Below are 82,520 nucleotides of genomic sequence, written 5' to 3'. Positions count from 1 at the left end.
CTCAGGTGAGGCAACGGCTCCCGCTCAGGAGCAAATCAGGCGAGGCAATGCGCGCTCGCATCCAGATTGCCGCTCTATAGTGCCGGTTCGCCGGGGCCAGTCGGGCTGAATCGACCATCGCTGGCGCCGACGATCCCCGGTTCCGTTGGCGGCGGGAACCGCGATCTCGTGCCCGGCGAACCCGCGTGACGAAGAAAGCAGCCGGGCGAAAACCGCCGGCCGCCGTCCGGCCGGGCGCTACGCGGGCGCCGGCCCGTGCCGGCCGGTCCGCATGCGGGCGAAGGGCTCATGAGGGCCGCCCCAGGCCGCCAGCCACTCGCGCAGCTTCGACCAGCGCCGCCGCCCGGCCATGCCGCGCACCGCGATGGCGATCGCCCCCCGCTGGCCGACCAGCACCACCAGCCGCTTGCCGCGGGTCACGCCGGTGTAGACCAGGTTCCGCCGCAGCATCGGGTAGTGCTGCGTCAGCACCGGGATCACCACCGCCGGGTACTCCGAGCCCTGGCTCTTGTGGATGGTGGTGGCGTAGGCCAGCACCAGCGAGTCCAGCTCGCCGAAGCCGTAGGCCACCGCCCGGCCGTCGAAGCTGGCGGTCAGCTCGCCGGCGTCCGGGTCGATCGCGGCGACCAGGCCGATGTCGCCGTTGTGGACCTCCTTCTCGTAGTCGTTGTCGACCTGCATGACCTTGTCACCGGCCGCGAAGGTCCAGCCGAAGCGCTGCACCTTGGGCCCGGGCGCCGGGTTCAGCGCAGCCTGCAGCTCGACGTTGAGCGAGCGCGCCCCGACCCCGCTGCGGTTCATCGGGCAGAGCACCTGCACGTCGCGCACCGGATCCAGCCCGAAGCGCCGGGGTATGCGGGTCCGCACCAGCTCGACGACGCGCGCCACCGCCGTCTCGGGGTCGTCGGCCGGCACGAAGTGGAAGTCGCTGCCCGGTTCGGCCCGCTCGAGGTCGGGCATCTCGCCCCGGTTGACGCGGTGGGCGTTGACGATGATCCGGCTCTGCGCCGCCTGCCGGAACACCTCGGTCAGCCGCACCACCGGCACCGCGCCCGACGCGATCACGTCGGCCAGCACCTGCCCCGGGCCCACCGAGGGCAGCTGGTCGACGTCGCCCACCAGCAGCAGCGCCGCGCCGGCCGGCACCGCCTTGAGCAGCGCGTTCATCAGCGGCACGTCCACCATGGAGGCCTCGTCCACCACCAGCACCCCGCACTCGAGCGGGTCGTCGGCGCCGCGCCGGAAGCCGCCGTTGGCCGGGTCGACCTCCAGCAGGCGGTGGACGGTGCGCGCCTCCATGCCCGTCGCCTCGGCCATGCGCTTGGCGGCGCGCCCGGTGGGGGCGCAGAGTAGCAGCTCCACCCCCTTGGCGGCGAGGATGCAGAGGATGGCGTTGACGATGGTGGTCTTGCCTACGCCCGGGCCGCCGGTGACCACCAGCACCTTGGACGAGAGGGCGAGGCGCACCACCGCCCGCTGGCTCTCCGCCAGGGCGAGGCCGGTCTGCGCCTCGATCCAGGGAAGGGCCTTGTCCGGGTCGATGGCTTCCCAGGGCAGCCGGCCGCCGAGCAGCGCCAGCAGCCGGTCCGCGACGGCACGCTCGGCCCGGTGCAGGCCCGCGAGGAACACGCAGTCCTGGCCCTCTACCCGGTCCGCCACCACCGTCCCGGCCTGCAGCTCCAGTTCCAGCGCCGTCCGGACCAGCTCCGCCGGCACCTCCAGCAGCCGCTCGGCGAGCGGCACCAGCTCGCCCACGGGCAGGCCGCAGTGCCCGTCGTCCATGGCCTCGGTCAGGGCGTGCGAGATGCCGGCCCGGACGCGGACCATGGCCGTCCGCTCGATGCCGAGCCGCTCGGCGATGGTGTCGGCGGTCTTGAAGCCGATGCCGCGGACGTCGCGCGCGAGCCGGTAGGGGTCCTCGGACATGACCCGGATGGCGTCGGCGACGTAGGTCTTGAACACGCGCACCGCCCGCGAGGTGCCGACCCCGTGGGCATGCAGGAACACCATGATCTCGCGAACCGCCTTCTGCTCGGCCCAGGCCGCGACGATGCGCGCCGCGCGCACTGGACCGATGCCGTCGACCTCCCGAAGCCTCTCGGGGCTGGCCTCGATGACGTCGAACACCGCCTCGCCGAAGGCGCGCACCAGCTTCCGGGCGTAGACCTGCCCGACGCCGCGGACCATGCCGGAGCCGAGGTACTTCTCGATGCCCTCCTTCGAGGTCGGGGCGGAAGCGCGGAGGAACCGGGCGCGGAACTGCTGGCCGTGGGCGCGGTCGTTGACCCACTCGCCGGTGGCGGTGATCCACTCGCCGGCGGCGATGGAAGCGGCGTGGCCGACCACCGTGACCAGGTCGCGGTGCCTGCGCGCCTTGGTCCGCAGCACGCAGAAGCCGCTCTCTTCGCTGTGGAAGGTGGCGCGCTCGACGAGGCCCGCCAGCGCTCCCTGGGCCGGAGCTTCGGACATGCCGTCCATATGGGCATTCCGCCCATCGTGGAGGGAACGCACATCTGATCGCGGCGGCCTCGGCCCGTGCCGCTGTGCCGGTGGACGGCTCGGCCCGTGATCAGGTCCGATGCTTCGACGCCGTCCTGACAGACTTGGTGGTTAGCCAAAGCGATCGGCCGGGACATGGTTGGCCATGTTCGTCGCGTCCGGGGCGCCGCGGCTTTGGCAGCACTTTCACGGCGGTTCCACGGCGTCCAGCCCTTCCCTCGGCGTCTGTAAATGACACGTCCAAGACACGTGCGTCGTCGGGAAAACGGAAACGAGGTTCCTCCCGGCACCGGAGGGCTCAACATGCAGAAGCCGAGGCCGGCGTAGAACGCTTTGACCACGGTGTTGGCCGATATCGGCGTCCGACCGTCCTTGCCGGTCTTATCGAAGTATGTCGGCACCTGCAGGACTCCGTTGGGGAGGCGCATGTGCATGCAGTTGCCACACTCGCCCAGCGTGTATTGCCCATAGCTTGGCGGCGGTGAGCAGTCGACTTCGTTGAGGAAGTCCGTCGGCAACTCGAGGGGCTTTCGCTCCATGGTGTGGTTCCCTTGCTGTTCAGCGGCCGTGCCGCAGGGCGGCGAGCACGACGGGGTTGAGGCGCTGCGTCGGCACCAGCGGCCGTGGGGCCGTGGATCTGAGGGCGGCCACGGCGGCGCGGGCGCTGCGCGTCCACGCGGCCTGGACGTGCCCTTCGAGGAACGCCGCGATAGCCGGTGCCGCCGTTGGAGTTGCCGGCGCTGACCCGGAGCGACGCTCCTTTCCAGGCGGAACCCGGCCGAGCCGCCGCGCGGCGACCGCGGACGCTGCCGCGGCGGCTTTGGGCATCGCCAACGACGCTCTCGGCCGAGGCGGCAGCAAGGGAGGCTCGCCGGTGGCTGTCCGTCGTCGAATGCTTTGGGACAGCGAGGACGTCGGCTTAACGGAGGCGCTGGCTCATCCGGTTGGTGAGGTTAGGCGGCTTGGCGCTGATGCAGCAAGCGTCGCTGGCGGATGGTGTGTCGCTTGATGCGTTCGCGCTCGAGCAGGATGGTCTGGCCCCGCCCGAAGTAGACGTCGGCCGGGGTGAGATTGCTCAGGCTCTCGTGGCAGCGCTGATGATTGTAGTGGGTGACGAAGGCCTCGATGCGCGCCTGCAGGTCGCCGGGCAGGTAGTGGTTCTCCAGCAGGATGCGGTTCTTGAGCGTCCGGTGCCAGCGCTCGATCTTGCCCTGCGTCTGCGGATGGCAAGGCGCGCCGCGCACGTGCTGCATCCCTTTGCTGGCGAGCCAGTTGGCAAGCTCGTCGGCGATGTAGCCCGGCCCATTGTCCGACAGCAGCCGCGGCCGGTGGCGTACGCCCACCTCGCTGCAGCCCGACGCGGCGAGGGCGAGTTCGAGCGTGTCGCTGACATCGCTCGCCGCCATGGTGGCGCAGAGCTTCCAGGCGACGATGTAGCGGGAGAAGTCGTCGAGCACGGTCGAGAGATAGAACCAGCCCCACCCGACCACCTTCAGGTAGGTGAAGTCGGTCTGCCAGAGCTGGTTCGGCGCAGTGGTCTTGGTGTGGAACTCGTCGGCCGCCTTGACCACGATGAAGGCCGGGCTGGTGATGAGGTCGTGCGCCTTGAGCAGACGGTAGACCGAGGCCTCGGAGACGAAGTAGCGCCCGCGCTCGGTGAAGCGCACCGCCAACTCGCGCGGCGACAGCTCAGGCTCCGCTAGCGCCAGGTCGATGATGCGGCCGCGCACCGCGTCCGGGATGCGGTTCCACACGCGGTCGGGCCGGGACGGCCGGTCGGCCAGCGCCTCCGGGCCGCCGTCGGCCTGGTAGCGGTCGTACCACCGGTAGAAGGTGGCTGGCGGCACGCCGAGGTGCGTCGAGGTACGGCGCACCGGCAAATGCGACTGCTCGACGATGCGGATGATCTCGAGCTTCTCGGAAGCCGGGTACCTCATTCGCGGTCGTCCCCAGCCGCGGTCATGCTTTTTTTCATCAGGCGCAGCTCGAGCGCCTGCTCGGCCACGACCTCCTTGAGCGTGCGGGCCTCGTGGCGCAGCGCCTTGACCTCGTCGGTCGTCGCCGCCCGCGCCGTGTCGCCGGCCAGGCGCCGCTTGCCGGCTTCCAGGAACTCCTTGGACCAGGCGTAGTACAGGCTCTCGGCGATGCCCTCGCGCCGGCACAGGGCGGCGATGCTCTCCTCGCCGCGCAGGCCCTCCAGCACCACGCGGATCTTGTCCTCGGCCGAGTGGTGTTTGCGCGTCGCGCGGCGGATGTCTCGGACCACCCGCTCGGCAGGCGCCTTCGCGGCTGCGGTGGAGGATTTCTGGCTCATCTTCACTCCTGGACGGTTCGTTCCTCAAGCCGCCCTGGCCGTCTCATGAGCCCTGACGGCGGACAGCAGCATAACCGACGTCGCTACCCGCGCCGCGGCCTTGCAGGGCGGCGAGGTGGACGTGGTCGAGATCGTGCCGCCCGACTTCGTGTCCCTGCTGCGACGCAACCGCAACATCGTCGTGATGCGCCCGAAGGGCGGCATGGGGCAGTACATGCCCTTCATCAGCCTCAACCACGCCCACCCGCCGTTCGACAACCCGGCGATCCGGCGGGCCGCGCAGACGGCCATCGCGCAGGCCGAGATCATGGCGGGCACCGGCCTGCCCGAAGACATGTACCTGCGCGAATGCCTGACGATCTACGCCTGCGATTCGCCGACGGCGACGGAGGTCGGCACCGAGGACCTGCGCGGGCGCGGCCTCGAACGCGCGCGCGAGCTGCTGCGCGAGGCCGGCTACAACAACGAGCGCGTGGTGTTCCTCCACCCCACGGACTCGGCGATTCTCAACCCCGTCGCCGCCGTCGCCGCCGTCGCCGTCGAGCAGCTCCGCCGGGCCGGCTTCAACGTGGACGAATGGACCTCCGACTGGGCCTCCGTGGCGCAGCGGCGCCTCAACCGCGGGCCGGTGGAGCGCGGCGGCTGGAGCGCCGTCACCGTGGTCTGGCCAGGCATCGACCTGTTCAACCCGATGGTCAACTCCGTCGCCGCTTACAACTGCCGCAACTACCCGGGATGGTTCTGCGACGAAGAGATGAAGGCGCTCATGGAGCGTTACGCCGCCGAGGGCGACCCAGCGCGGCGGGGGAGTTGGCGGGCGGCATCCAGCGGCGCTTCCATGAGAACGTGAACATGGTCATCGCCGGCCAGCTCTCCATGCCCCAGGCCTACCGGGCGGACCTCCGCGGCGTGGTGGAGTTCGCGTTCCCGGTGCCCTGGAACCTGCGCCGCTCCAACCACTGAGGAATGCCCTTGAGCTCCCGCCTCGGAGTTGGTCGCCACCTGCGGCAGGAGGAGGACGTGCCGTCCTGGCCACGGGATGCTTGTCTGCGGCGTCCATCGCACAGCGTCGCCGCTCGCGCCCGCTTCAGAGCGCTTCCCCGGCGCCTGTCCCTTCGCGCGGCGTCGGGAAGCACCATTCGCGCCCGCGCTCTGTGGTGACGTACTCCGGCCAGCGCAGGTCCACCGGGGGCTCGAAGTCGGCGGGCAGCAACGGCCCCACCCAGCCGGCCCCGCCCGGCCCGCCGCCGGCGCGTCCGCGGAACTCGGCCTGCGCGGCCGCGAGCGCCTCCGGCCGCGTCGCCAGGTCGACGAGGGTGAGCGCCATCGTCTTGGCCGCCACGAACAAACCGGGGTCCACCGCCGCCGGCAGGCCGCCGAGCGCGTTGTAGGCCCAGTTCGGGTAGGCGTATCCCGGCCCGGGCGGCCGCGGGCGCGGGCGCCCGGCGAGCAGGCGCACGGTCGGCGCGTGCCAGCAGAACTCCACGTAGTCGTCGGCGCTCAGGTGCCTCTGCCACGGCGGCAGGCCGGCGCGCATCTTCGCCTCGAACTCCTCCGGCGGCATCAGCCGGCCGATGTCGGCGTTGAACGGGTCGGCCATCGGCTCCAGGCCGAGTTCGCGCTGGATGGCGCGGCCGAACTCCAGCGCCTCCTCGGGGAAGACCGGCGGGCCGACCTCCTGGAGGTTCTTCCACGCCAAGTCGGTCATCGCCTTGTTGGGCACGCCCACGCGCGTCTTCGTCACCCAGCGCACGAAGGCCCGGCAGCCGGTGCTGCCGGCGGCGTGGCGCGCGTTGTTGGCCAGCACGCGCCAGATCTGCTCCTGGATGCCGAGCGAAGGGGAGCGCCAGGAGTACTGGATCTGGGCGAAGCGCGGCGGCAGGTTGTCCGAGGTGGCGGCGGCGTCGCCCAGGACGAACTCGTTGAGCGTCCAGGAGCCGGCGTGCGGGAACATCGCCTCCTTGGTGTACTTGGTCGTGGTGTACATGAGGCAGAGCGCGTCCAGCGCGCCCGGGCAGCGCGCCGCGGCGTGCGCGCCCTCGATCGGCACCAGCGCCGGGTCGATCCAGCGCTCCGGCGCCTCGGCCTCGAAGGTGACCACCGCGCTCCAGTAGGCGCCGAAGTGCGTTTCGTCCGTGACCGTGTTGTAGGGCCACGGGTGCCAGACCACCGCGGCGTCCAGGCCGTCGTAGTAGCCCTTGGCGGCGTGGACCGGCTTCGAGCCGCACACCTTCTCCGCCGGTTCGCCGAACAGCTTCAGCGTCCCCGCCACACCGTGCGCCTCCATCGCCGCCCGCGCGCCGAGCACGGCGGCGAGGGAGGCCGTGCCGAGCATGGAGTGCGGGTCGGTGTGGCCGGCGGCGTAGGGATGCAATCCTTCGCGCGGGGCCCGCCGCGGCGCGACCTGCTGCGAGTTCCCGGGCACGGCGTCGTACTCGGAGAAGCCCGCCAGCACCGGCCCGCCAGCCCCCTGGCTCCAAGTGGAGACGAAGGCGGTCGGCATCCCGCCCGACCCCTCCTCGACCGAGAAGCCTTCGGCGCGGAGCAGCTCGACGTAGTCGCGCGCGGAGCGGTACTCGCGCCATGCCGGCTCGGCGTGCTCCCATATGCGCGCGTTGAACGCGGACAGGCGCCGCTCGTTGGCGGCGATCCAATCGAGCGCCGCGCGGCGAACCTCGGCGTTCGGGGCGCTGCTGCCCGGCACGGCGTCGTTCATGCGCGCCTCACGTTCCAAAAGGTCGGGAAGCCGTCGAGCAGGCCGGTCAGGTTCGCGCGGTGCGCGGTCGGCTGGATGAATTGGCCGAGCGGGTAGTAGGGCACCTCCCGCATGGCTTCGAGCTGGATTTCGCGGCAGATCGCCTGCCGCGCGGCGGTGTCCGCGGCGGCGAACCAATCGGCGCGCAGCGCCTCTATGCGGGGGATGGTGGCCCAGCCGGCGTAGCCCGCGTCCCCGGCGCCGCGCAGCGCGATGTGCACGGCGGGGTTCAACCAATCGGTCCCGGCCCAGTTGGTGACGAAGGCGCTCCACCCGCCCTCCGAGACCGGCCCCTTGCGGTTGCGCCGCTGCAGCATGGCGTTGAACTCGACGGCGTAGACCTCGACGGCCATGCCGGCCTGCTTGAGCGTGTCGGCCGCGACCGTGCCCATGATGGAGGAGCCCGGGGAGGTGGAGGGCACCATCAGCACCACCGGCTCGCCGCGGTAGCCGGCCTCGCGCAGCGCCGCCCGCGTCCTGGCCATGTCGCGCGGGCCGGTCAGCGGCTCCAGCCCGGCGTCCGAGGCCATGGGCGTGTTCGGGCAGAAGAAACCGAGCGGCACGTTGTACAGCCCGGTCTCCTGCGGACCCACCAGGGCCTGCATGGTGGCCGTTTGGTCGATGGCGCCCCAGAGCGCGCGCCGGATCGCCGGGTTTTCGAAGGGCGGCTGCAGGTGGTTCACCTGCATCATGCCGACGAAGCCGGTCGGGTCCAGCACCCTGACGCGCACGTCGCGGGCGCGGCGCAGAAGCCCGAGCTGGTCGTGGTAGGCGTACTCCTGCCAATCCTGCTCGCCGGCCATCAGGGCGGAGGTGGCGGTGGAGGGGTCCGGCATGACCCGCCACTCGACCCGGTCGAAGCGCACGACCTTGGGCCCCGAGGTCCAGGACAGCGCGCCGTCGCGGCGCGGCACGTAGCCCTCGAACCTGGTGTAGACGGCGAGCGACCCGGGCACGCGCTCGTCCGCCTTGAAGCGGAAGGGGCCGCTGCCGACGAGCTCCGGCACCTGGCGGAAGGGGTCCGTGTTCGCCAGCCGCTCCGGCATCATGGCGCAGACCGGGACGGAGGCCTTGCCGAGCGCGATGGGCAGCAGCGGGAAGGGCCGCTTCAGGCGGAAGCGGATCGTGCGGTCGTCGGGCGCCGAGAGCTCGTCGGCCGCGTCCATGAGCACCCCGCCGAACGGGTCGCGCTTGGCCCAGCGGCGGAGGCTGGCCACGCAGTCGCGCGCCAGGACCTTCTCGCCGTCGTGGAAGCGCAGGCCCTCGCGCAGCGTGAGGTCCCAGCGCTTGCCGTCGTCCTCGACGCGGTGCCCGTCCACCATCTGCGGCGTGGCCTGGTAGGAGCCGTCCATGCCGTAGAGGGTGTCGAAGACCATGTAGCCGTGGTTGCGCGTCGCGTAGGCGAAGGTCGTGACGGGGTCGAGCGTCACCACGTCCTGCTGCGGCGTGAAGCGGAGCGTGGTCGCGGATTGCGCGCGCAAGGAGGCGGGCCGGGCGAGCGGGGCGAGGGCGCCGGCCCCTGCGGCGGCGAGCAGGCTGCGTCGGCGCATGGTCCGGGATCTCCAAAGCGGGCCGTCGTCCGGGCGGGCGGCTGCCCACGATGCTGCGGACCGCGGCGCCGTGGTGTCAACGTGCGGCGGATCACGGCCCCGCGCATCCCGGCCCGTTCACCGGGCCGGGGCGCGCCGGATGTTCCACATCACCGGGAAGCCGAAATCCACCACGCCGCGCAGTTCGGCGCGCCACGCCGCCGGGCTGGAGAACTGGCCGGACAGCGGGAAGGTCGCCGCCGCGTGCGCGCGCGCCTGGATGGCGGCGGCGATCTCCCGCCGCTTCGCCGGGTCCGCCTCGGCCTCGAAGGCCTGGAGCAGCGGCGCCATCTCCGCGTCGCAGTAGGACCAGGGGACGTTGCCCGTGCAGTTGTAGCCGGTGCCGGGGTTGGCCAGCGGGTCCGACATGTCGAAGCCGGTGTAGACCACCGGCACGACGCTCCAGCCGCCGCGCTCCACCGGCTCGCGGCTCAGCCAGCGCTGGGCGATGGAGGACCAGTCGGAGGTGAAGACGTCGAGGTTGAAGCCGGCGCGGCGCATCCGGTCGATCAGCACCAAAGCCATCGGGTTGATGAGCACGCTGTCGGCCGGGTGCATGAAGGCCACGCGCTCGCCCTTGTAGCCGGCCTCGGCGAGCAGCTCGCGGGCGCGCTCCAGGCTGGGCTCGCGCAGCGCCTCCGCGCCGGCGTCGCTCGCGTAGGGGCCGCCGCACATGAACATGGACAGGCATCGGGCGTGGTGCATGCCCTCCGGCAGGCCGAGCGCGGCGACCGTCTCGCGCTGGTCCAGCACCTGCTGCAAGGCGCGGCGGACCAGCGGGTTGTCGAAGGGCGGCTGCAGGTGGTTGACGCTGACCGCGCCCATGATCTGCGCGATGCTGCCGGGGTTGGCTATGACCACGTTCCGATCGCGCCGGAGCAGGCCGAGGCTGTCGATCGGCGCGTACTCCAGGTAGTCCACCTCGCCCCGCCGCAGGGCGGAGACGCGCACGGACGGGTCGGTGAGCGTCAGGAACTCCACGCGCTCGAAGTGCGCGGCCTTGCCGCCGGCGAGCCCGTCCGCGGGCTCGTCGCGGGGCCGGTAGGCGGGGTTGCGGCGGAACACGGTGCGCTCGCCCGGCACCCACTCCTCCCGCACGAAGAGGTAGGGGCCGGAGCCGACGATCTCCTGCACCTGCTGGGTCGGCGGCGTCGCCGACGCGATCCGCGCGGGCATGACGAAGGGCACGTGGACGCTCGGCTTGCCCAGCGCCTCGATGACCGGGCCGAACGGGCGCGACAGCTCCAGCACGAAGGTGTCCGGCCCGGTCGCCTTGAGGTCCTTCGTGGCGGCGAGCAGGCGGCGGCCGAGCCCGTCGCGCCCGCCCCAACGGCGGAGCGAGGCGACGCAGTCCTCCGCCGTGACCGGCGCGCCGTCGCTCCAGACCAAACCGGGCCGCAGCGTGAAGGTCCAGGTCAGGCGGTCGTCGCTGGCGCTCCAGGACTCCAGCATCTGCGGGCGGTACCCGCCCTGGCCGTCCATGGCGACCAGCGTGTCCCAGACCATGTAGGCGAAGTTGCGCGTCACGAAGGACGGGCCGGCGATCGGGTCCAGGTTCTGGAGCCCGACGTTCAGCACCAGCCGCAGCGGCCGCTCCGCCGCGGGCTGCGCCGCCGCCGTCCCGCCCGCCAAGGCCATGGCGGCAGCGGCCAGCCAAGCCCGGGCGACGCGCATCCCCGCGCCCTCCGTCACGACGCCCGACTTTTCTGCGTGGCGGCCCAGGCTTCCGCCACCTCCGCGCCGGTGGCGAACCACACGCCTGGGAAGTCGCGCATCCAGCCGATCATCTCGCGCAGCAGCGCCACCCGGCTCGGGCGGCCCGTGACCTGCGGGTGCATGACGAGGTTGTAGAGGCCGCCCCAGCGGTGGATCTCGCGGAACTCGTCCTGGAAGATCTCGCGCAGGTGGCTGTTGGGGAAGATCGGGCGGGGATTCTTGATGGAGAACAGCGCGTGCGGCGCGTCGTCCGTGCTCCAGTGCCAGGGCAGCTCCACCGGCCCTTCGCCGCCGCCGCCGGGCAGCGCCAGGCGGTAGGGCACCACGTCGTCGAGCAGGGAGCTGTCGTACAGGAAGCCGTGCCGTTGGAGCAGCCGCACCATGTTGTCGCTGGTCTCGCCGGCCGGCGATCGGTAGCCCCGCGGCACCACGCCCAGCACGCGCTTGAGGGCGTCCAGGCCGCGCTCCATCTCCTCGCGTTCCTGGTCGGGGAAGTCCGGGTCGATCCAGCGGTGGGAGTAGCTGTGGTGGGCCACCTCGTGCCCGTCGCGGAGGATCGCCTCGCAGCGGGCCGTGTGGTTCTCCGCCGTCCAGCCGGGGACGAAGAAGGTGGCCTTCACCGCCTCCTCCCGGAGTACCTCCAGGATCTTGGGCACGCCGACCTTGGCGCCGTAGGTGCCTTGGCTGAGGACGCCGGGCCGGCGCGCATTGTCCGGGTCGCGCGAGAGCCACAGCGTCTCGGCGTCGAAGTCGAAGGTCAGCATCACGGCGACCCGCGCACCGCCCGGCCAGTCCACGTGGATGTCGCTCATGCCCCGCTCCCCGTCCTCACGCGCCGCCATCGTCGGCCGGCGGGCAGCGCGCCACAAGCCAGCCGCCGTCCACCGCCAGCACCTGCCCCGTCACGAACGAGGCGTCGTCGGAGGCGAGAAAGGCGATGGCGGCCGCCACCTCCTCCGGGCGCCCGGCGCGGCGCAGCGGCGTCGGCTCCAGCATGGCGCGCCGGTAGTGCGGCCTTTGCAGGTGGCCCGCGGTCATCGCCGTTTCGATCAGGCCCGGCGCCACGGCGTTGACCGTGACGCCCTCAGGCCCGAGCTCGCCCGCGAGCTGGCGCGTGAACTGCGCGACGCCGGCCTTGGCCACGGCGTAGGCCGTGGTGCCGGGGTACCCCGCCAAACCGAACACGGAAGAGACGTTCACGACCCGCCCGCCCGGCCGCGGCAAGTGGGGCAGGCAGTCGCGCGTGACGCGCAGCACGGCCTTCAGGTTGGTGTCCACGAAGCGATCGATCAGCGCGTCGTCCGACTCGGCCAGTGGGCGCGAGCCGCCGATGCCGGCGTTGTTCACCAGGACGTCGAGCCGGCCGAACGCTTCGAGGGCCGCGGCCGCCAGGCGCCTCCCCGCGTCGGCGTCCACCACGTCGAGCCGGAGCGCCGCGCCGCCGATCCCGGCGGCGACCCCTTCGACCTCCGCCTCGCGGTCGGCGAGGAGCACCCGCGCGCCTTCGGCGGCGAGGCGCCGGGCCGTGGCGGCGCCGATGCCGCGCGCAGCGCCGGTGACGGCCGCCGCGCGACCGGTGAAACGCCCCGGCGTCATCGCGTCCTCCCCCGCTTCAAGCGTGCTCCAACGTCAGGTGCCGCGACACCACCCCGCCGGCGGCGGCCAGCGCGGCGGTGTCGCCGGCCCAGATGACCCGGCCCTCGTCCAGGATGGCGTGCCGGTCGGCGACGGCACGGCAGACGTCCAGGTTCTGCTCCACGAGCAGCATCGGCAGGCCGCCGGCCTTCAAGTTCCGCAGCAGCGCCACGAGGCGCTCGACTATCACCGGAGCCAAGCCCTCCGTCGGCTCGTCCAGGAGCAGCAGCCGCGGGCCGAGCATCAACGCGCGGGCGATGGCCAGCATCTGCTGCTCGCCGCCGGAGAGCTTGCCGCCGGGCGTCCGGCGCCGGTCGGCCAGCGCGGGGAACATCGCCCAGGCCGCTTCGGGCGACCACCGCGACGAGCGCCGGTGGGCGATGCGCAGGTTCTCCTCGACGGTCAGGGAGGCGAAGATCCCCCGGTGCTCCGGCACCAACGAAAGGCCGCTCCGGGCGATGGCGTGCGGCGGCCGGCCCAGCAGCTCCGTCCCGCCGAAGCGCGCGCTGCCCCGCACGGACGGGAGCAGGCCGCACAGGGCCCGCATGGTCGTGGTCTTCCCGGCGCCGTTGCGGCCGAGCAGCGCCACCGTCTCCGCCGCGCCCACCTCCAGCGACAGGCCGTGCAGGATGTGGCTCTTGCCGTACCAGGCGTGCAGGCCGGCGACGTCGAGCAGCGGCGCGCCGCCGTTCACGCCGCCGCCCCGGTCGAGCCGAGATAGGCCTCGCGCACCCCGGGGTCGGCGCGAATCGCGGCGGGCGGGCCTTCCGCGATGACGCGGCCCCGCGCGAGGACGGTGATCCGGTCGGAGATGTCCAGGACGACGCCCATGTTGTGCTCGATGAGGAGCACCGTGCGCGCGGGCGCCAAGCCCCGGATCAGCGCCTTGGTCCGGGCCACGTCGTCCACGCCCATGCCGGCCAGGGGCTCGTCCAGGAGCACGAGCTTCGGGTCCGAGGCCAGCGCCATGCCGATCTCCAGGGCGCGCTGGCCGCCGTGCGGCAGGCTGCCGGCCCGCGCATCGGCCCTGGCGGCCAGGCCGGTGAGGGACAGCAGCCCCTCCACCGCCTCCGCCACGCCCGGCAGGCGCGACGGGGCGTGCCAGAAGGCCCAGGCCGAGCGCCCCCGGGCCGCCTGCACCGCCAACCGTAGATTCTCGCGCACCGCGAGTTCGGCGAAGAGGTTCGTGACCTGGAAAGACCGCGACATCCCGAGCCGCGCGCGGCGGTGGGCGGGCATTCGGGTGACCTCGCGCCCAGCCAGCGTCACGGCGCCTTCGGTCGGCGGGCGCGCGCCGGTGAGCGCGTTGAACAAGGTCGTCTTGCCGGCGCCGTTGGGGCCGATGACGCTGTGGATGCCGCCCTGGCGCACCCGGAGGGACACGCCGCCGAGCGCGCGGAAGTCGCCGAAGCGCACGCCCAGGCCCTCGGCGGCCAGCAGCGGCGGCGGCTCAGGCATCCGCGGCGAGGCCTGGGACCGCGGCGGCGCGGCGGCGGGCGAGCAGTTCCTGCGCGGCGCCCCAGATGCCCCGTGGCATGAACAGCACTATGGCGATGAGCAGGAGCCCGATCAGGATCAGCCAGCGCGGCCACAGCTCGGCCAGGAACTCGGCGGCCACCACGAAGAACAGCGCGCCGACGAAGGCCCCGGCCGGGGAGCCGGCGCCGCCGATGATGGCCATCACGATCAGCCGCTCGCTCATCTCGAGCTGGATCGTGTTCGGCGGCACGAAGCCCAGGAAAAGCGTGTGCATCGCGCCCGCCAGGCCGGCGATGCCGCCCGCCAGGGCGAAGGCGGCCACCTTGAACGCGCGCGTGCCGTAGCCGAGGGCCTCCGCCCGCGCCTCGTTCTCCCGGATCGCCGCCAGCACGCTGCCGAAGGGCGACGCGAGGACGCGCTGCGCCAGGAAGAACGCGGACAGGCACAGGACGGCCAGCACGGCGTACACCGCGCCCGGCGTGTCGAGCGCCAATCCTCCGGGCAGGGAAGGGCGCGGCACCCCGGTCAGCCCGTTCTCGCCGCCCGTCACCCGGCCGGCGGCCAGGACGGCGAAGTAGCCCATTTGCGCGAAGGCGAGGGTCAGCATCACGAAGTACACGCCCCGCCGGCGCACGGAGATGAAGCCCACCAGCCCCGCCAGCGCGGCGGCGCCCAGGGTCGAGAGCAGGACCGCCGCGGCCGTGCCGAGCCCCGCGTCGCGCAGCAGCAGGCCGGAGGCGTAGGCGCCGGCGCCGAGGAACAGCCCTTGGCCGAAGGAGAGCAGCCCGACCCCGCCCAGCAGGAGGGAGCACGAGAGGGTGCCGGTGGCGAAGACCACCGCCTCGCTGGCCAGCGTGACCGTGGGCAGGACGAAGGGCAGGGCGGCCACCGCGAGCAGGAGGCCGAGCGAGGTCGGGTCGGGGAACCGGGGCTCCATCACGCCCGGCCCAGCAAGCCGGCCGGCCGCGCCAGCAGCACGAAGGCCATGGCGGCGTAGATCATCAGCCGGGCCCCTTCCGGCCACAGGCTGGACATGACGGACTGCACCACGCCGATCAGCAGCCCGCCGAGCAGCGCCCCGGCGAAGCTGCCGATGCCGCCCACCACCACGACCACGAAGGCGACGCCGAGCGCCTCCAAGCCCATGAAGGGCTCGACGCCCCGCAGCGGCGCCGCCAAGGCGCCGGCCAATCCGGCCAGGGCGCCCCCAAGCGCGAAGGCGGCCATGAACACCCGGCCCACGTCCACGCCGAGCAGGGACACCATCTCCGCGCTCTCCGATCCGGCGCGCAGGATCGCGCCGAAGCGCGTGCGCTCCAGCGCCAGCCACATCGCCAAGGCCACGGCCGCTGCGACGCCGACCACCGCGAGCCGATAGGCGGGGTACACGAAGTCGCCCAGGAACACGATGCCGGACAGGAAATCCGGCACGGGGACGTTCTTGCTGAGCGGATCGAAGACCAGGATCACCGTTTCCTGCAGGATCAGGGACAGGGCGAAGGTGACCAGGATCTGCGCCTCGTGCGGCAGCGCGTAGGTGCGGCGCAGCAGCAGCCGCTCGGAGGCGAGCGCCACCGCCCCGGCCGCGAGCGGGCCCAGCAGCAGCGCCCACAGCATGCTCCCCGTCAGCAGGCTGACGGAGTAGGCGGCGTAGGCGGCCACCAGGTAGAACGCGCCATGGGCGAAATTCACGAAGCCCATCAGGCCGAAGATCATCGTCAGCCCGACCGACAGCAGGAAGTAGATCATCCCGATGCCCAGCCCGTTCAGGAGCTGGAACAGCAGGAGTTGCGCCGACACCTCGACCGCCCGCCCGTTCAGGCCATGCGGCAGCCCGTGCGGTCGGGCGGCTGGAAGGCCTTGGTCCCGGCCAGCACCTCGGCGAAATCGTCGCGGTCGGCCATGCGCGACCGCGGCTTGCCGAGCATGAGGTAGTAATCCTTGATGACCTGGTGGTCCTCGGCGCGGACCGTCTCGGTGCCCGTCGGGCCCTCGTAGCTGAGCCCCTCCAACGCGCGAATCATGGCCGGCACGTCGGTGCTGCCGGCCTTGTTGGCGGCCTCCACCAGCAGCTGCCCGACCGCCCAGCCGCAGGCGTGGAGGTAGTTCGTCGTCTGCCCGCCGGTCTTCTGCCGGACCACGTCCTGGATCACCTTGTTCCCCGGCGCCTGCACGCCGTGCCAGTAGTTCACGCCGAAGAAGACGCCGTCGCAGATGTCGGGGCCCCACGCCTGGTACTGGTCGAGCCCGGTGGACCACGGGACCACGATCTTGGTGTTGCGCTTCATGCCGAAGGAGACGGCCTGGCGCAGCACGTCCACCGTCTGGTTGCCGAAGTTCAGGATGGCCAGCACGTCCGGCCGCGCCGCCAGCGCCGCGGTGATGTAGCCGGAGTACTCGCGCTCGCTCAGCGAGTGGTACGAGTTGCCGAGGTGCTGGCAGCCGGCTTCCTGCAGCAGCGCGCGCGTGTTGGTCAGCAGGCTCTCGCCGAACACGTACTGGCCGGTGATGGTGTACCAGCGCTTGGCCTGCGGGTTGCGCTCGATGAAGGGGCGCACCGTCGCGTTCACCGCGGTGAAGCTGGCGCCGGGCCAGCGGAAGCTCGCGCGGTTGCACTCGCTGCCCGTGGCCTCGTCCGCGCCGGCCATGTGGATGTAGATGCCGCCGGCCCGGTGGACCTCGCGCGCGACGGCCAAGGCTATCGCGCTGTTGGTGCAGCCGACGATGTGGCGCGTTCCGGCGGCCATCACCTCCTGCACGCGGCGCACCGCGCGGCCGGGGTCGCCCTGGTCGTCCAGCAGGGTGTAGTTGATGGGCACGCCGGCCGCGGTGCGGTAGTGCTCGAAGGCCCAGGTGTTGCCCTTGTTCAGCAGGTCGCCGACGTTGGCGAAGGTGCCGGACAGGGAATACACGCCCGCGACCTCCAGCCGCGCCGGCTGCGCCAGCGGGCGGCGGGACACGACGGGCGAAGCGAGCAGCGCCGTGGCGCCGGCGCCGAGCACGGTCCTGCGGTTCAGCGGCATGGCGTCGTCATCCCTCCCTTTCGGCGGCCTGCGCGGCGCGCGCGCGCTTCTCCAGCCACCAGCCCCACGACGGGGGCCACATCCCGAAGCCGCGGTCCGCGCCGAGCGCGCGGGCCGCCCGCAGCGGCCAATGCGGATCGCTCAGCGCCTCTCGGCCGATCGCCACCACGTCGGCGCGGCCCTCCGCCACGACGGCTTCCGCGAAGGCCGGCGTGGTGATGAGGCCGACCGCGGCGGTGGGCACGCCGGCCTCCGCGCGGATGCGGGCGGCGTACTCGACTTGGTAGCCCTCGGGGCGGCGCACCATGCGCGTGGTCGTCCGCTCGCCCAGGCCGCCCGAGGAGCAGTCGATCAGATCCACCCCGCGCGCCTTCAATTCGCGCGCGAGCGCCACGCTGTCCTCCAGCGACCAGCCGCCGGGCTGGTCGTCCACGCAGGACAAGCGGAAGGAAAGCGGCAGGTGCGCGGGCCAGGCGTCCCGCACCGCCTCGGCCACCCGCAGGGCCAGCCGCGCCCGCCCCGCGAAGTCGCCGCCCCAGTCGTCGTTGCGGTGGTTGGACAGCGGCGACAGGAAGCTGTGGAGCAGGTAACCGTGCGCGGCGTGCACCTCCAGAAGCCGGAAGCCCGCCTTGGCGGCGCGGCGCGCGGCCGCGGCGTAGTCGGCGACGACGGCCGCGACGCCGGCCTCGTCGAGCGCCCGCGGCGTGTGCCAGCCCGGGTTGGCCGGCACGGCGCTCGGCGCCAGCGTGGTCCAGGGAGGAGAGCCGCGCGCGGCGTCCTCCGCGGTGAGCGGCGCGTAGCCCTCCCAGGGCCGCCCGACGCTGCCCTTCCTGCCGGCGTGGATGAGCTGCGTCGCCGGCACCGCGCCGGCTTCCGCGATCATGGCGGCGATCGGCGCCAGCGCGGCCGCTTGCGCGTCGTCCCAAAGGCCGAGGTCGTGGCGGGTGACGCGCGCCTCCGGGCTGATCGCCAGCGCCTCCGTCATCACCACGCCCGCGCCGCCCAGGGCCTGCCGGCCGTAGTGCTGGCTGTGAAAGGCGGTCGGCAGGCCGTCGTCGCCCGCCATGTACTGCTGCATCGGCGAGACCATGACGCGGTTGCGGAGCGCCACGTCGCGCAGGGCGAGCGGGGAGAACAGCGCGCTCACGCCGCCCGCCCCATCCGGTCCCGCGCCCAGGCGAGCGCGATGCCCGCGGCGATCACCGGCTTCCTGGCTGCGTGCCAAGGGATCGGCGCGACGCGCGAGACGGGCAGCGGCGCTTCCGTGCCGGCGTGGAGGCGCGCCGCCAGCCAAGCGCCCATCAGCGTCGCCATCGCCACCCCCCGCCCGTTGTAGCCCAGGCCGACGAACAGGCCCGGCTCCGGTTCGTGCACCCGCGGCAGGCCGTCCAGCGTCAGCGCCACCTGGCCGGACCAGCGGTGTTCCACCGGCAGCCCCGCAACGGCCGGCAGCGTGCGCCCGAGCGCGGACGACAGCGCCGCGAACAGCGCCGGGCTCTCCGCCTCGCCCACCGCGCCGCGGCCGCCGAAGACGACGCGGCCGTCGGGCGAGCGGCGGAAGTAGAAGGCGAGGCGGCGGGTTTCCGACACGCACTCGCCGCCCGGCAGCACCGCCGCCCGCGCGGCCGGCGGCAGCGGCGCGGTCGCGACCTGGATGCTCTGCACCAGCAACAGCGTGCGCCGCAGGCCGTCCACCAAGGCGTCCGTGTAGCCGTCCGTCCCCGCGACCACCGCGCGGGCGCGCAGCCGGCCGCCGTTCGCCGTTTCCAGGAGCCAGCGGCCATCGCGCCGGGACAGCCGGACCACCGGCGACCCGCCGTGCAGCGCCGCCCCCGCGCCCCTCGCGGCGCGCGCCAGGCCGCGCACGTAGGCCAGCGGGTGCAGCGTCCCGGCGCGCCCGTCCCGCCAGCCCCCGCAGTAGCCGACGGCGCCGGTGCGGCGGGCGAGCGCGTCCGCGTCCAGCACCTCCACCGGCGCGCCCATGGCGCGCCACTCCTCGGCTCGGCGCAGCACGCGCGGCAGCGCCGCCGGGGCGTGCGCCGCCTGTATCCAGCCAGCGCGCACCGGCGCGCAGCGGATCTGGTGCCGCTCCGCGCGGTCGAACACCGCGTCGGCCGCGCCGCCGACCGCGCGCGCCAGGGCCACGCCGCGCTCCTCCCCGAAGCGGGCCGCCAGCTCGGACGGGTCGAGCTTCACGCCCGGGATGACTTGCCCGCCGTTGCGGCCGGAGGCGCCCCAGCCTATCCCCCGCGCCTCCAGCACCGCGACCCGCGCGCCCGCCTCGGCCAGCGACAGCGCGGCGCTGCAGCCGGTGATGCCGCCGCCGATGACGGCCGCGTCCACCTCCGCCTCGCCCCCGAACGGCGGCGCGGGCGGCGCCGGCTCCTCGCAGGTGGCGCTCCAGAGCGAGCGGTCGTGGCTGTCGGCCGAGAGCGCCATGGGGCTAGGCCACCGCCGCCGCCGGTGCGGCGCCCGCGGCGGTGGCGAGGCCGTCCGCCAGATCGTCCTCAGCCATCGCGGCGGGGCGGAGCGCGGGGTCGCCGTAGCCGCCCCCGCCGCCGGGGGCCATCGTCACCACGTCGCCGCGCAGGAGGTCCACCTGGTCCTTGGACCGCACCCGCATGCGCTGCCCCCCGCGCAGCACCTCGCAGTAGCCCGTCTCGCCGGCGGCGGCGCCGAAGAGCCCCTCGGCCGGCCGCCGGAAGCGGTCGCTGTAGATGGACAGCCGCACGCCGTCCGCCAGGATCTCGTAGGACCGCAGGAAGCCGGTGCCGCCTCGGCGCGCCCCGGCGCCGCCGCTGTCGGGCCGCAACGCGTAGCGCGTCACGCGGAAGAAGGGGAAGTCCTGGTCCAGCGCCTCGACCGGCGTGTTGGAACAGTTCGACAGGGGGTTGTCCACGGCGTCGCAGCCGTCCGTGTCGGCCGACGCGCCGTAGCCGCCGCCGAAGACCTCCAGGTACACGGACCAGCCGCCCGGCCCCAGGTGCGCCAGGCAGAAGGATGTGGTGGTGTCGTAGCCCGGCGCGATCACCCTCTCCGGCACGGCTTGCGCGAGCGCGCGCATGACCGCGTTCCAGGCCCGCGAGCACGCCTCCATCCGCGCCCGCACCGGCGCCGGGTGGCGCGGGTTCAGCAAGCTGCCCTCCGGCGCCGACACCGCGATCGGCCGCATGGCGCCGTCGTTGAACGGGATGTCGGGGCTGGTGAGCGCCGCCTTCACGCAGGACACGGCCGCCGAGACCGTTGACGCGAAGGGCGCGTTCAGCGTGCTGCGGACCTGCGGCGCCGTGCCCGCGAAGTCCACGGACAGGGAGTCGCCGGACACGGTGACGGTGGCGCGCACCGGCAGGGGCGCGTCCGAGAGGCCGTCGTCGTCCACCGCGTCCTCGCCGGTGTAGATCCCGTCGGGCACGGCGGCGATGGCGGCGCGCATCCGCGCTTCCGAATAGTCCTGCAACGCCGCCATGGCGGCGAGCACCTTCTCGGCGCCGTGCCTGTCCGCCAGTTCGCGGACGCGGAGCGCGCCGACCGCGTTGGCCGCCATCTGCGCATCGAAGTCGCCCATGGTCTGGTGCGGCACCCGCACGTTGGCGCGGAGCAGCCGCTGGAAGGCGCCGCCCTTGCCGTCCGGCCCGTGCCAGTCGCGCGCCATGCTCAGCTTGAGCGGCGGCACGATCAGCCCCTCGGCGTAGACGTCCGCGGCCAGCGTGTTCAGGCCCGGGTTGCCGCCGCCGAGGTCCAGGTGGTGCGCGACGGAGGCGGCGAAGCCGAGCACGCGCCCGCCGTGGAGGATCGGGTGGAACAGGAAGACGTCCTGGAGGTGCTGGCCGCCCGAGTACGGGTCGTTGATGGCGACGAAGTCGTCTTCGGTGAATTCCTCGGGCGGGTAGAGCGCGGCGCAGGCCGCGAAGATGCGCCCGATGGTGCCGAGCTGCATGGGGATCAGCTCGGCCTGCGCGACCGTCTGCCCCCGGGCGTCCAGCACCGCCGCGGAGCCGTCGCGCGCCTCGCGCAGGATGGTGGAGTAGGCGGAGCGCACGAGCTTCGCCCCCATCTCCCGCGCGGCGGCGACGAGGGACTGGCTCAGCACGGCGTATTCGACCGGGTCCAGGGCAGACGTCATGCCGCCGACCTCCGCAGGAGCGTGTTGCGCGCCGCGTCACGGACGGCGGTCCAGCCCGGCGGCACCCAGGTGGTCGAGGAGTAGCCCTCGATGAGGGCGGGGCCGTGCAGGGGCGCCCCGGCGGGCAGAGCGGCCGCGTCCACCAGCCGCGCCCGCGCGCGCCCCCCGTCCGGCAGCGCCACCTCGGCCTCGGGCGGCCTCGCCAGGCCGGACGCGCGCTCCCGCGGCTCGGGCAGCGCGTCGAGCCGGCGGCGCACGCCGTAGCGCAGGCCGACCACCTCGACCCTGCGGCCGGGCTCGCCGCCGTGGAGGTAGACTCGGCGGTGGGCCTCGGTGAAGCGCTCCGCCAGGCCAGCGGCGGTGAGGCCGGCGGTCTCGACGGCGACGGGGATCTCGAAGGCTTGGCCGACGAAGCGCATGTCGGCCTCCAGGCTGTCCTCCACGGTGTCGCCGAGCCCGAGGCCCCGGAACTCCTCCAGCGCCTGGGCGCGCAAGGCGGCGTGGGCGCGGCGCAGCGCGTCCGGCGCGTCGCCGTCCAGCGGCATGCGCCGGGTGGCGCCGTAGACCTTCAGGTAGTCCGCCGAGAGCAGGCCGAGCGCCGAGACGACGCCGGGGTTGGGCGGCACCAGGATCTCGCTCAGCCCGAGCTCCTCGGCGATCTCGGCGGCGAGCAGCGGCCCGGCGCCCCCGAAGGGCAGCAGCGCGCAGTCGCGCGGGTCGCGCCCCCGCTCGGTGGAGACGAGCTGGATGGCGCGCACGATGTTGGCGACCGCGAGCCTGATGGCCGCCGCCGCGGCCCCAGCCACGTCGGTGCCGAGGCGGGCCGCCACCTCCGCGAAGGCGCGGTGGGCCGCCCCGGCGTCCAGCCGCATGGCCCCGCCGAGAAAGGCGTCCGGCCGGATGGTGCCGCGCACCACGTGCGCGTCCGTCACCGTCGGCAGCGAGCCGCCGCGGCCGTAGCAGGCCGGGCCGGGTTCGGCGCCGGCGCTGCGCGGGCCGACGCGCAGCATGCCGCCGTCGTCGATCCAGACCAGGCTGCCGCCGCCCGCGCCCACCGAGACGATGTCCAGCACCGGCGTGCGGATGGGCAGCCCGTCCACCTCGGTCTCGGGCGCCAGCGACGGCTCGCCGCCGCGCACCAGCGAGACGTCGGTGGAGGTGCCGCCCATGTCGAAGGTTATGAGGTCGCCCCGGCCCGAGCGCGCCGCCTGCCGCACCGCGCCCACAACACCGGCGGCCGGGCCGCTGAAGAGCGCGGTGATCGCGCTGCGGCGCATCGCCGCGGCGGGCAGCCGGCCGCCGTTCGACTGCATGACGCTGAAGCGCCCGGCGAAGCCCGCGCGGCCGAGCGCCGCCTCGAAGCGGTCGAGGTAGCCGTCGATCACCGGCTGCACGTAGGCCGAGAGCGCGGTGGTGGACGCGCGCTCCCACTCGCGGAACTCCGGCGCGACCTCGTGGCTGCACGCGACCCGCAGCCCCGGCAGGGCCGCGGCGAGGAGGTCGCGCAGCCGCGCCTCGTGCGCGCCGGAGGCGTAGGCGGACAGCAGGCAGATCGCCACGGCCTCGTAGCCGCCGGCGGCGAGGGCCGGGACCAGGTCGCGCGCCACCGCCGCCTCGTCGAGCGGGGCCAGCACGGCGCCAGAGGCGTCGAGCCGCTCCGCCACCTCGAAGCAGTCGCGGCGGCGCACCGGCGGCGCCGGCTTGCGGTAGCGGAGGTCGTAGATGCTCCGCCGGTCGTGGCGCTGGAGGAAGAGGATGTCGCGGAAGCCGGCGGTGGCGACGGAGGCGACGCGGGCGCCCCGCCGCTCCAGGATCGCGTTGGTGGCGACGGTCGAGCCGTGCACCAGGTCGGACACGTCCGAGGGGGCGATGCCGGCGACCGACAAGGCGCCGAAGGCGCCGACGTCCGGGCTGCGCGGCGTGCTCGGGACCTTGGCGACGCCGACACCGCCGCCGCTGACGGCGACGAGGTCGGTGAAGGTGCCGCCGACTTCTATCCCTACCCGCATGCCCGGTACCGTCGCATCCGCGCTTCCCGATCGGCTCGAGTTGCGGCTAGCCTAGCGCCGACGCCGACGGGTGCAACCGCGTTGAAAAGAATCGGCACTGATTTTCAGGATGGCGAGAGGAAGCGCAGGCAGGCTGCAACCCCGGCGCGATCGGCGGCCAGTCCAGAGGTCGGCTCCGCTCTGCGGCGGCTCCGGCGCCAGCGCCGGCTGACGCTGCAGGACCTGTCCGGGGCTTCGGGCGTCTCCGTCGGCATGCTGAGCCAGATCGAGCGCGGCGTCGCGTCGCCGTCGCTCCGCAGCCTGCTGCGCGTCGCCGAGGCGCTGGAGGTGCCCGTGGGCTGGCTGTTCGACCCGCCGCGCGCGGCGGGTCCGGGCCCGGCATGGGTGCTGCGGCGCCCGCACCGGCGCAGCGTGGCCTTCGGCGACGAGGGGATCACCAAGGAGCTGCTCGCGCCGCCGGGGGAGGGTGCCATCGAGCTCCTGCTGGTCACGGTGCAGCCGGGCGGGTCGTCGGGCCCGACCTCCTACACGCACGCCGGCGAAGACGCGGGCGTGGTGCTCGAGGGCGCCCTGTGGCTGGAGGTTGACGGCGAGACCGCGACCCTTGAGGCCGGCGACGCCTTCCGCTTCGCCAGCAGCAAGCCGCACCGCTTCGGCAACGCGGGAGCGTCGCGCGCCTTGGTGTTGTGGGCGTTGACGCCTCCCTTCTACTGACTCGGAAGGGCGCAGCGCCTTCCGGCGATCGGTCGCGCAGGAGGCGATGGCGGCGCTCGGGACTTGGGGAAGAAATCACGCCCGGACGACGCGGGAAAACTTCGGGCCGTGCCTCTGTCCAGAGCGCTCCCGCCCCGACCTGAGGACGGCGGGACGGTCAGCGCCAAGCCGGGCAGCGCGGAGATGGGGCCGACCAAGCCCTCCGCCTGCCGCAGCGCCAGCCGGTACACGGCCCTGACCGTGAGCGCCGCAGCGATGGCGGCGTCCGAGAAGGTGTGGCGCCCCGCCAGCGCCCGCCACCAAGCGGCCGCGTCGGGCGAGACCCAAACGGTGATGGCACCGCGGCGCGCGAGCGCCCGGTCGTAGGCGGCCCGGTCCCGCACCGCGTAGCGCGCACGCCCGCGTCTCCGACCCCGACCCGCCACCGCCGTCACCCCGATGCTCCCCTGCGGTGTCGAGCCGAGCCCATCCTGGTGGAAGCCGCAACCCGGATGCACCAAAGCCTCCTCCGCCTACTCGGCCTTGATGTTCGCGGACCGGATGATCGGGATCCACCGCTCGGCCTCGCGCCGAATGAAGGCCGCGAAGGCTTCGGGCGTGCCGCCGACGAACTCGGCGCCCTGCGTCCGGGCCAGGTTCTCTTGCACCTCCGGCCGGCCGATGATGGCGTTGAACACTTCGTTGATCCGCAGGACGAAGTCGGGCGCCATGCCCGCCGGGCCGGCGATGCCGTGCCACGTCGTCGCCACAAAGCCCGACAGCGTCGCGGCGATGGGCGGCACGCCCGGAAGCGCCGCGATCGGCGCGGGGTTCGCGACGCCCAACGCCTTGACCTTGCCCTCCTGGACGAAGGGCAGGGCGGAGGAGACGGAGATGATCGCCCAGTCCGTTTCCTTCGCCACGAGGGAGCGCAGCACCTCGGCCCCGCTGCGGTACTGCACCGCTTCCGACCGCGCGCCGGACTGCGACAGGAACAGCTCGTCCGCGAGGTGCGTCGGGTGGCCGACGGAGGGGGCCGCGTAGGTCAGGGGCTGGCGGCGCGACTTCGCCAGCGCGACGAGCGCTGCCACGTCGTCCGCGCCGAGGTCGGCGCGCGTGATGAGCACGAGGGGCAGGTTCACGAGGTGGACGATCGGCGTGAAGGCGCGGAGCGGGTCGTAGGAGAGCGCGGGGATGAGCTCCTTCCCGACCGCGTTCGGCCCCATGTCCGCGACCATGAGGTTGTAGCCGTCCGGTCGGGCCGTTGCGACCGCGCCGCCCCCGATGGTTCCGCCGCCGCCCGAGCGGTTCTCGACGACGAGCGAACCGCCACCGGCGGCCTGCGGGAAGGGCTGGGCGACGACGCGGGCCAGCGTGTCCGCCGCGCCGCCGGGGCCGAATGGCACGACCAGCCGCACCGGGCGGTTCGGCCACGCGCCTTGAGCGCGGGCGGCGAACGGGACGGCGGTCGCCGCCCCGAGGCCGAGCAGGCGGGCGATGCCGCGGCGGGTGATGTCCAACGCCACCTTCTTCTCCTCCCTGTGGACCGTCAGGCCGCGAGCCGATCGCGCAGCCAGTTTATTACGCCGCCCGCGAGCAGGAGTTCGACCTGCCGGGGCGAGAGGGCGTGCCGCAGCCGGACCGTCGTGCCGTCCGCGCGCGTCGCCGCCACCTCGGGCCCTGCGCGGAGGGCCGCGTGCAGCCCCTCGAAGCGCAGCGTCTCGCCCCTCGTCAGCCGGTCGTGGTCCGCCGGGTCCGCGAAGGTCAGCGGCACGACGCCGAAGTTGATCAGGTTCTGCCAGTGAATGCGTGCGAAGGAGCGCGCAAGGACGACGCGCAGCCCGAGGTGGCGCGGGGCGAGGGCCGCGTTCTCCCGGCTCGACCCCTGGCCGTAATTGTTGCCCGCCACGATTGCGTGGCCGCCCGCGGCGAGCGCGGCGCGGGCGCGCGTCGGGTACTCCGCGTCCACCCCCCCGTACATGAAGCCGCAGAGACGGGGGATGTTGCTCCAGTAGGGCATGACGCGGTTGCCCGCCGGGACGATGTCGTCGGTCGAGATGTCGTCGCCCACCTTCAGCGCGACCGGCAGGACGAGGGTGTCAGGCACGGCGCCGAGGGCGGGGATGGAGGCGATGTTCTCCGTCTTCTCCAACCGGACGACGTTCGACTCCGCCGCGGGCAGAGGCGGGACGAGCATGGAGGCGTTCACCCTGGGCTTCGCGGGCGGCGCCACCCGAGGGTAGGGCATGCCGAGCGTCCGCGGGTCCGTGATGACGCCGGTGAGCGCGGAAGCCGCTGCCGTTTCGGGCGAGCAGAGGTAGACGCTGTCCTCCCGTGTGCCGGAGCGGCCCGGGAAGTTCCGCGGCACGGTGCGCAGCGAGATGCGACCGGTCGCTGGCGCCTGTCCCATGCCGATGCAGCCGTTGCAGCCGGCCTGGTGCAGCCGCGCGCCCGCCGCGACGAGGTCGCCCACCAGCCCCTCCGCCGCGAGGTTCTCCAGCACCTGCCGGGAGGACGGATTGATGTCGAGCGAAACGCGGTCGTGCGCGACGCGGCCCCGGACCGTGTGGGCGACGACCGCGAAGTCCCGGTAGCCCGGATTGGCGGAGGACCCGATGTAGGCCTGGTAGATCTCGCGGCCCGCCGCCTCCCGCACCGAGACGACGTTGCCGGGCGAAGACGGGAGCGCGATCAGCGGCTCCAACGCGGAAAGGTCGATTTCCTCCTCCGCGTCGTAGGCCGCGCCGGGGTCGGCGGTGAACGCGGTGAAGTCGCCCTCGCGCCCCTCGGAACGGAGGTAATCGCGCACTGCGTCGTCGGCGGGGAAGACGGTCGTCGTGCAGCCCATCTCCGCGCCCATGTTGGCGATCACGTGGCGGTCCATCGCCGAGAGACAGGCGAGGCCGGGGCCGTGGTACTCGAAGATCCAGCCCACCCCGCCTTCGGTCCCGTGCCGGCGCAGCATGGCGAGGACCACGTCCTTCGCGCTCACCCAGTCCGGCAGCGCGCCGGTGAGGCGGATGCCGCGCACGCGGGGCATCCGCAGCCGCAGCGGCTCGCCCGCCATCGCCAGCGCCACGTCCGCGCCGCCCGCGCCGAAGGCGAGCATCCCCATCGCGCCCGCCGCCGGTGTGTGGCTGTCCGAGCCGACGAGCACGTCGCCCGGCTTGCCGAAGCGGGCGAAGTGGACGGGGTGGGAGATGCCGTTGCCCGGGCGGGAGTACCACACCCCGAAGCGCTGGCAGGCCGAGCGGAGGAACAGGTGCTCGTCCGCGTTCATGTGGTCGGTCTGGACCAGGTTGTGGTCCACGTACTGCGCGGCGAGGCCGACGCGCACTCTGTCGAGCCCCATCGCCTCGAACTCGAGCATCGCTAGGACGCCGAGCACGTCCTGCAGGAGCACCTGGTCCACCTTCAGCGCGATCTCCGCGCCCGGGACCGGGTCGCCCTCGACGACGCGCGAGCGGATGAGCTTCTGGGTCAGGTTCAGCGCCATGGGCAGCGTAGTCCTCCGGTCGGGCCGCCTCGCGGCCTCTCGTTGCCGTATCCTTCACCACGAGACACGGCGCATCGCCATACGCGATGCGGCAAGGCAGGTTTCGCGGCGACCGGCCGTTGAGGGCGACGCGCACGGTCATCGGCCGTCGCCTCCCGACCCCTCAGGGGACTGCCATCTCGTTCGGGAAACCTGCCCGCCGCGCCGCCCGCGGCCCGCGTTCACGATGCCGCGCAGATCCCCGCCAGCGCCGCCCGCACCCGGCCGCCCGGCGCGGCGCCGGGCAGCGCCGCCGCCCGCGCCGCGACCGCGACGAGCGCTTCGAGACCCACCCCCGTCGCCACCCCCATGCGCCGGAACATCCAAGCCACGTCCTCCGTTGCGACGTTGCCGGTGGCGCCGGGCGCGAAGGGGCAGCCGCCGAGGCCGCCGAAGGCCGCGTCGAAGACCGCGATCCCCGCGCGCCACGCCGCCGCGACGTTCGCAAGGCCAAGGCCGTAGGTGTCGTGGCCGTGGAAGGCCCAGCGCGTCCGCCCCTCGAAGCGCGCGAGGCATTTCAAAACGAGGGAGAAGACGTGGTTGGGGTCCGCGCGGCCCGTGGTGTCGCACAGCCCGACCTCCACGTCCTCGCGGTGCGCCAGCAGTCCGTCGAGGCGCGAGAGCACGAGATCCTCCTCCACCCGCCCGTCGAAGGGGCAGTCGAAGGAGGTCGCGAGGTTCAGCCGGACCTTCACGCCCGCGGGCAGGCCCGCGACGATCTCGCCGTAGTCGCGGACAGAGGCGGCGACGTCGCGGCGCACGTTCGAGCGGTTGTGCGCTTCCGACGCCGAGACGACGTAGGCCAGGTGGCGGGCGCCCGCCTCCAGCGCGAGCGCGACGCCCCGCGCGTTCGGGACCAGCACCTGCGCGTCGAGGCCGTCCAGGCGCGCCGTGCGGCGCAGGACCTCGCCTGTGTCGCGGAGCTGCGGGACGGCTTTCGGGTTGACGAAGGACCCGATCTCGATCCGCCGCAGGCCCGCGGCGTGGGCGTCCTCGACGAAGGCGACCTTCTCCTCCGTCGGTATGAAGGGGCCGATGGGTTGGAAGCCGTCGCGCGGGGCGACCTCGACGAGCGTCGCCCTCACAGCACGCCCCCCTCGCGCAGCGCCGCGATGTGGGCGGGTTCGTAGCCCAGCATCTCGCCGAGCACCGCGTCGTTGTCGGCGCCGACCGCCGGGCCGGTGGAGCGCGGCGCGTTCGGCACGCCGTCCACGCGCGGCACCACGCCCGGGTGCAGGATCGGTCCGAGCAGGCCGTCCTCCACCTCCTGCACCATGCCGCGGGCGCGCATCTGCGGGTCGGCGGCGATGTCGGCCACGGTGAAGACCCGCGTGTGCGGGATGTTCGCCTCGCGCAGCGCCGTCTCCAGCGCCTCGGCGTCGAGCGTGCCGGTCCAGGCGTTGATCAGGCCGTCCAACTCGCGTGCGTTCGCCACGCGATGCTGGTTGCCGACGAAGCGCGGATCTTCCGCGAGGTCCGGCCGTCCCATCAGCCCGGCGAGCTTGCGCCACAGCGGGTCGGAGTTGCCCGCGATGAGCACCCAGATCCCGTCGCGCGAGCGGTAAGCGTTGGAAGGCGCCGCGGTCGCGATGGCGCCGCCCGTCGGCTGCCGCACCGTGCCGAGCGTGCCGTATTCCGGCAGCGCGCCTTCCAGCAGGGAGAAAACGGATTCCGTCAGCGCGACGTCGATGTCCCCGCCCGCGCCGGTCCGCGCCCGCCGCAGCAGCGCCGCGACGACGCCGAGCGCGGCGTAGATGCCCGCGACCGAGTCCCCGATGGAGACGCCGACGCGAACGGGCGGCAGGTCCGTCGTGCCGGGGGCGTGGTTCGTCAGGTGGCGCAGGCCGCCGATAGCCTCGCCGATCACGCCGAAGGCCGCCTTGTCGCGGTCCGGCCCGTCCTGTCCGTAGCCGGAGATGCGGGCGATGACCAAGTCGGGGCGCGCGGCGCGCAGCGCCTCCTCGCCCAACCCCAGCTTCGCCAACTGCCCGGGCCGGTAGTTCTCGACCAGCGCGTCGCAGCCGCGGACGAGGTCCAGCACCACTTCCCGCGCGCCGGGCTTCTTCAGGTCCAGCGAGATGCAGCGCTTGTTGCGCGCGTGCACGCTCCACCAGGGAGCGGACCCCTTGTAGCGGGCCCCCCACTGCCGCACCGGGTCGCCCGCCGGCGGCTCCACCTTGATCACCTCGGCGCCGAGGTCGGCGAGGAGCCGGGTGGCGAAAGGGGCGGCGACGTAGTGGCCGAGTTCGAGGATGCGGAACCCGGCCAGCGGGGCACGGGCGTCGGCCTGGCCAGCGACGGATGTATGGGAGATGTCCATGGCGGGGCTTCCTCCGGCGTCGTTGGCCCGTTCCATGCCGCGCCGCGTGCCCCGCCCGCCATGCCCTTTCCGGCAAGGCAGGTTTCGCGGGTTTCAGCCCGGCGGGCGGGTCAGGTGCGCGATGAGGACCCGGGCCGCCGCCGAAAGCGTCCGCGGCGCGCGGGTGACGATGACGAGGGGGCGCGCCGCCCAGGGATCGGAAAGGGGCCGCAACCCGATCCGCATCGCCGCCGCGTAGGGCTTCGCCGCCGTGGCGGGAAGGATCGCGACGCCCAGCCCCGCCTCCACCATGCGCCGCACGCCGTCGAAGCCCGACACGTTCACCCGCTCGTTCAAGGCGAGGCCTTGCGCCGCTGCCCGTGCACGGTAGAGCTTTTGGAGGGCCGTCTCCTCGGACTGGCCGACGAAAGGCACGCCGTCGAGGTCGGCGAGGGCGAGCGTCTCCCGATCGAGCAAAGGATGTCCTTCCGGCAGCACCACCACGAGCCGCTCCTCCCGCCATCGGGTCGCGTGCAACCCCGGCGCGGGCAGCGTGCCGGAGACGAGGCCGAGGTCCGCTGCCCCGGACGCGACGGCGCGGAGGATGTCGGCCGTGTAGCGCTCCTTCAGCGTCAGGCGGATGCCGGGATGGGCGGGGAGGAAGCCGGCGAGCGCCTCCGGCAGGAAACCGGAGACGGCGGACATGTTCGCCTGCAGCCGGACGTGGCCGCGCTCGCCCGCGGCGAAGGCGTCCATGTCGGCGCCTATCCGGTCGAGCAGGTCGAAGAGGGCGACGAGGTGCGTCATCAACGCCTCTCCCGCCGCCGTCGGGGTCACGCCGCGGTCGTGGCGTCGCAGAAGGGTGGTGCAGAGGCGCTCCTCCAACTCCACGATGCGGCGACTCGCGGCCGAGAGGGCGATGGCCTCGCGCTCCGCCGCGGCGGCGAGGGAGCGCTCCTCCACGGCGGCCCGGAACAGGCGAAGGCTCGTCGGGTCCAGGCGGCGGGCGATGGCGCCGCCGCGGAGCGTCTCGTTGCGGGCGGGCGGACGGGGTACGGACGGGGCGGACATGGGCTCTCCGGGAACGGCGGGAGCATAACGGCCCCGCGCGGGCCCTGGCACGATGCCTTGGAAGCTTGCCGGACCGCCCTTCCTCTCTGCCAGCGGCCTCCGGGCGATGCTCCCGCCGCGAACGGCGGTCGGCTTGCGGCCTTCGCCGATCCTGCCCGGGGACAGGTGATCGCCGGGCTCGCGGCCTCCCTGGCCCATCCACCGCATGACAGCGTTCCGGGTCTGCTCGGTCGGCTCGAACCACGCCGGGCGGTCCGTCTCTCGCCGCGGCACCGTGGCGCGCGGCGGCAAAGCAGCCAAAGCCTGCCCAACGCCAAAACCAAGTGCACGGCTGTGACCGGGAAGCCAGCAGCTCAACATCCCGCAGGCCCGGGCCAGACGCATGGCGGAGCCGGACGACATCGGCGAAGGCCCCGGCCTGCCGTGGCAACGCCCTCCAGCCTAGCGAACGGCGACGCCGGCGACCGGGGCAGGGGATGCGCGGGCGGCCCGATCGCCCGCGCTCACGGTTCGGTCGTCCTGCTCAATTCGTCAGTGCCGCGCAGCCGCTCTTCTCGGCCGGCAGGAACAGCTTATCGCCGGGGATCGTCTCAACTATCCGGTACAGGTCGGCCGGCGACGTCGACTCCCTCGGCCGCTTCACCTCGGCGAGGTAGAGGTCCATCACCACGCGGCCGTTCGGCTGGATGCGCGGGTTGCTCAGCATGCCGTCGGTGAACGGCAGCTCCCGCATCGCCTTGTTGACGGCCGCGGCGTCGTCCGAGCCGACCGCCGCCACCGCTTGCAGGTAGTGCAACGTCGAAATGTAGGCCATCACGTGGCCCATGTCCGGCACGACGTTGTTGTTGCGCGCCATCATCCGCCGGCTGAAGGCGCGCGTCGCGTCGTTGAGGTCCCAGTAGAAGTTGACCGCGAAGCGCAGGCCCTGCGCGGTCTCGAGACCCATCGCTACGACGTTGTTCACGAAGACCAGCATCGCGGTGACGTTCTTGATGCCGTACTCCTTGGCCTGCTTGACCGAGTTGACGAGGTCGGGGCCGGCGTTGGCGAGCGCGATCACGTTGGCGCCGGAGGCGCGCGCCTGGAGCAGCGGAGCGGACATGTCGGCCGTGGCGAGCGGGTGCCGCACCTGCCCGATGACGGAACCGCCCGCCGCCTGGACGGCGCGGGTCGCGTCGGCGGCGAGGTCGTGCCCGAAGGCGTAATCGACGACGATCAGGAACCACTTGTTGCCGCCGGCCTTGACTGCCGGCTCGGCTATGGCGCCGGCCAGCTCGCCGGTCGACACCGCCCATTGCGTGGAGAAGGGCGAGCAGGCGCGGCCCGAGAACGACGCCGCGTAGTTGCCGGTGACGAGCGTGGTGACCTTGCGCTCCTTGGCGAAGTTCTGCACGGCCAGGCCCACCGCGCTGGAGCCGCCAAGGATCAGGGCGAATGCGCCCCGCTGGTCGACGAGTTGCCGGGCAAGGCTCGATCCCACGTCCGGCTTGGTCTGGTGGTCGACGGCGACGACCTCGACCGGCCGCCCGAGCACCCTGCTGCCGAAGTCCTCGACGGCCATCCGCGCCGCGAGCACGGTGTTCGGGCCGCCGTTCCCGGAGTACGTCCCCGAGAGGTCCTCGACGACGCCGATGCGGAACGGCTGCTGCTGCTGCTGCGCGCGCGCGGGCGCCACGGCGCCGAGGGTGGGCAGGCCGGCCATGGCCTTCAGGAATCGTGACCGCGAAAGGCTCAGTGTCATGAGGCGTCTCCACTTCCTAGACGCGCGTGCGACGGCCAGCCGGACGCGACCGCGAAGCGCGCTTCCTGTTTGTCTCTCGTTCTTCGGCGCTAGGCGACCCGGAATCGCAACGACTTGGTCGAGCCCGACCACCGGCGCTTCACGCTGGCTGACCGCCGGGCGCGCGGCCAATACAGTTTTGCTGCCAACCCCATATGCCGCCGTTATGAGGCCGGCAGGGCCGTCGGCCGTGGCGCGTGGGACGGCCCAAGAAGGTCGTTGCGCTCGAAGCGCGAAGGCGGCCCCTCGGAGTTGCTGGGGCGCTGCGCCGCGCTGCTACGCTGCCGCGAACGGGTGCGCCGACGCCCGGTCGGGAGGCGGGCGTGGACCTGAGGCAGCTTCGTTACTTCGTGGCCATCGTTCAATGCGGCTCGATCTCGCGCGCCGCGTTGCATCTGGGCGTCGCGCAGCCCGCGCTGAGCCTGCACATCCGCAACATGGAGCTGGAACTCGAGACCCCCCTCCTGTTCCGGACCCCGCTCGGCGTCCAAGCCACGGAGGAGGGGACGGCCCTGTTCCGCAACGCGCGCGCGATCCTCGACCAGTTCGAGATGGCCCGGCAGGAGATCAAGGGGAGGGCGGCCGAGCCCTCGGGCGAGGTGCGCGTCGGCCTGCCCAGCAGCGTCAGCCAGATCCTCGGCGTCCCGCTGGTGTTGGCGGCGCGGGAGCGGGTGCCCAAGGTCACCCTCTGCGTGGCCGAGGCGATGAGCGGCTACGTGCTGGACTGGCTGAGGCAAGGCCGCGTCGATTTCGGCCTGCTGTACCAGCCCGTGGAGGACCGGAACCTGCGGTCCGTGCCGCTCTTGTCCGAAACGCTGGTGCTGTTCGGGCCCGTCGAAGCGCCCATGGGCGTGGCCTCGCCGCCGGAGGGGCCGGTACCGTTCGCGCGCTGCGCCGGCCTGCCCCTCATCCTCCCGAGTTCCGGCCACGGCCTGCGCGACCTCGTCGAGGAGGCCGCCGCCGCGCGGGGCGTCCGCGTCGCACCGGTCGTCGAGATCGACGCCTACACCGGCATCAAAGCGCTGGTCGAACGGCGGCTCGGGTTCTCGATCCTCCCCGCCTACGCGGTCCGGGGCGAGGTCGCCGAGAACCGGCTGCGGGCTTGGCCGTTCGACCCTCCGCTGGCGCGGACGGTGCACCTCGCGGAGCCGACCGACCGGCCGTTGTCGCACGCGGTCAAGGCGGTGGAGCGCCTGTGCACGGAGACGCTCCGCGACCTCGTCGGGGCCGGCGCCTGGAGTTCCGCGCGAATGCTCGAAACCGAGTGACGGCCGCCATACCGCGCCCTTATGCGGGGGAGCACAATTTACTCTTTGCCGGCGGCGGCCGACCGCCCAATTTCGGCGGCAAGGGACGCGGAAAGCGCCTGCGTGCGAGGGAGGACGCGCTGCGCCGAGCGCGCGGTCCAATCTCGTCCAGGCCCGGCGCCGCGGCTCGTTGCGCGGGGAGCGATCCATGGACATGCCGACGCCCGTTTCGGTTGAAGCCAAAGGCATCTTCGTCAACAACCGCTGGCGGCCCGGGGCCTCCGGCCGCACGGTCCCCGTGGTGGCGCCGGCCGAAGGGCGCGCCTTCGCCGCCATCGCGGCGGGCAACGCCGCCGACGTGGACGCGGCCGTGACGGCGGCGCGCGCCGCCTTCGAGGACGGGGCCTGGGGCAGGATGAGTGCGGTGGAGCGGGGCCGGCTCCTGTCCAGGCTCGCCGTCCTGGTCGCCGACCACGCCGAGGAGTTGGCGCGGCTCGAGGCCCGCGACACCGGCAAGCCGATGAAGCAGGCGCGGGCCGACATGGTGGCGACCGCCCGCTACTTCGAATTCTACGGCGGGGCCGCCGACAAGGTGCACGGCGAGACCATCCCGTTCCTGCCCGGCTACTTCGTGGCGACCGAGCGCGTGCCCCACGGCGTGACCGCCCACATCATCCCGTGGAACTACCCGGCCCAGATGTTCGGGCGGACGGTCGCGCCGGCCCTGGCGATGGGCAACGCCGCCGTGGTCAAGCCCGCCGAGGACGCCTGCCTGACGCCGCTCCGGCTCGCCGAGCTCGCGGCCGAGGCCGGATTCCCCGAAGGCGCCGTCAACGTGGTCCCCGGGCTGGGCGAGGAGGCGGGCGCCGCCCTGTCGTCCCACCCCGGCATCGACTTCATCTCTTTCACCGGCAGCCCGGAGGTCGGCGCGCTCATCCAGACGGCGGCCGCCCGGAACCACATCGGCTGCACGCTGGAACTCGGGGGCAAGTCGCCGCACGTGGTCTTCGGCGACGCCGACCTCGAGGCCGCCGTGCCCACCATCGCCAACACCATGGTGCAGAACGCGGGCCAGACCTGCTCGGCCGGCTCGCGCGTCCTGGTGGAGCGGGGCGCCTACGATCGCGTCGTGTCGTCGCTGGCCGAGAGGTTCGGCGCCCTCACGGCCGGGACGCCGGAGATGGACCTCGACCTCGGTCCGGTGATCAACGCCACCCAGAAGCGCCGCATCGAGGGCTTCTTCGAACGCGCGCGGGAGCGGGGCGTGCCGGTCATCGCCGAGGGCAAGGTCGCCGACGGCGTGCCCGGCGAGGGCTTCTTCGTGGCGCCGCGTGTCTACGGGCCGGTGCCCCGCGCGAACGAGTTGGCGACGGACGAGGTGTTCGGCCCCGTGCTGTCCGTTCTGCCCTTCGAGGACGAGGCGGACGCGGTGCGCCTCGCCAACGGGACCGACTACGGCCTGATGGCGGCCGTCTGGTCGCGCGACGGGAACCGGGCGCTCCGCGTGGCGCGCGGCATCAGGGCGGGCCAGGTCTACGTCAATGCCTTCGGGGCGGGCGGCGGCATCGAGCTGCCCTTCGGCGGCATGAAGAAGTCGGGCCACGGGCGCGAGAAGGGCTTCGCCGCCCTGCACGACGTGTCCGCCCTGCGGACCACCATCTTCAAGCACGGCTGACCGGTCGGGAGGAGGCGTCCCGTGATCACCAATTTCTACATGCCGACCCGCGTCGTCGCCGGGCCGGGAGCGCTCGGGACGATCGGGACCTTGGCCCGTGACCTGAAGATGTCGCGGGTCCTGGTCGTCTCCGACCCGGTCATCTCCCGCCAGCCCTTCCACGCCGACGCCCTCGCCGCGCTTGCGGAGGCTGGGGTCGCGGTCTCGCGCTTCGACGAGTGCGGCATCGACGCCCGCTGTTCGCACATCGACGACCAGGGCGCGCGGGTCCGCCGCGAGGGCATCGACGGCGTGGTGTGCGTCGGCGGCGGCTCGGTGATGTGCACCGGCAAGGGCATCGCCATCGTGGCGACCAACAACAAGCCCATGCGCGAGTGCACCGGCGTCGGCAGGTTCGACCGCAAGGCGCTGCCGATGATCATGGTGCCGACCACCGCAGGCTCCGGCTCCGAGGTCTCGCAGTGGACCATCGTCAAGGACGAGGAGCGGCACCTGAAGCTCCTCGGCGGCGGCCCCCTGAGCTTCCCGGACGCGGCCATCCTCGACCCCGTGACGCTGCGGTCGCTGCCGATGAGGGTGGCGGCGCTCCCGGCCGTGGACGCGCTGACCCACGGCGTGGAGGCCTACCTCAGCGGCATCGCGTCGCCGCTGACCGACGCCGTGGCGCTCGCCGCCGTCCGGTTGCAGTTCGGGTCGCTCCGCGCCTCCATCAACTCGGACGACGAGCGCGCGCGGGCGGACAACCTGGTCGCGTCCTGCATGGCCAACATCGCCTGCGGCAACGCCCGGCTCGGCCACGGCCACGCCCTTTCGCTGCCGCTGGAAGGCCACCTCGACCTGCCGCACCCCTACGGCGTCGGTGTGCTGCTGCCCCACGTCACGGCGTTCAACCTCGCCGTGCTGCCGGAGAAGGTGAAGCCGCTCGCCGAAGCGCTGGAGGTGGAGACGGCGGGCCTGACCCGCGCCGAGATTATCGAAGCTTGCGCGGAGAGCATCCGGGCGCTCTACGCCGACATCGGCTTCCCCGACCGCTTCACGCCGGACCAGTTGCCCCGGCAGCGCGTGCGCGAGATGGCCGAGCGAGCGGTTCCGGGCCTCTACGCCGGCATCGCGGCGGAGGGCTTCGACACCGCCTCCGTCACCGACGACACGGTGATCGCCTGCCCGTCCGCCCGCAAGATGACGGTGCGCCAGGCGGAGCGGATGTTCGAAAGCTGCTTGGCCTGAAGCCGCGGGGCGCGCCGATGAGGATACTCAGCAACACCACCTCGCCCTACGCCCGCATCGCCCGCATCGCGCTGGCCGAGAAGGGCTTCGACCTGTCCGGGACGCGGATGGTCAACCCGTGGGCCGACGACCCCGCGCTGGTCGAGCTGAACCCGGCCGCGCGCGTGCCGACGCTGGAGACGGACGAAGGGCTGCCGATCACGGAAAGCCTGCTGATCCTGCTCTGGCTGGAAAAGAAGGTGCCCGAGCCGTCGCTGCTCGACGGCCCGCTGGACCGGATCGTCTCCCAGGCCGGCCGCGCCATGGGGGTGATCGACGCCATGGTGCACATCATCATCGGCGTCATGCAGTTGGACCCGAATTGGGCCGAGACGCGCGTCGGGCTGCGCCGCCGCCGCTCGATCGTCAACGGGCTCCGCGGACTCGAGGCCGATGCGCCGGTGTACGAGGGCGGCGTGCCGGACATCGCGGTGCTGACAACCGTCGTCGCGCTCGACTACCTGCGGCTGCGCTTCAAGGATGCGCCCTGGGTGGAGCCCACCCCGGCGCTCGACGCCCTCCGGGCGAAGGTCGCCGACCGGCCCGCCTACGCCTCCACCGTTCCCTACGTCTGAGCGGCCCCCGCCCCGGGCGGCGGCCCGCGGCGGCGGCCAGATGCGACCGATCAAGGAGGCCCCGCGATGCCGCAACCCATCATCCTGCACCATTACGACTTCTCGCCATTCAGCGAGAAGGTCCGCTTGGCGTTCGGCCTCAAGGGGATGGAGTGGCACGCGGTGGACGTGCCGGTCGCCATGCCCAAGGCGGACCTGATGCCGCTCACGGGCGGCTACCGGCGGGCGCCGGTGATGCAGATCGGCGCCGACGTGTACTGCGATACGCTCCTGATCCTGCGCGAGATCGAACGGCGCCGGCCCGAGCCGAGCCTCTACCCTGGCGGCCGTCACGGCCTCGCCCACGCGCTCGGCTATTGGGTGGAGAGGACGACCTTCGTGCCGGCCGCGGCGCTGGCGACGAGCGTCATCGGCGACCAACTGCCGACCGAGTTCATCGAAGAGCGCAAGACCTTCATGAACCACGACTTCAGCAAGGAGGCGTCGCTCCGGGAACGCCCGCTCAACCTGCAACGTCTGCACGCGCACCTGTCTTGGCTCGCCCAGATGCTCGAAGGCGGGCGCCCCTTCCTGCTCGGCGACCGGCCCTCGGCCGCCGACCTCGCCGCGTACCACACGATCTGGTTCGCCCGGAAGAACGGCGGCCCGACGGTCGAGGCCGCGCTGCCGCTCGGCCCCCTGCTCGGCTGGATGGACCGCGTGGCGGCGCTGGGCCACGGCACCCGCCGCGAGATGCCGGCCGGCGAGGCCCTGGACATCGCCAAGGCCGCGGAGCCGGAGGCGCCCGGCGTGCCGGCCGACGGAGACCCGTCCGGGTTGCGCGCCGGCCAGGAGGTCGTCGTCAGTGCCGACGACAGGGGTCGCGACCCGATCCGCGGCGCCCTCGTGGCGGCCGACGCCGAGGAGGTGGTCATCCGGCACGAGAACGGGCGGGTCGGCGCGGTCCACATCCACTTCCCGCGGGCCGGCTTCGAAGTGCTCGCGGCATAAGGGAAGACGAGATGCCGCTGGAAGCCAACAAGCAACTCGCCCGGGACTACTTCAAGGCGTTCCTGGCCAAGGACGTGGCTTGGTTCAGGGAGCGCATCGAGCCGGACTTCCGGCGCCACGACCCCGGCCTGCCCTTCGAGGTCGTCGGGCCGCAGGGAGTCGAGCACCTCGCCGACGCGCTCCTGCCCGCGATCCCCGACATGCGGCTCGACATCAAAGACATGGTCGCCGAGGGCGAGAAGGTCCTGGTGCGGCTCATCATCCGCGGCACGCACCGCGGCGAGCTGTTCGGCATCGCCCCTACCGGCCGGGCCGTCGAGGTCCCGGTGCTGGACCTGTTCCACATCCGCGGCGGCAGGCTCGCCGAGCACTGGGCCTTGCTCGACAACCTAGGCCTGCTCAAGCAGCTCGGCGTCACATCGATCTGATGCGCGGGTGTCTCGCGGAGGCGTGGAGCGTTCAAATTCGGCGCGCCCGGCTACGACGATTTCCTCTTCGGTGGCCGGAGAACAGCCCGCGGCGGCGGTGCCGAGGCCGAAAGGGTAGGTGGAACGGGACCTGGCCGTCTGGTGGTGAGACGTCCTTGGCGGCGTCCGCGACGAGGCGAGCGTCGGCGATGGCGTCCCGCCGCATCCGGTTCCGTTCCGCGCGGGCGGTTCCGGCGCCGCCCTCCGGCTTGGGTTTGGCCAGACGGCGGCGCGCCCTGAGGCGCTCGGCGACGACCTGGTCGGGCGTCTTGCCGTCGAGCACGCGCTGGCGCCGGGCGTTGTAGGCGGCGTTGAAGCCGCGCAGCTGTTCGTCGTCAGGTGCTTTGGGATGTCCTGCGTCAGGGCTCATGAGACAGCCGGGGCTGGTTGAGGAACGGAGGATTTCTGGCTCATCGTAACCACCGATGGAGCGAAGATGAGCCAGAAATCCTCCGCCCCGGCCGCTCGGGAGCCGACCGCCACGTCAGCCGCCAAGCCGCCCGCCGAGCGGGTGGTGCGCGACATCCGCCGCCGCACGCGCAAGCAGCACTCGGCCGAGGACAAGATCCGCGTGGTGCTGGAGGGCCTGCGCGGCGAGGACGGCATCGCCGCGCTGTGCCGGCGCGAGGGCATCGCCGAGAGCCTGTACTACGCCTGGTCGAAGGAGTTCCTGGAGGCCGGCAAGCGGCGCGTGGATGCCGGCGTGCCGCTCGACGTGATCGGGTACGTCTCCGGCGGCTCGGCGGCGGCGGCCGGTCTGGCGGGGTCCGTCGTGGCGGCGGTGATGGTGCGCCGGGCGGGACTGCCGGCGACCCTGTCGCTGCTCGGCGGGCTGCGGACCCTGTGCTTCCTGCTGTTCGCGCTTCACGCGATGGGGACGCTCGCCGGGCTGTGGCCCCTCTACGGCGCCGCGGCCTTCCAGACGCTGATACGCTACATGGAGATCGTCGCGCTCTACAGCCTGTTCATGGCTGTCAGCTCCGATGAGCAGCCGGGCACGGACTTCACGACGCTCGCTTGCGGCCAGCTCGTCGTTTACCTCGCCGGCGCGCTGCTGTCGGGACGGATCGCCGACGCGCTGGGCTACCCGGCGCTGTTCGGCTTGGCGACGGCGCTCTCCGGCTTGGCCGTGCTGGCGACCTTGGCGCTGCTGCGGAGGGTGCCGCCCGCGACGGCCTGACTCGGGCCGGGGCCGCGGCGAAGCCTCGATCGAGCCATCCGGCGCGACCGTCTCGGGCTCGCCGTCGCGGCGGCGACGCCGCGCCTGCCGCGGCCCATTGGCAAAGCCCGCGGGATCAAAGGCGCTTCCGGGCATCGGCCGCCACGGCCTCCGGCGTGATGCAGAAGTGCTCGAACAATTCCTGCTCCGCGCCGGAGGCGCCGTAGCCGGACATGCCGACGAAGCCGCCGTCCTCGCCGAGGTAGCGGTCCCAACCCAGCCGCACCGCCGCCTCCACGCCGACGCGGGCGGTGCCGCGGCCCAGGACTTGGTCACGGTAAGCCCGGTCCTGCCGCTCGAACAGCTCCCAAGAGGGCATGGACACGACGGCGGTGGGCACGCCTTCGGCTTGCAGCGTGGCGCGCGCCTTCACGGCCAGCGCGACTTCGGATCCGGTGGCGAGGATCGTGGCGCGGCGGGCGCCGCCCTCCGCCTCCGCCAACACATAGGCGCCGCGCGCCGAGAGGTTCGCGCCGGCCTCGCCCCGCACAGATTCCAAGGGCTGGCGCGCGAAGATCAAGGAGGACGGGCCGGTGCGGTTGGTCAGCGCGATCTCCCAGCACTCCGCCGCCTCCACCGCGTCGGCGGGGCGGAGCACGAGCATGTTGGGGATGGCGCGCAGCGAGGCCAGGTACTCCACCGGCTGGTGCGTCGGGCCGTTGCGGCCGATGCCGATGGAATCGTGGCTGAACACGAACCGCACCGGCAGGCCCATCATCGCCGCCAGGCGCAGCGTCGGGCGCATGTAGTCGGAGAAGACCAGGTAGGTCACGCCGACAGGCGCCACGCCGCCGTGGGCCGCCATGCCGTTCATCATCGCGCCCATGGCGTGCTCGCGGATGCCGTAGTGGACGTAGCGGCCGCCCCGGTCGGACGAGGTGAAGGCGCCCATGCGGCGCTTGTGCTGCGTGGCGCCCTCCAGGTCCGGCGCGCCGGACACCAGCTCCGGGATCGCCTCGGCGACGAGGTCCACGAGGTCGCCGGAGGTCTTGATGCCGTACTCGGCGCGCCGCTCCGCGGCGGCGCGGCGGGCGAAGGCGCGCAGCGAGTCCTGCCAGCCTTCAGGCATGCGCCCCTCGCGGAGCCGGTCGAGCTCGCGGCGCTTCTCCGCCGGCAGGGCTCCGACGCGCGCTTGCCACGCCTCGTGCTCGGGCAGGCTGCGCCGGCCCGCCTCGCGCCAAGCCCCCAGCACGTCGTCGGGCACGACGAAGGCCGGATGGTTCCAGCCCAGGGCCTCGCGCGCCGCCTCGGTGTGGTTCCGGAGCACCCGCGCGCTGTGGGCCGCGCGCGTGCCCTCGACGCCGGGGATGCCGCGGCCGATCACCGTCCGGCAGGCGATCATGGACGGCCGCGGGTCGCTTTTGGCGAGCAGCATGGCGGCGGAGAGCGCCTCGATGTCGTGGCCGTCCACCTCCTGCACGTGCCAGCCGCTGAGGCGGAACCTGGCGGGCATGTCGTCGGCCGACGCCAGTTCGATGGCGCCGTCGTCCGTCATGAGGTTGTCGTCCCACAGGAAGCAAAGCTTCCCGAGGCGCAGGTGCCCCGCGAGCGAGATGGCCTCGTGCCCGACGCCCTCCTGCAAGCAGCCGTCGCCGACCAGCGCCCAGGTGCGGTGGTCCACGATGCCGGGGCCGAGGCGGCGGTTCAGGAAAGCCTCGGCGACCGCCATGCCGGCCGCGTTGGCGATGCCCTGGCCCAGCGGTCCCGTCGTGGTCTCGATGCCGCAGGTCGGGTCGTACTCGGGGTGGCCCTCGCAGCGCGAGCCCAGTTCGCGAAAGCGCTTGATGTCGTCGAGGGTGATCTTCTCGTAGCCGCTGAGGTGGAGCAGCGCGTAGAGCAGCATGGAGCCGTGGCCGTTCGACTCCACGAAGCGGTCGCGGTCGAACCAAAGCGGGTCGGCCGGGTTGAATTTCAGGTGCCGCGCGAACAAGGCGGTTGTGATGTCGGCGGCGCCGAGCGGCGTGCCGGGGTGCCCCTCCCCGACGCGCTCGATCGCGTCCATGGACAGGAAGCGGACCGCGTTGGCCATCAGGCGGGGGTCGACGCTGGGCACGGGGCTGGTTTCCTCCGGTTCGGCCCTTGCCGGGCCGTTGGTTGGCGCCGTGTCTGCCCCGCTGCCGCCGCGGCAACAAGGCGGGAAATTTGCGCCGGACGGTGAGCGCGGCTCATGATTCGGCCATGCCGCTCCACCTCCCCCTCTCGGCGCTCAGGGCCTTCGAGGCGGCGGCGCGGACCGGCTCGTTCCGGGCCGCCGCGGAGGACCTAGGCCTGACGCCGAGCGCGGTGAGCCACGCCGTCCGGAGCCTGGAAGACTCGCTGGGCTCGGCGCTGTTCCTGCGCGAAGGGCGCTCCATCCGCCTGACGCCGGACGGCGAGACGCTGGTGGGGCACGTGGAGCGCGCCTTCGGCGAGCTGCGGCTCGGCATCGGCGCCGTGTCCGCGCGCGGGCCGCAGCTCCTGCGCCTGCACTCCGCGCCGACCTTCGCCGCGAACTGGCTGGCGCCGCGCCTCCGCAGGATGCTGCAGGACTGCGCCGGCCTGGAGGTCCGCATCTCGGCGGGGGTGGACTACACGCGCTTCGTCGCCGACGAATTCGACGCCGACATCGTCTACGGGCTGCCGTCGCCCGAGCTGCAAAGCGGCCCCCCGCAGCGCGGGGTGGTGGTCCTGCCGCTCGGGACCGAGGTGGTTACGCCGCTCTGCGCGCCGGAACTGGCCGCCGGAATCCGTTCGCCGCACGACCTGCTGCGCCACACCCTGATCGAGAGCGACAACAAGCGCGTGCGCTGGCCCGCTTGGTTCGCGGCCAACGGCCTGCCCGCGCCGGAGCCGCGCGGCCCGCGCTTCGACCGGAGCTTCCTGTCGCTGAGCGCCGCGGCCGACGGGCTCGGCGTGGCGCTGGAGTCCCTGCTGCTGGCGGAGCGCGAACTGGCCGCGGGGCGGCTGGCGCGGCCCTTGGAAGGGGCGTGCGAGGACGTTTTCTACACGGGCCATTGGCTGGTCTTCCCCCGCGCCAAGCAGCACCTCCGCCCGCTGGTCGCGTTCCGCAAGTGGATCGCCGCGGAACTCGGCATCCCGACGGAACCGGCCCAGGCGGGCCCCCAACCCTTTGAACCGGTGAGCCGGATTCACGGGTAGGCAGGATTTTCTCGCTTGCCGGCGGGCGGCGCAGCGCGCGACACAGCACGGAGAAAACGAAAACCAAGGAGGAGACGAAGCCATGCTGCTCGCCGGCAAGACCGCGGCGATTTCCGGCGCCGCCAGCGCCCGCGGGATAGGTCTCGCAACCGCCCGCCTTTTTGCGAAGCACGGCGCGAAGGTCGGCATCCTCGACCTGGACGAAGCGGGGGCGCAGCGCGCGGCGAAGGAGCTCGGCGACGGGCACATCGGCCTCCACTGCGACGTCGCCGACCTCGAGAGCTGCAAGCGCGCGGCCCAGAGCGCGATCGAGGCCTTCGGCCATGTCGACATCCTCGTCAACAACGCCGGCATCACGCAGCCGCTCAAGATCATGGACATCTCGCCCGAGAACTGGCGGCGCGTGCTGGACGTGAACACGACCGGCGTCCTGTACCTCAGCCAAGCCTTCATCCCGCACATGCGCGGGCGCAAGCGCGGCTCGATCGCCTGCATGTCCTCGGTCTCGGCGCAGCGCGGCGGCGGCATCTTCGGCGGCCCGCACTACTCCGCGGCGAAGGCCGGCGTGCTCGGCCTGGCGAAGGCGATGGCGCGGGAGCTGGGGCCGGACGGCATCCGCGTCAACAGCGTCACCCCGGGCCTTATCCAGACGGACATCACCGGCGGCAAGCTGACGCCGGAGATGAGGACGGAGATCCTGAAGGGCATCCCGCTGAACCGGCTCGGCGACGCGGAGGACGTGGCGAACATCTACCTGTTCCTCGCCTCCGACCTGTCGTCCTACGTCACCGGCGCGGTGATCGACGTCAACGGCGGCATGCTCATCCACTGAGCCCCGTCGCCCCGGGCGGGCGGCGCGAACAAACAACAACGGAGGAGACCGGCATGGGAGAGCGCACGACGACGCTCGCCAACGCGCCGAGCCTGGAGGAGCGCGCGTGGCGCATCCGGCGCAACGCGCTCCGCATGGGCGAGGTGCAGGGCCAAGGCTACATCGCGCAGGCGCTCGGCGTCGCCGACGTGCTGGCCGTGTCCTATTTCCACGCGCTGCGGTACCGGCCCGAGGACCCGGAGTGGGAGGGGCGGGACCGCTTCCTGCTGTCCATCGGCCACTACGCCATCGCGCTCTACGCGGCGCTGATCGAGGCCGGCATCGTGCCGGCGGACGAGCTGGAAACCTACGGCAGCGACGACAGCCGCCTGCCGATGTCGGCCATGGCCGCCTACACGCCGGGCATGGAGATCAGCGGCGGCTCGCTCGGCATCGGGTTGGGCATCGCCGTGGGCATGTGCCTGGGGCTGAAGCGGAAGGGCTCCGACCGATTCGTCTACAACCTCATGTCCGACGGCGAGCTGGGCGAGGGTCCGACCTGGGAAGCGGCGGCGTCGGCCGCGCACTGGAAGCTGGGCAACCTGATCTGCCTGGTGGACGTGAACCGGATGCAGGCCGACGGGCCTTCGCCCGACGTGCTCAACTTCGAACCGCTCCCCGCGAAGTGGGAAGCCTTCGGCTGGTACGCGCAGCGGGTGGACGGCAACGACATCGGCGCGCTGGTGAAGGCGTTCGACGCGGCGCGCGCGCTGGAGGAGCCCAAGCCGCGTATCATCATCTGCGACACCAGGATGGCCAAGGGCGTGCCGTTCCTCGAAGCGCGCGAGAAATCGCACTTCATCCGGGTGGAACAGCACGAATGGGCGCAGGCGCTCGAAGCGCTCGACGCGGGGAGGCAGGCATGAAGCGGATGAAGCGGCCGCCGCCGGGCGCGCAGGCCCCGACGCCCGGCGAGCAGGGGGGCGAGGGCGGCCAGTTGCCCGGGCAAACCCCGAAGAAGCGGCTGACCACCTCGGCGATGATCGCGTCGCTCGCGTCGGAGGGGCAGCGCACCAAGCCGGCGCCCTTCGGGCACGCGCTGGTGGAGGCGGCGAAGAACCGGCCCGAGATCGTCGGCATGACGGCGGACCTCGGCAAGTACACGGACCTGCACATCTTCGGCCGGGCGTTCCCCGACCGCCACTACCAGATGGGCATGGCCGAGCAGAACCTGATGCTGGCGGCCGGCGGGATGGCGCACGAGGGCTTCGTGCCCTTCGTCACCACATACGCCGTGTTCGCCTCCCGCAGGACCTACGACTTCATCAGCCAGGGAATCGTCGAGGAAGGGCTGAACGTCAAGATCTGCTGCGCCCTGCCGGGCCTGACCACGGGCTACGGCCCGAGCCACCAGGCGACGGAGGACGTGGCGATTTTCCGCGGGATGCCGGACCTAACGATCGTGGACCCCTGCGACGCGCTGGACATCGAGCAGGCCACGCCGGCCATCGCGGCGCACGACGGGCCGGTCTACATGCGCCTGCTGCGCGGCAACGTGCCGCTGGTGCTGGACGAGTACGATTACCGCTTCGAGCTGGGCAAGGCGAAGCTGGTCCGGGACGGGATGGACGCGCTGGTCATCTCGTCCGGCTTCATGACCATGCGGGCGCTGGAGGCGGCGAAGCTGCTCGAAGCGGACCGCGTCAGCCTCGCCGTGCTCCACTCGCCGACGATCAAGCCGCTGGACGAGGAGGCGATCCTCCGCGAAGCGCGCCGCGCCGGCCGCATGGTGGTCGTGGCCGAGAACCACTCCGTCATCGGCGGCCTGGGCGAGGCCGTGGCCGGGACGCTGCTGCGCGCCGGCGTGGCGCCCGCGGCGTTCCGCCAAGTGGCGCTGCCGGACGAGTTCCTCGACGCCGGCGCGCTCCCGACGCTGCACGACCGATACGGCATCTCGGCCGAAGCGATGGCGCGGAGCATCAAGAGTTGGCTGTAGCGCCGCCCTAGCGGCCACCAAGAATCCCCGGGAGGAAACAATGGCAAAGACCTTCGAGACCACTCGCCGCGCGGCGCTGCTCGGCGCGGCCGGCGCGCTCGCCGCCCCCGCCGCGCTCCGCGCGCAGGGGCAGGTGCGCCTCACGCTCGGCCACGGGGCCGCGCCGGGCAACCCGCGCGCCGTCGCCGCCGAGCGCATGGCGGCGCAGCTCAAGGAAAAGAGCAACGGCCGCATCGAGATGCGCGTCGCCGGCTCGGCCCAGCTCGGCGACGACGCGGCGATGCTCACCGCGCTCCGCACCGGCACGCTCGACATGTCGGTGAACAGCCAGGGCGCCTCCTCCGCCGTGCTGCCCGAACTCGCGGCGCTCGGCCTGCCCTTCCTGTTCCCCCGCGCCGCCTCCGCCTACAGGGTCGTGGACGGCCCGATCGGGGAGGAGCTGGCGCAGCGTTTCGAGAAGGTCGGCTTGACCGCGCTCGGCTGGTGGGACAACGGCATTCGCCACACCACGAACAGCAAGCGCCCGATCAACCGGCCGGAGGACCTGCGCGGCCTGAAGATCCGCACGCCGCCCGACCCGACCACCATCGACATCTTCCAGGCGCTCGGCGCGGCGACGCAGCAGCTCAACTTCAACGAGCTGTACGTCGCCTTGCAGCAGGGCGTGGTGGACGGGCAGGAGAACCCGCTCGCCAACATCCACTCCGCCAAGCTCTTCGAGGTGAACAGGTTCATCTCGCTCACCGGCCACAAGTGGGAGTGCAATCCGTTCCTGGCCTCGCGGATCGCTTGGGGCCGGCTGCGCCCGGAGGACAAGCGCCTCGTGCAGGAGGCGGCGAAGGAGGCCGAGGCGCACCAACGCGCCCTGTCGCAGGAGATCGACGCCAAGCTCCTGGGCGAGTTCCGCGCCAACCAAGCGGTCTCGGTGAACGAGGTGGACCAAGCGCCGTTCCGCACCGCCACCGCCTCGGTCTACGAGAAGTGGGAGGCCCGGCCTTTCGGCGACTTCGTCAAGCGGCTCCGCGCCGCGGCGACGGCCGGGGCGTGACATGGCGGCGGACCGCCCGTTCCACACCGTGCCGGCCCCCCCCGCACGCCGCCGAGGCCAGGCCCGCCAACGGGCGGAAGCGGGGCGGCCTGCTGACCGCCGCCGACGCCGCGGACCGTGCCGTGGCCCTGCTCTGCCAAGGCGTCCTCCTGCTGACCGGCACCGCCCTGATGGGCGTGCTCACGGCCAACGTGGTGGCGCGCTACGTCCTGGCGACCGGCGGTTTCGACTGGGCCGAAGAGGTGCCGCAGCAGGTCTTCCCCTGGTTCATCATGGCCGGGGTGGCGCTTGCGGTGCAGCACGGGGGCCACGTCGCGGTGGAATGGCTGCTGGGGCGGCTCGGGCGCGAGGGCAAACGCTCCGTGCTGCTCGCCGGGCACGCGCTGGTCGTCCTGGCCTACGCCGTGCTGTGCTGGCAGGCGCTGGTGGTGGCCGACATCGTCTCCATCGAGCGCAGCCCCGCCCTCGGCCTGCCGGGGAGCTACGGCTACTGGGCCATCGCCGCCGGCTGCGTGCTGCTCGCCCTCGGCACCCTCACCAACGCGGTCCGTCTCGTGCTGATCGGCCCGGAAGCCATGCCGCAGCCCAACCCCGAGGAGATGCCGACATGAGCCTCGCCCTCATCGTCGCCTTCGTCGCGCTCATGGTGGCCGTCATACCGGTGGCGCACGCGTTGGTCATCGCCTCCGGCGTCGCGCTGCTCTGGGACGGGCAAATGCCCCTGCTGCTCGTGGCGCAGCAGATGTTCGGGCAGACGCAATCCTTTCCGATGCTGGCGCTGCCCTTCTTCATCCTGGCCGGCACGCTGATCATGGAGGGCAAGCTGGGCGGGGAGCTGCTGCGCTTCTCCGGCGAGATCATGCAGCGGCTGCGCGGCGGGGCGCTCTCCACCACCGTGGTCGGGTCGGTGGTGTTCGGCGGCGTGTCCGGCAGCGCGGTGGCCAACGCCAGCGCCCTCGGCTCGGTGCTGATCCCCTGGCAGAAGCGCCAGGGCTACCCGGCGGGCCTGTGCGCGGCGAACAACGCGACCTCGGCGGTGATCGACATCCTGATCCCGCCCTCGATCCCGATGATCCTCTACGCGGTGGTCAGCGGCGTCTCCATTGGCGACCTGTTCATGGCCGGCGTGCTGCCCGGAATCCTCATGGCGGCCGGCTTCGTCGGCGTTTGCTGGTGGGAGGGCCGGCGCTTGCGCATCGGCTCGGAGGCGCCGCCGTTCGACGGGCGCCGCTTGGCGCGCCTCGCGGTCCTGGCCATCCCGGCGCTGGTCCTGCCGCCGCTGATCCTGGTCGCGCTCCGCTTCGGCCTCGCCACGCCGACCGAGATCGCGGTGATGGCGGTGCTCTACGCGTTGGCGGCCAGCCTGCTGATCTACCGCGACCTGTCCTGGGGCCGCTTCCGCAAGGCGATGATCGACGCGGGCGTGGCCACCGGCATCGTCATGATGGTCATCATGGGCAGCGCGGCGGCGAGCTGGATACTCACCTACGACCAGGTGCCGCAGCGCTTCGCCGAGTGGGTCTCGACCACCCTGCGCGAGCCCTGGCTGGTGATCCTGGCGATGAACCTCATCATGCTGGCGATCGGCGGCCCGCTCGACCTCGCGCCCGCCATCCTGCTGCTCGCGCCCATCTTCGTGCCCTTGGCGCAGCAGATCGGGATGGACACGCTGCAACTGGGGCTGGTGATGGTGATCAACCTGGGCATCGGCCTCTACACGCCGCCGGTGGGCACCACGCTGTTCATCTCCACCACCATCGCCGGCAGCACGATGGCGGAGACCACGCGGGCGCTCTGGCCGTTCTTCGCGGTGGCGGTGGCCCTGCTGCTCGCCGTGAGCTACGTCCCGGCGCTGACGATCCGGTTCTGACCGCGGCGCGTCACGGGCCGAGGGCGGCGCGCTCCTTCGCGCGCACCCGCTCGCGGTGGGCGGTGTAGAGGCCGCTCGCCGCGATCACACCCGCCCCGACCAGCGCCCAGCGGTCGGGCACGGCGCCGAAGGCCAGGAACCCGAGCAGGGCGGACGACACGAGCTGGAAGTACGAGAAGGGGGCCAGCACCGATGCCGCCGCGTGCCGGTAGGCCAACACGATGAGCCACTGCCCGGCCGAGGAGATGAGGCCCAGGAGCAGGCCAAGACCGACCTGGACGGCGGACGGCACGACGAAATCGAACGGCAGCAGCGCGCTGAGCACCGCGAAGCCGACGGCGGCCGACCAGAACAGCGTCGTCGCTGGCCGGTCGGCGCCCGCCATCTTGCGCGTCACGACGACGGCCAAGGCCCAGCTCGCCGCCGTGAGGACGGGGAGCAGGACCTCGGCCCCGGAGCCGCTGGCGCCGCCCGGGCGCACGACGATCAGCACGCCGGCGAGCCCGACCGCGACCGCCGCCCAGCGCCGCACGCCCACCACCTCGCCGAGGATCGGGATGGACAAGGCGGTGATGAAGATCGGCGAGACAAAGTTGATGGCGGTGGCCTCGGCGAGGGGCAAGAACCGGAGCGCCACGATGAAGGACAGCGCCGAACCGACCAGCGCGAGCCCGCGCAGGACCTGCAGCGCCGGCGCCCTGGTGCGCAGAGCGGCCGGGCCGCCGCGCAGGACCGGGGCGAGCGTCAGCGTCAGGAAGGCCGCGTAGCGCATCCAAGCGACCTCGACCGGCGGCAGGAACTGCCCCAGGTGCTTCGCCAGCGCGTCCGACACCGAGAAGATGGTCACGGCCGCGAGGATCAGCGGGACCCCGCGCATGGGATCGTCGGCCTGCGGCGCTGGCGGCGGTTCGGGCCGCGGCGGCGGAGTGGAGAGGCGCGGCGGCGACGGGCGGGGATCGCAAGCCGGGTCGAGCGTTGCCGGACGGCCCTCGGACCGCACGGGTTCACCCATCGGTCGAGCCGCCTATGCTGCGCTGCACCATGGGCCGAACTAACCACATCGCTCGTGCGGCCGTCCATCCTTTGCGGCAGGCGTTGCTCGCGCAAACGAAGGCGCCGCCACCCCGGCGGCAACCGGCACCGCGTGTCACCGGAAGAGGTCGTGCCGGCAGCCCCAAGCCGTGACCTTCACCCAAGCCGCTGCCGGGATGGTTCTGGTGCAGTCGAAAAGTGCGGGAAAAGAGGTCAGCCCTGCTCCCCGGAGGCGAAGGCCGGACGTTCGCCTCGGGTCCGCCATCCCCCTTCGAAGCGGTTCAGCCGACTGACGTGCCGAAGCCTTCCAGCGCGCGCTCGATGTCGGCCGAGGTCATCTCCCATTCGTTGTCGAAGTTGGCGACGACCTCGCGCATGAAGCGCCCGCGCAGCGCGTCCGCCCGGGCGGAGTCGCCGAGGTGGTCCACCAGCAGGGCGAAGGCGAGTTGCTCCGGCTCCGGGCCTTCGTAGCTCCACTCGAAGCCGCCGTCGGTGAAGCGGCGGAGGTCGTAGCGTGGGTCCAGCGGCCGGCCATCAACCGAAACCTGGATGCCGTCCATGGTCCGGTCGCCGGTGTAGGTCTTTCCCACGGCGGCCGCTCACGTGCCTTTCGGGCGCGTGTCGCCGGCCGCCGGGGCGCCGTCCACGGGCTTCCGCGTCACCTCCGGGAAGATCCACAGCGCCACGAGCATGAAGGGCGCCAGGAAGAGGAGCGCCCATTGCGGTCCTTCATGGCCCAGGGCGCGCTGGTGGAAGAAGGCCGCGATGATGACCAGCGTCACCACCACCGAGAGCCCGAGCTTCACCGGGAACGGCATCGTTCAACCTCCCTCGAACGCGGTCACGCCGGCGTCGGGAACACCCCGGCGACGGCCCGAAGCGCGGCGATCGAACCCCCGAGCATGCAGGAGAGGACGGCCAAGCCCGCGCGTCCGTCGCGCCAGCGCTCCGGCCAAAGGTGGAACAGCCCCGGCGCGAACAGGAACACCGACCCGCCCGCGATGACGAGGCTGGTCCAGCGCAAGTGGCTCAGGCCGTACCAAGCGGTGCCCGCGACGAGGACGACCAGCAGAAGCGCGTTCCCGAGCGCCAGCGCGGCGCCGACCGGGCTGCCGGCGAGGTCGGGCCGGCTAGACAAGGGGAACGCGCCGGCGAGCACCAGAAACGCCACGCAGGCGACGGTGCAGCACAGCGCGAACCACAGGAGCGGCACCAGGTTCGGCTCGATCGAGTCCACGCCGGCGGCGCCTCACTCGGCCGCTTGTATTGCGCGGTCGCCGATCTTCCCCGGCGTGCGCGACGTCTTGCGCATGTCCGTGCGCACGTGCCGGCTGTCGTAGCCGTTGAACAGGTGCCCGAGCAGGCCGCGCTTCAGGTCGGAGGTGCCGAACAGCCAGTCCATGATCGGGAACGTCAGGTTCATGTTCCGCTCCATCATGATGGACTGGTTGTGGTGCGCCGCATGGTGCCGCCGGATCGTGTTCACGAACGGCATGCGGCGCACGAACGCGTTGTCCTCGACGTGGCAGCAGAAGTGCATGAACTCGTAGATCAGATAGACCGAGGTCGTGGTGGCGATGAACAGCCAGCCGACGTTGGGTGACAGCAGCCAACCGAGAGCGATGGCGGCCGGGATGGACATCAAGGTGAAGGTCGCCAGCGCGTAGGGCGGGAAGAACGTCACCCGCCAATCGTGGTGGCCGGCGAAGCGCATCTCCTGGTCCGTGAAGAACTGGTGGTGCATCAGCGTGTGCCGGTTGTAGATCGCACGGAACACCGGGTTCTTCGACGGCCGGTGCATCACGTAGCGATGAATCCACCACTCGAAGAAGTTGCAGAACAGGAAGGTGAGCGGCACCGTCAGCCATTCGAGCGGCGTCACCGCCGACAGGTTCGACAGGTACACGTAGAGCGCGGTGAAGCCGATCGCGTAGATGATGAACACGTGCAGCCAGCCGTTGTACCAGCCCGCGACGCGCTCCCGGTAGCTGGCGCGGTACCGCCGTTGGCGGTCCGTCATGTCGGTAGCGGCGAGTTCCATGGCGACCTCCCTGGCCGAGCTTTCATTGGCTGATATATCAGCCGGATGGCCGGCCCGCAAGGGAGCGGCAGAGGCGTTTTCAGGCCCCGGCGCTCGCGGTCGCCTCCGTGAACGCCTGGATGTAGTCGAGCAGCCGGTCGGAGGCGGCGGCCGCCGATTCCGGCTCCCCTTCCGCTATGGCGCGGGCGAGGGCGGCGTGGACCCGCGCCGCTTCGGGCAGGTCCGCGCTCTGGCGCCAGTGGATGAACCAGAAGCGGCGCGACAGGCCGTGCATCAGCGCCATGGCCGCGGCGGCGAACTCGTTGCGGGCCGCCTCGATCACCAGCAGGTTCAACTCGCGGTCCAGGCGCAGGAAGGCCGTTTCGTCGCTGTTGGCGGCGGCGCGGTCCATACCGTCGGCGACGGCGCGCAAACGCCCGCGCTGGCCGGCGTCGGCGCGGCGGGCCGCCGCGCGCGCCAGGAGGCGCTCGACCTCCCGCCGAACCTCCAGCAGCCGCAACTGCTCGCGCACGTCCACGCCGGCCACGACGATGCCGCGGCGCGGCAGGATGCGGACCAGCCGCTCGCGCGCGAGGCGTTGCAGCGCCTCGCGGACCGGCGTGCGGCCGATGCAGAGGCGTTCGGACAGCAGCGCCTCGCTCACCACCTCGCCGGGCGCCAGGGCGAGCGTGACGATCTCCTCCTCCAGGGTGCGGTACGCCCGCTCCACGAGCGTCTCCGCGGAAGCGGCGGGCGGGCGGTGCCGAACGGCACCGGGCGGTGCGGCGGCGCCCGGCGGGAGGCGGCGTTTCATGGCGGGTTCGGACATGGCGGGACGGTTTGGATCGCCCCGCCACTTGGCGCAACGAGGTTTTTCCGGCACGGCATGGAAGCCGCGGTCTCGACCACGGACATTGCCCAACGCCCACGCACCGGGAGCCCGACCATGCCGGCCGCACCTCGATTCCGGCATCCTGCTCGCCGCCATCGCGTCCGCGCTGCCCGACGCCTCCTTCAACGGCGTGGGCGGCGCCGAACGCGCCCGGAGCGAGGCTTCCGCGACGGCCGCCGCGGCCGAGCACGTCCGAACGCGCCCTATTGGAGGAGGAACCGCCGCATGGCGACGCTCACCCGCAACACCCACGGCAAGGCCCGCGTCCGCGTGATGCGGCTCCACCACGACGGCGACCGCCACGAGGTCCGCGAGCTCACGGTCAAGGCGATGGTCACGGGCGATTTCGGCCGCTCCTTCACCGACGCCGACAACTCCACCTCGGTGTCCACCGACACCATCCGCAACGTGGTCAACGTCGTGGCCTGCGAGAACCTCGCGTTGGACACGGAACCGTTCTGCGCGGCCTTGGCCGAACGCCTGCTCGGCCTCTACGGCCAGGTCGCCTCGGCGGCTGTCACCGCGCACGAAACCAGGTGGACGCGGATGGGCGTCGGAGGCGCGCCGCACCCGCACGCGTTCGTCCTCGACGGCAACGGCAAGCCCTTCGCCGAGGCCGTGGCGGTCCGCGACGGACGCACCGCCCTCCGCTCCGGCGTGTCGGGCTTCACCTTCCTCAAGTCCACCGGCTCCGGTTGGGCCGATTTCGCCAAGGACCCTTACACGACCATCCCCGAAACGCGCGACCGGGTGTGCGCCACGAGCATGGAGGCCGCCTGGCGCTGGCGGTCGGCGCCGGCGGGCGGCCACGCGGCGGCGAACGCCGCGATCCTCGGCGCCATGCTGGAGGTCTTCGCCGGCACCTACAGCCACAGCGTCCAGGACAGCCTGTACCGCATGGCGACGGCGGCGCTCGAAGCGGTGCCCGAGATCGAAGAGGTCGACCTCGCCTGCCCGAACAAGCATTACCTCCTCGTCGACTTGTCACGGTTCGGCCTGGCCAACGGGAACCAGGTGTTTCTGCCGACCGACGAGCCGCACGGCCAGATCGAATGCACCGTCGCCAGGGGATGACCGCGGCGGACGCCGCCCGCTTCCGGCGGCCGCCCCCCGACTCAGGCCGCTAGCGCAGGAAGCGCGCCGCCGCCTTGCCTTTCTCGGACCGCAGCTCGGCCCTGCTGAGCGAGCCGTCGCGGTCCGGGTCCGCGGCCCCGAAGCGGCGCTCCACCAGCGCCAGCCACTCGGCCTTGCTGACCGCGCCGTTGCGGTCGGCATCGGCGGCGCGGAACGTGGCCGGCGCCAGCGAACGACGGCGGGCCTCCTCCCGGTCGAGCGCGTCGTCGAGATCGGGGTTCAGGTCGTCGTAGCGCTTGGCCGCGGCGCTCTTGGCTTCGGCGAGGCTCAGCGCGCCGTTGCGGTCGAGGTCCAAGGCCCGCATCAGGCCCGGCCGCCGCTCCTGCGGGAGCCGGCGTTCGGAGGGCGACAGCTCCGTGCCGCCCCGCGCAGGGGCCTGGGCTTCGGGCCGGTTCTGCGCCAATGCGGACGACCACGGCGCGGTCGCCGTGGCGCCGGCCAGCGCCGTCCCCAACGCAAGCGCAAGGACTCGGATCATGCTGCGGCGTCTCCCTTGGCGGCGCGGCGAACCGCCGCGCCCGCGAGGGGACCGAACGCCTGCTCGCCGGCTCTGTTCCACGGGCCGCGCGCCGACGCCGGCGCGCCTTCAGCTCCCGAACTCCCAAGGGCAGGCCATCGGGCGCGGGCGGGTGCGGCGCTCGGGCGGCACCTTGCAGTCGTCCACGCGCTGCTCGTCCGTGCCCTTGCCGCCCAGCCGCTCCTTGGCCGTCTTCGGCACCGGCACAGGGATCGCTCGCGGTTGCTGCGTGGGGCGCTCGCGCGCTTCCGGCGCGACCGCCGGCAAGAGAACAGCGAGCAGGGAGGCGCGGAGGATGGCGCGCATAGGGGTCTCCTCGCGGACGCGTACGCATCGCACGGGCGGCCCGGGCGCGCCTCCTGGATGTTGCGCCCTTGCGCTCAGCCCGGACGGATCCGCGTCCGCAGCACGTGCTTCTGGATCTTGCCGGTCGAGGTGCGCGGCAACTCGGTGAAAACCACCTGCTTCGGCGCCTTGAAGCCGGCCAGGCCCTCGCGGCAGAAGGCGATCAGCTCGGCCTCCGTGGCGCTGGCGCCGGGCTTCAGCTCCACGAAGGCGCAGGGCACCTCGCCCCACTTGTCGTCGGGCTTCGCCACCACAGCGGCCATCGCCACGGCGGGGTGGCGGTAGAGGCGGTCCTCCACCTCGATGCTGCTGATGTTCTCTCCGCCCGAGATGATGATGTCCTTGGAGCGGTCGCGGAGCTGCACGTAGCCGTCCGGGTAGCGCACCGCGAGGTCGCCGGTGCGGAACCAGCCGCCGGCGAACGCCTTCTCCGTCGCCTCGCGGTCCTTGAGGTAGCCCTTCATCACCACGTTGCCGCGCATCATCACCTCGCCCATGGCGACGCCATCGGCCGGCACCGGCGCCATGGCGGCGGGGTCCATCACTTGCAGGTCCTCCAGCGCGAGGTAGCGCACGCCCTGGCGGGCCATGAGCTTCGCCTGCTCGGGCGGGGGCAGGGCGTCCCATTCGGCGTGCCACTCGTTCACCACGGCGGGGCCGTAGCACTCGGTCAGGCCGTAGACGTGCAGCACGTTGAAGCCCGCCTCGCGCATCCGCGCCAGCACGGCCTCCGGCGGCGGGGCGCCGGCGACGACGAACTGCACCTGCCTGGGCAGGGCGCGCTTCTGCTCCTCCGGGGTGTCGAGCAGGGCCGCCATCACCACCGGCGCGCCGCACATGTGGGAAACGCCGTGCTCGGCCATCAGGCGCCACATCGCCTCGCCGCGCACGGCGCGCAGGCAGACGTGGGTGCCGGCGACGGCGCAGACCGTCCAGGGGAAGCACCAGCCGTTGCAGTGGAACATCGGCAGCGTCCAGAGATAGACGGGGTGCCGCCCCATGCCGGCCGACAGCACGTTGCCCGTCGCCAGGAGCTGAGCGCCGCGGTGGTGGTAGACCACGCCCTTCGGCCGCCCGGTGGTGCCGGAGGTGTAATTGAGGGTGATCGCGTCCCATTCGTCGCGCGGCATCTCCCACGCGAACCCCGGGTCGCCTTCCGCCAGAAGCGCCTCGTACCCGAGCCCGCCGAGCGTGTCGGCGCGGGCCGCCTCGGGCGCTTCCGGGTCGTCCACCTCCACTAGCAGGGGCGAGACCCCGGCGATGGCGAGCGCGGCGCGCAGCAAAGGCGCGAACTCGCGGTCCACGATCACCGCCTTGGCCTCGCCGTGGCCGAGGATGTAAGCGATGGTGTCGGCATCCAGCCGCGTGTTGATGGTGTTCAGCACGGCGCCGGCCATGGGCACGCCGTAGTGCGCCTCCACCATCTCCGGGATGTTCGGCAGCAGCGCCGCCACCACGTCGCCGCGCCCGATCCCGCGCTCCGCCAGCGCGGAAGCGAGGCGGCGGCAGCGGTCGCGCAGCTCGCGGTAGCTCCGGCGCAGCGCGCCGTGGACGACGGCCGTGTGGTCCGGGAACACCGCGCCGGCGCGCTCCAGGAACAGCAGCGGCGTCAGCGGCTGGTGGTTGGCGGGGCAGCGCTCCAAGCCGGTGTCGAAATCCATGGCCTTGCCCTCAACGGTGGCGCCAGACCGGCTGCCGCTTGCCGATGAAGGCGCCGATGCCCTCCGCCGCGTCCTCGGCGAGCAGGTTCTCCACCATGACCGCGCCCGCGGCCTCGTAGGCGTCGGGCAGCGGCAGGCCGAGCTGCCGGTTGAAGGCGCGCTTGCCCATCCGCACGGCGACGGCCGAGCGCGAGGCGATCCGCTGGGCGAGGTCCATCGCCGCCGCGAACGCCTGCCCGGCCGGGACGACGCGGTTCACCAGGCCGATGCGGCGCGCCTCCTCCGCCGGCACCATCTCGCCGAGCAGCAGCATCTCCATCGCCGGCTTGCGCGCCACGGCGCGCGACAGCGCCACCGCCGGCGTCGAGCAGAACAGCCCGATGTCCACGCCCGGGGTGGCGAATTTGGCCGTGTCGCCCGCGACGGCGAGGTCACAGGTGGCGACGAGCTGGCAGCCGGCGGCGGTGGCGATCCCCTCCACCGCCGCCACCACCGGCTGCGGCAGCCCGGCCACGGCCTGCATCACCGCGGCGCAGGCGGCCATGCACTCGCGGAAGAACGCCTCGCCGCCGTCCGGGTCGGCGCGGTGGGCGGTCAGCTCCTTCAGGTCGTGGCCGGCGGAGAAGGCGGGGCCGTTGGCGGCGAGCACCACCGCGCGCACCCCGTCGTCGGCCGCTATGGCGGCCAGCTCGTTGGACAGCGCCGCCAGCATCGCGCGCGAGAGGCTGTTGCGCGAGGCCGGCCGGTCCAGCGTGAGGACGGCCACCGCGCCTTCGCCGCCGCGCAGGACCGGCGGCGGCGGTTCGTTCGCTTGCAGGGCTGCGGACATGCGGCGGCGCTCCTTCGCTCGTCCCGCCGCACTATGGGCCGCCGCCCGGACGAGGCAAGCGCCGCCGCGCCGGAGGGGCCTAGCCAAGCTCCGCCGGCGCGGCCGGTCCGATCCGCCGGCGAGAGTGCCTGCTTCCCAGCCCGCATGCCGGCGCGCAACGCCGCCCCGGCCGGCCGCCGGCGGCCATCAGAAGAGGATGTCATCCGCGGTGAGATTCCGCACGCCGCGCAGCTCGATCTCCCCACCCGGCGCGGACGTGCCGAAGCCGGAGATGAACACGATCGTCGCGTCGCTCTCTTCCTCGTAGTCCCACTCTATGGCGCGGGAGCGGTAGCCGCGGAGGTCGAGAAGGTCCTCGCCGGTTCGGAAATCGAGCACCACGTCGCGGTTGCCGGAGCCCTGGCCGGTGTCGAACGGCGTGCCCAGGGGCGGAGCGGCGAAGACGAAGCTGTCCGCTCCCGCGCCCCCCGCCAGCGTGTCGTTGCCGACGCCGCCGATCAGCGAATCGTCGCCCGATCCGCCGTGGATCGCGTCGCGGCCGCCGGCGCCGTCGATGGTGTCGTCGCCGCTCCCGCCGAAAAGGGAGTCGCCAAAATCGCTCTCGCGCGCGATGACGCCGCCGCTGCCGGACGGCACCGACGAGCCGTGTCCCCGGATGGAATCGTCGCCGCCTCCGCCGAACACCGTGTCGGCGCCGTAGCCGGCGGTGATGCTGTCGTTCCCGGCACCGCCGAACAGCAGGTTGCTCCCGGCCGCGTCGCGCAAGTGGCCGGCGTAGAAGTCGGCGTCGCCGAACATCGCGTCGTCGCCGTCGCCGCCGATGACGGTGTCGTCGCCGGCGGGCGGGAAGGCGGGGTCGTCGAAGGCGACCGGTCCGTCGCCGGCGAGGTAATCGTTGCCGCGCCCGCCGGACACGAGGTCGTCGCCGATGCCGCCGAAGGCGCTGTCGTTCCCGCCAAGGCCCTCGATGACGTCCGGCCCGTCGCCGCCGATGAGGGTGTCGGCGTTCTCGGTGCCGATCAGGAAGGCGAAGCCGTTGACCTTCACCGCGGGGAAGCCCGCTATTCCGGCGGAGATGAACGAGACCGCGAGGCGCTCCACAAAGCCGTGGCCTGGGGAGCTTTCAACGTCGTCGATCGGTGGAAGGCCGGCCATCACGAACCCCTCCGTTCGTTGACACGCCGACATACTCCACCACTCGCAGCGTCCGACCTAAGGGAAAGAGCATCCCTTAATCCGGTGTAATGTCGGTGACCCCCAAGCGCCAGATCGGTCCGGATCGCTTCGTTGCTCTGCCCGCGCACGCGAACGAGATCGGCCCGCGCGGCTCAGGGTGGTCATGCCGGCGTGAACATGGTCGCCGGGGGGGAGTCGCCCTGGGTGGGCTTGAACACTACCTTCACCTTTTGCCCGATCTTCAGCGCGTCGAGGTCGCAGTCCACGATGTTGGTGAACACGCGCACGCCCTCGTCCAACTCCACGTAGGCGACGGCGTAGGGCTCCTTGGTGCGCATCACCGAGTAGGAGTAGATCGTGCCCGTGCCCTTCGCCTCCACCAACTCGACGTTGTTGGAGAGGGTGAAGGGCGAGCAGCCGCGCGGGTACCAGAAGTGCCGGCCCGTGTCCTTGCAGAGCCCGATCAGCAGCCGCCCTTCGCGCGCGGCGTCGAAGTAGGGCTTGTTGGTCGGGTCCACCTTGATCTCAGGCAAGGCCCGGTTGGATGCCATGGTCGCCATGCCGGCTCACTCCCTTTCCAGGATCACGGTGGCGCTGCCGTGGCGGGTGCCGAGCAGGCCGCCCGTGCCGTGCGCGACCGCCAGCTTGCAATCCTTCACCTGCACCGCCGGGTGCGCCTCGCCGCGCAATTGCCGCACGGCCTCGATCACCTTGGTCATGCCGCCGCGGTTGGCGGGGTGGTTGTTGCAGAGGCCGCCGCCGTCGGTGTTGAAGGGCAGCCTGCCGGTGCCGGAGATCAGGTTGCCGTCCGAGACGAACCTGCCGCCCTGGCCCTTCTCGCAGAAGCCGAGGTCCTCCAACTGCATCAGCACGGTGATGGTGAAGCTGTCGTAGATGGAGGCGTACTGGATGTCGGAGGGCTTGACCCCCGCCTCCTCGAAGGCGCGCGCGCCGGACCAGCGGGCGGCGGAGTAGGTGAGGTCGATGTAGCCGCCTTCCTGGTTCTTGGTCGCCTCGCCGGCGCCGCGCACCTTGACCTTGGGCCGCGACAGGCTGCGCGCGATCTCCGGCCGCGCCACGATGATCGCGCCGCCGCCGTCGGAGATCACGCAGCAGTCCAGCCGGTGCAGCGGGTCGGCGATCATGGGGGAGCTGACCACCTCCTCCACCGTGACCACCTTCTTGAGCATCGCGTGCGGGTTGTGCTGCGCGTGGTGGCTGGCAGCGACCTTGATCCAGGCGAGCTGCTCGGAGGTCGTGCCGAACTCGTGCATGTGGCGCATGGCGCACATGGCGTAGACGTTGGCGACGGTGCGGCCATAGGGGATCTCGAACGGGTCGTCGGGCACATTGACGCCCCAGCTCCGCGGCGCCGTGCCGGTGGCCATCGCCTCTGCGCGCGGGCGGCCGGCGAGGGTGATGAGCGCCACGTTGCAGCGGCCGAGCGCGATCTGCTCCGCCGCGTGGCCGACATGCAGGATGTAGGACGAGCCGCCGACGTCCGTGCTGTCCAAATGGCGCAGCTTCGTCAGGCCGAGGTAGTCCGCCATGTTGAGCGGGCCGAGGCCCGGCGCGGCGCCGGTGCAGAAGTAGCCGTCGACGTCGTCCTTGGAGAGCCCGGCGTCGTCCAGCGCGCCCCGGGCGACCTCGGCGTGGAGCTGGGCCACCGACTTGTCGTCGGCCTTGCGGGTCGGGTGCTCGAAAGCGCCCACGATGTAGGCCTTGCCGTTGATCGTCATGGCCGTGCCGCTTCCGTTCCGTCGGGCGTCATGCGCGTTCCTCCTTGCTTGGCGCGCAAGGTCCACGCCCGATGCCGGAGCGTCAACCCGCGGACCCGCGCGCTTGCCGGTCCGCGTCCGGCGTCGCATGGATGCCTGCCAGCACGGAGCCGGACCGACCGATGACGACGCCGACCGACGCCCTCGCCGCGCACATCGCCGGCGTCTCCGCCGCCACGGTGCCGGAGGCGGTGCGCGACCGCGCGGGGCTGGTGCTGGCGGACACGCTCGGCGTCATCGTCGCCGGGCAGGGCGACCCGGCGGTCGCCGCGACCGCGCGGCGCCACGCCACTGGCGGCCCCTGCCGCCTGCCGGGCACCGCCGCGCTCCGCGCCGCGCCGCCGATGGCGGCCTTCCTCAATGGCTTCGCCGGCACGGCGCTGGAGCTGGACGAAGGCAACTACCCCGCCGGCGGGCACCCCGGCGTCCACGCCGTCGCCGCCGCGCTCGCCGAAGCCGAAGCGCGGCAGGCCAGCGGCGCGGCGCTGCTGGACGCGGTCATCGCGGGCTACGAGGCGGGCGCGCGGGTCGGCATGGCGACGCGCCTCCGCCCGGCCGCACACCCGCATGGCACCTGGGGCACGCTGGGCGCCGCCGCGGCGGTGGCGCGGCTGCGCGGGCACGACGCGGCCACGGTGCGGCGCGTGCTGGAGGTGGCGGCGAGCCTCGGCCTCGCCACCAGCGCGACCGCTTCGCTGCGCGGCGGCAGCGTGCGCAACGCCTACGCCGGCGCGGCGGCGCAAAACGGGATGCTGGCCTGCGACCTGGCCGAAGCGGGCGTGACCGGCGAGCCCGGCGGCATCGCCGCGGTGTTCGGCGGCGTGGTGGGCGAGGGCTTTGACGAGGGCGCGATGGTCGCGGGCCTCGGCGAACGGTGGTTGATCCCCGAAGCCTTCTTCAAGCAGGCGAGCTGCTGCCGCGAGACGCAAGGCGCGCTGGAGGCGATCGAGCTGCTCCTGGCGGAGGCGCCGGTCGCGCCCGGCGACGTGGCGGCCGTCGAGGTCGAGACCTTCGCCTCCGCCGCCGCGCTTTCGGAGCGCGCCCCCGCCGCGCCGATCGCCGGCCGTTTCTCCATCCCCTTCACGGTGGCGACGCGGATCGTCAGCGGCCACGCCTGGACCGACGCCTTTTCCGAGAAGGCCGTCGCCGACCCGAAAACCCAGGGGCTCGCCGCGCGCGTGGCGGTGCGGGAAGCGCCCGAACTCTCGGCCCGCTTGCCGGCCGAGCGGGTGTGCCGCCTCACCTTGCGGCTGCGCGACGGCGCCGTCCGGCAGAGGGAAGTCGTCGGCACGCCGGGCGATCCCGACCGCCCGTTGCCGGAAGAGGCGTTGCGGGAGAAGTTCCGCCGCTGCGCCGAACCCGCACTCGGCCTCCGGTGGGAGGGCGCGTGGCGGGCGGCGCGGCGGTTGGACGCCCTGGCGGACCTGTCCGCGCTGTTCTGACCGCTACTCCGCCGCCGCGCGCCGCCGCCCGCCGAGCGCGGCGGCGGCTTCCATCTCGCGCCGCAGCTTGACCGCTTCGCTATCGGCGTCGAAGGCCACGTCCGCCCAGCCCACGGTCCCGCCGGCCTTCACCGCGCGCTTCAGCGCGAAGCCGTGCGCGAGGCCGATCGGCAGCGCGCCCAGCTCCAAGGAGCGCGACGCCGGCACGCAGCGGCCCCACACCATCGCGCCGCCCTCGCCGTCCAGCACCTCGCCCGCGGCCAGGTCGCGCTTGGCCGTCGCCACCACGTCGCCGCGCCACGCCTCCGCCGCGCCTGTCGGCTCCTTGCGGAGCGCCGCGGAGGCGACGGAGACGCCGAGTTCCAGCCCGATCAGGTGGTAGGGCCGCCACAGTGCGGCGTAGCGGCCGGACGGGTCGGTGTGGACGCCGTACTCGCTGAAGCAGCGGCGGATGTAGTCTGTCTCGCCCTCGAACACGACGTAGACGCCCCAGCGCAAATCGCCCTGCACCTGCCGCCCGTCGCGCTCCACCGAAGAGACGACCTCCACTTGCCCGGCGACCTCCAGCACGCCGCCGGCCTCGCGCGGGCGCAGCACGAAGGGCAGGTCGTGCGTGCCGCAAGGCGGGAAGCCGAGGCCGTCGGATGGCGGCGCCAGCCCCGTCGCATTGGCGATGGCCGCCATCTCGATCCCGCTCTTCGTGCCGTCGAGGAAGGAGTTGAACATCTGCGGGTTCATCCCGCCCTCGCGCGCCTTCTCGGGCGAGAGCCCATAATGGCCCCAGACCGTCTCCGGCGTGCTGGCGTGGAAGTGCGGCAGGTACTTGGTGCCCTTGCCGGCGGCGACCACGGGGAAGCCCATCGTCCGGATCGTGTCCACCAACTCGCACACCAGTGCCGGCTGGTCGCCGTAGGCCATGGAGTAGACCACGCCCGCCTCCCGCGCCCGCTCGGCGAGCAGCGGCCCGGCCAGCACGTCGGCCTCCACGTTCACCATGACCACGTGCTTGCCGTGCCCGATGGCGGCGAGCGCGTGGCGCAGCCCGGCCGCCGGGTGGCCGGTGCATTCCACCACCACCTCGATGCGCGGCTCGGCCATCAGCGCCATCGCGTCCTCGGTGAGCGCGGTGGCGTCGGTGCCGTTCAGCGCCGCATCAAGGGAAGGCGCGGCGTAGCGTTCCTCCGGCCAGCCGACGCGCGCCAGGGCCTCGCGGGCGCGGGGAATGGCCAGGTCGGCGATGCCGGCCACGTGCAGCCCCGGCGTGCGGGCCGCCATCGCCAGGAACATGGAGCCGAACTTGCCGGCGCCGATCACGCCCACCCTCACCGGGCGGCCCTCGGCGGCGCGGGCGCGCAACATGCGGTGCAGGTTCATGGCGTTCTCCTCCTCGGCGATGGCCCCCGTGTAACGCCGGCCGCTTGACGCCTCCAGGGGCCGCCCGAACCCTGCGCCCACGGAAGCGGACGGGGAGGGGCGGGATGCGCGTCGCGGTGATCGGCCTGGGCAGCATGGGCATGGGCGCCGCGCTCAACCTGCTGAAGGCGGCCGGCCTGGAGGTGTGCGGCGTGGACCCGCGCGAGACCGCCCGCGCCGAGTTCGCCGCCGCCGGCGGCTCGGCGGTGGCGCGCGCGGCGGACCTCCCGGAGGGGACGGAGGCGGTGCTGGTGCTCGTGGTCAACGCCGCGCAGGCCGAAGCGGCGCTGTTCGGGCCGGAGGGCGCCGCGCCCCGCCTCGCGCCCGGCGCGGTGCTGGTCGTGTCCGTCACCTTCGCGCCCGACGACGCGCGCCGCCTCGCCGCGAAAGCCGAGGCGGCCGGGCTGCTCTACGTGGACGCCCCGGTGTCGGGCGGCGCGGCCGGGGCGCGGGCGGGGGCGATGACCGTCATGGCCTCGGGCAGCGAAGCGGCGATGGCGCGGGCCAAGACGGTGCTCGACGCGGTGGCGAAGAAGGTCTGGCACCTGGGCGAGGCGCCGGGGCTCGGCAGCACGGTGAAGGTGGTCCACCAACTCCTGGCCGGGGTCCACATCGCCGCGGCGGCCGAGGCGATGGCGCTCGGCATCCGCGCCGGGGTGGACCCGCGGGGCCTGTACGAGGTCGTCACTGGGGCCGCCGGCAACTCCTGGATGTTCGAGAACCGGATGCCACATGTGCTGGACGCCGACGAGACGCCGCGCTCGGCGGTGGACATCTTCGTCAAGGACCTCGGCTTGGTGGGGGACTTGGCGCGGGCCGTCGCCTTCCCGGCGCCCCTAGCGGCCCAGGCGCACCAGCTCTTCGTCTCCGCCCGCGCCCAGGGCCACGGCGGGGTGGACGACGCCTTCGTCATCCGCGCCTACCAGGCCCTGAGCGGCATCCGGCTACCCGGGGAGGAGGGCGGGCCAAGCGGCGGCACACAATAAACCACTTGCACTCGAGTTCACTATTTGTTCTTATCTGGGGCATGGAGACCCGAGCCATGCCCGAGCACAGCTTGACCTTTCCTGAGCCGCCCACCCGCCGCCACTACCCCCGCCCGCCCGAGATCAGGGTGTCGCTCGCCACCACCCGGCGGGAGGCGTTCCCGGCCTCCGAGGTGCGGGAAGCCTGCCTCATCGGCGGCTTCGCCCTGGCGATCTTCTGGCTCGCCGCCGAGTTGGCCATCGCCTTCGGATTGCGCTGACGCCCGCCCCCATCGGGGCGGCACATCCTTGAAAAGACGATGGCTTTTCTGGCCGGTCCGCCCAACGGCGGACCGGCCTTTTTCATGTCAAACGCGGAAATGCTAACTCCAATGTAATCTATGGTTGAACTTGAGGTTCCGGATAGGCAATAAGACAGCATGCAATCGCGATCCCGTGATCTGGGGTCGGCAAGCTGACCCCACAGCGACCTCGAGGTGTCCCTTGGATTTGAACGTTCTCGTCCGCGGCCAGTCCAACGCCCTCCTGTTCGCCGACCGCGGCGGCGCGGCGGCCCTGGAGAAGGGGCTGGAAGAACGCCTCGGCGTTGACGTCCACCTGCTCGCCGAGTGGGGCACGGACAGCAGCACCATCCACAGCGGCACCGCCTTCATGGGCTGGGACACCGACGGGCGGCAGGCGTCGCTCCTCCGCTACGTCGACGAGCTGCCGGCCGACATCAAGGACAACCCGACTGCCACCGTCTGGATGCACAACGAGTACGACCAGGGCGACTGGTCCCTCACCAAGGACGCCTGGCTCAGCGAGGTGCGGGCCGACGCGGAGTTGGTGCGCGACGCGCTCGGGCAGGGCGCCGCCACCACCCCGTACACCTTCGTGCCGATCCGCTACCCCTACGGCGGCAACTGGGCGCCGATCGGCGACGGCATGGCGGAGCTCGACGCCGACCCGTCCTTCAACGCCGAGATCTCCTGGGCGGCGCGGTCCCTGACGATGGACGGCGACGGCTTCGCCGACAGCAGCCACATGGGCGATGCCGACGCCGTCTGGCTTGGCGGGGAACTGGCCGCGAGCATGGCCGAGACGCTGCGCCCGCTCGCCAACGGCGGGTCGGTGGCGCCGGCGCCGCAGCCCGATCCGCCGGTCGCGCCGCCCGCCCCTCCGGCGGCGGAGGCGCCCACGGGGCCGGTGACGCTGACCGCCGGCAGCGGCCCGGACAGCCTGGTGCTGAGAGTGAGCCAGGACGCCTACCAGGGTGCGGCCGAGTACGCGGTGCTGGTGGACGGCGTGCAGGTCGGCGGCGCCTTCACGGCTTCGGCCCTGCACGGCTCCGGCCAGAGCGACACGCTGACGCTGAAGGGCGACTGGGCGGCGGGCGCGCACAAGGTCGAGGTGCGCTTCCTCAACGACGCCTGGGGCGGCAGCGCGGCGGCCGACCGCAACCTGTACGTCGACGCCGCCGCCTACAACGGCCAAGCGGTCGAGGGCGCGGCGCAGACGGTGTGGAGCGACTGGCAGCCCGGCGCCTTCTCCTTCACCGAAGCGGCGCCCGAGCCGCCGGAGGCGGAGCCGTCGCCCCCGTCGCCGCAGCCGATCCTGGGCAGCGGCCCGGACGCGCTGGTGCTGAAGATCTCGCAGGACGCCTACCAGGGCGACGCGCAATACGCGGTGCTGGTGGACGGCAAGCAGATCGGCGGCGCCTTCACCGCCTCCTCGTCCCGCGCGGCCGGGACGTCGGACACCCTCACGCTGAAGGGCGACTGGGGCGCCGGCGAGCACCGGGTCGAGGTGCGCTTCCTCAACGACGCCTGGGGCGGCACGGCGGAGGCCGACCGCAACCTCTACATCGACGGCGCCGCCTACAACGGCGTCGCGGTGGACGGCGCGGCGCAGACGGTGTGGGACGACTGGACCCCGGGCGCCTTCTCCTTCACCGACAAGGACGCGGCGCTCGTCTGACGGAACGACGGCCGCCCGCTCGGCCGGTCCGATCGGGCTGCTTCGTCCCCGGCGCTACGCGCGCCAGCCGCAGGCGGCGAGGGCGGCACGCATGTGGCCCGGCGGTGGCGCGGTCGCCGCGACCGGCGGATCGAGCGGCAGGGCGATCGCCCGCGCCAGCAGGTGCATCGCGCCGTCCCCGCCGCCGTAGCGCGCGTCGCCCAGCACCGGGCAGCCGAGATGGGCGCAGTGGGCGCGGATCTGGTGGGTGCGGCCGGTGCGCGGGCGGAGTTCCAGCCAGGCCAAGCCGCCGGCCGAGCCCAGCGTGCGCCACCCGGTCAGCGCCGCTTGCCCCTCCGGGTCCACCACCATGCGCCAGCCCTCGCGCGCCGTGCTGCGCTTGAGCAGCGGCGCCGAAACCTCGCCCTCGGCGGCCGGCGGCGCGCCGCGCACCACGGCCCAGTAGGTCTTTTCCGCCCGGCCGGACGCGAACAGCGCGCCGAGCGCCGCCAGCGCCGGCTTGGTGCGGCCGAGCACGAGGCAGCCGGCGGTGTCGGCGTCCAGGCGGTGCGCCGGCTGCGGGAGGCGGCGCTTGCCGAAGGCGAGCGCGGGCAGCCAATCCTCGATCGACGGGCCGCCGCGCGGGCCGCGGTGGACGGGCAGGCCCGCCGGCTTGTCGATCACCAGCACCGCCGCGTCGCGGTGCAGGACGCGCTCCTCCGGGCTCAGTCCGCCCGGCCGTGGCAGTGCTTGAACTTCTTGCCCGAGCCGCAGGGGCAGGGCGCGTTGCGCGGCGTGCGCGCCCAGGTGGTCGGGTCGGCCGGGTCCACGCCCTCGGCGACCGGCCGCGGCGGCATCGGCGAATAGCCGGGCACCCCGCCGGGACCGTCTGTCGCGGCGCCCGCCATCTCCAGTTCGCCCATGGCCGGGTCGGGGTGGCGCATGTCGAAGACGCGCACCGGCTCGGGCTCCGGCGGCGGCGCGTCGGCGCGGAGCTCGATGCGCAGCAGCAGGCCAGTCACCCGCTCGCGCAGCTCGGACAGCATGCCGTTGAACAGCGCGAAGGCTTCCGCCTTGTACTCGTTCAGCGGGTCGCGCTGGCCGTAGCCGCGCAGGTGGATGCCCTGGCGCAGGTGGTCCAGCGCCAGCAGGTGCTCCTTCCACACCTGGTCGAAGACCTGGAGCAGCAGGGACTTCTCGACCATCCGCATGAAGTCGGGGCCGATGTCCGCGGCCTTGGCGGCGAAGGCGCGGTCCGCCTCGGCCTGGATGCGCTCGCGCACCTGGGTCTCGTCGATGCCCTCCTCGCGCGCCCACTCCGCCACGGGCAGGTCGAGGCCGAGCAGGTTGCGCGTCCGCTCCTCCAACCCCTGCAAGTCCCACTGCTCGGGGTAGGCGTTCTCGGGGATGGCGCGGTCCACCAAGCCGGCGACGGTCTCGCGCCGCATCTCAGCCACCGTTTCCGACACGTCGTCGGCGCGCATGAACGCCTTGCGCTGGGCGTAGACCTCCTTGCGCTGGTCGTTCATCACGTCGTCGTACTTCAGCAGGTTCTTGCGCGTGTCGAAGTTGCGCGCCTCAACCTTCTTCTGCGCCCGCTCCAGCGCCTTGTTGATCCAGGGGTGGACGATGGCCTCGCCTTCCTTGAGGCCGAGCTTCTGCAACATCCCGCCCATGCGGTCGCTGCCGAAGATGCGCATCAGGTCGTCTTCCAGCGACAGGAAGAAGCGGCTCGCACCCGGGTCGCCCTGGCGGCCGGAGCGGCCGCGGAGCTGGTTGTCGATGCGCCTGCTTTCGTGCCGCTCCGTGCCGATGACGAAGAGGCCGCCGGCCTCCCGCACCTTGGCGCGGCCCTGCTCCACCTCGGCCTTGTGGCGGGCGAGCGCCGCTTCGTAGACCGGCCCCTCGTTGGTGCCGGCCTCCTGCCGCGCCAGCATCTCGACGTTGCCGCCGAGCTGGATGTCCGTGCCGCGGCCGGCCATGTTGGTGGCGATGGTGACGGCGCCGGGGCGGCCGGCCTGGGCGATGATCTCCGCTTCCTGCTCGTGGTAGCGCGCGTTCAGCACGTTGTGCGGGATGCCGCGCTTCTTCAGCAGCGAGGAGATCAGCTCCGACTTCTCGATGGAGGTGGTGCCGACCAGGAGCGGCTGGCCGCGGCCGCGCGCCTCGTCGATGAGGTCGATCACTGCGTCGTACTTCTCGAGCGCGCTCTTGTAGACCTCGTCGTCCCCGTCCTCGCGCTTCACCGGCACGTTGGTCGGGATCTCCGCCACCTCCAGCTTGTAGATCTCGGCGAACTCGTCGGCCTCGGTCGAGGCCGTGCCGGTCATGCCGGCGAGCTTCGGGTAGAGGCGGAAGTAGTTCTGGAAGGTGATGGAGGCGAGCGTCTGGTTCTCCGGCTGGACCGTGACGTGCTCCTTGGCCTCCAGCGCCTGGTGCAGCCCGTCGGAGTAGCGCCGGCCCTCCATCATGCGGCCGGTGAACTCGTCGATGATGACGACCTTGTCGTCGCGGACGATGTAGTCCACGTCGCGCGCGAACAGCGTGTGCGCGCGCACGGACTGGTTCACGTGGTGGACCAGGGTGACGTTGTGGAAGTCGTAGAGGTTGCCCTCCTGCATCAGCCCGGCTTCGCCCAGCATCGCCTCCACGCGCTCGCTGCCGGCCTCGGTGAGCGAGACGGTGCGGAGCTTCTCGTCCTTCTCGTACACCTCCTTGTCGGCCACCAGCTCCTTCACCACCGCGTCCACGCGGCGGTACAGGTCGGAGCTGTCTTCGGCCGGGCCGCTGATGATGAGCGGCGTCCGCGCCTCGTCCACGAGGATGCTGTCCACCTCGTCCACGATGGCGTAGTTGAAGTCGCGCTGGACCATCTCGTCCAGGCGGTACTTCATGTTGTCGCGGAGGTAGTCGAAGCCGAACTCGTTGTTGGTGCCGTAGGTCACGTCGGCGGCGTAGGCCATGCGCCGCTCGTCGTCGTTCAACCCGTGGACGATGACCCCGGTGGAGAGGCCGAGGAAGCGGTACAGCTTGCCCATCCACTCGGCGTCGCGCGTGGCCAGGTAGTCGTTCACCGTGACCACGTGGACGCCGCGGCCGGAAAGGGCGTTCAGGTAGACGGGCAGCGTCGCCACCAGCGTCTTGCCCTCGCCGGTTTTCATCTCGGCGATCTTGCCCTCGTGCAGCACCATGCCGCCGATGAGCTGCACGTCGAAGTGGCGCATCCCGAGGACACGCTTCGCGGCCTCCCGCACCACGGCGAAGGCTTCGGGCAGCAACTCGTCCAATTCCGTTCCGGACGCGATCCGGCCACGGAACTCGTCCGTCTTGGCCCGGAGCGCCTCGTCGGACAGGGCGGCGGTGGCGGTCTCCAGCGCGTTGATCGACGGGACGCGGGCGGACAAGCGCTTGAGCGCGCGGTCGTTGGAGGTGCCGAAGATGGCGCGGGCGAAGCGGGCGAACATGCGGACCGGATGCTCCGGGCCGGAAGCCCCGCGCCGCCAGGACCCGGCCGGGCGAGGTCCGGACATTCAAAAGGAAAGGGGCGAACGAGCGCCCGGAACCGGAGCCCGCGCGGAGGCGGACCCAGGGCTGCCGTCCACATAAGTAAGTGCCGGGGCGAGGTCAACGAAGAAGCATCGGCCCGGGGGCCCCGCCGGGAACTCGGCTTGTGGCGACCCCGCCCATCCCCCATCTTCCGGCGCTCGCCAAAGGTATCCGATCCGCATGCGCTTCCGCCCGGCCATCCTCGCCGCCTGCCTCGTTCCGCCCGTCGTGGCCGCCCGGCCCGCGCCGGCCCAGACCCCGGCAGCCCCGGCCCCCGCGGCGGCGGCCGCCGCCCAGGACCCGCTGCTCGCGCGCGTGGACGGCCAGGAGGTGCGGATGTCGGACGTGGTCGCGGTGGCCGCCGAGGTGCTGCCGCCCGAACTGCGCGGGATGCCGCCCGCCGCGCTCCTCCAGATGCTGCCGCCCGAGGTGTCGCGCCAGCTCGTGGACCGCGCCATCACCGAGCGCGCCCTGATCCAGGCCGCCCGCGCCGCCGGCCTCGACAAGGACGAGGAGGTCCGCCGCCGCATCCGCCGGGCCGAGGAGCAGGAGCTGCAACAGGCGCTGCTCACCCGCGAGGTCGCCGGCAAGGTGACGGACGACGCCATTCGCGCCCGCTACGAGCAGGAAACGGCCAAGCGCCAGGGCGAGCCGGAGGTCCACGCCCGCCACATCCTGGTGCCGACCGAGCAGGCCGCGCGCGAGGCGATGGCGGAGGTGGCCAAGGGCGCCGATTTCGCGGAGGTGGCCAAGCGCCGCTCCACCGGCCCTGGCGCCCAGCAGGGCGGCGACCTCGGATTCTTCAAGAAGGGCGACATGGTGCCCGAGTTCGCCGAGGCCGCCTTCGCCCTCCAGCCCGGCCAGGTGAGCGACGCGCCGGTGCGGAGCCCCTTCGGCTGGCACGTCATCAAGGTGGAAGAGCGCCGCGCCGCCGCGCCGCCCCCCTTCGAGGACGCCAAGCCGCAGATTCAGCGGCAGATGCTGGAAGAGGGGGTGGAGGCCATGGTGCAGCGCGTCCGCTCCGCCGCGAAGATCGAGCGGCTGGACAGCGCCGCGGCGCCCGCGCCCGCCGGCTCCCTGCTCGACAACGCCGCGCCCCCGCCCGCCAACGCGCCCGGCGGAAGCCGCGCCGCCCCGCCGGCGCAACAGCAGCGCCGCTGAGGGCGGGCGCGTGGCCGCCGGCAGGGACCTGCCCGTCTCGCCCCTCGCCGTCCCGTTCCCCGAGATGCCGCCCGTCGCGGGCGTGCTGCTCGGCACGGCGCAGGCGGGCATCCGCTACACGGCGCGGGAAGACGTGACGATGATGGCCTTCCCCGCCGGCACGACCGCGGCGGGGGTGTTCACGCGCAACAAGTGCCCCGGCGCGCCGGTGGAGTGGTGCCGCGACGCGCTGCGCGGCGGCAAGGCGCGGGCGCTGGTGGTCACGGCGGGCAACTCCAACGTCTTCACGGGCCGCGCCGGGCGCGAGACCTGCGAGCGCACGGCCAAGGCCGCCGCCGAACTGGCCGGGTGCAAGCCGCGCGAGGTGTTCCTCGCCTCCACGGGCGTGATCGGCGAGCGCCTGCCCACCGAGAAGCTCACCGGCGCGCTGCCCGCCCTGCACGTTGCGCTGCGCCCGGACGCTTGGCCCGAAGCCGCCCGCGCCATCCTGACCACCGACACCTTCCCCAAGGGCGCGGTCCGCAAGGCCATGATCGGCGGCGAGGAGGTGATGATCGCCGGCATCGCCAAGGGCAGCGGCATGATCGCGCCGGACATGGCGACCATGCTCTGCTTCGCCGCCACGGACGCCAAAATCCCCGCGGTGCCGCTCCAGGGGATGCTCCGCCGTGCGGTGGACCTGTCCTTCAACCGCGTCACGGTCGACTCCGACACCTCCACCTCCGACACCGTCCTGCTCTTCGCCACCGGCCAGGCTAAGCACGGGCGCGTCCCGGCCGATGGCGACCCGCGGCTCCTCCGCGACTTCGCCCGCGCGCTCCAAGACCTGATGCTCGACCTCGCCCTACAGGTGGTGCGGGACGGGGAGGGGGCGCAGAAGCTGATCCGCGTCGAGGTGACCGGCGCGGTTTCCGCCAAGTCCGCGCACCGCATCGCCATGTCGGTGGCGAACTCGCCGCTGGTGAAGACCGCGGTGGCGGGCGAGGACGCCAACTGGGGCCGCATCGTCATGGCGGTCGGCAAGGCCGGCGAGCCGGCGGACCGCGACAAGCTCTCGGTCGGCGTCGGCGGCACCTGGATGGCCAAGGACGGCGGCGTGGTGCCGGGCTACGACGAGGCGCCGGTGGCGGCGCACATGAAGGGCCGCGAGGTCGAGATCGCCGTTGACCTCGGCCTCGGCCGCGGCAAGGCGACGGCGTGGACCTGCGACCTGACCCACGGCTACATCGACATCAACGGCAGCTACCGGAGCTGAGCGCCGCGGCGGCGCCCCTGCCGCCCTGCCCGATCACCGGCGAGCCGGCGGCGGAGTTGGTGGAGCGCGTCTCCGCCAAGCTACTCCACGACCTTTGGCGCCTCGGCGCGCGGGTGGAGCCGGAGCCGCTGCGACGGGACGGGGGCTCCATCGGCCTCTACCGCTCGCCCTGCGGGCTGATGTTCTTCCACCCCGCCGCGGCGGGCTCGCCGGCCTTCTACCAGGCCTTCTACGAGCGCTTCCGCGGCTACGAGATGCTCGGGCGGCAGGCCGCCACGCGGGGGGACTTCCGCGCCGGCGCGGCGCTGGCGCGGCCCGGCGACCGCGTGCTGGACGTGGGCTGCGGCGAAGGCGCCTTCGCCGCGCTGCTCCCGGCGGGCGCGCGCTACACCGGGCTGGAACCGCACGGCGCGCCGCGCGCCTCGCCCCACGTGCTCGCCGAAACGGCGGAGACGCACGCCGCGCGCCGGCCCGGCGCCTACGACCTCGCCTGCGCCTTCCAGGTGCTGGAGCACGCGGCCGACCCGCTCGGCTTGGCATCGGCCATGGTGGGATGCCTGGCGCCGGGCGGGCTGCTCGTGCTGGCGATGCCGGTCTGGCCCTCGCCGCACACCGAGATCCCGAACAACCTCGTCAACCTGCCGCCGCACCACCTGACGTGGTGGAACGAAGGCGCCTGCCGCGCGCTGGCGGCGCGCCTCGGGCTTGAGGTGGCCCGGGTGGAAGCACTACCTGCCTACCCGTCCCAGGCCGTCGTGCATTGGACGCGGCTGTTGTGCGCGCCTCGTGCCCGGCCCGGCCGCCGCGTGCGCGCGGGCTGGCGCTTCCACGCCGCCATCGGGCTGGCCTACGGGGCGGCGAAGCTCCTGGCGCCGGTTCTCGGCCTCCCGCCCGGTGCGCGGCCGCTCGACATCGTGCTGGTGGCCAGGAAACCGGCGCGAACCCTAATTGCAACAGGAACGTAGCCTGCGTGTCATTGACGCAAATCAAACACCAGCAATGAAATTAAAAGAGGCACAAGGGGAACTGTAACGCACGTTCCCGATCTGCCACCGCAGCATGTTGCGGATAGAAATCTACCGCCAATCAGGCGGATTTTCCGCCTCCGGTAGCTTGATCCGACCGAGGCGAAGGCTTATTACATGAGTTGTGCGTTGCAGCAATCCTGTTCTAGACGCATTTGGACTGATCGGGAGATCAACATGGCCGACACGAACACGAACAAGCCGCAAGACGCCAAGCCGTCCTTCAGCACGAGCCAGGCCGGCGCCGCCGTCAAGGAAAGCGCCCGCAACGCCGCCGACGCGATGCAGCAGGGCGGCCGCTCCACCGCCGACGCGATGCGCAACAACGCCGACGCCGCCGCCGACGTGGCCCGCCGTGGCGGCGAGGCCGGCGCCGACGCGATGAACCGCGCCGGCGAGACCGCCAGCGACATGACGCGCAAGGGCACGCAGGCCCTGGTCGAGAGCCAGCGCCAGATCGCCCAGGACGCCGCGCAGCGCTTCGAGGAGGTGAGCCGCAAGATCGCCCAGGCGACCCAGGGCACCTCCGAGAACGTGCGCCGTCTGATGACGCTGCCGAACGCCGCCGAAGGCGGCCTGCGCGACATGCAGCAGGGCGTGACCGGCCTGTTCGAGGGCGTGGTGCAGACCAACCTGCGCGTGGCGCAGGAGCTGTTCCGCCTGGCCAACCCGGCGCCGTTCGTCGAGCTGCAGCAGCGCTTCGTGCGCGAGTACACGGACACGCTGGTGCAGAACAGCGCCACGCTGGTCCGCGCCATGCGCCGCACCGCCGACGAGACCCTGCGCCCGCTCGAGGAGCAGATCCGCCAGCGCGGCCAGGACAACCAGGCCGACGCGCGCTTCCAGACCGCCGCGGAGTGAGTCGCCGCGCGGCCCGCGAGGGCCGCGTACGAGAAAAGGACGGCCGGGGCATCATGCGGTGCCCCGGCCGTCTTTGCGTCCGGGCCCCGCGGTCCGGACCTGCTTCGGATGCCGCGCATCCGCGACGCCGCATCCGATCGTTGACACACCCGGCCTGGTGGCCATCCTTCGCGCCCCGTGCCCCCGCCCCAAGCCCCCCCCGATTTCGCGCCGCTGCGCACGGAACGGCTCGTCCTGCGGGCCTTGCGCTCGGAGGACGCGGCCGCGCTGCACCGCTTGGTCAACGACTGGGACGTGGCCAAGACGCTGGCGCGCGTGCCCTTCCCTTATCCGCGCGACCTGGCGGACGAGTGGATCGCGTCCACCTGGGAGCAGATCGCCGCCCGCGAGGCGTGGCACCTTGCCATCGCCGGCGAGGACGACGCCCTGCTGGGCTGCGTCGGCCTGACGCTAGACCGCGGCAAGGGCAGCGCCGAACTCGGTTACTGGGTCGGGCGGCGGCACTGGGGCAAGGGCCTGGGTCCGGAGGCCGCCAGCCGCCTGGCGCGGTGGGCGTTGGATGATCTGGGCGTCGGCACCGTCCACGCCAGCGCGCTGCTCGACAACGCCCGCTCCGTCGCCGTGCTGCGGCGCCTGGGCTTCCGCGAAGCGGGCGAGGCGACGCAACCGTTCCTGTCGCGCGGCGGCGCGCCGATGCCGGTGCTGCTCTTCGAAGCCGGTCCCGGCGACTTGGCCGCCGTGAAGGCCGCCGCGCCGAAAGCTGCCGGGCCAACGGGGTCGGGGCCGGACACTGGCGGCGGCGCCGTGCTGCTCGTGGTGGCCTGCGCCCTGGTGGACCCGGAAGGGCGCGTCCTCCTGGCCCGCCGTCCGGCAGGCAAGCCGATGGCCGGGCTGTGGGAATTCCCCGGCGGCAAGGTCCACCCCGGCGAAACGCCGGAAGCCGCCCTGATCCGCGAACTCGCCGAGGAACTCGGCATCGGCGTGGAGGCGAGCTGCCTCGCGCCCTTCACCTTCGCCTCCCACCCGCACCCCGACGGCCACCTGCTGATGCCGCTCTACCTGTGCCGGCGCTGGGAAGGCGCGGTGCGGGCGCGCGAGGGCCAAGCGCTCGCCTGGGTCCGGCCGCAGCGGCTGCGCGACTACGCCATGCCGCCGGCCGACAAGCCCCTGGTGGCGATGCTGCGGGACTTCCTGTGACGGCGCCGGCCCGCCATCATCGCAGGCCATCGTCCGAAGCGCCCCCGGAGCCTGCCGCCGCATGACGACCGAGAACCCGACCGCCTGCCTGCTCATCATCGGCAACGAGGTGCTGTCCGGCCGCACCCGCGACGCCAACCTGCAATACATCGCCACCCGCCTCGGCGAACTCGGCATTCCCATGCGCGAGGCGCGCGTCATCCCGGACGTGCCGGAAACCATCATCGGCGCGGTGAACGAGTGCCGCGCGCGCTTCACCCACGTCTTCACCACCGGCGGCATCGGCCCGACCCACGACGACATCACCAGCGAATGCGTCGCCCGCGCCTTCGGCGTGCCTTGGGAGGTCCACGAGGAGACGCGCGCGCTGATGGCGGCCGACTACGCGCGGCGCGACCCCCCGGTGGAGTTCAACGCGGCGCGGATGCGGATGGCGACGCTGCCCCGAGGCGCGGTGCCCATCCGCTGCGACGAGACCAGCGCGCCCGGCTTCAGCATGGGCAACGTCCACGTCATGGCCGGCGTGCCGCGCATCATGCGCGCCATGTTCGAGGCGCTGGCGCCCTCCCTGGAAGGCGGGCGCCCGGTCCTGTCGCGCGCCGTCCACGCGGACGGCGTGTACGAGGGGACAATCGCCGAAGGGCTCTCAGCCATCCAGGCGCGGCACCCCTCTCTCGACCTCGGCAGCTACCCCTACTACCGCAAGGGCGCCCCCGGCGGCGGCGTGGCGTTGGTCGCCAAGGGCACCGACGGCGCCGAGGTGGAGGCGGCGGCGCGAGAGATGGCGGCGCTGCTGCGCGAGGCGGGCGGGGAAGCGCGGGAAGGCGAGCCGCAGCAGGGCTGAGGGCGGCGGGCGGCGCCGCTCAGGCGTCCACGAACCGCGCCAGCCGCACCGCGGTGTGGCCCGGCGCCGTGCGCAGGCTCGGCATCACCAGCAGGCAGTGGTCGTGCGGCGTGCGGATCTCCTCCTCGCCGTCGAGCGCGATCAGCGTGTTGCGCTCCGGCACCACGTCGCCGCCGCGGAAGGCGCGCACGAAGGCGAAGCCCGGCGAGGCCGCCGTCACCGTGCGCGTCACCTCCGCCAAGCGCGGCCGCGCGGAAGGGGGCGGGGGCGGCGGCAGCACCTCGTCGTCCGGCGACACCGCGCCGCAACGGCGGAGCAGCGCGGCCGCGGTCGCTTCCATGGCCGGGACGGTGGCCGGCTCCCAATGCGGCCCCGCCTCCACCAGCAGGCCGATGCGCGTCCCGTCCGGCGCCGCGAAGCCGTCGTAGTCGATCATCCGCCGGCCCGTCGCGTGCCCGTCGTCGCCCACCACCAGCGGCGGCACGCCGAGGTCGAGTGCCAGGCGCCGCGCCCGCTCCGTCCGCCCCGCGAGCACCAGCGGATCGGAGGGCCACAGCATGGAGTGCAGGTCCAGCAGCACGTCCACCGTGTCGATGAACGGGCGCAGCGTCCGCGCGCGCCGCAGCTCGCAGGAGCGGCGCCCGCCGGAGAGCGCCGACTCGTCCCACACGCGGTTGAAGTCCTCGTCCACGAAGCGGCTGGCGGTGGGGTCCGCCGGGTCGAAGCGGTTGAACGCCTCCGTGTTGGCGAAAACGAAGGAAAGCCGCCCGCGCGCCGGCCGCAGCCCTTCGCGCAGCCAGCGGTCCAGCACGGCGGCGCCGCAGATCTCGTTGCCGTGGACCAGCGCCGACACCGCGATGTGCGGGCCGGAGGCCGCGGCGGCGAAGCTCCACACGCCGGGCAGCGCGTTGCCGTCGCGCCAGGGCCGCAGGTCCGGCTTGGCGACGTTCACCTCGAAGGGCGGCACCGCCTCCCGCTTGGCGCCGGCGGCGAGCGCCGCCAACGCGGGCGACAGGCGGGCGCCGTCCTCCGGCACGTCAGGAACCATCGGGGCGGCTGGGCCGGGCGCGGTTGCGGGCGAGGCCGGGCGCGGCGCCGTCGCGGCCCGGCCGGCCGCTCCGCCACCTCGCGTCGAACCTCCCTGTCCGCCCCGGCAGCAGCATCGCGCCCAGGCACTCCGCAAAGCCCAGGGCGCAGTCTATACGGGCGGGCGACGCCGGCAATCCGGGGAGGGCGCAGCATGACACCGCCACTGCCGCCGCGCATCGCGGTGCTCGGGCTGCACCTCGAAGCCAACGCCTTCGCGCCGCCGACGACGCTGGAGGACTTCGCCCGCCAATGCGTGGCGCGCGGCGCGGGGATCACCGCCCTGGCCCGCGCGCCGGTGAGCCACCTGCCGGCCGAACTGCCCGGCTTCTACGCCCGCATGGACGCCACCGGACCCTGGACGCCGGTGCCGGTGCTGGTCGCCGCCGCGCCGCCCGGCGGGCCGATCGAACAAGCGGTGTTCGGAGGCTTCCTCGACGAGATGGAGCGCGGCCTCGCCGCCGCCCTGCCGCTCGACGGCGTCTACATCGCCAGCCACGGCGCGTCCTCCGCCGTGGCGGACGAGGACAGCGACGGCACGCTCGCCGCCGCCGTGCGCCGCATCGTCGGCCCGGCGGTGCCGGTGGTGTGCTCGCACGACCTCCACTGCAACGTCAGCGAACGGCTCGTGGAGAGCGTGGACGCCTTCGTGGCCTACCGCACCAACCCGCACGTCGACATGGCCGCCCGCGCCGCCGAATGCGCCGACCTCTTGCGGGAAGCCTTGGGCGGGGTACGCTTCGCCCGCGCCTTCGTCCGGCTGCCGCTCGCGCCGCCCACCGTGACGCTGCTCACCGCCTCCGGCCCCTACGCCGACCTCGTCCGCGACGCGGAAGCGCTGATGCGCGACGACGCGCGGATCGCCAACGCCTCCGTCGCCGGCGGCTTCGTGTACTCCGACCTGCCGAAATGCGGGATCACGGTGACGGTCACGGCGCGGAACGGCGACCTCGCCGCCGCGCGGGAAGCGGCGTTGAAGCTCGCGCGCCGCGCCTGGGCCGAACGCGGGCGGCACACGCGGCGCCTGCTATCCGTCGCGGAGGCCGCGGACCTCGCCGTCCGCGCCGGGCGCGGCGAGCACCCGCCAGTCATCTTCTCCGACGCCGGCGACAACCCGGGCGGCGGCGGGCGCGGCAACACCGCCTGGGTGCTCCGCGCGCTGCACGAAGCCGGCGCCGCGGGCGTCGTCCTCGGCGTGTTCGTGGACTCGGCGCTCGCCGCGGAGGCGCACGGGCTGGGGGAAGGGGCGCGGTTCGAGGCGGTGTTCAACCGCGTGGAATCCGAGTTCTCCAAGCGTCTCGTCGCCCCGGGGCGCGTCTTGGCGTTGCGCGATGGCCGCGGCGTCGGCCGGCGCGGTACCATGGCCGGGCGCGAATTCGACCTCGGCCCTTCGGCGCTGCTGGAGCTGGAAGGCTCGGGCCTCCGCGTGGTGGTGGGCAGCCTGCGCCGGCAATGCCACGAACCGCGCATGCTGGAGATGCACGGCATCGACATCGCCGCCGCGCGCTGCGTCGTGGTGAAGAGCCGCGGCCACTTCCGCGCCGGCTTCGACGAGTTCTTCCCGGACGACCGCGTTTTGGAGGTGGACGCCCCCGGCCTCACCAGCCCGGTCCTCGCCAACTTCAAGTGGCGCCGGCTGCCGCGCCCGGTGTTCCCGCTGGACCCGGACGCGGGATGGCGGGAGCCGGCTTGGGCCTAGGGCGCCTGCATCGCTTGCGCCCAGGCGCAGTGCCGCTCGGCGGAGCGCGCCAGCGCCTCTTTCCCGCCCGCCACGATGTCGCGGTCCGCGAAGGCGCCGTGGATCGCGTCGAAGGGCAGCGCCGCGCAGCGTTCCGCCATGCGCCGCACCTGCTCCGGCGGCAGCGGGATCAGGCACGGGTAGCTCCGCATCAAGCCGAGGTGCTTCCTGTCCGGCAGCACCTGCATCACGTCGCCGACCAGCAGCGCGCCCGCGCCGCGCGACCAATGCGCGATCGTGGCGCCGGCGAAGTGGCCGCCCAGCCGGTGCAGCGCCACCTCCGGCAGCACCGCTTGCGTCTCCCCCTCCCAGAAGCGCAGGCACGGATCGTGGCGCACTACGTGCCCCCGGTCGTCCGCGTGCAGCCAGACCGGCACGCCGAAGGCGCGGCCCCACTCGGCCATGGTGGTGTAATAATGCGGGTGCGAGATGGCGACCGCAGCCAGCCCGCCCAGCGCCCGCACGATCGCCTCCGTCGCGTCGTCGAGCAGCGCGACGCAGTCCCACAGCAGGTTGCCCGCCGGCGTGCGGACCAGCAGCGCCCGCTGGCCGATGGCGAAGGCCGGGAAGGTCTGCACCGCGAACAGGTCCGGCGCGATCGCCCGCCAAGCGTTGGAATGGCCGATCCGCAGCCTTTCCAGCGTGGTCCAGGACTGGCCCCCGGGCGGCACGAACTGCCGCTCGTCCTCGCAGACCGGGCAGCGTCTCGGCGGCGCGTCCGCGTCCGGCCACTGCGTCCCGCAAGCCGTGCAGAGGAAGCGCGGCATCAGCGCGGCGCCGTCCTCGCCTCGGCCACCAGCCGCTCCAGGGTGGCGAGGTCCACGGCACCGGGCACCAGCGTCCCGCCCACCACCATGGCCGGCGTGCCCTGGATCTGGAGCGCCTGCGCGAGCCGGCCGTTGGCGTCCAGGCGCCGCTGCACCGCCGGGTCGTCCATGTCGCGCTTCAGCCGCGCCCAATCGAGGCCGGCGCGCTCCGCCTCGCGCTTCAGCACCGGCTCCGCCGGCTCCTCGCGCAGCTTCATCACCGCATCGTGCAGCTCCGCGTATTTCCCCTGCTTCTGCGCCGCCAGCAGGGCGCGGGAGGCCAGCACGCTGGTCGGGCCGAGGATGGGGAAGTCCTTCATCACCCAGCGCACGTCCCGCTGCCGGCGCAGCAGCTCCTCCACCACCGGGATCATCCGCTTGCAGTAGCCGCAGCGCGGGTCGAAGAACTCCACCACCGTCACCGCGCCCTGCGGGTTGCCGATGGCGGGGTCGGCCGGGTCACGGAACAGCGCCTCGGCGTTGGCGGCGATGGCGGCGCGGCCGGCGCCTTCGCGCTCGCGCCGTTCGGCCAGCTCCAGCCCTTCCAGGGCCTCGCGCAGGATGGACGGGTCGGAGCGCAGCGCGTCGCGCAGGATGCCGACGATCTCCGCCCGCTGCGCGTCGGTGAAGCCCGGCGTTTGTTGCGCCGACGCCGCGCCGGCGCCGAGCGCCAGGGCGCCGGCGAGGACGGCGTTCCGCAGAGTACGGTTCAAGGGCGTGGCCTCCGGCGCATGGCTTCTCTCTCCTGTTCGCGCTGCTCGCGCGTCATGTTGTCGCGCTGCGCCGCGTGGCGCAGGTCGGCGGCGCGCAGGCGGAGCGGGCCCGGCGGCAGCGCCGCCTCCGCACGCTGCGCGAGGGTCCGGACGGCGGGGAAGTCCCCGACCAGCATGGCCTCCTCCGCCAAGGCGAGGTCCGCCTGCGCCGCCAGCCCGAGCCGGCCCTGCGCCACGGCGAGCTGGCGCCAGGCGAAGGCGTTCTCGCGCTCGATCCTGAGGCTCGCCTCCAGCTCGGCCGCGGCGGCCCGCAGCAGCGCCGGGTCGCCCGCCTCCATCAGCGCGCGGCCGAGCGCGAGCCGCACCAGCGCCTCGCCCGGCGCCAGCCGCGCCGCCTCGCGCAGCGGCCCGACCGCCTCGGCCACCCGCCCGGCCTCGAACAGAACCTGCCCTTGCAGCTCCCGCAGCCAGGGATTGCTCGGCTGCTCCCGCACCAAGCCGTCGAGCAGGCCGAGCGCCGCGTCCGCCCGGCCGGAGCGGTGCTGCGCGATGGCGCGGGCGTAGCGCGCGGGCGCGGAACCGTCGTTCTCCCCGTAGCGCCGCCACGTCGAGAGCGGCGGGTCGATGAAGCCGTCCAGCTTGGCGCGCACCATGAGGAAAGCGGCTTCAAGGCCGGCGGGCAGGCCCGCGTCGCCGCGCGCCGCGCCGGCGCGCTCCACCCAATCGGTCACGAACTCCAGCCGGTCGCGCGACAGCGGGTGCGTGCGGAGGTAAGGGTCCTGCCGCCCCACCGTCAGCATCTCCTGCTCCTGCATCCGCAGCAGCAGGCGCCGCAAGCCGCTGCCGGACCAGCCAAGGCGGTCGAGGAAGGTCATGCCCGCTTGGTCCGCCGCCTGCTCCTGCGCGCGGGAAAAGGCGAACAGCTCGCCCTGCGCCATCGCCTGCCCGCCGAGCATCCCGGCCGCCGCCGCGCCGCCGCCGCCGCCCGCCGCGGCCGCCGCGCCGCCCAGCAGCATCCCCGCGAGCGACCGGAGCATGGCGTTGCGCATCTCCTCCGGCAGCCGCGCGACGTGGCCGCCGGCGATGTGGCCGGTCTCGTGCGCCAGCACGCCGGCGAGGTCGCCCGCCCCGGCCGATTGCTGGATGAGCCCGGTGTTGATGAACAGCCGGTTGCCGGTCGTGACGAACGCGTTTATGGGCCGCGCCTGGATCAGCGTCATCCGCACCAGCGCCGGATCGACGCCGGCCACGCGGAACAACGGATGGGCGATGGCGCGGAGGAGGCCCTCCGTTTCCGCGTCCCGCACCGTGACCAAGGCGCCGGCGCCCCCCTGCGCCCTCGCCGCCGAGAAGGGAGTGGACGTCGCCAGCATGACCCAAAGCGCCAGGACAAGGGCGAACGCGTTCCGCATGGGGCGGCTTGTAGCGCGCCCCGCCCGGCGGGTTCCAGCGCCATCGCCCGTCCGGCCCGCCCGCCTCCTGGGCGCGGCGGCGCTGGCCCTGGCGCTCGGCGGCTGCGAAACCCTGGCCGGCTTGAATCCCTTCGGCGGCGGGGGCAACGCGCCGCAGCCCGGCACGCCGGGCTTCGTGCGCGGCTTCCTCGGCGGCGTGGCGGCGGAGGACCCGGCCGCGGCGCTGGCGGCGCGCAACGTGCTCTCGGCCGGCGGCACCGCGGTGGACGCGGCGGTCGCCGCCGGCTTCACCATGGCCGTGACCCTGCCCTCCCGCGTGGGCCTGGGCGGCGGCGGCGCCTGCCTGGTCTTCGACCCGAACAGGGGCGCCGCGGAAGCGGTGCTGTTCCCGCCCGGCGCCCGCGCCGGCGTGCCGGCCGGCGCGGACCGGCCGGCGGCGGTGCCCCTCCTGGCGCGCGGCCTCTTCGCGCTCCACACCCGCAAGCCCGGCCGGCCCTTCGAGGAGCTGATGGCGCCGGCCGAGCAACTCGCCCGCTTCGGCACGGAGGTCGGGCGCGGCTTCGCCGCGGACCTCGCCGCGGTCGCCGGGCCGCTGCTCGCCGATCCCAGCGCGCGCGCGGTGTTCGCCGGCCCGGACGGGGCGCCGCTCGCCGCCGGCCAACGCATGGTGCAAGCGGAACTGGCCGGCACGCTCGGCCAGCTCCGCACTTCGGGGGTGGGCGACCTCCACCAGGGGACGATGGCCCGCCGGTTGGCGGAGGTGTCCGCGGCGGCCGGCGGCGGCGCCTTCGGCCTCGAAGAGCTGCGGGCGGGGCTGCCCAGGCTCGCCGCGCCACTCCTGCTGCCGGCGCGCGGCGGCGACCAGGTGGCGTTCCTGCCGCCGCCGGCCGA

General features: G+C 73.0%; 73 protein-coding genes and 1 pseudogene. 29 read left to right on the top strand and 45 right to left on the bottom strand.

Going from position 1 to position 82,520, the window contains the following annotated elements; all coding sequences use genetic code 11:
- Positions 1 to 237 precede the first annotated feature (237 nt).
- Complete coding sequence (gene recD2, locus ABD067_RS21690) at positions 238 to 2,478, bottom strand: SF1B family DNA helicase RecD2 (RefSeq protein ID WP_343897492.1); 2,241 nt, start codon at positions 2,476 to 2,478, stop codon at positions 238 to 240.
- A 974-nt stretch (positions 2,479 to 3,452) separates the two neighbouring features.
- Positions 3,453 to 4,813, bottom strand: a protein-coding gene (locus ABD067_RS21685; protein WP_343897491.1) for an IS3 family transposase whose coding sequence is annotated in 2 segments (ribosomal slippage) — positions 3,453 to 4,471 and positions 4,471 to 4,813 — 1,362 coding nt in all. Because the reading frame shifts where the segments join, the coding sequence is not laid out codon by codon here.
- A 52-nt stretch (positions 4,814 to 4,865) separates the two neighbouring features.
- Here ABD067_RS21685 and ABD067_RS21680 point away from each other — a divergent pair.
- Positions 4,866 to 5,663: an ABC transporter substrate-binding protein gene (locus ABD067_RS21680; RefSeq protein WP_343897494.1), complete on the top strand. Its 798-nt coding sequence runs from the start codon at positions 4,866 to 4,868 to the stop codon at positions 5,661 to 5,663.
- A 237-nt stretch (positions 5,664 to 5,900) separates the two neighbouring features.
- Here the strand turns inward: ABD067_RS21680 and ABD067_RS21675 are convergent, their stop codons facing one another.
- From ABD067_RS21675 to ABD067_RS21610, 14 genes are all read right to left on the bottom strand, one after another.
- Positions 5,901 to 7,529, bottom strand: a complete 1,629-nt coding sequence (locus ABD067_RS21675) for a zinc-binding metallopeptidase family protein (protein WP_343897490.1) — start codon at positions 7,527 to 7,529, stop codon at positions 5,901 to 5,903.
- Positions 7,526 to 9,118, bottom strand: coding sequence for an ABC transporter substrate-binding protein (locus ABD067_RS21670; RefSeq protein ID WP_343897489.1), 1,593 nt, complete (start codon positions 9,116 to 9,118; stop codon positions 7,526 to 7,528). Before ABD067_RS21670 ends, ABD067_RS21675 begins: the two co-directional genes overlap by 4 nt.
- 117 nt (positions 9,119 to 9,235) lie before the next feature.
- On the bottom strand, positions 9,236 to 10,849 hold the full coding sequence (locus ABD067_RS21665; protein ID WP_343897488.1) for an ABC transporter substrate-binding protein: 1,614 nt from the start codon (positions 10,847 to 10,849) through the stop codon (positions 9,236 to 9,238).
- Positions 10,846 to 11,685, bottom strand: coding sequence for a polysaccharide deacetylase family protein (locus tag ABD067_RS21660; protein ID WP_343897487.1), 840 nt, complete (start codon positions 11,683 to 11,685; stop codon positions 10,846 to 10,848). Before ABD067_RS21660 ends, ABD067_RS21665 begins: the two co-directional genes overlap by 4 nt.
- A gap of 16 nt (positions 11,686 to 11,701) precedes the next feature.
- On the bottom strand, positions 11,702 to 12,469 hold the full coding sequence (locus ABD067_RS21655; protein ID WP_343897486.1) for an SDR family NAD(P)-dependent oxidoreductase: 768 nt from the start codon (positions 12,467 to 12,469) through the stop codon (positions 11,702 to 11,704).
- Positions 12,470 to 12,485: 16 nt separating this feature from the next.
- A complete protein-coding gene (locus ABD067_RS21650) occupies positions 12,486 to 13,202 on the bottom strand; it encodes an ABC transporter ATP-binding protein (RefSeq protein WP_343897485.1) in 717 nt (238 codons plus the stop codon).
- Positions 13,199 to 13,966: an ABC transporter ATP-binding protein gene (locus tag ABD067_RS21645; protein ID WP_343897484.1), complete on the bottom strand. Its 768-nt coding sequence runs from the start codon at positions 13,964 to 13,966 to the stop codon at positions 13,199 to 13,201. The genes ABD067_RS21650 and ABD067_RS21645 overlap by 4 nt, the downstream gene beginning before the upstream one ends.
- Positions 13,959 to 14,924: a branched-chain amino acid ABC transporter permease gene (locus ABD067_RS21640; RefSeq protein ID WP_343897483.1), complete on the bottom strand. Its 966-nt coding sequence runs from the start codon at positions 14,922 to 14,924 to the stop codon at positions 13,959 to 13,961. Before ABD067_RS21640 ends, ABD067_RS21645 begins: the two co-directional genes overlap by 8 nt.
- Complete coding sequence (locus tag ABD067_RS21635; RefSeq protein ID WP_343897482.1) at positions 14,924 to 15,787, bottom strand: branched-chain amino acid ABC transporter permease; 864 nt, start codon at positions 15,785 to 15,787, stop codon at positions 14,924 to 14,926. Before ABD067_RS21635 ends, ABD067_RS21640 begins: the two co-directional genes overlap by 1 nt.
- Positions 15,788 to 15,804: 17 nt before the next feature.
- Positions 15,805 to 17,010, bottom strand: coding sequence for an ABC transporter substrate-binding protein (locus ABD067_RS21630; RefSeq protein WP_343897481.1), 1,206 nt, complete (start codon positions 17,008 to 17,010; stop codon positions 15,805 to 15,807).
- Between the two features lie 7 nt (positions 17,011 to 17,017).
- Positions 17,018 to 18,157 (bottom strand): oxidoreductase, encoded by a 1,140-nt coding sequence (locus tag ABD067_RS21625; protein WP_343897480.1) that lies wholly within the window; start codon positions 18,155 to 18,157, stop codon positions 17,018 to 17,020.
- Positions 18,154 to 19,449, bottom strand: coding sequence for an NAD(P)/FAD-dependent oxidoreductase (locus tag ABD067_RS21620; RefSeq protein WP_343897479.1), 1,296 nt, complete (start codon positions 19,447 to 19,449; stop codon positions 18,154 to 18,156). Before ABD067_RS21620 ends, ABD067_RS21625 begins: the two co-directional genes overlap by 4 nt.
- A 4-nt stretch (positions 19,450 to 19,453) precedes the next feature.
- A complete protein-coding gene (locus ABD067_RS21615) occupies positions 19,454 to 21,133 on the bottom strand; it encodes a hydantoinase B/oxoprolinase family protein (RefSeq protein ID WP_343897478.1) in 1,680 nt (559 codons plus the stop codon).
- A complete protein-coding gene (locus ABD067_RS21610; RefSeq protein WP_343897477.1) occupies positions 21,130 to 23,142 on the bottom strand; it encodes a hydantoinase/oxoprolinase family protein in 2,013 nt (670 codons plus the stop codon). The genes ABD067_RS21615 and ABD067_RS21610 overlap by 4 nt, the downstream gene beginning before the upstream one ends.
- Before the next feature lie 81 nt (positions 23,143 to 23,223).
- Between ABD067_RS21610 and ABD067_RS21605 the strand changes: the two genes are divergently transcribed.
- Complete coding sequence (locus ABD067_RS21605) at positions 23,224 to 23,856, top strand: helix-turn-helix domain-containing protein (protein WP_343897476.1); 633 nt, start codon at positions 23,224 to 23,226, stop codon at positions 23,854 to 23,856.
- Here the strand turns inward: ABD067_RS21605 and ABD067_RS26505 are convergent.
- The 7 genes from ABD067_RS26505 to ABD067_RS21570 all read right to left on the bottom strand — a co-directional run bounded on the left by ABD067_RS26505 (position 23,850) and on the right by ABD067_RS21570 (position 32,481).
- Positions 23,850 to 24,239 (bottom strand): transposase, encoded by a 390-nt coding sequence (locus ABD067_RS26505; protein WP_408871584.1) that lies wholly within the window; start codon positions 24,237 to 24,239, stop codon positions 23,850 to 23,852. The two genes, ABD067_RS21605 and ABD067_RS26505, sit on opposite strands and share 7 nt — an antisense overlap.
- Positions 24,240 to 24,368: 129 nt before the next feature.
- Positions 24,369 to 25,361: a Bug family tripartite tricarboxylate transporter substrate binding protein gene (locus ABD067_RS21595; RefSeq protein WP_343897474.1), complete on the bottom strand. Its 993-nt coding sequence runs from the start codon at positions 25,359 to 25,361 to the stop codon at positions 24,369 to 24,371.
- A 23-nt stretch (positions 25,362 to 25,384) separates the two neighbouring features.
- On the bottom strand, positions 25,385 to 27,331 hold the full coding sequence (locus ABD067_RS21590) for an aconitate hydratase (protein ID WP_343897473.1): 1,947 nt from the start codon (positions 27,329 to 27,331) through the stop codon (positions 25,385 to 25,387).
- 221 nt (positions 27,332 to 27,552) lie between these two features.
- A complete protein-coding gene (locus tag ABD067_RS21585) occupies positions 27,553 to 28,455 on the bottom strand; it encodes a hydroxymethylglutaryl-CoA lyase (RefSeq protein WP_343897472.1) in 903 nt (300 codons plus the stop codon).
- Positions 28,452 to 29,690, bottom strand: coding sequence for a CaiB/BaiF CoA transferase family protein (locus ABD067_RS21580; protein WP_343897471.1), 1,239 nt, complete (start codon positions 29,688 to 29,690; stop codon positions 28,452 to 28,454). Before ABD067_RS21580 ends, ABD067_RS21585 begins: the two co-directional genes overlap by 4 nt.
- 93 nt (positions 29,691 to 29,783) lie before the next feature.
- Positions 29,784 to 30,740: a LysR family transcriptional regulator gene (locus ABD067_RS21575; protein WP_343897470.1), complete on the bottom strand. Its 957-nt coding sequence runs from the start codon at positions 30,738 to 30,740 to the stop codon at positions 29,784 to 29,786.
- 523 nt (positions 30,741 to 31,263) lie between these two features.
- The gene (locus ABD067_RS21570) at positions 31,264 to 32,481 is read right to left on the bottom strand and encodes an ABC transporter substrate-binding protein (RefSeq protein ID WP_343897469.1); all 1,218 of its coding nucleotides are present in this window, start codon (positions 32,479 to 32,481) and stop codon (positions 31,264 to 31,266) included.
- 362 nt (positions 32,482 to 32,843) lie between these two features.
- On the opposite strand from ABD067_RS21570, the gene ABD067_RS21565 reads away from it, so the two are divergent.
- The 6 genes from ABD067_RS21565 to ABD067_RS21540 all read left to right on the top strand — a co-directional run bounded on the left by ABD067_RS21565 (position 32,844) and on the right by ABD067_RS21540 (position 38,701).
- On the top strand, positions 32,844 to 33,788 hold the full coding sequence (locus tag ABD067_RS21565; protein ID WP_343897468.1) for a LysR substrate-binding domain-containing protein: 945 nt from the start codon (positions 32,844 to 32,846) through the stop codon (positions 33,786 to 33,788).
- A 187-nt stretch (positions 33,789 to 33,975) separates the two neighbouring features.
- Complete coding sequence (locus ABD067_RS21560; protein ID WP_343897467.1) at positions 33,976 to 35,442, top strand: aldehyde dehydrogenase family protein; 1,467 nt, start codon at positions 33,976 to 33,978, stop codon at positions 35,440 to 35,442.
- Positions 35,443 to 35,463: 21 nt separating this feature from the next.
- The gene (locus ABD067_RS21555) at positions 35,464 to 36,669 is read left to right on the top strand and encodes an iron-containing alcohol dehydrogenase (protein WP_343897466.1); all 1,206 of its coding nucleotides are present in this window, start codon (positions 35,464 to 35,466) and stop codon (positions 36,667 to 36,669) included.
- Positions 36,670 to 36,686: 17 nt separating this feature from the next.
- Positions 36,687 to 37,283, top strand: coding sequence for a glutathione S-transferase family protein (locus ABD067_RS21550; protein WP_343897465.1), 597 nt, complete (start codon positions 36,687 to 36,689; stop codon positions 37,281 to 37,283).
- A gap of 66 nt (positions 37,284 to 37,349) precedes the next feature.
- Complete coding sequence (locus ABD067_RS21545; protein ID WP_343897464.1) at positions 37,350 to 38,273, top strand: glutathione S-transferase family protein; 924 nt, start codon at positions 37,350 to 37,352, stop codon at positions 38,271 to 38,273.
- An 11-nt stretch (positions 38,274 to 38,284) separates the two neighbouring features.
- Positions 38,285 to 38,701: an ester cyclase gene (locus ABD067_RS21540; protein WP_343897463.1), complete on the top strand. Its 417-nt coding sequence runs from the start codon at positions 38,285 to 38,287 to the stop codon at positions 38,699 to 38,701.
- A 31-nt stretch (positions 38,702 to 38,732) separates the two neighbouring features.
- Here ABD067_RS21540 and ABD067_RS21535 read toward each other — a convergent pair whose 3' ends face one another.
- Positions 38,733 to 39,110: a hypothetical protein gene (locus ABD067_RS21535; RefSeq protein WP_343897462.1), complete on the bottom strand. Its 378-nt coding sequence runs from the start codon at positions 39,108 to 39,110 to the stop codon at positions 38,733 to 38,735.
- 66 nt (positions 39,111 to 39,176) lie between these two features.
- Here ABD067_RS21535 and ABD067_RS21530 point away from each other — a divergent pair.
- Positions 39,177 to 39,434 (top strand): annotated as a pseudogene (locus ABD067_RS21530) (transposase); the annotation flags it as partial.
- A 601-nt stretch (positions 39,435 to 40,035) separates the two neighbouring features.
- Here ABD067_RS21530 and ABD067_RS21525 read toward each other — a convergent pair.
- A complete protein-coding gene (locus ABD067_RS21525; RefSeq protein ID WP_343897461.1) occupies positions 40,036 to 42,012 on the bottom strand; it encodes a transketolase family protein in 1,977 nt (658 codons plus the stop codon).
- Between the two features lie 125 nt (positions 42,013 to 42,137).
- Between ABD067_RS21525 and ABD067_RS21520 the strand changes: the two genes are divergently transcribed.
- The 7 genes from ABD067_RS21520 to ABD067_RS21490 all read left to right on the top strand — a co-directional run bounded on the left by ABD067_RS21520 (position 42,138) and on the right by ABD067_RS21490 (position 48,822).
- Positions 42,138 to 43,097 (top strand): LysR substrate-binding domain-containing protein, encoded by a 960-nt coding sequence (locus ABD067_RS21520; protein WP_343897460.1) that lies wholly within the window; start codon positions 42,138 to 42,140, stop codon positions 43,095 to 43,097.
- An 82-nt stretch (positions 43,098 to 43,179) separates the two neighbouring features.
- The gene (locus ABD067_RS21515; protein ID WP_343897459.1) at positions 43,180 to 43,929 is read left to right on the top strand and encodes an SDR family NAD(P)-dependent oxidoreductase; all 750 of its coding nucleotides are present in this window, start codon (positions 43,180 to 43,182) and stop codon (positions 43,927 to 43,929) included.
- Between the two features lie 53 nt (positions 43,930 to 43,982).
- The gene (locus ABD067_RS21510; RefSeq protein WP_343897458.1) at positions 43,983 to 44,834 is read left to right on the top strand and encodes a transketolase; all 852 of its coding nucleotides are present in this window, start codon (positions 43,983 to 43,985) and stop codon (positions 44,832 to 44,834) included.
- Positions 44,831 to 45,904: a transketolase family protein gene (locus ABD067_RS21505; RefSeq protein WP_343897457.1), complete on the top strand. Its 1,074-nt coding sequence runs from the start codon at positions 44,831 to 44,833 to the stop codon at positions 45,902 to 45,904. Before ABD067_RS21510 ends, ABD067_RS21505 begins: the two co-directional genes overlap by 4 nt.
- Positions 45,905 to 45,944: 40 nt before the next feature.
- Positions 45,945 to 46,952, top strand: coding sequence for a TRAP transporter substrate-binding protein (locus ABD067_RS21500; RefSeq protein WP_343897456.1), 1,008 nt, complete (start codon positions 45,945 to 45,947; stop codon positions 46,950 to 46,952).
- Positions 46,953 to 47,074: 122 nt separating this feature from the next.
- Positions 47,075 to 47,563, top strand: a complete 489-nt coding sequence (locus tag ABD067_RS21495; protein WP_343897455.1) for a TRAP transporter small permease — start codon at positions 47,075 to 47,077, stop codon at positions 47,561 to 47,563.
- On the top strand, positions 47,560 to 48,822 hold the full coding sequence (locus tag ABD067_RS21490) for a TRAP transporter large permease (protein ID WP_343897454.1): 1,263 nt from the start codon (positions 47,560 to 47,562) through the stop codon (positions 48,820 to 48,822). Before ABD067_RS21495 ends, ABD067_RS21490 begins: the two co-directional genes overlap by 4 nt.
- A gap of 10 nt (positions 48,823 to 48,832) precedes the next feature.
- On the opposite strand, the gene ABD067_RS21485 is transcribed toward ABD067_RS21490, so the two are convergent.
- From ABD067_RS21485 to ABD067_RS21460, 6 genes are all read right to left on the bottom strand, one after another.
- Positions 48,833 to 49,699, bottom strand: a complete 867-nt coding sequence (locus tag ABD067_RS21485) for a DMT family transporter (protein WP_343897453.1) — start codon at positions 49,697 to 49,699, stop codon at positions 48,833 to 48,835.
- A 436-nt stretch (positions 49,700 to 50,135) separates the two neighbouring features.
- The gene (locus tag ABD067_RS21480) at positions 50,136 to 50,444 is read right to left on the bottom strand and encodes a DUF6166 domain-containing protein (RefSeq protein WP_343897452.1); all 309 of its coding nucleotides are present in this window, start codon (positions 50,442 to 50,444) and stop codon (positions 50,136 to 50,138) included.
- A gap of 9 nt (positions 50,445 to 50,453) precedes the next feature.
- On the bottom strand, positions 50,454 to 50,672 hold the full coding sequence (locus ABD067_RS21475) for a hypothetical protein (protein WP_343897451.1): 219 nt from the start codon (positions 50,670 to 50,672) through the stop codon (positions 50,454 to 50,456).
- 23 nt (positions 50,673 to 50,695) lie between these two features.
- On the bottom strand, positions 50,696 to 51,091 hold the full coding sequence (locus ABD067_RS21470) for a hypothetical protein (RefSeq protein ID WP_343897450.1): 396 nt from the start codon (positions 51,089 to 51,091) through the stop codon (positions 50,696 to 50,698).
- 12 nt (positions 51,092 to 51,103) lie between these two features.
- Complete coding sequence (locus tag ABD067_RS21465) at positions 51,104 to 51,895, bottom strand: sterol desaturase family protein (RefSeq protein WP_343897449.1); 792 nt, start codon at positions 51,893 to 51,895, stop codon at positions 51,104 to 51,106.
- 79 nt (positions 51,896 to 51,974) lie between these two features.
- The gene (locus tag ABD067_RS21460) at positions 51,975 to 52,688 is read right to left on the bottom strand and encodes a GntR family transcriptional regulator (protein ID WP_343897448.1); all 714 of its coding nucleotides are present in this window, start codon (positions 52,686 to 52,688) and stop codon (positions 51,975 to 51,977) included.
- A 303-nt stretch (positions 52,689 to 52,991) separates the two neighbouring features.
- Between ABD067_RS21460 and pucL the strand changes: the two genes are divergently transcribed.
- Positions 52,992 to 53,840, top strand: a complete 849-nt coding sequence (pucL, locus tag ABD067_RS21455; protein ID WP_343897447.1) for a factor-independent urate hydroxylase — start codon at positions 52,992 to 52,994, stop codon at positions 53,838 to 53,840.
- Positions 53,841 to 53,889: 49 nt separating this feature from the next.
- Here pucL and ABD067_RS21450 read toward each other — a convergent pair whose 3' ends face one another.
- From ABD067_RS21450 to ABD067_RS21420, 7 genes are all read right to left on the bottom strand, one after another.
- Complete coding sequence (locus ABD067_RS21450; RefSeq protein WP_343897446.1) at positions 53,890 to 54,378, bottom strand: EF-hand domain-containing protein; 489 nt, start codon at positions 54,376 to 54,378, stop codon at positions 53,890 to 53,892.
- A 108-nt stretch (positions 54,379 to 54,486) separates the two neighbouring features.
- Positions 54,487 to 54,723 carry a hypothetical protein gene (locus ABD067_RS21445; RefSeq protein ID WP_343897445.1) on the bottom strand — a complete coding sequence of 79 codons (237 nt, stop codon included), beginning with the start codon at positions 54,721 to 54,723 and terminating at the stop codon, positions 54,487 to 54,489.
- Between the two features lie 74 nt (positions 54,724 to 54,797).
- Positions 54,798 to 56,423: an acyl-CoA synthetase gene (locus tag ABD067_RS21440; RefSeq protein WP_343897444.1), complete on the bottom strand. Its 1,626-nt coding sequence runs from the start codon at positions 56,421 to 56,423 to the stop codon at positions 54,798 to 54,800.
- A gap of 10 nt (positions 56,424 to 56,433) precedes the next feature.
- The gene (locus ABD067_RS21435; protein WP_343897443.1) at positions 56,434 to 57,252 is read right to left on the bottom strand and encodes an enoyl-CoA hydratase; all 819 of its coding nucleotides are present in this window, start codon (positions 57,250 to 57,252) and stop codon (positions 56,434 to 56,436) included.
- A gap of 186 nt (positions 57,253 to 57,438) precedes the next feature.
- A complete protein-coding gene (locus ABD067_RS21430) occupies positions 57,439 to 58,407 on the bottom strand; it encodes a calcium-binding protein (RefSeq protein WP_343897442.1) in 969 nt (322 codons plus the stop codon).
- A 182-nt stretch (positions 58,408 to 58,589) separates the two neighbouring features.
- Entirely contained in the window at positions 58,590 to 58,988 is a 399-nt protein-coding gene (locus ABD067_RS21425) for a Zn-ribbon domain-containing OB-fold protein (RefSeq protein WP_343897441.1), read from the bottom strand.
- 6 nt (positions 58,989 to 58,994) lie between these two features.
- Positions 58,995 to 60,167 (bottom strand): thiolase domain-containing protein, encoded by a 1,173-nt coding sequence (locus ABD067_RS21420; protein WP_343897440.1) that lies wholly within the window; start codon positions 60,165 to 60,167, stop codon positions 58,995 to 58,997.
- Between the two features lie 161 nt (positions 60,168 to 60,328).
- Here ABD067_RS21420 and ABD067_RS21415 point away from each other — a divergent pair, with 161 nt between their 5' ends.
- Positions 60,329 to 61,648: an MmgE/PrpD family protein gene (locus ABD067_RS21415; RefSeq protein WP_343897439.1), complete on the top strand. Its 1,320-nt coding sequence runs from the start codon at positions 60,329 to 60,331 to the stop codon at positions 61,646 to 61,648.
- A gap of 3 nt (positions 61,649 to 61,651) precedes the next feature.
- On the opposite strand, the gene ABD067_RS21410 is transcribed toward ABD067_RS21415, so the two are convergent.
- Entirely contained in the window at positions 61,652 to 63,022 is a 1,371-nt protein-coding gene (locus tag ABD067_RS21410) for an NAD(P)H-dependent oxidoreductase (protein ID WP_343897438.1), read from the bottom strand.
- 104 nt (positions 63,023 to 63,126) lie between these two features.
- Here ABD067_RS21410 and ltnD point away from each other — a divergent pair, with 104 nt between their 5' ends.
- The 3 genes from ltnD to ABD067_RS21395 all read left to right on the top strand — a co-directional run bounded on the left by ltnD (position 63,127) and on the right by ABD067_RS21395 (position 66,006).
- A complete protein-coding gene (gene ltnD / locus ABD067_RS21405; RefSeq protein WP_343897437.1) occupies positions 63,127 to 64,047 on the top strand; it encodes an L-threonate dehydrogenase in 921 nt (306 codons plus the stop codon).
- 56 nt (positions 64,048 to 64,103) lie between these two features.
- On the top strand, positions 64,104 to 64,307 hold the full coding sequence (locus ABD067_RS21400; RefSeq protein WP_343897436.1) for a hypothetical protein: 204 nt from the start codon (positions 64,104 to 64,106) through the stop codon (positions 64,305 to 64,307).
- A 223-nt stretch (positions 64,308 to 64,530) separates the two neighbouring features.
- A complete protein-coding gene (locus tag ABD067_RS21395) occupies positions 64,531 to 66,006 on the top strand; it encodes a carbohydrate-binding domain-containing protein (RefSeq protein WP_343897435.1) in 1,476 nt (491 codons plus the stop codon).
- A 54-nt stretch (positions 66,007 to 66,060) separates the two neighbouring features.
- Here the strand turns inward: ABD067_RS21395 and ABD067_RS21390 are convergent, their stop codons facing one another.
- Both ABD067_RS21390 and secA read right to left on the bottom strand, forming a co-directional pair.
- Positions 66,061 to 66,675, bottom strand: coding sequence for an RluA family pseudouridine synthase (locus ABD067_RS21390; RefSeq protein WP_343897434.1), 615 nt, complete (start codon positions 66,673 to 66,675; stop codon positions 66,061 to 66,063).
- 35 nt (positions 66,676 to 66,710) lie between these two features.
- Positions 66,711 to 69,449: a preprotein translocase subunit SecA gene (secA, locus tag ABD067_RS21385; protein WP_343897433.1), complete on the bottom strand. Its 2,739-nt coding sequence runs from the start codon at positions 69,447 to 69,449 to the stop codon at positions 66,711 to 66,713.
- A 262-nt stretch (positions 69,450 to 69,711) separates the two neighbouring features.
- Here secA and ABD067_RS21380 point away from each other — a divergent pair, with 262 nt between their 5' ends.
- The 6 genes from ABD067_RS21380 to ABD067_RS21355 all read left to right on the top strand — a co-directional run bounded on the left by ABD067_RS21380 (position 69,712) and on the right by ABD067_RS21355 (position 75,874).
- Positions 69,712 to 70,692, top strand: coding sequence for a peptidylprolyl isomerase (locus ABD067_RS21380; RefSeq protein WP_343897432.1), 981 nt, complete (start codon positions 69,712 to 69,714; stop codon positions 70,690 to 70,692).
- Between the two features lie 64 nt (positions 70,693 to 70,756).
- Positions 70,757 to 71,947 carry a bifunctional glutamate N-acetyltransferase/amino-acid acetyltransferase ArgJ gene (gene argJ / locus ABD067_RS21375; RefSeq protein ID WP_343897493.1) on the top strand — a complete coding sequence of 397 codons (1,191 nt, stop codon included), beginning with the start codon at positions 70,757 to 70,759 and terminating at the stop codon, positions 71,945 to 71,947.
- Positions 71,890 to 72,912, top strand: coding sequence for a class I SAM-dependent methyltransferase (locus ABD067_RS21370; protein ID WP_343897431.1), 1,023 nt, complete (start codon positions 71,890 to 71,892; stop codon positions 72,910 to 72,912). The genes argJ and ABD067_RS21370 overlap by 58 nt, the downstream gene beginning before the upstream one ends.
- A 237-nt stretch (positions 72,913 to 73,149) precedes the next feature.
- A complete protein-coding gene (locus tag ABD067_RS21365) occupies positions 73,150 to 73,833 on the top strand; it encodes a phasin family protein (protein ID WP_343897430.1) in 684 nt (227 codons plus the stop codon).
- A 177-nt stretch (positions 73,834 to 74,010) separates the two neighbouring features.
- The gene (locus tag ABD067_RS21360) at positions 74,011 to 75,030 is read left to right on the top strand and encodes a bifunctional GNAT family N-acetyltransferase/(deoxy)nucleoside triphosphate pyrophosphohydrolase (RefSeq protein ID WP_343897429.1); all 1,020 of its coding nucleotides are present in this window, start codon (positions 74,011 to 74,013) and stop codon (positions 75,028 to 75,030) included.
- A 61-nt stretch (positions 75,031 to 75,091) separates the two neighbouring features.
- The gene (locus ABD067_RS21355) at positions 75,092 to 75,874 is read left to right on the top strand and encodes a competence/damage-inducible protein A (RefSeq protein WP_343897428.1); all 783 of its coding nucleotides are present in this window, start codon (positions 75,092 to 75,094) and stop codon (positions 75,872 to 75,874) included.
- A gap of 19 nt (positions 75,875 to 75,893) precedes the next feature.
- On the opposite strand, the gene ABD067_RS21350 is transcribed toward ABD067_RS21355, so the two are convergent.
- The gene (locus tag ABD067_RS21350) at positions 75,894 to 76,922 is read right to left on the bottom strand and encodes a M14 family metallopeptidase (RefSeq protein ID WP_343897427.1); all 1,029 of its coding nucleotides are present in this window, start codon (positions 76,920 to 76,922) and stop codon (positions 75,894 to 75,896) included.
- 192 nt (positions 76,923 to 77,114) lie between these two features.
- Here ABD067_RS21350 and ABD067_RS21345 point away from each other — a divergent pair, with 192 nt between their 5' ends.
- Positions 77,115 to 78,659 (top strand): M81 family metallopeptidase, encoded by a 1,545-nt coding sequence (locus ABD067_RS21345; RefSeq protein WP_343897426.1) that lies wholly within the window; start codon positions 77,115 to 77,117, stop codon positions 78,657 to 78,659.
- On the opposite strand, the gene ABD067_RS21340 is transcribed toward ABD067_RS21345, so the two are convergent.
- Genes ABD067_RS21340 through ABD067_RS21330 form a run of 3 tightly spaced genes read right to left on the bottom strand, consistent with a single transcriptional unit; the run spans position 78,656 to position 81,629 of the window.
- Positions 78,656 to 79,465 carry an MBL fold metallo-hydrolase gene (locus tag ABD067_RS21340; RefSeq protein WP_343897425.1) on the bottom strand — a complete coding sequence of 270 codons (810 nt, stop codon included), beginning with the start codon at positions 79,463 to 79,465 and terminating at the stop codon, positions 78,656 to 78,658. The two genes, ABD067_RS21345 and ABD067_RS21340, sit on opposite strands and share 4 nt — an antisense overlap.
- A complete protein-coding gene (locus tag ABD067_RS21335) occupies positions 79,465 to 80,217 on the bottom strand; it encodes a DsbA family protein (RefSeq protein ID WP_343897424.1) in 753 nt (250 codons plus the stop codon). Before ABD067_RS21335 ends, ABD067_RS21340 begins: the two co-directional genes overlap by 1 nt.
- On the bottom strand, positions 80,214 to 81,629 hold the full coding sequence (locus ABD067_RS21330; RefSeq protein ID WP_343897423.1) for a M48 family metalloprotease: 1,416 nt from the start codon (positions 81,627 to 81,629) through the stop codon (positions 80,214 to 80,216). Before ABD067_RS21330 ends, ABD067_RS21335 begins: the two co-directional genes overlap by 4 nt.
- Between ABD067_RS21330 and ABD067_RS21325 the strand changes: the two genes are divergently transcribed.
- The coding region (locus tag ABD067_RS21325; RefSeq protein WP_343897422.1) for a gamma-glutamyltransferase at positions 81,628 to 82,520 on the top strand (893 nt) is incomplete at its 3' end. The genes ABD067_RS21330 and ABD067_RS21325 overlap by 2 nt on opposite strands.

Source organism: Craurococcus roseus, assembly GCF_039523795.1.
Lineage (GTDB): Bacteria > Pseudomonadota > Alphaproteobacteria > Acetobacterales > Acetobacteraceae > Craurococcus > Craurococcus roseus.
This window is presented reverse-complemented; position numbering and strand designations above follow the sequence as displayed.

Coding starts and splice junctions, on each gene's coding strand:
- ABD067_RS21640 (WP_343897483.1), bottom strand. CDS start 14,924: ATGGAGCCCCGGTTCCCCGACCCGACCTCGCTCGGCCTCCTGCTCGCG.
- ABD067_RS21420 (WP_343897440.1), bottom strand. CDS start 60,167: ATGACGATCAACGGCAAGGCCTACATCGTGGGCGCTTTCGAGCACCCG.
- ABD067_RS21645 (WP_343897484.1), bottom strand. CDS start 13,966: ATGCCTGAGCCGCCGCCGCTGCTGGCCGCCGAGGGCCTGGGCGTGCGC.
- ABD067_RS21490 (WP_343897454.1), top strand. CDS start 47,560: ATGAGCCTCGCCCTCATCGTCGCCTTCGTCGCGCTCATGGTGGCCGTC.
- ABD067_RS21570 (WP_343897469.1), bottom strand. CDS start 32,481: ATGACACTGAGCCTTTCGCGGTCACGATTCCTGAAGGCCATGGCCGGC.
- ABD067_RS21630 (WP_343897481.1), bottom strand. CDS start 17,010: ATGCCGCTGAACCGCAGGACCGTGCTCGGCGCCGGCGCCACGGCGCTG.
- ABD067_RS21415 (WP_343897439.1), top strand. CDS start 60,329: ATGACGACGCCGACCGACGCCCTCGCCGCGCACATCGCCGGCGTCTCC.
- ABD067_RS21655 (WP_343897486.1), bottom strand. CDS start 12,469: ATGACGCCGGGGCGTTTCACCGGTCGCGCGGCGGCCGTCACCGGCGCT.
- pucL (WP_343897447.1), top strand. CDS start 52,992: ATGGCGACGCTCACCCGCAACACCCACGGCAAGGCCCGCGTCCGCGTG.
- ABD067_RS21485 (WP_343897453.1), bottom strand. CDS start 49,699: ATGCGCGGGGTCCCGCTGATCCTCGCGGCCGTGACCATCTTCTCGGTG.
- ABD067_RS21445 (WP_343897445.1), bottom strand. CDS start 54,723: ATGCGCGCCATCCTCCGCGCCTCCCTGCTCGCTGTTCTCTTGCCGGCG.
- ABD067_RS21560 (WP_343897467.1), top strand. CDS start 33,976: ATGGACATGCCGACGCCCGTTTCGGTTGAAGCCAAAGGCATCTTCGTC.
- ABD067_RS21675 (WP_343897490.1), bottom strand. CDS start 7,529: ATGAACGACGCCGTGCCGGGCAGCAGCGCCCCGAACGCCGAGGTTCGC.
- recD2 (WP_343897492.1), bottom strand. CDS start 2,478: ATGGACGGCATGTCCGAAGCTCCGGCCCAGGGAGCGCTGGCGGGCCTC.
- ABD067_RS21425 (WP_343897441.1), bottom strand. CDS start 58,988: ATGGCGACCATGGCATCCAACCGGGCCTTGCCTGAGATCAAGGTGGAC.
- ABD067_RS21500 (WP_343897456.1), top strand. CDS start 45,945: ATGGCAAAGACCTTCGAGACCACTCGCCGCGCGGCGCTGCTCGGCGCG.
- argJ (WP_343897493.1), top strand. CDS start 70,757: ATGCCGCCCGTCGCGGGCGTGCTGCTCGGCACGGCGCAGGCGGGCATC.
- ABD067_RS21340 (WP_343897425.1), bottom strand. CDS start 79,465: ATGCCGCGCTTCCTCTGCACGGCTTGCGGGACGCAGTGGCCGGACGCG.
- ABD067_RS21615 (WP_343897478.1), bottom strand. CDS start 21,133: ATGACGTCTGCCCTGGACCCGGTCGAATACGCCGTGCTGAGCCAGTCC.
- ABD067_RS21365 (WP_343897430.1), top strand. CDS start 73,150: ATGGCCGACACGAACACGAACAAGCCGCAAGACGCCAAGCCGTCCTTC.
- ABD067_RS21380 (WP_343897432.1), top strand. CDS start 69,712: ATGCGCTTCCGCCCGGCCATCCTCGCCGCCTGCCTCGTTCCGCCCGTC.
- ABD067_RS21520 (WP_343897460.1), top strand. CDS start 42,138: ATGCCGCTCCACCTCCCCCTCTCGGCGCTCAGGGCCTTCGAGGCGGCG.
- ABD067_RS21350 (WP_343897427.1), bottom strand. CDS start 76,922: ATGGTTCCTGACGTGCCGGAGGACGGCGCCCGCCTGTCGCCCGCGTTG.
- ABD067_RS21660 (WP_343897487.1), bottom strand. CDS start 11,685: ATGAGCGACATCCACGTGGACTGGCCGGGCGGTGCGCGGGTCGCCGTG.
- ABD067_RS21440 (WP_343897444.1), bottom strand. CDS start 56,423: ATGGATTTCGACACCGGCTTGGAGCGCTGCCCCGCCAACCACCAGCCG.
- ABD067_RS21410 (WP_343897438.1), bottom strand. CDS start 63,022: ATGAACCTGCACCGCATGTTGCGCGCCCGCGCCGCCGAGGGCCGCCCG.
- ltnD (WP_343897437.1), top strand. CDS start 63,127: ATGCGCGTCGCGGTGATCGGCCTGGGCAGCATGGGCATGGGCGCCGCG.
- ABD067_RS21465 (WP_343897449.1), bottom strand. CDS start 51,895: ATGGAACTCGCCGCTACCGACATGACGGACCGCCAACGGCGGTACCGC.
- ABD067_RS21355 (WP_343897428.1), top strand. CDS start 75,092: ATGACGACCGAGAACCCGACCGCCTGCCTGCTCATCATCGGCAACGAG.
- ABD067_RS21545 (WP_343897464.1), top strand. CDS start 37,350: ATGCCGCAACCCATCATCCTGCACCATTACGACTTCTCGCCATTCAGC.
- ABD067_RS21535 (WP_343897462.1), bottom strand. CDS start 39,110: ATGAGCCCTGACGCAGGACATCCCAAAGCACCTGACGACGAACAGCTG.
- ABD067_RS21575 (WP_343897470.1), bottom strand. CDS start 30,740: ATGTCCGCCCCGTCCGTACCCCGTCCGCCCGCCCGCAACGAGACGCTC.
- ABD067_RS21610 (WP_343897477.1), bottom strand. CDS start 23,142: ATGCGGGTAGGGATAGAAGTCGGCGGCACCTTCACCGACCTCGTCGCC.
- ABD067_RS21510 (WP_343897458.1), top strand. CDS start 43,983: ATGGGAGAGCGCACGACGACGCTCGCCAACGCGCCGAGCCTGGAGGAG.
- ABD067_RS21620 (WP_343897479.1), bottom strand. CDS start 19,449: ATGGCGCTCTCGGCCGACAGCCACGACCGCTCGCTCTGGAGCGCCACC.
- ABD067_RS21580 (WP_343897471.1), bottom strand. CDS start 29,690: ATGGACATCTCCCATACATCCGTCGCTGGCCAGGCCGACGCCCGTGCC.
- ABD067_RS21670 (WP_343897489.1), bottom strand. CDS start 9,118: ATGCGCCGACGCAGCCTGCTCGCCGCCGCAGGGGCCGGCGCCCTCGCC.
- ABD067_RS21540 (WP_343897463.1), top strand. CDS start 38,285: ATGCCGCTGGAAGCCAACAAGCAACTCGCCCGGGACTACTTCAAGGCG.
- ABD067_RS21515 (WP_343897459.1), top strand. CDS start 43,180: ATGCTGCTCGCCGGCAAGACCGCGGCGATTTCCGGCGCCGCCAGCGCC.
- ABD067_RS21590 (WP_343897473.1), bottom strand. CDS start 27,331: ATGGCGCTGAACCTGACCCAGAAGCTCATCCGCTCGCGCGTCGTCGAG.
- ABD067_RS21505 (WP_343897457.1), top strand. CDS start 44,831: ATGAAGCGGATGAAGCGGCCGCCGCCGGGCGCGCAGGCCCCGACGCCC.
- ABD067_RS21435 (WP_343897443.1), bottom strand. CDS start 57,252: ATGTCCGCAGCCCTGCAAGCGAACGAACCGCCGCCGCCGGTCCTGCGC.
- ABD067_RS21330 (WP_343897423.1), bottom strand. CDS start 81,629: ATGCGGAACGCGTTCGCCCTTGTCCTGGCGCTTTGGGTCATGCTGGCG.
- secA (WP_343897433.1), bottom strand. CDS start 69,449: ATGTTCGCCCGCTTCGCCCGCGCCATCTTCGGCACCTCCAACGACCGC.
- ABD067_RS21450 (WP_343897446.1), bottom strand. CDS start 54,378: ATGATCCGAGTCCTTGCGCTTGCGTTGGGGACGGCGCTGGCCGGCGCC.
- ABD067_RS21475 (WP_343897451.1), bottom strand. CDS start 50,672: ATGCCGTTCCCGGTGAAGCTCGGGCTCTCGGTGGTGGTGACGCTGGTC.
- ABD067_RS21430 (WP_343897442.1), bottom strand. CDS start 58,407: ATGGCCGGCCTTCCACCGATCGACGACGTTGAAAGCTCCCCAGGCCAC.
- ABD067_RS21460 (WP_343897448.1), bottom strand. CDS start 52,688: ATGAAACGCCGCCTCCCGCCGGGCGCCGCCGCACCGCCCGGTGCCGTT.
- ABD067_RS21550 (WP_343897465.1), top strand. CDS start 36,687: ATGAGGATACTCAGCAACACCACCTCGCCCTACGCCCGCATCGCCCGC.
- ABD067_RS21345 (WP_343897426.1), top strand. CDS start 77,115: ATGACACCGCCACTGCCGCCGCGCATCGCGGTGCTCGGGCTGCACCTC.
- ABD067_RS21400 (WP_343897436.1), top strand. CDS start 64,104: ATGCCCGAGCACAGCTTGACCTTTCCTGAGCCGCCCACCCGCCGCCAC.